This window comes from Thiorhodococcus drewsii AZ1 (genome assembly GCF_000224065.1).
Lineage (GTDB): Bacteria > Pseudomonadota > Gammaproteobacteria > Chromatiales > Chromatiaceae > Imhoffiella > Imhoffiella drewsii.
In genome coordinates, this window is record NZ_AFWT01000004.1 from 1 (window position 1) to 115343 (window position 115343).

Here is a 115343-nt window from a genome sequence, read left to right on the forward strand (position 1 = left end):
ACCGAGAAGGCGGTGTCGCTGCTGGCGGTGACGTTGTCGGAGGTCAGCGTATATGTCTGGCCGCCCTCGCCGGTGAGGGTGAGTTTGGAGACGTCAATGGTGTCACCGCTGGTGATGTCGGCGGCGATCACCGAGAGGACATTGGTACTGGAGTCGTAGGTCGCGGAAGTGATGCTCGGGGCGCTGTTGGATGGGCCATTCTCGAAGTAGAAGGTGTTGCCAGAGAACTCACCGATGAGCGCATCGAGATCGCCGTCACCGTCGAGGTCGGCCAAGGTCGGAGTGGCGACGTGACCCGCATAGCTCAGTTCGAAGGGATCGGTCTGGGCGCTGGTAGCGAAGGCCGCGCTGCTGGTGCTGCCGGTGTTCTCGAAGTAGAGGCTGTTGCCATCTTTATTACCGATGAGCGCATCGAGATCGCCGTCGCCGTCGAGGTCGGCCAAGGTCGGGGTGGCGTAGGAACCCACGTCGCTCAGTCCGAAGGGATCGGTCTGGGCGTTGGCGAAGGCGGCGCTGCTGGCGTTGCCGGTGTTCTCGAAGTAGAGGCTGTGGCCATAGTTATTACCGATGAGCGCATCGAGATCGCCGTCGCCGTCGAGGTCGGCCAAGGTCGGAGAAGCTCTGGAACCCACATCGCTCAATCCGAAGGGATCGGTCTGGGCACTGGCGAAGGCGGCGCTGCTCGTGCTGCCGGTGTTCTCGAAATAGAGGTTGTGGCCATCGTAATTACCGATGAGCGCATCGAGATCGCCGTCGCCGTCGAGGTCGGCCAAGGTCGGCCTGGCGCTGGAACCCACATCGCTCAATCCGAAGGGATCGGTCTGGGCACTGGCGAAGGCGGCGCTGCTGGCGTTGCCGGTGTTCTCGAAGTAGTTGAGGGTGCCATCGTATTCGCCGACCAGGGCATCGAGATCGCCGTCGGCGTCGAGGTCGGCGAAGGTCGGGGTGGCGAGGTTCTTCACAGCGCTGAGGCCGAAGGGATTGGTCAGCGGGGGCTGGAAGGTCGGATCGCCGCTCGGCAGATCGTCGTCGGCGATCTGGATCGAGACGCGATCGATGGTCAGGCCATCGTAAGCCGTGTCCGTGCTGCTGACGCTGTGGGCGATGACGCCGAAGTGCGGCCCTTCGCCGACGGAGTCGTCGACGGCGGTGACGGTGACGGTCTGCGGTTTGTCCCAGTTGGCGTTGGTGAAGGTCAGCGTGGGCGTATCGACCGAGACTTGGTCGTTGGTGGTGTCGAGGGTGATGACGACATCGGCCGTGGGCTGGCTGTCGAGCACCAAGGTGTAGCTGTCGGTCGCGCCGCCTTCGGTGACGCGCGTGGAACCGCCACTGGGGGTCAGTGTCACCCCCGGCGGGGGGGCGTTGAGGAAGACCAGGATGTTGCCATCTTTGTTACCGATGAGCGCATCGAGATCGCCGTCGCCGTCGAGGTCGGCAAAGGTCGGGTCGGAACGGCTGCCCACGTCGCTGAGGCCGAAGGGGTTTTCCTGGACGCTGGCGAAGGCTGCGGAGCTGGCGCTGCCGGTGTTCTCGAAGTATTTGAGCTCGCCGCGACGTTCGCCGACCAGGACATCGAGATCGCCGTCGCCGTCGAGGTCGGCAAAGATCGGAGTGGCAGAGTCGTCAACACTGGTCAGGCCGAAGAGATACTTCTGGGCGCTGGCGAAGGCGGCGCTGCTGGGGCTGCCGGTGTTCTCGAAGTAGTTGAGGTGGCCATGGAGATCGCCGACCAGGGCATCGAGATCGCCGTCGTCGTCGAGGTCGGCCAAGGTCGGAGTGGGAGCGCCAACATTGGTCAGGCCGAAGGGATCGCTCTGGGCGCTGGCGAAGGCCGCCGAGCTGGCGCTGCCGGTGTTCTCGAAGTAGTTGAGGTGGGAGGTGCTGCCCCGGTATTCGCCGACCAGGGCATCGAGATCGCCGTCGCCGTCGAGGTCGGCGAAGGTCGGGGCGGGATTGAAGCCCACGTCGCTGAAGCTGAAGGGGTTGGTCTGGGCGCTGGCGAAGGCTGCGGAGCTGGCAGTGCCGGTGTTCTCGAAATAGTAGAGGGTGCCATCACCTGCGCCGACCAGGACATCGAGATCGCCGTCGGCGTCGAGGTCGGCCAAGGTCGGGCTGGCATAGGAGCCCACATCGCTCAGTTCGAAGGGATTGGTCAGCGGGGGCTGGAAGGTCGGGTCGCCACTCGGCAGATCGTCGTCGGCGATCTGGATCGAGACGGGATCGATGTTCAGTCCATTGTAAGCCGCGTCCGCGCTGGTGACGCTGTGTGCGATGACGCCGAAGTGCGGGCCTTCGCCGACCGTGTCGTCGACGGCGCTGACGGTGACGGTCTGCGGGGTGTTCCAGTTGGCGTTGGTGAAGGTCAGCGTGGGCGTATCGACCGAGACCTGATCGTTGGTGGTGTCGAGGGTGATGATGACATCGGACGTGGGCACGGTGTCGAGCACCAGGGTGTAGCTGCCGGTCGCGCCACCCTCGGTGACACTGATCTTGCCGTTGCTAGGGGTGATCTGGATAGTCGGGCTACTCATGGCGCGATTTCCTCAGGACTGGGTTGATCGTCGGGTGGCGGGCTTAGCGCAAGCGGCGCTGCGGTGACCCGTTGCAGTTCATGACGCAGGCGCTCGGCGATTCCGAGGCGGCGATAGATGGAGCTGACGTGGAGCGAGAGCAGTTCGGCGCGGAGCTCGCCGTCGGGTGTTTGCCACTGCTCGGCCACGGCGAAACCGATCATGGTCCCGTCGAGCGCGGCCGAGAGGCCGATCAGCTCGCCGCGCTGGGGTTGGCTGGCCCAGCGCTGGCTCAGGCGGGGCGTGGTCAGTGCGTCGTAGCGTTTGAGGTTTTCCGGTGTGAGGTGATAGACGCGCTGATATTTGACGGTGTTCGGATCGAGGCGCGGCAATCCCGCCACCGGAGCGGCCGGTCCGCGTGCCGGGCGTGCGGCGGTGGGCTTGGTGATGACCAGACCGTCGCTGCCGGGGAAGCTGACCAGGCGCTCGATGGCGTCGTCCTGCAGGCCCAGGGCGCGCGGCTGGCGTATCCCGGGCAGCACGATCAGGTCGAACAGTTCTTCGATGAGGGTCGCGAAGCGCAACCAGTGCACGACCGCGCCGGTGTTGAGGTCGACCACCAGGAGCCCGCATTGGGCCTGTCTGCCATCGGCGGCCAGACGCCGCTCCAGTGCCAGACCGCCGAAGCTCGCCGAACGCAACTGCGACAGGCCGATCAGGGCAAAATCGCCGACGAAGTCCAGCCCGCGCGCGAAGCCGGGGCCATAGGCGACCGGCACGAAACGCTCGCCGTCGAGATAGCCGAGCTCGCCGCTGCCGGAGTTCAGCAGCCAGAGCCGCTCGCGATACCAGCGCGGCGAGTGGGGCATCGACAGCCCGGTGGCGACGATGGCGTTCTCCGGAATATTCAGCACGATACCGCCGTCGTGGCGGTGATGGCGCCACCCGGCGGCGGTATCGGTGCGGCTGCAGGCGCTCATCCAGGTCGGTACGCCATCCTGCAACGCCAGGCCGTTGAGATGGCAGCGGTCTTCGGCGACCAATGTCTTGATGAACGGCGGCCGCCAGAGCGGCGCGAAGCTGTGCTCGGGGTCCAGCGTGGCCAGGCAGCTGAAATCGGTGTTGACGAACAGCAGCCGCCCATTGCGGTCGATGGCCAGTTCATGGACGTTCAGATCGCCGGTGATCCAGCTCCGACTGGGCACATAGAGCCGGTCTCCGCCTTCATGGGTATGGCCCGGGGGCAGCCGGTTGGCCAGTTCCCAGAGTTGGTAGCGGGTGCTCAGCGTGAGGCGGTCTTCATGCAGGCACAATCCCATCGGCTTGTCGAACAGCCGCTCTTGTAGCGCCAGGCGCTCGCCTTCGGCGCTGCGACCGATGAGGATCAGGCGGTTGCTCTGATAGGTGGTCAGCGCAAGGCTGACGTTGTGTTCGGCGAGCCAGTTCCAGAGACCGGGGGAGGTCTGGATTTCGAGTCTGGGTGCGCTCATGCGTCTACGGCCCCCGAATGTCCAGCGGTGGTGAAAAGGTATTCTTCCCAGAGTCGGCGATAGGCCGCCTCCAGTTCGGCGACGAATGCGCCCGGATCGAACAGGGGCGCGCTGTCCAGCTGCGCGGCCAGACGGCGCTTGAGCTCGGCCCGGCGCGTCGGGTCGCGCCCGAGGGCGACCGCCTGCTCGACATAGTCCTCGGGCGAGGCGCAGACCAGCTCCGGGAGTCCGACGGCATGGCTCAGGCTCGCCCCCATGCGCGCGGCATAGTGACCGCCGGGACAGGTGAGCACCGGCAGGCCGGCGGCCAGGGCGCCGACGGCGGTGGCCCCGGCGTTGTAGACCAGGGTGTCGAGAAAGAGATCGGCGAGCCGGTAATGCGCCAGATACTCGGCATGCGCACGCTTGGGGGCGAAGATCAGACGGTCCGGATCGATCCCGGCCGTCCGCGCGGCCTCTCTCAGCCGGGCGTTGCTGCCGCTCTCGCCGCCGTCCAGCAGCCAGAGCACGCTCTCGGGCACCCGCTCGAGGATGCGCATCCACAGGGCGAACACCCCAGACTCGATCTTGTAGATCCCGTTCAGGCAGCAGTAGACCATAGCGGACTCGGGCAATCCGCAGGCCGCCCGGTCCCCGGCCGGCTCGGCGACGGACGGGGGGGCGCTTGCCCAAGCGTTGGGCAGTCGGACGATCCGCTCGCGATAAAACGGCTCGTGCTCGGGAGGGATGAGGTGGCGGTCGGCGATGATGTGGGTGACGTAGTCGGCCCCCAGGGTGCCCGGATAGCCCAGAAACTGGATCTGCACCGGCGCGGGCCGCAGGGCCAGCACCAGGGGCCGCGAATGGGTCGTGTACCCGGCCAGATCCACCAGGATGTGGATCCCGTCGCCATGGATGCGGCGGGCGATCTCCAGCGGCGATTTGAGCGAAACATCGGAAAAATGGTCGCAGCCGGCACGCACGCGCTCGGTCCACTCGTCACGCACCGGGGTCAGGCTATAGGCATGGATCTCGACATCCGACCGCCGATGATGCTCGAAGAGTCCGGCGATGAGGGTACCGACGGCATGGCAGCGGAAATCGGGCGAGAGATAGCCGATCCGCAAGGGGTCCGGTCCCGGCTCGGGTGGCGCCTCGAATGGGTCCGCCAGGGCCCGCGCTTGCCGGCTCAGCTGGGCCGATATCCGCTCCGCCAGCGCCCGATACCGGGACGGAGGCAGCGCGAAGGCGAGCGCGCCGAGCAATGGCGGCCCCTCGTCGTCGCCGTCCCGCTCCAGATAGCGCTCGGTGGCCACCGAGAGTGTTTCCAGGCGCGTTTCGGCATCGCTCCAGTCGGCCTGCTTGCGGCGCACCATTTCGAGGTGGTAGCGCAGCTTGATGTTCTCCGGGGTGGACGCCAGCGCCTGTTCGTAATAGATGCGCGCCGCCTGCAGCTCGCCTTGGTTGTCGTGCAGCTGGGCCAGGTTGTACTTGGGCAGTTCGAATCCCGGCTCGAGTTTCAGCGCACGGCGGTAGCTCGCGCGGGCGAGACGCACGTTGCCCCAATCTTGCAGCGCTGCCCCCAGGGCGTTGTAGGCTCGTGCCGAGGGCGCCAGGCGCAAGGCCGCGCGGTAGCGTTCAATCGCCTTAGGCACGAAGCCGTAGCGGTGGTAGAGCTGGCCGCAGTCGAGGTGGATCCCGGCCTGATCGGGCTTCAGGCGCAGGGCCTCGCGATAGGCGGCTTCCGCCGAGCCAAACCGGTCCTCGGCCGTTAGAATCTTGGCGAGGTTGTAGTGGCCGAGATAGAGGTCCGGCTGCAGGGCGATGGCATGCCGGTAGGCGGCGAGCGCACGAGTCGAGTCGCCCTTGAGTTGCCACAGTCCGCCGAGATTGCAGTGGAGCACGGCGTGATCGGGCGCCAGCTCCAGCGCCTTGCGATAGAGCGCCAGGGCGCCTTCGAGATCGCCTGTCTCCTGAAGGGCGTTTGCGAGATTGTTATAGGGCGCGAGTCGATCCGGCTGCAGTTCCAGGGCTGCGCGAAAATGTCCGATCGCGGTGGTGATATCACCACCTCGGCGGGCTTGGCTGCCTGCGGCCAAGAGGGCCTTGGCTTGTCGATCAGTCTCGGTGTGCACTGTGGCTGTATCGGCGCAAGGCGCATTGGGGCATCGTCGGGGGCCAGCTGAAATCATGATCGGGCTGCCGGCTTTCCGCCATTCGCAAATTTTCACAATTCTTCACGATGAGTAAAAAAGCCCATGCCCACGTGGACGCAGTGGGCATCCAAGGCATCGAATCGGTGTTTTCGAACAAGGGGGTTGCCACTGCCCGGACGGGCTCGATGATTCAGTGGGTTTGGATCGACACGGTCCCGATGAAGGAGAGACCGCGGCCGAACACAGATCGGACTGGGAGGCTGCATCCCAAGCATTTTTCGACCTTTTTGCGCATGCGGTAGAGCATCGACTCGATGCGATGAAAGTCCTCGAGATTGATCGAACCCGTCAATTCGAGCAGCAATTCGCTCTTGTCGATGACCTCGCCGGGACGCTGCATGAGATAGGCGAGCAATTCGGTTTCGCGCGCCGTGAGCTCGACGCTGGAACCGCTGGGGGATCTCAGCTGGCAGCCCTGTAGATTCAGGCTCCATGGCGGCAACGAACGATCGTTGCGTCGAACCTCGAGTTCCGGTTTCAGCCGCCGCAGTACGGCGCGGATGCTGGCCTCGAGCTCGGCGAGTTCGACGGGTTTGGTGAGATAGATATCGGCGCCCAGCGTGAGCCCGCGGACACGATCCTCGACGGCCGTTCGTCCTGTCACGATCACCAAGCCGTAACGCCTTGCACTGGCGAGATATTCCGTCAGCTGGAAGCCGTCTTCGCCGGGCAACCCTATATCCACGATCACCAGATTCACGGGCTGCGTGACCAGTTGCCGATAAAATGCCTCGGCGGATCCCACTCCCCAGATCTGATAGCCGAGGTTTCGCAGATAGAGTTCGACATTGAATCGCAGGTCTTCGTCGTCTTCGACGATCGCAATCGCGGGAGTTCTAGGCATCATCTGCAGAGGCGGTCGAAGCAGGAGTCACCGCAGCAACCTCTGTGGTTCAAACGCCGAGGGTCACCGATTCGTTCCTGAATACTAGGTTGAGGATTCGACAGTCTGAGGGGGTGCTAGGCCAGCGCCTGTGGGGCTCAGATTTTTTGACAGCGATCTGGAGTGGTTCTGCACAACCCTTCCGGCGCACGGTAGAGCCCTGACATCTGTTGGTCAAGCTCTACCTCATCTGTTCATCTGTTCATCTGTTCATCTGTTCATCTGTTCATCTGTTCATCTGTAGCGTCTTGCCGGGAGCTTCAACGTACAGCCTGGTCGGCGGCACCATTGGCGTCTACGACCTGCTGCACGTCGGTCATCTGCGATTCCTGCAAACAGCCAGATCGCGTTGCGATCGGCTCAAGGTAGGGATCGCGACGGCAGCGACGGCCTGGCACAGCAAGGCGGCAACGCCGGTCATTCCGGGCGGGGAGCGCCTCGAATTGATTCGCGGCCTGGCATGCGTCGATGAGGCCGACCTGTTCGATGGCGCACTCGCGGACACCACGCCCGCCGCCGACTGGATCGCGGCCTGGGGCGTGCAGGTTATGTTCGTCAGCGAGGAGTGGGCAGGCTCGCCACGATGGCGCGATCTGGAACCCGCATTGGCCGCGAGGGGGATCCGCTGCGTCTGGCTGCCCTACACGCGAGGCGTATCCAGCACTATCATCAAGGAACGCATACACGAGACGCCCGTTGCCGGCGGCAACTTGCCACGCTAAGCGCCCACGGAGCAAAGACGCCCCTTGCCCACCACTTCCGTCTGTGCGAACGTCCGCGGGCGCACCCCAACTCACTGAAAAGGAATGCATCATGGCCGATGAAGAACGCATTGCCGCCGAAGCACCCGAGGAATTGACCTTTCCCAATGGGATCCCGGGATTCGAGGACCACACTCAGTATCGACTCACTTACTCGGACATCGAGGCGGGTCGAGTCTATCGGTTGCAGTCTTGCACATCTCCCGACGCCATCTTCACCCTGGTCGAACCGACCCTCTATTCGTTGAACTACGAGCTGCAACTGACCGATGAGGAAGAGGCCTTGCTGCAAGCGGAGCACCCGGAGCAGATCCTGGTGCTGCTGATCGTGTGGAAGCCGGAAACGCCGTCTCCGGACAACCCCGGACTGCACGCCAATATCACGGGTCCGATTTTGATCAATGCCGAGAAGGGGCTCGGGCTTCAGAAGGTCATCGACAACCCCAAGCTCGCACTGAACATCTCCGCCTGAGCCACGACCACCTATTCAGGTACCGCTCGAACGCGCATGGCACCAGCCCCATCGAACAGCGCTTCGTGTCAAGCATGCGTGAAACGCACGATTCGGCGGCACAGGAATGTGTCGCCGAGATATGCGGGAACGGAACGCCATCGCCCCGTCATGCCTTCGACAGGGGTGCCGCCAATTGAGCCTGAACGCCCTGAGCCCAGGCGAACGCCTCTAGGAAGTAGGTGGAGAGCACCTCACCGCTCAAGCCCAGTGTGGGCAGTATCGGACCGGACGCATCCCAACCCTCGAAGCGCGCGGCGCTTGCCAGCACCTGGCCCAGCAATCCCTCATGCGACAGGATCGCAGCCTTAATGGCCTCATCCAGTGGCAGCGAGGCGAGCGCCTCGCCGAGCGGAACCTCTAAAATCTCGTCAAGGTTGGAGAAGAGCCCCACAGTGAACAGGGCGTCCTTCTCGCGCGGCAGGTTGCGCTCTCCGACGATCTGACAAAAACGGGCATAGGCCAGGGATCGGGTGATGGAATAGGGGGTCTGGGTCGTCAGCGTTCCCAGGGCCACGAGGGCCGCCCATTGACGGATGGTCCGCAATCCAACCAGGGAAATCGCCTGCATCAGGTTGTGAATGGTGCGTCCCTGCGAGATCGACGCGCCGCTGAGGAAACGCAGCAGTCGGTAGCTGAGCGCAACATCCTGGGCGATGAGACGCTCCACCTCCTGCAGGCTGAGATCGTTGTCCTGCAACTCGGCTAGGAGCCGCATCACGCGAATCTTGTCGGCCGGCGGTCTTTTCCCCTCCATGACGCGCGGCCGGGCCAGGTAATAGCCCTGGAACAGATCGAACCCCATGTTGAGACACTGAACGAACTGGATGCGGTTCTCAACCTTCTCGGCCAGCAACTTGAGACCGCCGCGCCTGGCAACGGACTCGTACTTGACGCGCATCGCGTCCTCGTCGTCCCCCAGCACATCGAGCTTGACGATGTGACAGATTCGAAGCAGCGGCTCCCAGCTCGACTGGAACATGAAATCGTCAAGCGCAATCGTGAATCCCTTGTCAACCAAGCGCTGGACGGACTCGATCAATTCGGGGGTCACCTGCACGCTTTCGAGAATCTCCAGCACCACACGGTCGGGCGGCAGGGTCTGAATGACATCGCTCGCCAACATCCCCGCCGTGAGGTTGATGTAGAGCTGCTTATCGCGCCCAAGCTGATCGACGCCAATGTCGGCGAAGGCATTGAGAATCACCTGAGAGGTCGCGCAATCTCCGTCCACGCCGCTGCCTTCGAAACCTCCGGTTCCGCTACTACGGAACAGAAGCTCGTAGGCGACCACTTGACGTTCGCGATCGAAGATAGGCTGAACACCGAGGAAGATATTGGTCATGATGGACGCCGATCAGATGGGAGCAAAAAACACGAAGCGGAGGTACGCGTCTCCAAACGATACGCCGAGTCGAGGAATGGAAACAAACATCCGAGCACACAGGCGGCGCGGAATGCGGATATGGCTAAGACCGATTTGGCGATTGGCTGTGGTCGGCATGCTGCTCTCATTGGGGACATTGGCGATGGCGGTGGCAGAACCTCACTGCACGCAGGTCCAAAGCTAACCGGATTTCGAGCTACGGCAATACGCCCACTATCTGGTCGCCGATCGGCGTACCCCACGATGCCCGCTACACCCCGTCCTTCACGCCCTGGTTCTTGCGGCGCAACGCGGTGATGATCAAGGTCGCCGAGCCTGCACAGCACTGATTCGGTCTCGAAACGGGGCGCACGGTTGCCAAATCGGCGTCGAACCTCTACCGTGCTGCGCCTTCCAACCCGTACCAGGATGATTCCATGTCCGATTTTCCGCCCTGCCCGCTCTGCGCCAGCGAAAACACCTATTCCGACGGCACGCTCTACGTCTGCCCGGACTGCGCCCACGAATGGTCCCCGGACGAAACGACCGATGCCGCCGAGACGGACGGCGCGGTGCGCGACGCCAACGGCAACCTGCTGGCGGACGGCGATTCGGTGGTCCTGATCAAGGATCTGAAGGTCAAGGGCAGCTCGACCACGCTGAAGGTCGGGACCAAGATCAAGAAGATCCGGCTCGTCGGCGGCGATCACGAGGTGGATTGCAAGACCGACGCCGGCAGCTTCATGCTCAAGGCCTGCTATCTGCGCAAGAGCTGAGACCGGCGCGCCCCGCTTCCGATCAGTGGTTGCCGATCAGGACATAGATGGTGCTGTCGCCCTCCCCGGACAGCCCGACTCCGAGATAGGCAGGCCCCAGCCAGGTATCGGATCCGAAGAAGAAACTTCCGCCATAGCGCGTTTCCCCGTCGTTGAGGGTGATGTCGGCATCGCGCCTCTGGCTCTGGCTCTGTAGGACCCCGTCGTCGACCCACCCGGCCTCCAGCGAGGCGCCGAGATAGAGTCCGCGTCCGAGCGGCGGGGGCAGAGAGGCGATCTGGCGATAGAAGGCCAGCCCGGCGAAGGCCATGTCGTTGCCGCGAAACTGGTCGTTGGCGTAGCCGGAGAGCTGCAGGAACCCTCCGAGCGGAAACTGATCCTGATAGAGCATCTCGGCACCGAAGCTGGTTCCCGCCTTCAGGGTTCCGGCCATGGTATTGGCACCGAAGCTGTGCGCCGCCGTTGCCTTGAGAAATGCCCGGGTATAGTCGACATCCGCCCCCATCGCCTTGAGCGGACTCAGGGTTTCCAATGAGACCCGCAAACCGGAGCGCGGCGCGGCCACGCTATCCAACGTGTCATAGAGCAGCCTGGCACGCAGACCGGAATCGGTGCTCCGCCCTTCCGGTAGCTCGGTCGACCCGGTATCCAAATTCATTTCAGACTGGCCGTAATAGAGGCCGACCCGCGCCTCGATGTCGGCGATGTTCGTGCCCAGGTCCGCCCCGAGGCGCAGCCGTGTCAGATCGTAGCGCGCAACGCGCTGATCGCCGATGAAAACGCTTTCCGGGCTCGTGCCGACATCGACGTAGGGCGCAACGAACAGCGCACGGTCGAGACTCAACGGCTGATAGAACTCGGAGTAGAGTCTGGGCGCATTGCCGACCGTCAGGGCATTACTCCACTCGGCACCCAATCGATTGATCCAGGTTTGATCATAGGTGGCGCGTAAACCGAACCGGCTGTCGCCCAGATTGTCGTTCGAGAAGCCGAGCCCTAATCCGATATATCCAGGCCCCCAAGCCTTCTCGACGGCATCCACGATCAGCAGGTCCGAGCCGTCACGCTGCGGTTGGAATCGGTAGCTGATACGCTCGAAGTCGCCTCGCCCGTAGAGCGACTGAATGTCATCGACCAATTGCTCGCGTTCGAGCGGCTGATGCTCTTGCGACTCGACCAGCTCATCGAACACCGCTGAATTGACGCGTGTCAGTCCCGCGATCCGAACGTCGCCGACCCGCCGAACCGGATCGCCAGGGCCGAAGCGCTCGGCCTTCCAGGCCGCGTACTCGGCCTTGCTCAGACTGAATCGACGCAGCTCGCGACGGACCTTGGAAGCCGCAACCTCGCCGGTCGCGATGGCCTCTTTGGCACGATTGAAATCGCTCGACGAGATGTCGCCCAGATCGGGCAGGATCAGAAGATCGCACCCCTTGCGCAGCTCGCCGAGCGAGACCTTGACGTTCTGCTCGGTCAGGATGGCGATCATCTGCCCCGTGACCCCGAAGATGGAGCCCAATTTGTCGCGGGGCAGATAGCCGGAACCGAGATTGACCGCGATGATGACATCGACCCCCATGGACCGGGCCACGTCCACGGGCAGATTGCGCACCAGCCCGCCATCCACGTAGATGTGATCCTGCCATTCCATGGGCGCAAACACACCGGGCACCGCCATGCTCGCCCGCATGGCGACCGGCAAAGGACCTTGGTCAAAGACCTTCATCTCACCGTTTTCGAGATTGGTGGCGACGGCCCGAAAGGGGATTGGCAGACGGTCGAAATCGAACGTGGTCTCCACGCCCTTGACCAGATCGTTGAAGAAAAGCTGCACCTTCTGCCCGGAGATGGCGCCCGTGGGCAGGCGTACCTGACCGTCATGGACACCGAGCGAGAAGTTCCACTTCGCAACGGCAGAGGACTCCTTGCGACGCTCGGGCCAATCCTTGCGCGGCGGATCGTCGTCGAAGAGATCGCTCCAGTCGACCTGGGTCACACGGCGGTCCAGCTCCTGCGCCGACAGACCGGCGGAATAGGCGCCTCCGACCAGGGACCCCATGCTGGTGCCGGCAATGGCATGAATCGGGATCCGCTCCTCCTCCAGCACCTTGAGCACCCCGATATGGGCCGATCCCTTCGCCCCGCCACCGCTCAGAACCAGACCGATCCGCGGATGCTCGGGCAACTGGCAACTTGCCGCCAGTACGCCTGCCGAGAACAGGGTCGCCAGGGAGGCCGCAAAACAGAGAAAAGTAGCGAAAAGGACACCGAGAGGCTGTTTCATCTGCAATCCCGCCATGGACGCCGAAGGCCTATAGATGGGCGCGGAGTCTAACGGACGGATCGCAACGGGGAAAGCAGCCCCTCCCCGCGTCGCAAGATGGAAGGGGTCAGCCGAACAGACGACTCGCCAGCGGACGGGTCAGCCGTCGAAGGATCAGATAGAGGGCGAGGCCCAGCAGGTCGGCGAGTAAATCCCAGCCGGATGCCTCGCGATAGGGCAGTGCCGCCTGAACCAGCTCGATCGCGAGGCCGAAGAGGACCAAGCCAGCCAGCCGCAGCCCGACCAAGGCCGGCGCGGGCCAGGCGAGCTCCGCCAGCCCGGCCAGCACCAGGAAAGCAAGCAGATGGTTGGCCTTGTCGTAGCTCAAGCCGGGCGACTCATCGAACTCGGCGAAGGCGAGAAAGGCGATGACCACCAGGGACGCTACGAAGACCGTCTTGAAGGCCAACCGCAAAGAATCCATCAACATGGCGTGGGACCGGAGCGGAATCGGAAAGCAGACATTCTAGCGGCGCGAAGCCGCCGGTAAGCAAGTACGTGGACCTCAGGAGTGAAGGCACTCCCGGGTTTCGTGCTGCTCCACCCCGGCTACGAGCCACGCCCGTAGCCGAGGGAACAGAAGGGAATGTCGATCGCCGATCAGAAGGTCTTGACGATCTCCAGACCGATCAGGTGAGCATCCATTTCATAGTCGCCATTGAGCGCCGTGGTTCCATTCAGATCCACGCCGGCATAGGGGGTACTGCTGCGGTACTTGCGTTGATCGGCGAGCACGTACATGTAGCCGGCCTCAAGCTGGAAACCGTTGCCGAGCGACTGGGCAACGCCGACGCTGAAGAGGTGGCGATCGTTGTCCGGCACGCGGGCGCTGAAGTGGCTGTCGCCCTGCCCGGTTTCGTCATAGGCATACCCGAAACGCAGCTGGGTCTTGTCGCTGAGCTGATAGGTCGCGCCGATGCGATAGGCGTTGGCGTCGTCCCAATCGTTCGCGTCGCTGAAGATCACCTGCCCCGCGTTCTTTGCCGTCGCCTTCAGGTCGTTGAACTCGCTCCAACCGGTGCGGGTGATGTCGAACTCCACGGCCAGACGCGAATTGAAGGCGTAGCGGGCGCCCACCTGCAAGCGCCAAGGCAGATCGACGTCCAATTCGGCCGACTGTCCGCGAGACAGGCGATTGAGCGCCACCAGGGTCGCGCTCTTGGGCTCGAAATCACCATCGAGCGACACGGTCGCCGCAGAACGATAGGAGGCACCCAGACTCCAGGGACCCTCGCGGTAGATAGCGCTCAGGTTGAAACCAACACCGGTACCGTCCCCGCTCAGCTTGCCAACGGTGGAACTCAGCTGGGCACTCTTCGCCCAATAGACGTCGAGTCCGGCGGAAACGGCGAATTGGTCGTTGACGCGATAGCTCGCGGTCGGAGAGAAATCCAGAATCTCCAGCTTGCTGGAGGTCGGATGGCCGAGCGGGACATCCGGATCGAGCTGCGGCGGTACGGGCAGTCTGCGCGTCCCGCTGACGGCGGGAAAGGTTCCGTCCTCCCAGCGCGTTTCAAGCCCGAAAGGCGCGGTGACGCCGAAGCCGAGGCTCCAGCGGTCGTTGACCCGCAGCACCGCCTGGAGCTGCGCCGAGGACAGCCAATCGGCGCCCTGGCTGTCATGATTGCCGCTCGCCGTCTTGACGCTGAAGCTGGGGCCGATGAGGATGGTGCCGGCCGAGATGCTGGAGCCGTCCTGAAAGGCCATGATGGCAGGGTTGTAGGCGATGGCACCCACTTCCTCGGTGTTGGCGACCACCGCGTTCGCGGTGCTCAAGCCGACGACCGAGGCCTCTGGCAGCAAGAATCCAGCCGCATTGGCCGACTCTTGGGCGCCAAGCGCTCCCGCAGCGAGCACGCAGGCGATGGAATAGGTAATCCTGTTGTTGAGCATGAGGCGTTTCCTTCGATAAGGATAATTGAGTTATGGGTCCGGTCTCACGGCCTCGGAAAACCACCCTCATCCTCAACGCCATGCGCTCACCGCAGCATCATGACCGGTTGCTGCAGCGCAACATCAGACTGGGCTCTCGCGGACCTCCCTGGCGGCAGTGGTGAAGCCTTGGAAGATCGCCATCTCTCGCTCCTTGTGAGGGTTTTCGGCCGCGAAGCACTGTATGCGAAGCCTCCCGCCAATTCCATACTTTGTTGCGGTTTTTTGTCATGTATGTGAAAAGTGACAGGCATCCGGAATCCATCAGGCCCGTAACGCACACGCTCGGATCGCGTCCGCAGCCGAAACTATCTGGAATCGCCCTGGCTGTGATATAAGCGGATTCTATTTGGGTATCTGAATTTCGAGTGGTATTTGGATGGCCGATCGCAGACTTCAGGTATTTCACACGGTCGCGCGGCTGCTGAGCTTCACCAAGGCCGCCGAGACACTGCACATGACCCAGCCGGCCGTGACCTTCCAGGTCCGCCAGCTGGAAGATCATTTCAACACCCGCCTGTTCGATCGCACACACAACCGCATCAGCCTGACTGAGGCCGGACGCGCCGTCTTCGCCTACGCCGAACGCATCTTCGAGCTCTATGCCGAGATGGAAAACGCGGTACGCGAGATCACCGGCGCGGTCAGCGGCGCCCTGACCATGGGGGCCAGCACCACCATCGCCGAATATATGCTGCCGCCACTGCTGGGCGACTTCAAGGAACGCTACCCGGACATCGTCATCCACCTCAAGGTCGCCAATACCGAGGGGATCGTCTCCATGGTGGAGAACAACACCATCGACCTTGGCCTGGTCGAGGCGCCGGTGAGCAACAAGAATCTGGTGGTCGAGGTCTGCAAGCAGGATCAGTTGTTCGCCATCGCGCCGCCCGGGCACCCGCTCGCCGACCAGGAGACGGTCGATCTGACTCAACTGCTTCGGTACCCCTTCATCTGCCGCGAGGAGGGCTCCGGCACGCGCGAGGTGATCGTCGATTACCTGCAGATCCAGCATGACTGTAGCGCGACGCTCAATATCGCGATGGAGCTCGGCAGTCCGGAGGCGATCAAGGGCGCGGTCGAGGCGGGAATGGGCGTCTCGGTGGTCTCAGGAACGACCATTCGGAAGGAAATCAAGCTGGGCACCCTGGTGGCGCTGCGACTCGACCCACCGCTCAACCGTCCCTTTTCATTCGTTCACCAGAAACAGAAGTTCCGACTGCGCGTGATGGAGGAACTGTTGGAATTCGCCCGCGACTATTGCCGCGACCAATGCGCGAACCGCTGATCGGCGCAGCGCGCCGTCCGACACCCACGCCAGAGCCCGAAACACAGCCAGCCTGGACCCCAGAAGCATGTTGACCCAGCAACGCGGATCTGCCGACGAACGCCGCCTTTCCAAACTCTTCCGTGCACTCTCGCCCTCAGACCGGGACAGCCTGCTCGCCTTTGCGGAGTTCTTGGTCCAGCGAGACCGGACCGAGCCGACCGAAACGGTCCCGCGCGAGCCGAAACCCACGACTCGGCCCGACGACGAAACCGTGATCGGCGCCATCAAGCGACTCTCCCAGAGCTACGATATGCTAGAGCGCGAGCGGCTACTCAACGAAACATCGGCCCTCATGTCCGCGCATCTGCTGCAGGGTCGCGGCGCGACCGAGGTCATCGACGACCTGGAGGCGCTGTTCGCCCGTCACTACCAGGAATACCGCTCCAAATTCTCGGCCTGAAGGCCTATACCGACACGCCTCAAGCATCAGCCGCCATGAATATCGTCTCACACTGGTTGCAGCGCAATCTCGCTGACCCGCAGATCGTCTTCCTGGCGATGCTGCTCCTGTTCGTCTTTGCCGTCGTCCTGACCATGGGACACATGCTCGCCCCGGTCCTGGCGAGCATCGTCATCGCCTATCTGCTCGAAGGGCTGGTTGTCCAGCTCGAACGGCGCGGCCTACCCCGGCTGCCGAGCGTCCTGCTGGTCTACATCCTCTTTCTGCTGTTCGTGGCCCTGGTGCTGCTAGGGGTCATGCCGCTGGTATCGCGCCAGATCACCGACCTGGTCCAGCAGCTTCCCAACATGATCTCGGACGGGACCCAGGTCCTGATGGATCTACCCGCGCGCTATCCCGAGCTGGTCACCCAGGCCCAGCTCGACGAGCTCATCGCCTCGCTACGCTCCGAGGTGGTCTCTTTCGGCCAGCAGGTACTGTCCTGGTCGCTGTCGAGCGTGGTGGGTGTCATCACCATCATGATCTATCTGATCCTGATGCCCTTACTGGTCTTCTTCTTCATGAAGGACAAGGGGTTGATTCTCGACTGGTTCCGCAATCGGCTGCCTCGGCACCACGGGATCGCGGGCGACGTCTGGAAGGACGTGGATCGTCAGATCTCCAACTATGTGCGCGGCAAGGCGTGGGAGATCCTGATCGTCTGGGGGGTGAGCTACGCGACCTTCTCGGCCTTCGGACTCAAGTACGCCATGTTGCTATCCCTACTGGTCGGGCTCTCGGTCATCATCCCCTACATCGGCGCCGCCGTCGTGACCTTTCCGATCCTCATCGTCGCCTGGTTCCAATGGGGCTGGTCGAGCGAATTCGCCTGGCTGACCTTCGCCTACGGCATCATCCAGGCGCTGGACGGCAACGTGCTGGTGCCGGTGCTCTTCTCGGAGGTCGTCAACCTACACCCGGTCGCCATCATCGTCGCCATCCTGGTATTCGGCGGGCTCTGGGGATTCTGGGGCGTCTTCTTCGCCATTCCCTTGGCGACCCTGGTCCAATCCATCATCACCGCCTGGCCCAAACGCCTGGAGATTCCTGAGAACGCGACCAACGCCCCGTAGCCTGGGTGGAGCATAGCGAAACCTAGAATGACCGCAGCTCGTCGGCATTCCCCGGATTGCGCTCCCGCTCCATCCGGGCGACGGGCGCCCGTTTCACCCGTCGACGCCGCCTCGGTATTTCTTTTCGCAGCGCACGACCAGATCGACCGTGACCAGTGACATACCCTCTTTCGACGCCTCTTTCTCGATGATGCGGCGGATCATGGGACGGATGAACACCGGCGCCTCGTGAACCCGATCCTGCGCATCGGCGTTCCAGCCGATCCCGAGCTTTTTGTTGAACCAGCTTCCTGGCGGCGGCGGCGGTTCGATCGCCTCGGCGATCGAGAGCCCCGGATCGCCGCCGAAGGCCGCCTCGGCCAAGACGTTGGACATGGTCTCGCCAAAGGCGCGGGTAAAGACCGGAAAGGCGGGGTCGTTGCGGAAGATCTCCTTCTTGAGTTCCAGGATGGTCTCGCGACGCGACTCGACCGAGACCGGATCTGAGTCGCGCCCAACCGGCTCGATGTAGCTCTTCACCCAGGTCTCGACAACCGCCTGATAGGCGGCGAAAAAGCCCTCAGGATCGAGCGGCTTGAAGGCGCAGTGCAGCATATAGGGAGAAGAGACCGCACTCAGCCATTCGAGCGGGGTATCGGGAAGATCCAGCGCGGACCGATGGTGCTCGGCGACGGAGCAGAAGGGGCTCAGATCCATCCCCGAGGAGCTGGGTGCCAGATCCAGCGTCAGCAACGTTCGCTCGGGTGGCATACCGCCGACGTGCAGCAGAAAGGCGGGGATGTCGAACTCGATCCGTGGAAAGGCGAAGATCACCAAGCCGACACGCCCAGGTTTGAGCGAATACTGACTCACCATCACACGGTCGAGCTTCTCGCCCTGATAGACCCGCGCTCGGCTCCAGATTCGCTTCCCCGGACTCTCGCGCCGGGCGTTGTATTCGGTGAAATCCTCCAGGTCGAGCGAGGTTTTCAGTCGGTCGAGGAACAACGCCTCATGGCGATTCCAGGTCGTCGCATCGGGCTTAGCCGCTCTGTCCGCGCTCATCTCCACCTCTTGATCGGGCTCAAGGGCGGGGACTATAGCCGCGGCGGGGGGCATCGCCAAGTTAAACCATCAGGCATCCAATCCTGGATCAGAGCGCATGATCCCGAATCAGCGACAGCATCTCATCATAGCTGAGTCGACCGCCGTCCCCCGTGCCCTCCAGCAGTCCGTCGGCAAGGTCGCGCTTGGAGGCGTGCAAGGCGAGGATCTTTTCCTCGATGGTGCCCTTGGTCACCAGACGGTAGATGGTCACCGGACGCTCCTGGCCGATGCGGTGGGCGCGATCGCTGGCTTGGTCCTCGACCGCCGGGTTCCACCAGGGATCCATGTGGATGACGTAGTCGGCGGCGGTCAGGTTGAGACCTGAGCCGCCGGCTCGAAGGCTGATGAGGAAGAGGTCGCCCTCGCCGGCCTGAAAGGCAGCGACGGCGGCCTTGCGCTTGTTCTCGGGCGTGGAGCCGTCGAGGTACTGATAGCTGATCCCGCGCGCATCGAGATAGGCGCGAATGATGGAGAGATGGTCGACGAACTGGCTGAACACCAGCGCCTTGTGGCGGTTGTCGAGCAGGTCGTCGAGGATCTCGCCGAAGGCGTCGAGCTTCGCGCTCGACAGCTCGCTATCGGGCAGGACCAGCTTGGGATGGCAGCAGACCCGGCGCAAACGCATGATCTCGGCAAGCAGCTGCATGCGCTTCTGCCCCGGATTGGCTTCCTCGGTTTCGAGCCGCTCGATGGCCTCGCGACGCACCGCCTCGTAGAGCGCGGCCTCGGCCTGTCCCAGCTCCAGCTCGATAGCGATCTCGGTGCGCGGCGGCAGCTCGGTCAGCACCTCGCTCTTGAGCCGGCGCAAGATGAAGGGACGCAACAGCTGACGCAGCCGCTGGCGCGCACCCGAATCCTGATGCTGCTCGATGGGGGTAGCGAAACGCCGGTTGAAGGTTTCGAGCGAGCCGAGCAGCCCTGGATTGATGAACCGGAACAGGTTCCAGAGTTCGCCCAGATGGTTCTCGATCGGCGTACCTGTGGTGATCAGACGGAATCCGGCCTCGAGCTTCATGATCGCCTGCGAACGCTTGGTCATGGCGTTCTTGAACACCTGGGCCTCGTCGGCGACGATGGTGGCCCAACGCAGCCCGGCGAGCCGCTCGCCCTCGGTCTGCACCAACCCGTAGCTGCAGACGATAAGATCGAAGGGACCGGCCGACTCCAACATCTGCTCGCGGTCGCCGTCGCCGAAGCGCTTGGGGTTCAGGGTCGGCGCGAAACGGTGGGCCTCGGAGATCCAGTTGGAGCAGACCGACATGGGCGCCAGCACCAGGGTCGGCCCCTCAGTCGCGCGCGAGAGCACCAGCGCCAGGGCCTGCAGCGTCTTGCCAAGCCCCATGTCGTCGGCCAGACAGGCGCCGGCGCCCCAGTGGGCCAGACGCGCCAGCCAGCGAAATCCCTCGACCTGATAGTCGCGCAGCTCGGCCTGGAGGGTCGAGGGCAGGCTCGGCTCTAGGTCCCGGACCTCGGCCAGTCGTTTTAGGGTCGCCTGCCAATGGGCGTTCTTCTTGACCGACATCCCGTCCAGGTTTTCGTCGATGACGCCCGCCGCCAGCGGATGGAAGCGCCCGTCCTTGTCGGTCAGCCCGGCGAGATTCTCCAAACGACGGCGCAAGGCGTCACTCAACACCATGAACTCGCGCTCGCCGAGCCGCACGAAACGCCCCGGAGACTCCTGGACCAGCTCCAGGAGCTGCTGCATGTTCAGCACGCGCCCGTCGTCGAGATCCAGCTCGCCATCCAGCCCGAGCCAATCGCGTTGTTTGGTCACGCCGACACGCATGCTCGACGGGGACAGCTCGGAGGTGAGACCGATACGCTTACCCTCTGGCCATCGCAGGGCGACGGCATCGCCAAGCGCATGCAACTGCTCCAGCGCGGAGAGCGCCTCCTCGGGATCCTCCAGGGTCCAGGTCCAGCCGCTGTGTCCGGCAAGGATCGGACAGGCGTCGCGCACCCGTTTGGCCACGCGGCGCTCGCCGACCAGATCGCGGGTGGTCTGAACCGAGCGACCGTCGATCTCGGCGAAGAGCGTGGCCATGCCCTGACCCGGCGCCATGCGCGGTCCGTCGTCACCCAGCGGATGCATGAAGAGTTCGAGCGTCAGGCCCTCGTCGAGGGGATTCAGATGCACGCGCGGCAGACCGTCGGCCTCCTGAGTCTCGGCCAGATGCTCGGTTCCACCGATGGCCGAATGGACCGTGAGCAGCGGGGCGATCGCGGCGATGCCCTCCAGAACCTTCTCCTTGCCGGCATGGGGAACGGCGAGTCCATCCGATCCCAGGATCTCACCGATACGCCGATGCGAGGCGTCGAACTGGATCAGCCTCAGACGCTGGCCCGCCTCGTCCTGAAGCAGCAGATTCGACCCCTCGGGTGGAAATGGAGCGATGCGCAGCAGCAGATCGCGCTCGCGCTCGAGCACCTCCAGCGCAGGCCCAGCCGCCACCAGCTCGATCGGCTTGTCCATGACGCCGGGCCGAAAGAGCCGAGGATGCCCCACGGCACCGAGCAGCGCTCCGTCCGAATCCAGGCTGTAATAGACACGTCCGTAGCTGTACCAGCCGTCCTCGCGCGCCTTGGTCATGCCCGAGAGGATGCGCCGATCCTCCTCCGTGAGGTAGTCGAACTCCTCGCGCGATTCGGCCAATCGCTGCAGCGCCACCGGACGCCCCTGGGTCCAGCCGCCGCGCTTGGTGCGTTTCTGCTCGCGCGGCTCCAGGGTGGCACGGCAGCCATAGCGATTCAGGACCCAGCACATGCGCCGATCGGATGCGTGCTGCGCATCCCCCTTGGCCTCTGAGTTGCCCCCTCCAGCGCCCAGGCCCTTCAGCGCATCCAGCGCGATCTCCCAAGTCGACTTGGGCGAGATCAGACCGGCGAGCGTAGACAGCCCCGCAGGACGCGGCAGTAAGCCGTCCGACAGGGGCTTTCGGTCCAGGGCGGTCATCAGATCCGCACACTCCCAGGCGTACCAATGCACCCCCGCCTTGATGGCGGCTCGACAATGACCGGCCAGCGCATCCAGCGCCTCCTCGCGAGGACATTCGCCCAACCAATGCCGAGCGAGCGATTGGAAGAGCACATCGAGTGGACCCAGCCGCTGCAAATCGCGCGTCAACCAAATCGTGTCCTGAAACCGCACTCGCCCGCCCAGCACATCGGCGAGACTGTCGAGAATCCGAAAGACCGCACCGAAGATCTCTGGCGGCTGGCTGCGCGCAGCGATCTCGGCCTGACGCTTCACCGTGTCGATATCACCCGGCGCACCCCGGCGCAGCAGCGCGAGCAGATAGAAAATGCCAGGCAAGCCGCGAACATGAAGATTGCGCTTGCGTGTTTGACGCTTCAACGTCGACAGATAGAGGTCGAAAACTCCGAGCGCCTCGTCCTGCCGGCCTTGCACGAAATGGAGCCACCCGATCAGGGGCAATGCCTGGGGAACGACCCGATCGGACAGGATGCTCCCAGCCTGACCCAACTCGCCGCACAAGAGATGGCGCTCGGCGAGCGCCAGGGCCGCATCGACATGCTCTTGCGCCAAGGGTGTCAGCATACCGAGCGCGAGGGCGTCGAAGTCGGGATCCAAGGCCAGTGCATAGGCCTCGTCCAACAGCTTGGGAGCGAACGCCAAGATCCGCAGCGACGGCGGCAAACCCTCAAGCCAGTCCGCGTCCGGCGAGCGGAGGCATATCTTGACCAACTCCTGGACCTCAGGATAGGAAACCGGCCGCTCCGCCCCCCTACCCTCCAGCCCCAACAGCCGCCGCACCTCGGGCTCGTTGCCGCCATAGAGCGCATTGCGCAGCCGCCGCGTCACCCGGTAGGTATCCGGGGACTCCCAGGAATTGCGCGGCCGGCTGCTCACCTCGGCCTCGCCCGCCTCACGGATCTTTTCGAAGGTGCCCTCGCGCACCGTCTCGCGGGTCAGAATCTCCACCAGAGACGGGGCGCAGATCAGACCTTGGCGCGCACGGTCGAGAACCCCCGCGTCGAGGAGACGCTCGCGCAGCGGCTTGGCCACCTGCATCGATAAGAACTGCCCCTTCTGATCGCGCCACGCGAGCCGTCGCAGGATCGTCTGCAGGGTCGTCTGGTTGATGGGCTCATAGACCACGGACAGGACGTGCAGAATGCGTCGCTCGTCGAGGGTCAGGGCATCAAGGGCTTCGATCGAACAGGTCATCAATAGGGCCATATAGAGAATTTAGAGTGCGGCCAGCGGCCAGCGGCCAGCGGCCAGCGGCCAGCGGCCAGCGGGAAGTGTAGCGCCCAGTCGCTGCATAGGGGCGGTTGGCAACCGGACGCGTCATGCGGCAGGACAGACATCATGGGACCAGGATCCGATCCCATTCCGGCGTGAAGCCTTCAGGCGCCGCGATGCTGGATGAAATAGTCCAACAGTGCGCGTGTCGAAGGGTCGTGATCGGCTGTCACCTTGCCTTTCTTGATCTCGTCGAGAATGACGTTGGCCAGTTTCTTCCCCAGCTCCACGCCCCATTGGTCAAACGAGTTGATGCCCCAGACGATGCCCTGGGTGAAGATGCGATGCTCGTAGAACGCGACCAGGGCGCCGAGCGTCTGGGGCGTCAGGCTGTCCATGAGGATGCTGTTGGTCGGACGGTTGCCGGGGAAGGTGCGATGGGGTGCGAGAAGACGCGCCTTTTCTTCGGTCATGCCGGAGCCCAGCATCTCGGCCTGGGCCTCGTCATGGGTGCGCCCGCGCATCAGGGCCTCGGTCTGGGCAAAGAAGTTGGCCATGAACTTGGGATGATGGTCGCCCAGCTCGTTGTGGCTGTGGATGGCCCCGATGAAATCGGCCGGGATCATCTGGGTGCCCTGATGGATGAGCTGGTAGAAGGCGTGCTGACCGTCGGTGCCAGGCTCACCCCAAACCACGGGTCCGGTGCTGTAGTCGACCGCAACGCCCTCTCGGGTCACGCCCTTGCCGTTGCTCTCCATGTCGCCCTGCTGCAGATAGGCCGGCAGGAAGCGTAGCGACTGATCGTAGGGCAGCACGGCATGGGTGCGGGCGCCGGCGAAGTTGGCGTACCAGAGCCCGATCAGGCCCATGAGGGCCGGCATGTTCTCGCGCAGATCGGCCGAGCGGAAGTGTTCGTCCATGGCATGGGCGCCGTCGAGCAGTTCGAGAAAACGATCGAACCCGACAGCAAGGGCGATCGGCAGTCCGATCGCCGACCAAAGCGAATAGCGCCCACCGACCCAGTCCCAGAAGCCGAACATGTTGGCGGTATCGATACCGAAGGCCGCGACCTTCTCGGCGTTGGTCGAGACCGCGACGAAGTGCCGGGCGACGGCTGCCTGGTCACCGAGCGCGGTCAGCAGCCAGTCGCGTGCGCTGGCGGCATTGGTCATAGTCTCCTGGGTCGTGAAGGTCTTGGAGGCGACGATGAAGAGCGTCGTTGCCGGATCCAGCGGACGGACGGTTTCAACCAGATGGGTGCCATCGACGTTGGAGACGAAATGCACCCGCAGATTCTCGCTCTGATAGGGGGCGAGCGCGGCGCAGATCATCTTTGGCCCCAGGTTGGACCCGCCGATACCGATGTTGACGACGTCGGTGATGCGCTCGCCCGTGTAGCCTCTCCAGTCGCCCGAGCGCACGCGCCCGACGAAGGACTCCATGCGCGCAAGCACCCGATTGATCTCGGGCATCACATCTTCGCCGTCGACCAGGATCGAACGGTTGGAGCGATTGCGCAGCGCGATATGCAGCACGGCGCGCCCCTCGGTGTTATTGATCGACTCGCCCTCGAACATACGCCGGATCCAACCCTGGAGATCCACCGCCTCGGCGAGTTCGACCAGTCGGTCGAGCGTCTCCTGGGTGACGAGGTTCTTCGAGTAATCGAGGCGCAGCCCGGCGACCTCCATGGTCATGGCCTTGGCCCGTCCAGGATCGTCGGCGAAGAGGTCCTGCATGCGCACCGTCTTCATGGCCTCCCAATGGGCTTGAAGCGCTTTCCACTGCGGAGTCTCGTTTACGAGCGACATCTGATGGGCCTCCTATCGATAAATCTGTTATTTGGACGAAACCAAAGCCGGATAAAACCGGACACGCGACCCGATACGGATCGCACCACATGCGATTCGCGCGCATTGGACCACAGTCGTCTGCGTCAAGCGATGCCGGCGCGGCCATCGCACCGTGCGGCGGTATACCAGGATCTCCGACACCGAGTCTGCGCGGCAAATCAGGTTCAACCCGACGACACCGAAGCGGACCGCCCAGCCAGACGCACAGTTACCGCCAACCCGAGCAAGTGTGCTAACGTGATGTCTACCATGCATTTCCCACCGCGCCCTTAACGCCCCTCCCGCTGGAATTCAGAGACCTCGATGGAGCAGTCACCCAACCATTTCCCCCATCCCGCCTGGAATCGGGATCGTCAACGCATTCTGTTGGCCAGCAGTGAGGCACACCCCTTCATCAAGACAGGCGGACTCGGCGATGTTGCCGCCAGCCTGCCGATCGCCTTGCGCCAACTCGGACACGACGCACGACTCATCCTACCAGGCTATCCACTGGCGACGCGCCAACTGCGCGAGCCCAAGCCGCTGTGCGAGTTCAGGATCCCGAACTGCCACACCAGCGTGCGACTACTGGAGGGACGCCATCCGGATGCCGACCTTCCGGTTTATCTGGTCGATGCCCCCGAGTATTTCCATCGCGAGGGCAATCCCTACACCGATCTCAGCGGACGCGACTGGGGTGACAATGCGGAACGCTTCCTGCTGTTTTGCCGAGTCATCGCCCAGACCGCTCAGGGCCTGCCCGGAATCGGCTGGCGGCCCGACGTCCTGCACTGCAACGATTGGCAGACCGGACTGGCACCGGCCCTGATGCAGGACCTGCCGGAGCATCCGGCCCGCATTTTCACCATTCACAACCTGGCCTACCAAGGACTCTTCGACCGCGCCACCTTCGACCGGCTCGGCCTGCCCCCGGCGCTCTGGAGCCTGTCCGGGCTCGAGTTCCACCAGCGGCTGTCTTTCATCAAAGGTGGGATCGCCTTCTCGGACCGCGTCAACACGGTCAGTCCCACCTATGCCGAGGAGGTGCGCACGCCACGCTTCGGTTGCGGACTGGACGGTCTGCTGCGCCAAGTCGGCAACCGCTTCAGCGGCATCCTCAACGGCATCGACTATGAGGTCTGGGATCCGGCGACCGATCCGCTGATCCTGCAGAACTACGATCGCGAGCGCTTCGGACTCAAGGCCGAGAACAAGCTCGACGCGCAGCGCGAGTTCGGCCTGCCGCGCAGCGAAGACGCCTTCGTGCTGGGCTATATCGGGAGACTGGTCGAACAAAAGGGCGTGGATCTCATCCAGGCGATCCTGCCGGAACTGCTCGACGATCCCCGGATCCAGATCATGATCGTCACCTCGGGCGAGCGCCATGCCGAACAGGCATTGCTCGACATCGCGGACCAATTCCCACGCCAGGTCGGCGTCTTCATCGGTTACGACGAGATCCGGGCACACCGCATCGAGGCCGGCTGCGACAGCTTCCTGATGCCATCGCGCTTCGAGCCCTGCGGGCTGAACCAGATGTATAGCCTGCGCTACGGAACCCCACCCATCGTCCACCGCACCGGCGGACTGGCAGATACGGTCACACAGACCACCCAGGAGACGTTGGCCGCCGGGACCGCGACCGGCTTCCTGTTCCACGAACCGCAACCCCAGGCGCTGCTCGGCGCGATTCGCCAAGCGGTCGCGCTCTATCGCGACGACCCGGACGGCTGGCGGCGGCTGGCCACGAACGGCATGTCCCAAGACCTGAGTTGGGAGGCCAGCGCACAACGCTATCTCCAGCTCTACACAGACGCCATCCTCGAACGCCAATCGCCAGTCGAGGCCGCCTCGGCCTGAACCCTAGCTCGACGCCTGGCGCCAAACGACATGGCCTGACGCCGATCCCTCAGTGGGTCGGCGTCAGGCCATTGGAGCAGGGTGAATCGCCCTGTGGCGTCGATCAGGCGGCCTGAGCAGGGATGGCGTCGCCGGTGCGGATCACACGATTCTGTTCGTTGAGGTAGACCAGGCTCGGCTTATGGGCGTCGGCCTCGGCCTCCGTCATGGTGGCGAAGGCGCAGATGATGATGCAGTCGCCCGGATCCGCCTGATGGGCGGCCGCGCCGTTCACCGAAATGACCCGCGAACCGGCATCGGCTCGAATGGCATAGGTCGTGAAGCGCTTACCGTTGGTCACGTTGTAGATCTGGATCTGCTCGTACTCGCGGATTCCGGCTAGATCCAGCAGGTCCTCGTCGATGGCACAGGAACCCTCGTAGTCCAATTCCGAATGTGTCACGCGAGCGCGGTGCAGCTTGCACTTCAGCAAGGTTAGTTGCATTGACTCAATCCTCTCAAAGGCCCTGATGGCCAAGTCTTCAGGCGCTCGATGCGAAAACGCGATGAAGACTCTGTGTTTCAATTTCCGACAAGTTTACCGCAGCATTTGCTGCAATGCAGCACTTGACCCTTCCCGAAGGGTCGGCACAGTCCCTATCAATCGCCGATGCGCCGAATCCGCAGGTTGTCGATGAGCCGCGCCCGCCCCAGATAGGCGGCTGCGAGCACCACCAGATCCTCGTCCTGCTCGGTCGCGGGCTCCAGATCGATAGCGGACCGGATACTCACGTAGTCAGGCCCGAGGCCCGCCTCGCGAATCATGCCGGTCGTGGCCGCCTCGACCTCGGCGATATCGGCGCCAGCGGCCAGTCTCGACTCAACGGCAAGCAATGCCCGATGCAGTCCAGGCGCCAGGGCACGCTCCTCGGCGGTCAGATAGCCGTTGCGCGAACTCATGGCGAGGCCGTCTGATTCGCGCGCGATCGGCACGCCGACGATCTCGATCGGCATATTCAGGTCGGCGACCATACGCCGAATCACGACAAGCTGCTGAAAATCCTTCTCGCCGAACAGGGCGACGTCCGGCTGAACCATGTTGAACAGCTTGCTGACGACGGTCGTGACGCCGACGAAGTGTCCGGGACGGGTCGCACCGCAGAGGATCGCCGAAAGACCGGGCACTTCGACACGGGTGTGCGACTCCTGGCCATGCGGATACATGACCTGGACCCCGGGCGTGAACAGCAGATCGCAGCCGGCCTCGTCGAGTCGACGCCTATCCTCTTCGAGGGTCCGAGGATAGGCGCCCAGATCCTCGCTCGGACCGAACTGCAAGGGGTTGACGAAAATGCTTGCGACCACGCGATCGGCCCGTCGGCGCGCCTCCTCGATCAAGGAGATATGACCGCGATGCAGGTTGCCCATGGTGGGCACCAGCGCCAGACGCTGGCCGGCCAAGCGCCAGGCGGCAACGCGCCGACGCAGGTCTTGCAGAAGCTCGACAGATTCCATCGAAATCCGCTCTCAAGGGGTTCTATTCAAAAAGGGGTTTCGGCGGCGGCGGGGAATGAACCCTCGCGCACCGCAGCGACATAGGCGGCGACCGCTGCGCCGATCGACTCGCGCCCGGTCATGAAATCGCGACTGAAACTCGGCGGACGGCCCGAATTGAGTCCGAGCATGTCATAGACCACCAGCACTTGACCGTCGCATTCAGCACCCGCACCAATCCCGATCACCGGGATGTTCAGGGTACGGGCGATCTCGCCAGCCAAGGCCGCCGGAACGCACTCCAGCACCAGCATCGTGGCACCCGCATCCTGCAGGGCGAGCGCATCGTGCCGGATCGCCTCGGCCGAGGCGTGATCGCGCCCCTGAAAGCGATAGCCACCGAGACGATTCACGGACTGCGGCATCAGCCCAAGATGACCGCAGACGGGCACGCCCTGATCGGACAAGCGGCGCACGATCTCCATCACGGGCGCCCCGCCCTCGATCTTGACCACCTGCGCCCCGCCTTCCTGCATCAGCCGGGCGGCGGCATCGAAGGCTCGATCCGGGGTCGCACAGGCCAGAAATGGCAGATCGGCGACCAGCAGAGCCCGTTCGCAGCCACGTGAAACGCAGGCGGTATGGTAGACCATCTGATCGAGCGTCACCGGGACCGTCGTGCGATGGCCCTGCAGCACCATGCCCAGCGAGTCCCCCACCAGCATGAGGTCGACCCCTGCGCTATCGAGCAGGCGCGCAAAACTGGCGTCGTAGCAGGTCAGAGAAACGATCCGCTCGCCTCGCGACTTCATCGCCGCGAGGGTTGAGACGGAGATGGGAACGGCAGACATCGATGCCTCCGAGTGAGAGTTAAAGGGTTGGATGCGGGTCACTGTGCGGATATGCCATTGACGCACCCGAACGACAAGCCACCCGCCCCGGAAACACAGCCATTGCTCGCGCAAGAGCCGCGACAGAAGCCCTGGAAGATAAAATTCAGGATGCAGACGATAACGACAGGACCGAAACGGCGCTACCTCATTGACCCGAGTCGAGCCTGACGAGCGCCGGATCCAGGATCCAGCACTCGACCGCCCGGCGGATACCGAATCGACTCAGCCCGGCACCTCGCTGGCGGTGTCCGCCGGCTTACGCCGACGACGACGCGAGCGAGATCTTCGCCGCTTGCCACCGGATTCGGTCATGCTGGCGCGCTCCTGGCTGCTGGCATCCTGGAAACGGGTCCACCAGGTGGCCAACTCGGGATCGGCCTCACCGGCCTCGGCACGCAAGACCAGAAAATCGTAGGCCGCGCGAAAGCGCGGATGGGTAATGAGACGGTAAGGCCGCTTACCCTCGCGCTGAGCCAACCGATGCTGCAACGCCCAAATCTCGCGCATGGGCAAGGAGAAACGCTTGGGGATCGCGACCAGGGACTGCTGGTCGGAGCAGACCGCGCTGGAGGCCGCGTGAATGGCGTCAGCCTCGGCGACGCCGTCCGCCACCAGCCGTTCGTAGGCCAGACGCACCGGCTCCCACAGGATGATCGCAAACAGGAAGGCCGGCGTGGTCGGCTTACCCTCCTGCAGACGCAGATCGGTATTGGCCAACCCGCGACTGACGAAGGTCAAGGGGAACTCCTGATGCTGCTGCGTCAGACAGGCCTCGGTAGCCGGAAAAAGATGCCCGAAGAGCCCGTAGTGACGCAGCTTCTCGAAGACCGCCAAACCGTAGCCCGAATGAAGCAGCTTGATGAGCTCGTCGAACAGGCGCGCGGCGGGGATATCGTGCAGCAGATGCCCCAGGGTAAACAGCGGCGCTTCGGTCGCGGACTCGATGTTGAAGCCCAGCTTGCAGGCGAAACGCACCGCGCGCAGCATCCGCACCGGATCCTCCCGATAACGCTGATCCGGATCGCCAATGAAACGCACGCGACCGGCTCTCAGGTCGTCCAGTCCGCCGGCGTAGTCGATCAGCGAAAAATCGGCGATATCGTAGTAGAGCGCATTGATGGTGAAGTCCCGTCGCAGCGCATCTTCCTCGATGGAGCCGTAGCTGTTGTCGCGCACGATCATGCCGTTTTCCAAACGGCGATCCGTGTCATCGCCCTCCTCCCCACTGCCGCGGAAGGTTGCGACCTCAATGATGTCCCTGCCGAAATGGACATGCGCCAGGCGGAACCGCCGGCCGATCAGGCGGCAGTTGCGAAACACCTGCCGAACCTGTTCCGGGGTCGCGTCGGTCGCGATATCGAAGTCCTTCGGCTCATGTCCGAGCAGGAGGTCGCGCACGCCGCCTCCCACGAGATGGGCCTGAAAATTCTCCTGCCGTAACCGGTACAGCACCTTGAGCGCATGCTCACTGATATTGGCACGGGAGATATTGTGTTCCGGGCGCGGCACGATCCGAGGGAGCGCCGTGCACGGCATATCTGATGATGGGTCGGATTCCTGCATGACCGTAACTAGAAGCGGATTCCTTGTGGCGCCAAGGCGATAACCAGAAGCTCGGGATGGCGTAACGACCATCGACCTACCCAGATATCACCGTCGAAAGGGCGATATTAACAGCACGCTTGTCGTGCGAAAGAATTTGCGTATAATACGCCTTTCTTAAGCGCATTACTGCTCTCTTCGTCTAGTGGTTAGGACGCTGGCCTCTCACGCCGGTAACAGGGGTTCGAATCCCCTAGGGAGTACCAATTCCAAAAAAGGGCCTTGCCGCACGGCAAGGCCCTTTTTTTGTGCGCGAAAAAGACGCGCAACCGCGCTTCGCGAGACCATCCATCTCGCCCCACAGCACCAGATTTCACGCCGACAAAACGCAATCGGCGCCGATTGCCCTAAAGCAACCGGCGCCGATGCGGATCTCACTCGACGCTGACCTCGACCAGATGCTACCCCCCACACCTCACGGTGCTTCGATACATCGATCAGCCAACGCCGAAGTCAGATCACTGCCAGCCCAGACCGACCGAGAAAACGACAGCGTGGACGGCGATAGCCAGAACCAGCACTGCGAAGAAAATAGGCATCAGCCAGGTCGCAGGGTTCACAACGAGCCAGATCTTCCAATCGTCAGCAGGATTGCTAGGTTTGCTCATGATATTGGCCTCGTGTTAACTCGAATTAGAACCAGGGGTTGGCGGCGAGGACGAACAGGTGCGCCAGGGCAGCCAGACCGACGAATGCGGTGTAGGTGACCTTGAACTGCTCGTGGAATTCTTTTGCTTGCTGATCGGTCAAACCGGAAAGACTCATTTGCTCGGTCTCCATGCGGGGTTTGCTGGTAACACCACCCTTAGGGGCGGCAGGGATTCTCTTGTCAGCCACTTAAAGCTGGCCTCCGTACGGGTAACACTGACGCCGCCTTATCATGGTCAGATGGATGGCGCCGTGACGCTGACCGCTGAAACAATGCCCTATCCGATCTCACAAACCGCTGGACCGGGAGGACTGCCGTGCGATCTTGTGTGTCATCTTAGCTTTACACTGGATATTGTCAACATGAATTTACACGCAAATATCACCTGATCAGCAGCGGGATCGAAACACACCAGGTCTCCACCCAGAGGCCACTCACACCAAACCATGTGAATTCTATGGAATTCCAATCAGTTTGTGCATCTGGACGGTCAATCGCCAATGCGGATGCGACTTGCAATACATCAAGGCCGCCTCGGTATTCCCGGACACGTCGGATCCATCCATCGGTTGCAGAAAAAACTGCTCGAACGCCAATCCATCGAAACACTCGGGCGGGGCCTCGGGCTGGGGATAGACCAGCTTGAGTTCATTCCCAGATCTCACTCGCAACTCAGTCCCCGCCTTAGGACTGACGCAAACCCAATCGATCCCTGACGGCACGGGAAGCGTCCCATTGGTCTCGACCGCGATGAGACAACCACGCGCATGCAGCGCCTGGATGAGTGCCGAATCGAGCTGCAGCAGCGGTTCGCCGCCGGTACAGACCACATAAGGCGCAACCGAGTCATCGGGCCAGAGCGCGCGAATGCGCTCGGCGAGCAACTCAGCATCCTCGAAACGTCCACCACCCTCACCGTCAGTCCCGCGAAAATCGGTATCGCAAAAACGACAGATCGCACCGGCACGATCCGCCTCGCGGCCACTCCAGAGATTGCACCCTGCAAAGCGACAAAAAACGGCCGGACGCCCGGCCTGGGCGCCCTCCCCCTGCAGGGTGTAGAAGATCTCCTTGACGCTGTAGCTCATGACGGCAGCGCCGGACCCAGCTCGCCCCAGCAGAGCGAGGCACCGCAGCCCGGGGTCTCGTGCAGATCGATCCGATCCATCTGAGGCAGCACGCCGGCAACCGACTCGCGGATCCAGAGCGCCAAACTGCCCGAATCGGCTGCCGACAGATGCGGCAACCCATCGAGCCGATGATGATCGAGCTGGCGATAGACGGGATTGAAGAGCTGCTTGACGTCACCGTAGTCCACCGTCCAACCGAGCACGCGGTCAAGCGGTGCCGTCAGATGCAGCCTCAACAGATAGCTGTGACCGTGGAGCCGGCGGCGCGAATCACCCTCCGGCGCCCGCGACAGACTGAGCGCGGCCTCGAAGCGCTGCTCCTTCCAGATCCGATAATGGGTCCCGTCGTAATGACAGCCGGCGGTCGCGGTTTCGTAGACCGTTACCCAAGACAGCGCCGGAAGCCGAGACGACAGCCGCTCCCAAATCCAGCGCGAAAGCATCTCGCTGGTCGGATTCTCCAGACCCGGAATCTCATTGAGACAGGCATGATGCAGCTCGGCCTGCAGCGGCGCCCAGAGCGTCGCGAGCCGGTCGAAATCGACGCCCATATCCGCGTCCGCCAGACTCTGATCGGCGTGCAGGATGACCTCGAATCCGTGTCCGTGCATCCGTCCGCACTGATGCCCCTCGGGCACGTTCGGCAGTCGATGCGCAGCCTCGAAACGGAAGCGGCGCCAGACATGCACGCGTCCCTCGCCCTCCAGATCCGCTCCCTGATCGCGCGTGCTCTGAACGCCAATCGAGGCGATCTCAGGCACATCCAGCCGCGCATGCAGCCAGCGCGCCAGATTCTCATCGGTCGGTACCGGCAGGAATTCGTTGAGATCGCGATAGTCGAGCACATCGACCGCGCGCGCGAGCGACTCGGAGAGCGCACCGGCTTCGGCGCCTGGGAAGCCGCCCCAACCACACGGCAACTGCGCGCGGACCTTGGCGAGGAAACTGTGACCATGCAACCGTCGGGCACGATGCCCTTCGGGAAGAATGGCGACACGCCGGGCCGCCTCGAACGGCGCGGCGGCAACATGGAAAAGCTGTTCGGTCATGCCTCTTTCTCGAAACGGACGAGGAGCGGATCGCGAAGACCAGCCTCCGCAAAACCCTTCGCCCGCAATAAACAGGAATCGCAGAAGCCACAGGGCCGGCCATCCTCGCCCGGATCGTAGCAACTGCTGGTCAGCCCATAGTCGACACCCAAACGCACACCGCGCCGGATAATCTCGGCCTTGGACAGCTCGATCAGAGGCGCATGCACATGAAAGCGCTGACGCCCCTCGACGCCCGAGGCGGTTGCCAGATTGGCCAGACGCTCGAAGGCATCGATGTATTCCGGACGACAGTCCGGATAGCCCGAATAATCGAGCGCGTTGACCCCAACGAAGATATCGCTCGCACCCAGCACCTCGGCCCAGGCAAGCGCAAACGACAGAAAAACCGTATTGCGAGCTGGCACATAGGTGACCGGAATCCCATCCGACATCGCATTCGTTTCGCGCCCCTTCGGAACGTCGACATCGTCGGTGAGCGCCGATCCGCCGAATCGTCGCAAATCGATGTCGGCGATCACATGCTCGGCGACCCCCATCGACTCGGCGACGCGCCCAGCGGAGTCCAGCTCCACCGCATGCCTCTGACCATAACGAAAAGAGAGCGCATAGGGGACATAGCCCTCCGATTTGGCGATCGCCAACGCGGTCGTCGAGTCGAGCCCGCCACTCAATAGAATCACTGCGCGCTTCATCGCATTACCTCAATCGCTGCTCTGGAGAGATGGACGGCTTGGCGTCAAACCTCACCTTGGGCGACACTCGCCACATCACTTAATCAAAGACCCGATTCCAAACAGATGCAAAAGAACCGAATCAAACTCTGGGACCTTCCGACCCGCATCACCCACTGGGCACTCTTCGTCCTGGTGGCGATCGCCTTCGTGACCGGGCTGACGGGCGGCAATCTGGTTACCTGGCATGGTTGGGCGGGACTCGCCATCCTCGGACTGGTCGTCTTCCGACTCGCCTGGGGCGTACTGGGATCCACCTACGCCCGTTTCAGCACCTTCGTGCGCGGCCCGGGCGCCATTCTCGACTATCTCAGAGGTCGCTGGCATGGACTCGGTCACAACCCACTGGGCGCGCTGTCGGTCCTGACCCTGCTGGCCCTGCTGGCGTTTCAATGTCTGACCGGACTCTTTGCGACCGACGACATCGCCTTCGAGGGACCGCTCCAGGATTTGGTCGGAGGCGACACGAGCCGCTGGCTGAGCAGTCTGCATCGCCAGGCGATCTGGCTGATCGGCGGCCTCGTCTGCCTTCATATCCTGGCCATCCTCTTCTACAGCCTGGTGCATCGGGACAACATGATTGGACCCATGCTGAGCGGCCGTAAGGAGGTCGAGGATCCCAGCGCCCGCTCAGCCACCGGAGGCGGACCGATTGCCTTCCTGCTCGCCGCCGCAATCGCGGTCGGAGCGGTCTGGATCGCCAACGGCGGCCTGCTGACCACCCCACCTCCAACACCGCCCGCATCCATTCCCACTTGGTAATGCGCAAACGCGAAAGGCCGTCCGCGAGGACGGCCTTTCGCGACGATCAAAAACGCGTCCGATCAGTCGTCGGCGCGATACTTCTTGTGGCACGCCTTACAGGCAGCACCCAGGTCGCCGAACGCCGACTTCACTGCAGCCTTGTCACCGCCATCGGCGACTGAGGCGAGATTGTCAGCAGCCGCCACGAAATCGTGGGCCAACCGACCGACGTCTTCCATGTTCTCGAAGAGCTCCGGCTTCACGTACGTCTTGACGTCTCCGATATCCTTATCGGTGCCCGGCCCGTAGAGCGCACCCATACCCGAATTGGCGATGGCGGCAATGGTATTGGCGGCAGCCGACACCTGATCCGCATTGTACTCGCCCTGGAGATTCGCCTTGATCTTACCCATGTTCCAGCCCATGAAGCTGTAACCAGCCTGACGAATCTGGATCTGCTCCTCGGGCTTGAGGTCAGAGGCGAAAGCGGCACTGGCGAGGACGACGGCGGCAAGACCGACGGCTGAGCTGGCTAGCATTCGTTTCATCGACAATCTCCATTGATTTTTGGAATTTCACTAAGGTCTAGATATCTCGACCCATTCGAGATATCGACAGCGACCCATTCCCCACGAGATCCCACGCAACAGACGATCACGCGTGGACCTCAGCCGGCTCTAACACCGGCAACGGCATGCGCAGGGCCGCGCATATGGCCCGCAAGAGCTCCATCTCGGCCGGCGCCACACGACCATCCTCCACCACGACCGCAGCCATGGCCCCCAAGAGGCACTGCTTGTCCTCCAATCGAAGCTGATCGAGTCGCGCCAGCGCGGCATCCAGCCGCACGGACCATTCCCGTTCGAGCCAGTCAGACTCGAACCAGTCTTCTTTGATGCGTTCGACCGCCCGGAGTTTCGCACCCAAGCGTTTCAATCCAACAATCAGCGCCCGGCGGGCATCTTCCGGCCTGCCGTTGCCATGGTGCGCCAGCACCGTCAGGAGCAAAACGACCTCGCGGGTCGCGCCCACCAGACGACCGGATCCGGCGACACCCGCAGACGCGGGAGACAGCAGATCCCGGATCTGTCTAGCCAACAGCTTCGCCAGAACATACTCGAACAGCGCGACCTGGCCATCGGCCAGAATCAATCGATCGACCAGACCCAGCAAACGCTCAAGCTCTGCTGCCGGACGCCGACGCAATGCTGGGAAGGTCAGATCCAGCAGCGGGATACGCAGCTCGGAGGCCAGATCGGGCACCTCCTTCAGCAGCACGCCCACCTGATGCTCCGCCTCCTGTCCCAGGGTCTCCGACACCATCAGCAACCGCTGCTCGCGCACCTCGGGATCCGAACCCATCAGCAGATAGCAGAGCACGCTGGCCGCCCACTCGGTCGAATGGGCCGCGCGCTCCAGCGTCTTGGGAATGGCCGCCGCAAGCAATCCGGCTGTCAGGATCTGACCAGCGCCCGGCCGACCGATGCCCTCGATCAGCGATTCGGGACTCACCGTCGCACCCCGAGCGGCGAGTGGCACAATCCTGTCGGCAGCCCCAGCCGGCTCAATGGGCTCGCCGGGAACACCCACCGGCACCGGGCGCCGCATCGATCGCGCGATCTCGGCCAATTCGGCCGGATCGAACCCAGGTTCGATGGCGCGGATGCGGTCTTCGAGCGGCGGATGGGTCGCCAGCATTCGGCTGGACAGCCCTTGAGCGAACAGCATGTGCGCGACCTCCTCGGCATCGGTCCGCAGGGTCGACCCCATACCGGCCGCGCCGATCTTCTTCAGCGCGCCAGCAATGCCTTCCGGGTGACGGGTGAACTGAACCGCCGAGGCGTCCGCCAGGAACTCGCGCTGACGCGAGACCGATGCCTTGATCAAGCGCCCGAAGAACAGCCCGACATAGCCGACCACCACCAGCGCCAAACCGAACGAGAGGATCCCGCGCCCCTCGCGTCGTGCCGAAAGGCGTCCGCTATTGAGCAGAAAACGCCCCAGCAACGCCAGCACCAGGATGCCGAACAGCACGCCCATCAGACGGATGTTCAGCCGCATATCGCCATTGAGGATATGGCCGAACTCGTGCGCGACGACGCCCTGCAGTTCGGCGCGATTCAGCGTTTCGAGCGTCCCCTGAGTCACGGCGACCGCCGCGTCCGAGGGACTGTAGCCCGCTGCGAAGGCATTGATCCCTGGCTCCTGATCGAGCACATAGACCTCGGGCACGGGCACGCCCGCCGCGATCGCCATCTCCTCGACCACATTGCGCAGCCGCCGGCGCAACGGGTCCGTGGTATCGGGCGGAACCAGCGTCCCGCCGAGACCGCGCGCCACCGCCCCGCCGCCACCACGCAGGGTCAGGATGCGGATCTGACTCGCCAGCGCAATCCCGCCGCCGATCGCCAAGGAGACCCAGAAGAGCAACGGGAGGTTCGGCCGCACATAGCGATCGAACAACCCGGGCACCCCGAGTTCGACGTAGTCCATGTAACGCCCCGGCTGGGCCAGCTCGTGATAGGACCCGAAGAAGACCAGCACCGCCAGGTCGACCAGGATCACGATACTGACCAGGGCCAGGGCGAAGAGCCCGATCAGACCGAGGGTCCGGCGACGGGCGCGCGCCTGATGCTCGAAGAAGTTCATCGGCATCGACTACTGGAAGGAGATCTCGACCGCCTTGCGCTTCGCCGGCTCCTCGATCTCCAGCAGCTGAGCGGGCTGGAAATTGAAGCTGTTGGCGATCAGGTTGCCGGGGAACATCTCGCGCAGATTGTTATAGGCCATGACCGCATCGTTGAAGGCCTGACGGGCGAAGGCCACCCGATTCTCGGTGCTGACCAGCTCCTCCGAGAGTTGCATCATATTCTGATTCGCCTTGAGATCCGGATAGGCCTCGGACAGCGCGAACAGACGTCCCAACGCACCCGATAATCCCTGCTCCGACTGGGACAGACGACGCATCGCCTCGGCATCGCTCGGATCCGCAGCCGCCTGCTTCAGATTCCCCACCGCCTGATTGCGCGCCTGGATCACCGCCTCCAGCGTCTCGCGCTCATGCTGCATGTAGCGCTCGGCCACCTTCACCAGATTCGGGATCAGGTCGTAACGCCGCGTCAGCTGGACATCGATCTGAGCGAAGGCGTTCTTATAGGCATTGCGACCGCCCACCAGGCGGTTGTAGATGACGATGGCAATAATCACCAACAGCAGAATGACTCCAAGCACGATCCAGATCATGTTGCTCTCCCCCGATTGCAGTGAGTCCGGCGTTGAAGATCGAAAGCGATCGAGTCTAAACCGCCCACCTGCACAGGGGTAGCCAGCAGACCCGACCCGACGCCCAAATGAAACCATCGCGAAATCCAGGAAACCCCGGTACGCAACCGAACGCCCACCCGAATTGGCTCTTTGGCATAGACAGCAAGCCAAGACCCGTTTATGATTCTCCGCTCGCTGTCTGATGCATCTGCATCTCGCAGCACCCGGAGAGGTGCCGGAGTGGCCGAACGGGCCTGACTCGAAATCAGGTGTACGCGCGAGCGTACCGTGGGTTCGAATCCCACCCTCTCCGCCAATTCAATGGCTTGTCTTGACGCCACGTGCGTCGATCGAGCCGAGATCCCAGACAAACCGGGATCTCAGCCGTCCCGAAAGGCGGCAAACCAGACAGATGCGGGGTGGAGCAGTCAGGCAGCTCGTCGGGCTCATAACCCGAAGGTCGTAGGTTCAAATCCTGCCCCCGCTACCACATAGAAAAAGAAACCGGCCTCGCGCCGGTTTTCTTTTGCCCGTCGATCGGGCAAGGCCGCATAGATCAAAACGCTCACAGCATCACGCGAACAGCCCGGCCGCAGCCGGGCTGTTTTCCTTTGCACAGGGAAGACGCAACCTCCCGATCGGAAATCAGAGCAGACTCAATATTTGACCGAGCAGCCATAGGGTCGCGTGACCGGGGTCGTCACCGGCTTGCCGGCCGCCAGGTCGGCCAGGGCCGCGCGGACGTAGTTGTGCGCGCCCTCAATGTCCGCCGGATCGCTCGTCGGCCGGTCGTCGATGCCACCCATGTAGACCAGCGTCCCGGTGCCGTCGATGACGAACATATGCGGCGTCGTCCGGGCACCGTAGGCGCGCCCGATGGTGCCCTCGGGATCCAGCAGCACGGCCGTCGGGGCGGCATCGCGCTCCTTGGTCAGCGCGTTGGCCTCGGCGGGACTGACGTTCCCCTGCTTGCCGGGCGCCGAGGAGATCACCGACAGCCACACCACACCGCTGCCGGTCGCCTCGCGCTGCAGTGCCTGCATGTTGCCGCTGCCGTAATGCTTGCGCACGTAGGGACAGCCATCATTGGTCCATTCCAGCACGAGGGTCTTGCCGGCCAGATCGGAGAGGTTCCAGGTGCGACCGGCCGTATCGGTGCCGCTGAAGTCTGGCGCCGGAGCGCCGATTTCGGGCTTGGCCAGTGCGGTACCGGCGACGAGCAGACCGATCAGAATCAGCGCGGCGGTCCGCGCACCTTGCGGTAAGGTCAGACGAGACATGGCGACTCTCCTCAGTGGGTCGATGGAATGGATCGGTGATTGCGGGCCGGCTCCCCCGAGCCGGCGACATGCTCCCGAACGATGCCCGGGGTCAGGATCTGCGGCAACACATCGGGTTCTCGACCGGGTGCGTAATAGACATACAGGGGCACGCCGGTCCGGCCGAAACCCGCAAGATACTCGGTGATCGCCGGATCCCGGTTGGTCCAGTCCCCTTTCAGATAGACCAGCCGCTGCTCGGCGAAGAGGTCGACCGTCGCGGCGGTCGACAGCGCCACCCGCTCGTTGACCAGACAGGTGATACACCAGGCGGCGGTCATGTTGACGAACAGCGGGCGACCCTCGGCGCGGACCTCGGCCAAACGCTCTGCCGAATAGGGCTCGGCGACCAATGATGTCCGTCCATCATCCGGAGTTCTCGCAGACCCTGCAGCGGATGCAGGAAGACTTGAGGTCGAGATCCCGAGCCACACGGCCGTGACGAGCCCAATGAGAGAGAGAACCCCACCGGCACGACGCACCCGCGAAGAGCCGAGCAGCGTGCGTTCGCGAACCCAGAGCCCAAACGCGAGCAGCAACAGGCCGGTCAATCCCTGTGCGATCCCATCCGCCCCAGTCTGGACGGCGAGCACCCAGAGCAGCCAGGCCGAGGCAGCGAACATAGGGAAGGCGAGCCCCTGCTTCAGGGTCTCCATCCAGGGTCCGGGGCGCGGCAATCGACGCGCAAGCGCCGGGACCAGCGTCAGCACCAGGAAAGGCAAGGCGAGTCCCAGGCCGAGCGCCAGGATCACCAGCATGGCCTCCGCCCAATGAAGCGTCAGTGCATAACCGAGCGCCGCACCCATGAGCGGTGCCGTGCAGGGAGCCGCGACCAGGGCGGCGAGCGCCCCCGTCCCGAAGGCACCCAATAGACCGCTCCCGGTCTGGCCGCCACCCAGCGCCATCAGACGCCCACCGAGCGTCACGACACCGGCCATCGAAAGCCCGATGACCAGAAACAGATCGGCCATCAGGGCAACGAAGGGCGGAGACTGGAGCTGAAACCCCCAACCGACAGCAGCCCCGCCGGCACGTAATGCCAGCAACAGCCCACCCAGCAGCCCGAAGAACAGCAGCACGCCGCCCGTGTAGGCGAAACCGTGCAGCGCACGCCGCCCGGCCCCATCGCCCTGTCCAGCCGTGAGGCTCAGCGCCTTGATCGCGAGCACCGGAAAGACGCAGGGCATCAGGTTCAGGATGAGACCGCCGAGTAGGGCGAAGACCAGTGCGATCGGCAAGGTCAAGGTATCGGGTTCGATCCCGCCCGCCGAGACCGGCAGAACGCCTCGCTCGGCGGTTAACGCAAAGGCACGCGACCCGCCGTCGGGGTCGTCGATCACCAGCACCCCTTCCAGCTCGGCCGTTGCGGCCATGGCGCCGGGGGTCAGATCTATCTCCAGCCGGTCCCCGCCGACCCGCCAAGGCTGGGCGGCGGCATGCTCGATCAGGCCCCAGCTCCCGGCATAGAACCAGACCGATGCCGAATCGGGGATCCGCAGCGCCGGATTCGTCCCGAGCGGGACCGACAATCGCAGCCCTCCGTCACGCTCGTCGAGCATCGCACCCTGAATGTCGCCCTCGGGCAGCGCGGACCGTGCGTCGGCGAAGAGGTCCGACCAGGCCGGATCGACCGGGCCCTGCGTTGCGGCGGTCTCCAGCGTCAGATCCAAAGCGCCGCTTTCGGGAATGCAATGCTCGGCACAGACGAGCCAATGGGCCTCGGCACGGATGGGGATCGGCGTCCCGACCGGCCAGTCCGGCGGTACCGAGAGCGCGACCAGATGCACGGCCCGTCCCGAGTAGCCGTAGTTGGCGAACGGACCGACCCGGACCAGCTCGGGATGGGGCCAGCGAATCGGGCCTGCCGTCACGCCATCCGGGAGGGTCCAATCGATGCGCGGTGCCTCGCCCGAATCACCGGGATTGCGCCAATAGGTATGCCATCCCGGCTGGATATCGAACACCAGCGCCAGCTCGATGCCCGCACCCGGTGCGGTCTGGCTCCGCTCCGCGATCAAGCGCGCCGTCACATGCTCCGTCGTCACCGAATTCGCGACAGCGAACACGGGGAAGGACAGCAGAACCAGAAACACCCACGCCCGAAGGTCCATGGGCCGCACCTTGGAGTCGTTCATGAGGATCGGATATCGGAGCATCGCCATGCGGGAGGTTATTGAGCCATCGGCGGAAACTTCAAACCGAAACGCACCCTGATGCGTTGGCCGACCGGCCCCAGATCGGCATCCGCCGGATGCGCCGATCTAGCTCGCTACCCTTCGCCCAGCATGCAGTCGCCCAGACCAAAGGGCATTTGCATCGAGACCGATGCGCGATCGACCCGAGACATTGAGGCGCCACGGAATAAGCCAAAAACTATCGAAAAAACACAATTGATAGCCTCAGACGATCCATAGGATACAACTAAACGATTGGCCGATCTCATCGGCCACACCTATTCTCTAGCCGTGATCGACGAACCTCATTCAAAGAAACCACGACAGGAGATAGAGATGAGTCACGAAACGATGAAGACCGCCGGCAAATGCCCAGTGATGCACGGCGGAAACACGGCCGTTGGGACATCGGTGATGGACTGGTGGCCGAATGCATTGAACCTCGACATCCTGCATCAGCACGACACCAAGACCAGCCCGATGGGGCCGGACTTCGACTATCGCGAAGCGGTCAAGACGCTCGACGTCGAGGCGCTGAAGAAAGACCTGCGCGCGCTGATGACGGACAGCCAGGACTGGTGGCCCGCCGATTGGGGCCACTATGGCGGCCTGATGATCCGCTTGTCCTGGCACGCGGCGGGCAGCTATCGGATCGCCGATGGACGTGGCGGCGCCGGCACGGGCAACCAGCGCTTCGCCCCGCTCAACAGTTGGCCCGACAACGTGAACCTGGACAAGGCACGCCGCCTGCTCTGGCCGATCAAGAAGCAATACGGCAACAAGATCAGCTGGGCCGACCTGATCGTGCTCGCCGGCACCATGGCCTATGAGTCGATGGGTCTGAAGACCTTCGGTTTCGCCTTCGGCCGCGAGGACATCTGGCATCCGGAGAAGGACACCTACTGGGGCTCTGAGAAGGAGTGGCTGGCGCCCAGCGATAACCCTGACAGCCGTTACTCCGGCGAACGGGAACTGGAGAACCCGCTGGCCGCCGTGATGATGGGGCTGATCTACGTCAACCCCGAAGGGGTCGATGGCAATCCCGACCCGCTGCGGACCGCGAAGGACGTGCGGGAGACCTTTGCACGCATGGCGATGAACGACGAGGAAACCGTCGCCCTGACCGCTGGCGGCCATACGGTCGGCAAATGCCACGGCAATGGCGACGCCAGCCTGCTGGGGCCGGCCCCCGAGGCAGCCGATGTGGACGATCAGGGTCTGGGCTGGATCAACACGGCCGCCCGAGGCATCGGTCGCGACGCCGTCACCAGCGGCCTCGAAGGCGCCTGGACGACCCACCCCACTCAGTGGGACAACGGCTATTTCGCCATGCTGCTCAACCATGAGTGGGAATCGAGGAAGAGCCCGGCCGGCGCCTGGCAGTGGGAGCCCGTCGATATCGCGGAGGAGGACAAGCCGGTCGATGTCGAGGATCCCTCGATCCGCTACAACCCGATCATGACCGATGCCGACATGGCCATGAAACTGGACCCGGCGTACCGGAAGATCTCCGAGCGGTTCTACCAGGATCCGGCCTATTTCTCCGAGGTCTTCGCACGCGCCTGGTTCAAACTGACGCATCGCGACATGGGACCGAAGGCACGCTATATCGGTCCAGACGTTCCGCGGGAGGATCTGATCTGGCAGGATCCGGTGCCCGCAGGTTCGACCGACTATGACGTCGAGGGAGTGAAGTCCAAGATCGCCGCCAGCGGCTTGAGCGTCGCCGAAATGGTCGCGACCGCCTGGGACAGCGCCCGAACCTTCCGTGGCTCGGACATGCGCGGCGGAGCCAATGGCGCGCGTATCCGCCTGGCTCCGCAGAAGGATTGGGCGGGCAACGAACCCGAGCGGCTGGCCAAGGTCCTTGGCGTACTGGAAGGGATCGCGGCCGAGTCGGGCGCCAGCCTGGCCGATGTCATCGTTCTGGCCGGCAACCTGGGAATCGAGCAGGCGGCCAAGGCGGCCAGTTTCGAGATCAACGTGCCCTTCGCGCCCGGTCGCGGCGATGCCACCGAAGAGATGACGGATGCCGAATCCTTCGATCCGCTGGAGCCCATCCATGACGGCTACCGCAACTGGCTGAAGCAGGACTATGCCGTCAGCGCCGAGGAATTGATGCTCGATCGCACCCAGTTGATGGGGTTGACCGCGCCCGAGATGACGGTGCTCGTCGGCGGCATGCGCGTCCTGGGAACCAACCACGGAGGAACCAGGCACGGTGTGCTCACCGATCGCGAGGGCGTGCTGACGAACGACTTCTTCGTCAATCTGACCGACATGGCCAACACCTGGCAGCCGGTGGGCGGGAATCTCTACGAGATCCGCGACCGCAAAACGGACAGGGTCAAATGGACGGCGACCCGGGTCGATCTGGTCTTCGGTTCCAACGCGATCCTTCGCGCCTATGCAGAGGTCTATGCCCAGGACGACAACCAGGAGAAATTCGTCCGTGACTTCGTCGCCGCCTGGACCAAGGTCATTAACGCCGACCGTTTCGACCTGCCCTAACTCTCAGCACGGGACAATTCGGGCCAGGGACTCGGCCCAACCGCCCCCATCAGCACCCGATCTCTCCGAACTGTGAGGCGATCGGCAGCCGAAAACAGGGACGACGCTATACTCAAGGGTCAAGAATACGGCTCGCCAGCCGATAAGATAGATACCCTTTCACTGATATCTCATCGGAGAAATCGCATCATGGATATCTCTTCATTCAGCGGTTCGGCACCTGCGATCGCCCAGCTGAGCACCACCATGAGCAACGGGAAACTCGCCGACGACGTCGGCATTGCCGTACTCAAGAAATCCATGGACATCCAAGAGCAGTCCGCAATGCAATTGGTCGAGTCCATCCCGGACGTCAGTGCGGGCCTGCCGGATGGTGTTGGTGGCAACATCAATGTGACGGCCTGACCTCACGGCTCGCTCGCCATGCACCAGTTCGCCCACAGAGGCGCACGGCCACCCGCGTAACACGCGGCCAACGGCCACCCCATTCACGGGCGCAGACACCCGAACCCCCGTCAGTCGGCTGGGTTCCGAGCGCCCCTGTCACTCGACTTTCTTGACCTCGGTCCGCCCCACCCCAGCCGGCATGGGTCTGGTCGTCGCGGTCATGCCCGGACGATCGTGCCATGCCTTGGTCGTAATGGAGAAAGATCCGCCGCCTTGAGGAACCGGGGTGCCGATGTCGGTGCAATCACGCTCGGTGTAGATGATTCGCCCGTCCGGCTGAAGACATTTTCGCGCGAAATTCCCCGGCCACTGTTCCGCCAAGGCGGCCCCCGTCACCAGAATTGCAAGCGCTGCGATGGTGGCAATCCTCATGCGTCTGCCCTCAATGCTGTTCAAATTAGGTGATCGTCAGCATAAACCGAGCACCGCCCGGTAAATACCCTCAACGCCTCCCCAAGGAACGATTCGCGGTCCTCGAGTGTCGATCCGAAACGGAATCCAGATCGCGATCGACCGGCGAGAACGCAGGGCACCAGACCGCCCATCCCGCTGAAAGGCACGCACAGCGAGCGACGAATCCCCTGCAGCCCCTGTGGAATGTCCCCGTGTGCCACCATTTCGCGACACAATGAAGGCCCGGGTGTCGGACAGCCTTGTGCGACAGCCCGAGCTGCGGTTACCACGACCAGAACGCGGCAACCGCGACGATCAACGCAACGACTCGTACTCAAATGGAATTCAAAGACTATTACGCCATCATGGGGGTCGCGCGCGATGCCACGCAGGACGAGATCAAGCGTGCCTATCGCAAGCTCGCCCGAAAATATCATCCGGACGTCAGCAAGGAGCCAGACGCCGAGACCCATTTCAAGGAGGTCGGCGAGGCCTACGAGGTCCTGAAGGATCCCGAAAAGCGCGCCGCCTACGACCAACTCGGAGCCGATTGGCGGGCCGGGCAGGACTTCCGTCCGCCACCGGACTGGGACCAGGGATTCGAGTTCCATGGCGGCGGCTTCACCCAGGCGGACCCGGACCAATTCAGCGACTTCTTCGAGACCCTGTTCGGCCGAACCGGTTTCTCCGGCGCGCATCCCCACCAGTCGCGGCGCGAATTCCACGCCCGTGGCGAAGACTCGCACGCCAAGGTCCTAATCGATCTCGAAGACGCCTACCGAGGCACGACGCGCACGCTCACACTCCGCCACACCGAACTGGGACCGGACGGTCGACCGCGCATTGCCGAACGCACGCTCAACGTCTCCATCCCCAAGGGCGTGCGCCAGGGGCAGCACATCCGGCTCGCCAAACAGGGCGGTGCCGGTATCGGACGAGGCGAGGCGGGCGACCTCTTCCTAGAGGTCGAATTCAGCCCGCATCCGCTCTATCGCGCCGAGGGCAAGGACGTCTATCTGAGCCTGCCGCTCGCACCCTGGGAGGCCGCACTCGGGGCGACCGTGAAGGTGCCGACGCCGAACGGCGCGGTCGACCTGCGCATCCCGCCCGATTCGTCCGGCGGACGCAAGCTGCGCCTGAAGGGTCGAGGCATCCCAGCCAAGGAGCCTGGAGACCTCTACGTGGTGCTGCAGATCGCACTGCCGAAGGCGGATTCCGAATCCGCCAAGGCCGCCTACACCGCATTCGAGCAGGCGCTCGGATTCGATCCGCGCGCGCATCTGGGGGTGTGAAGGATGAACAATACACACATCATCGAACTGCTCTCCGGCGAACTGCTGGAGGAAAACAGAGAGCTAACCCTGGCGGAACTGTGCCGCGCCTGCGGGCTGCCCGCAGACCGGGTCGTCGAACTGGTCGAGGAAGGGGTCGTCGACCCGACGGGGCAGGATCCGACACGCTGGCGCTTCAGCGCCATCAGCATCCGGCGCGTGCATAGCGCACGGCGGCTGGAACGGGATCTGGGCGTCAACGCCGCCGGCGCCGCACTCGCCCTGGATCTGCTGGAAGAGCTGGAGCGACTGCGCGCGCGACTGCAACGGCTCGAAGACTGAGGAAAGACCATGAGCGACACGCTTCACATCGTTTGCCCCGCCTGCGACGCAGTCAACCGCATCCCAGTCGCGCGGCTCGGCGAAGGCCCCAAATGCGGCAAGTGCCACGCCCCGCTGTTCGCTGGGCATCCAACCGAGTTGACGGCGGCACGGTTCCAACAGCACATCGACCGCAGCGACATCCCCGTCCTGGTCGATTTCTGGGCGCCCTGGTGCGCCCCCTGCCGCATGATGGCTCCCGCATTCCAGCAGGCTGCGGCCCAGCTCGAACCCCGGGTACGCCTGACCAAGGTCGACACCGAGTCCGAACAGGCACTCGGCGCCCGCTACGGCATCCGCAGCATTCCCACGCTCGCGCTCTTCAAGAACGGCCGCGAGATCGCGCGCCAGCCTGGAGCCATGGGGGCGGCGGACATCGTGCGCTGGACGCTCGGACATCTATGACGGGAACCGGGAGCGCCGAGCAGCGCTCGGTGCTCCCCGGAACCTCCGCGCCCGATTGCATCGTCCCGCATCACGGTCATACACTGCCGCCCACATCTTCCGAGTGCCGCCGTCGCCGATGGCCGACAGCCCCGAGACGCGGGCGACACCGCCCCTGACCATACAGACCCACTGAAGACCATGACATCCAGCCACCCGATCGGTGTCTTCGATTCAGGAGTCGGCGGACTCACCGTTCTGCGCGAGATCCGCCGCGAACTGCCCCACGAGGATCTGCTCTACATCGCGGATTCAGGCCACGCCCCCTACGGCGACAAGCCCAAGGACTTCATTGAGGCCCGGGCGATCGCCATCACCGAATTCCTGATCGAGCGGGGCGCAAAGGCGATCGTGGTCGCCTGCAACACGGCGACCGGCGCGGCGGCACGGGTGCTGCGAACGCGTTATCCAATCCCATTGGTCGCCATGGAGCCGGCCATCAAACCCGCCGTGGAGCGAACCCGATCCGGCGTGGTCGGGGTGTTGGCGACACGCCAGACACTGGCCAGCCACAACTTCTCGGTCCTGCTGCAACGGGTCGGTCAGGACGCGGACATCCAGCTACAGCCCTGCCCCGGCCTGGTCGAGCACATCGAGTCCGGCGATCGGGACAGCGACGCCATCCGCACGCTGCTGATGCGCTATCTCGCGCCGCTCATGGAGCGTGGAGCGGACACGCTGGTGCTGGGCTGCACCCATTACCCCTATCTAACCCCGCTGATCAAGGAACTGATCGGCGATGGCGTAACCGTGCTCGACTCGGGCGCCGCCGTCGCGCGTCAGGTGCGTCGCCGTCTGGACGAGGCCAACCTGCTCGCGCCCGCCGAGCGCAACGGCCAGGAACGAATCTGGACCAGCGGACAACCGGCCAAGATCCAACCCCTGATCGACCAGCTTTGGAGCGCCGGGATTCGGGTGGAAAGGCTGCCCGAAACCATGGACGAACCCCACACCACGCCCTTCCCGAATCTCGTCCTGGAACGGGCATAGGGCACCGCCAGTCGGAGCGATCGGCTATCCTGTCCGGAATTCATCAGGCGAGATGGGATGCCATGGGCTGGAGAAGCAGCAGACAGATCGGAATCGTGGCACTAACGACGCTGGCCCTGCTTGGCACCGATGCGCGGGCGGACGAACCCTGCCTCAAGCTGGTATTCGGCCGTTATTGTCTCGGTGGCGACGTCAACGCGATCCTACAAACCACGCCGCCCCCGCTCGTCCGTCAAAACCAAGGCGACAGCCTGGCACTGGTCTATCCCGACGGCGCCAATCGACTCTACGTCCTCGCCTTCACCAACCGTATCTACAAAGTGGTGAGGGCCTACAACGTCGCCACTCAGCTACGCTTCGACGACCTCTACAACAGCCTGCGCGAAAAATACGGACCGGGCGAGGACCGCAGCCGCTTCCCCGAGTACGCCTCCACCCCAACCTCCCGACTCGCCTCCATCCGCCGCGGCGAGGGACGCGCCATCCACCACTGGACGGCCTCCTCATCCTGGTTCATCGAACTGTCCTGGACCCGAGAGATGGGCATCTCGCTCGCCTACATCGCCACCGACCTCAACGCCCGACGCGCCGCTCAGGTCGAGGGTGGGCTTTGACTGTCGGCTCGGATTATGAGTGGGTCGGGCGATGGCTTTGTGGACCACGTGCTCTAGCACCTCGCGGGCTCGGAACAAAGGATAGCTCCGTCGATGCAGATAATCACACGGGACGTAACACTCCAACTGATCCCGATACCTGATCAATCTCGGTGCACATTCTCCCCAGTTGTTTGACCCAAGGTACAACGCGGGACCCCAAGGCGAAGTCATACGAGCGGCGATCGTCAAGTAGCGACTTTCAGGCTCATCACCGATTGTGAGAGCGAAGGTCTTCAGCCACGTCACGCAGTACCTTGGGGTTTCGTCTGGCAATCGCGAGTAGCGTCCGTGCAGCACCGCTTGGCTGTTTTCTACCCTGTTCCCAGCCCTGTAAAGTACGAACAGACACGCCGAGCAGCTGAGCAAACTGGGCCTGAGAGAGTCCCGTTTCCTGTCTTGCGGCAAGGGCTGGAGGCCATACCACGCATCCTTCCCCGGCCTTCATCTCTTTAACGGCCTGGAGTAAATCCGCCGCGAGATCACGTTTGGCCTCGTAAGCCTCGATCTCTTTTTCGTTCAATGGATCAACGTTCGAGGACACAGCGTATCTCCTTGAGTTTTGGGCCAGTGAGGTTATCTGTCTTCGACTTGGCGTACAACGTCAGAAGAATCAGCTCACCGGCGGCGGTTCGCGTGTAATAGATGACTCTGACACCACCGGATTTACCGGATCCAGCCCGTCTCCAGCGTACCTTACGTAACCCTCCTGAGTCCGGAATCACATCTCCAGCGTCAGGATTATCGGCAATATAAGCGGCGAAGCCACCACGTTCGTCCTCCGTCCAATACAAAGGCCATTGCTTCTGAAACAAAGGGGTCTCGATCACGGTCAGCATCAAGCCAATGTACGCCCAAGGAGTAGCTCCGTCCATCGCGCCGAAAGAAGGTGGTATTGCTGCAGATACGAGCGGAGCGTCGGTTGACGGAAGCAACGCAGTATTAATTCAAGCCACTCGCAAATTGCTTGTCGAACGGCTGCCCCGATCAGAACGGCATCTATCACACCCCACCACACCTGTCGACCGGCTCGGCGATCAGGCTTGCGCCGGTTTCATCGATTGCAGTAAGACGCACGTCGCACAGTTGATTGCTTGCGATGGGCAGACCTGGGGCGATGCGCACGGGCAGATAGTTGGGGGTGTAGCCGCTGCGGCCGACGTCGGGTGGCAGAGCCGGCGGTCCCTCGAACAGCACCTGGGCGCGGGTGCCGATCTGTTCGCGCAGTCGGTCGAGTCGCAGCGCATCGGCCAGGGTCTTGAGTTCCTGGCAGCGCCGCTTGCGGGTCTCGGCGTCTACCCGATCCGGCAACCCGGCCGCGAGCGTGCCGGCCCTGGGCGAGAAGCCGAAGACATGGATCTGGGCGAACCGCATCGTACGGACGAAGTCCAGCGTCTGGCGCCAGTCGTCCTCGGTCTCGCCGGGGAAGCCGACGATGATGTCGGTGGTCAGGTTCAGATCGGGCACTGCGGCCCGGCCCGCGCCGACCAGCCGCGCAAACTCGTCCGTTTTGCAGCGGCGCGCCATGCGCTTCAACACCGCATCCGATCCGCTCTGCAGCGGCAGATGCAGATGGGGCATGAGCCGGCCGTTCTCGAACAGACGCCAGAAGCCCTCGGGCAGATCCCAGGGTTCGAGCGACCCCAAGCGGATGCGGGCGACATCGGTCTCTGCCAGCAAGCGCGCGATCAGATCGGCCAGATCGGTCCCCAGATCGCTGCCGTAGCCGCCCAGATGAACGCCGCTCAGCACCACTTCTTGGATGCCGTTGCTCGCCAGCCGATTGACGGTCTCCAGCACCTCGGGAATCGCGCGGCTGCGCTCCTCGCCGCGCGCCTGGGTGGTGATGCAGAAGGTGCATTGGTAGCGGCAGCCGTCCTGAACCTTGACGAAGGCACGCTGACGCCCACGGGTGAAGAGCGAGGCCGCCGCGTCGTCGATCGCCAGTTCGGGCATGGCCGGAATCGCCAATGCGTCGAGCGCGATCTCGACCAGCCGATCCTTGTCGCGGTTGCTCACGACCAGATCGACGCCCGACTCGCGGGCCAGGGCCTCGGCCTCAAGCGCCGCCAGACAGCCACTGACCACCAGACGCGCCGCCGGGTTGGCGCGATGGGCGCGGCGCAGGATCTGGCGCGACTTGCGGACCGCCTCCTGGGTGACGGCGCAGCTGTTGATCACCACCAGATCGGCCGGCTCGCCGTCCCCGACGACGCGGAATCCACGACGCTCGAACTCCCGGCTCCAGCCTTCGAGCTCGGCCTCGTTGAGACGGCAGCCGAGCGTTTCGAGACGCACGCCCCTGGAGCTGGATGGGCAAGACAAGGCCTGCCGCCCCTCGAACTGCACGGACATTAGGCGACCGCCGTGCTTCCGTCACCCGCCATGCCGGGCGGTGGTGGCGGAGTCGGCGAATTCTGATGCAGCACCAGTCGCCATCCGTCGGTATCTCGACGGAAGACGTTGGTGGCATAGATGGGCGGAGGCACCTGAGCCCCCGGCGCGGCGACGACACGCTCCTCGACCAGATGGATGGCCAGGTCGCCATTCTCGATCCAACCGAAATGCCGCACCTCTAGATCGAAGCGCCCGCCCTGCTCGAAGAGGGTCCGCCACAAGAGCGGCACCTGCGCACCGATCGCCATCGGTGTCATGGGCAGCAGACAGGCGATTCCGTCCTCGTCGCCCCAAACGCGGGACATCGCCTCGGCGTCCCCGGATTCGAGTGCGTCGTAATAGGCGTCTTCGGCATCTTGCGGTGTTTCGTAGGTCATGCGGAGAGGTTCCTCGTCGCGGACAAAAGGCTAAGTTGAACCGCAAAGACGCAAAGAGCGCAAAGGATTTCGCTCCCTCGTCCGGTCGCGGGCCGACACCCGTCCGAGAATGCCTCGCGTCTTTGCGGCCCCAGCCTCAGGGTCGAGCCGGCCAGCCGCCGTTCGGGGTGGCGGCGCGCGGGATGCGCACTTGGATGACGCCATCCTCGATCTCGGTGGACATGGCGGACAGATCGGCATCGCGCGGCAGACCGACCCGGCGGCTCGCCGCGCCGTGCGAGACACTGTAGCTGCTCGCATAGCCGCCATTGGGCAGTTGATTCTCGCGATCGACGCGGCGCTCGGTATCGTAGCGGATCAACAGGCCCTGTCCGGCGGGACGAATCTCGACCGCATCGGGTTCGATGTTCTGTAGCAAGACGTCGACGACATAGGCATCACCACGCAGCGCGCGGCGAATTTCGAGTTGGGGCCAGAGCGAGAGGGTTCTTTGCGGGAGTCCCTCGGGCAGGGTGCGCGCCTCGGGAACGGATGGAGCGGATCGGACACCCGGCACGCCGGGAGGCTGAGGAACGACGCCAGGCGCGCCCGGATATCCCGGCCATGCTGGACCATAGACGGGCACGGAAAAGGGACCCTGGGGCTCGGGATAGCCATAGGGTGCTGGACCGTAGGACGTCCAGGCGAGGGCCAGGCCAGGCAGACCGATAAGGGCGACGGCGATCAGCGGGATCTTGCGCATGGGCAACTCCGGATAGGGTGAGATGGACACATGGGCGAGACTCGGGGGCCGCCAACTGGCGGCTTTCCCCGATGAAGTATAGGTTGGCCGCTCTCAGAGACGCACCCGCCAGGTCGGGCGGTCCTGGTCGTCGATCAACCCCTCGGCCAGCAGCCAGGCGCGGGCGTCCTCGGCATCGCGCTCGAACCAGTCGCGTGTCGATCCCAAACGAAAGCTGTAGCCCCAGGCGTCCATGTCGGCGAACAGACGTTCGCGACCGACACCTGCGATGGCATCGGCCAGCAGCACCTGGAGATAGCAGACCGCGTTCTCCTCGGCGTCGTCGCCACCGGCATCCGTATGCAGTCGCTCGCGGCGTTTCCGATCGAGACAGATCCAGTGACAGGCCTCGTGCAGGATGGAATGCAGCGGCGTCTCGGGCTGCGCATAGAGACAATCGCCGACCAGACCGGCCTCGGGATCGCCCCAATAGGAGCCCGGGATGGGCGTGTCCTGGCTCACAATCCGGACATCGAGCCCGAAACGTCCAAGCAGTTCACGGACGATAGCTTCCTCGGCGAGAATGAACACGCGCGCCCTCCCCTTCATTACGAATCGATGCGACCCACGGCCATGTCAAACGAACCGCTCTACCAGTTGCTCGCCACCACCGATTTCGCCTGGAGGCGCGAGCCCATCCAACCACCGCGATTGACCAACATCCAGTGGCGCGCGGACAGTTGCGATCCGGGTTCCATCCTCTTCTTTCGGCGCTTCGACGACGGTCGGAGCGACCGCGAGATCCTGGAACGCTATCTCGCACGCAGCGCCTTCTCGGTGCTGGTCGTCAACCGCATGCTGGACTGTTTCGACCGGCTGCCCGGCAAGGCGATCTATGTCACCCGCCAGCACGACTGGGCCGAGACGGTGAGCCGTTTCTGCGATCTCGCCTATCCGCTGGACACCACATCGATCGACTTCATCGGCGTCACGGGCACCAACGGCAAGACGACGACGGTCAAGTATCTCGAATCCATCCTCTCCGCGCACGGACGGCGGGTGCTCTCGATCGGCACGCTGGGCGTCTTTCTCGACGGCGCACGCCTAACCGAGACCGGATTCACCTCGCCGCCCCAGATCGAGCTGCGCCGCCTGCTGCATGACCATCGGGAGCGCTATGATCTGGTGGCGATGGAGGCCAGCAGTCATGCCTTGGACCAGGAGCGGATCCATGGCATTCCCTTCCAGAATGCGGGCTGGACCAATTTCACCCAGGATCACCTCGACTATCACCATGACGAGGCGGCCTATTTCGACGCCAAGGCACGCATCCTGGATCTGATCCAGCCGGATGGACGGCTCTATTGCTCCAGCGCGGCGGTCGTCGAGCGTCTGCAGGAACGTGGCGCGCCCAGGGTGGCGGTCGAGCTGCTTCATCCGGATCCGCTCCCACCCGAGGCGCTCGCCGCCAAGCCCTTTCTGGCGCTGGAATACAACGGTCAAAACTATGCACTGGCGTGCGCGCTGGCGGACGACGTGCTGGGCGACGGCGAGGCCGAAAACCCGCACTGGCGCCATCTCCAGGCGGTGGACGGGCGCTTCGAGTGCCAGGTGATCGGCAATCGCACCATCGTGATCGACTTCGCCCATACGCCGGATGCGCTCGACACCATCCTGCGCGCCATCCGTGCCGGCTTCCCCCAGGCGCGCGTCCTGACCCTCTTCGGCTGCGGCGGCGACCGCGATCACGGCAAACGCCCGCTGATGGGGGCTGCGGTCGCAAGGTACTCGGACCAGATGATCGTCACCTCGGACAACCCGCGCACCGAGGATCCGGCGACCATCGTCGCCGACATCCTGACCGGCATGCCCGAGGAGGGACACGAGGTCATCCTCGACCGCGCCGCCGCCATCGCCCATCTGTTCGACTGGCTGGACGCCCGCCCGGCCGAGGAGCCGTGGGTCGCCCTGATCGCCGGCAAGGGACACGAGCGCTATATCGACCGCGACGGACACAAGGTCTATTTCAGCGACCAGGACGAGGTCGCGCGCAATCTGCGGCGTCTGAACTGGAGCTGACGAACGGCATCGCCACGCAACCCCGAGGACAGGAGACGCCCGCATGCGCCGACTCTATTCCATCCCAGCCGGGCTGCTGCTCGGGATTCTGCTCGCCCTCCTCGTCCCGGCCGGGGCACCCTATGTCGCCTGGCTGGGTCAGATCTTCGTCTCGCTGCTCAAGCTGCTCATTCTGCCGCTGATCCTGGTCTCCATCTATGCCACGATCTCGGACTCCGCCGATCTGAAACAGATCGGCGGACGCGCCCTGCTCTACTATCTCTTCACCTCGACCATGGCGGCGGGCCTGGGCACCCTCCTTGGCCTGACGCTCTCCCAGGGCATTCCGGCCGGACTGCTGGACCTGGAGCAGGTTCCGACGAGCGGAGCGGGCTTCAGTCTCGACTATCTGATCGGCAACCTGATCCCGACCAACCTCTTCGCCGCGCTGGCCGAGGGCAACGTACTGCAGATCGTCTTCGTCGCCCTGGTGGCGGCGCTGGCCTCGCGACATATCGCCGAATCCCACCGAAAGACGCTGATCGGTGGCGCCCAGGCGCTGGATGCGCTCCTGATGCAGCTGCTGCAAGGGGTGCTGCGCGGGGCGCCGATCGGCATCGCGGCGCTGGTCTATGCCAGCCTCGCCGGGATGGATTGGGACGGGATCTTCGAGCTGCGCGCCTTCGTCTGGGCGGTCGCGCTCGCCGCCGGTCTGCATGCGTTGGTGGTCCTGCCGGGCCTCTATCGCGTGCGCACCGGGCGCTCGCCCTGGGCGTTCAGCCTCGCCTGCCGCGCACCGCTGACCACCGCGCTGTCCACCGCATCCAGCTCGGCGACCTATCCGGTCTCCAAGCAGGCGCTGGAGTCGGCCGGCGTCAGCGAGCGCGTCACCAGCTTCACCCTGCCGCTGGGCGCGACGCTCAACATGGACGGCTCGGCGCTCTATCAGGCGATCCTGCTGATCTTCATGTCGCAGCTCGCCGGCGCCGACCTGAGCGTTGCTCAGGCGCTCTTCATCGTCCTGCTGACCATGGCCTCCTCCGCCGGAACGGCCGGCATTCCGGGCGGAGGAATCGCCATGATGGCCTTCATGCTGGACCTGCTCGGACTGCCTCAGACCTATCTGGCGCTCTATCTGGTCGTCGACCGCTTCTTCGACTATCCCATCACAGCGATCAACGTCTGGGGCGACCTGATCGTCGCCGCCGTGGTCGACGGGGATCTTGCCAAAGACGCGGCAAGCGCCCCCGGATGACTGACGCGTCGCCTGGGTAGAGCGCAGCGCAACCCAGGAAACCGCGCCAGCCCGAAGTCTCGCCGGAAGCTGACAGGATGTGAATGACACCCGTGAATAACGCGATACACTCTGGTGAATGTCGACGACTTGGCCTCCAGCGACCGCTATGTCAGCACAGAGATTCCTGAGTTCACGATGGCTCCTCGCGCTTGCGCTCGGCGGGCTGCTCGCAGCGGCCGACGCCAATGCTGCCGACGACTGCCGACAGGGTCGCGAGACGCATATCTGGACCGCCCCGCTCAACCCTCAACCGGGCAGTCCGCTGGAGGTCTTTGCGATCGCCACCGACGGCGCGCTGGAACAGGTTCTCATCACCGACCCGAAAGGACGTCAGAGCCGTCTGCGCACCGAGGCCCACGGCGGACCGCCCTGGAGCCTCTACGGCACCCAGTTCAGACCCGTGGCGGGGACCTATCGGATCGAGGCCGGACGCTACGGCCAGGTTGCGGCCTGCGCCGAGGTGACGGTGGGAGGACGGGACAACCGGCGCGAACAAGCCGACTGGGATCTACCGACCGAGGCACTCTACTCGGCCTGGATCGAGCATCTGTTCGCGGCCCCTCCTGACGCCTCAATGAGCTTCGACTCGCTGGGACCCGTGCTGGGCGACCCGGCGCGCAACTTCCTCTTCAACTATCTCGGGGCGAACGAGGACAATCGACTCACGGCGGAGCCGGACTGCGCCGACCTCCCCTATTTCCTGCGCACCTATTTCGCCTGGAAACTGGGTCTGCCCGTCTCCTATCGATCCTGCTCGCGCGGCAGCCGCAGCGCGCCCCCGAGCTGCCAATCGCCGATCATGGAGGCCCGATTCATGGACGATCCGGCGCCGCTCGCCACCTTCCGCGAGTCGGCACGGAGGCTGGTCAATACGGTACATTCGGGCAGCGCGCGCACAGCGCTGAACGCCGAGTCGACCGATTTTTATCCGGTTCCGCTCGATCGCAACGCGCTCTGGCCCGGAACCCTCTATGCCGATCCCTACGGCCATGTGATGATCCTGGTCGAATGGGTTCCGCAGCGCGCCGGGCAGAGCGGAATCCTGTTCGCCGTCGACGCCCAGCCGGACAATTCGGTGAGCCGCAAGCGCTTCTGGGAGGGGAACTTTCTCTTCGCCAACACGCCCTCGGCCGGACCAGGATTCAAGACGTTTCGGCCACTGGAGCGGACCGCAACCGGGTCGCGACTCCTGTCCAACCGGGAGCTGGACGGGCGCAACGGTCTGCCACGCTTCTCGCTGGAACAGGCGTCGCTGACCCCGGACGATTTCTATGCTCGCGTCGAGCGTCTGATCAATCCATACGGACTGGACCCGCAGGCCGCCTACACCGCGACCCTGGACGCGCTGATGGAGCAAATGGAGGCGCGCGTGAACTCGGTCAACAACGGCGAACGCTACGTCCGAGACCATCCGGGCACGACCATCCCCATGCCATCGGGTCCGGCCATCTTCGAGACCACCGGCCCCTGGGAGGACTACGCGACCCCATCGCGCGACATGCGCCTGCTGATCGCCATGAAGGTCCTTGAGGCACTGCCCGAGCGGGTGCGGCGCTATCCGAATCTCTACCGCTTGAACGGTGAGACGCCCGAGGGCGCTGCGGCGCGGATCGAGAGGCTCCACGCGCAGAAACTAGAAGAGCGTTCCATCAGCTACCGACGCAGCGACGGCAGCGACTGGCGCTTGAGCCTGGGAGACATCTATCGACGCCGCGCGGGACTGGAGGTCGGCTACAACCCCAACGACTGCATCGAGCGACGCTGGGGCGCAACGGCAGACAGCCCGGACGCAACCACATGCCAACGTCGCGCACCGCGCGCTCAACAGACCAAGATGGAATCCTATCGGGCCTGGTTCCGCGACACCGTCAGACCGCCCCGCTGATTCAGCGACCATCGCCGGGCAACAGAGCGCCCGGCTGCATTCCAGCCAGCACGCAACACGGAGTCGAACAGGTGCCGACCCTCAACAGTCCCCGAATCAGGGTAACGGCAACGGCCACCCTGCTCTGTCTCCTACTGCTCGGCTGTGCGGCCCCGACGCCCGACGAAACCAAGGGTGGATCCGGCACCGCCCCCCTCTGGGCCGGACGTCCCATCGGCGCACCGCCCTCGCCCAACCCGCGACTCAGACAGCGCATCATCGATCGCGCACTCGGCGAATGGAACTACTTCGGCCGCCAGACCATCGTCTTTCAGGGCGACGACGAGAGCATGCCGCACGTCGGCTATTGGGAGGATGATGATGGCTCGCACAGCCGGCGGGTCAACAGCTACTGGCGTGCCGCCGGGGAGCCGAACCTGAACGGCATGGACTGCCAGAAACCCTGGTCTGCCGCCTTCATGAGCTGGGTCATGCAGAGCGCCGGTGTTCCCGAGAGCCAGTTCTCACGCAGCATCGCCCATTGGGTCTATCTCGCGCGCATAGTCGATGCCGCGTCACTCCCCGGCCGATATTTCGTGCCGCGACGCCTCAAGGACTACAGCCCGAGGCCGGGCGATCTGGTCTGCGCCTCCCGCAACCCTTCGCGGGTCTTCAGCGCGGACGTTTACGTCACCTCGCGCATGCTCTATAGCCTCAGCGCACACTGCGACCTGGTGGTGAGCAAGCAGGGGCGGACACTGGAAACGATCGGAGGCAACGTCCGCAACTCGGTCTCCAAGAGCCGCTGGGAACTGGATCCTCGCGGCCTGGTGAAACCCAATAAGCGCCGCCCCTGGTTCCTCATCATGGAGAACCGCCTCTGACCGCTATCCAGCAGACAGGCTCCTTCAAAGATCGAAGCTGGCCCAGACCGGACAATGGTCCGAGGGCTTTTCCATGCCTCGGATCTCGTAGTCGATGCCGACGTCGAGCAGACGCTCGCGCAACGGGGCCGTGACGAGCAGATGGTCGATGCGCAAACCGTGCTTGGGATCGCGATCGAAACCACGAGAGCGGTAGTCGAACCAGCTGAAGCGGTCGGCGGACTCGGGGTTCAGGGCGCGATAGGCATCGATCAGCCCCCAATCGGCAAGCGCCTGGAACCAGTCGCGCTCCTCGGGCAGAAAGCTGCACTTACCGGTCCGCAGCCAACGCTTGGCGTTGTCGGCGCCGATGCCGATGTCGAGATCCAACGGCGCCACGTTCATGTCGCCGATCACCACCAGGTTCTGATCGGGCGTGAAGGATTGGCGCAGATAGTCGAGCAGGTCGGCGTAGAACTTGCGCTTGCCGGGGAATTTGACCGGATGGTCGCGACCTTCGCCTTGCGGAAAATAGCCGTTGATGACGCTGATCTCACCACCGCCCGGCAGGGCGAAACGCCCCGTGATCAGCCGCCGCTGGGCATCTTGCGCATCCCCGGGAAGCCCCTTGACCACCTCCAACGGCTCGACCTTGCTCAGAAGGGCGACGCCATAGTGGGATTTCTGACCGTGGAAATGGGTCGCGTAGCCAAGCCCGCGCGCCCAATCGAGCGGAAACTGATCGTCGGCCACCTTGCTTTCCTGGATACCGACGATGTCAGGATCCTGCGACGCCTGCAGCGCCTCGATCTGATGAGGACGGGCACGGATTCCATTGACATTGAACGAGACGATCTTGAGCAACTTGAGCCACCTCCGGCAGGGCCAATTCGCGGGCAGGCTAGCATGCGGCGCCCGGCGCTCCAAACGACCTGCAGAGAATGAACCGAAGGGGCGCTATGTTCAGGTTCATTAAAGTTTATTAATATAGATACGGTCTCTCAATATATTCAGGATTGATCGGGCTCGACCCTCGCCCACCGGCGAGCCGCGCCCCAAACCGACGCGATGACCGAGGCACGCCCTCAGAAAGCCCGGCATCAATCTCTGGACCAGGACAGCTCCCCCGATATGATGAAGCCGTTTCGCTCGCTCGACATGAACGAGTTGGCCCGTCAGTCGCTCAACGCCTCGGCTAAGGCCGCGCGCTCGATCGATTGGTCATGGCTGACGCCTTACAAAACCTGGCTGCCCGGCGTCGGTCCGCGCGATGTCCGGGCCGATCTGCTCGCCGCATTGACGGGTGCGATCGTGGTGCTGCCGCAAGGCGTCGCCTTCGCCACCATCGCCGGCATGCCGCCCGAGTATGGACTCTACGCGAGCATGATTCCGGCCATCATCGCGGCCTGGTTCGGCTCCTCCCGCCATCTGGTATCGGGTCCAACCACGGCGGCCTCGGTCGTTCTCTTCTCGACCCTATCTACCATGGCGGTGCCCGGCACCCCGGACTATGTCGCTCTGGCGCTAACGCTGACCTTCATGGTGGGCCTACTGGAGCTGATGCTCGGCTTCGCCCGTCTGGGCGCGCTGGTCAACTTCATCTCGCATTCGGTGGTGGTGGGCTTCACCGCTGGAGCGGCGGTGCTGATCGCGGCCAAGCAGGTCAAACATTTCTTCGGCATCGAAATGGACAGCAGCGGACATCTGCACGAGATCATGTTCCATTTCGGCAGGCATGTGCTGGAACTCAATCCCAGCGCCACCCTGGTCGCGGCAGCCACGCTCGCCCTGGGTATCGCCTGCAAGGTCTGGGTGCCCAAGATCCCCTATATGATCGTCGCGCTTATGGGCGGCAGCCTCCTGGCCCTGGGACTGAACCACTTGTTCGGCCCGGAAACGACCGGTATCGCCACGGTCGGCGCCTTGCCGGCGACCCTCCCGCCCCTGTCGTCCCCCTCGCTGACCTTCGAGCACATCCGTCAGTTGGCGCCCTCGGCGCTCGCCGTCACGCTCTTCGCACTCACCGAGGCGGTCTCGATCGGGCGCGCGCTCGGCGCGCGCGGCGGCTACCGCATCGACGGCAACCAGGAGTTCATCGGACAGGGACTCTCAAATCTCGCCGGATCCTTCTTCTCGGGCTACGTCGCGACCGGATCATTCAACCGTAGCGGTGTCAATTACGAGGCCGGCGCCCGCACACCGCTGGCCGCCATCTTCGCGGCCTTCATGCTGATGGCGATCGTCCTGCTGGTCGCGCCCTATGCCGCCTTCCTGCCGAAGGCCGCGATGGCCGGAATCCTGTTCCTGGTCGCCTGGGGTCTGATCGACCTGAAAGAGATCGGACATATCCTGCATTCGTCCAAGCGAGAAACCGCCGTCCTCGGCGTCACCTTCTTCTCGGCCGTGTTCCTGGAACTGGAGTTCGCCATCTTCGCCGGCGTCCTGCTCTCGCTCGTGCTCTATCTGGAACGCACCTCCAAGCCGCGCATCGTGACCATGGCGCCGGATCCACGCCTGCCGAACCACGCATTCGGGGAAGACCCGGAGACGCCACAGTGTCCTCAGTTGCGCTTCCTGCGTATCGACGGCTCGGTCTTCTTCGGCTCGGTTGCGCACGTCGAGCAGTATTTCGACCGTATACGCGCCGAGCATCCAGAACAGAAGCACCTGGCGGTATTCGCCAACGGCATCAACTTCGTCGATCTACAGGGCGGAGTGGCGCTGCGCAACGAGATGACCCGACGCATCGACGCAGGCGGAGGCGTGTATCTCATCCACGTCAAAGAGGGGCTCTGGAATGCGCTGGAGGGCTGCGGCTGTCTCGACGCCACGGGTGGACGCAACGTTTTCCAGGCCAAGACGGCGGCGATTCGCGGCATCTATCAGAAGCTCGACAAGAACGTCTGCGCCACCTGCACGGCACGTATCTTCCGCGAGTGCAACGCATGAGCATGCGCGCCATGATCCTCGCCGCCGGACGCGGCAACCGCATGCGTCCCTTGACCGACCATTGTCCCAAGCCACTGCTGCGCGCGGGCGGCAAGCCGCTCATCGTGCACCACATCGAGCGCCTGGCGGCGGCGGGCATCCGCGATCTGGTGATCAACCACGCCTACCTCGGCGAGCAGATCGAAGCGGCGCTGGGCGACGGTTCGGCGCTCGGCGTTCGCATACGCTATTCGCCGGAAGGCGAGGCACTCGAGACCGGGGGCGGTATCTTCAAGGCGCTCCCGCTGCTCGGCCCGGAGCCGTTCCTGGTCGTGAACGGCGACGTCTGGACCGATTGCCCGGTGCCGGAGACCAGGCTGACCGAGGGTGATCTGGCCCATCTGGTCCTGGTCGACAACCCACCCCACCACCCGGCGGGCGATTTCGCGCTGGAGGCCGGACGCGTCCGGCCCGAGGGATCGCCGCGTCTCACCTTCAGCGGAATCGGCATCTATCACCCGGATCTCTTCGTCGACTGCGTCCCCGGCGCCTTCCCGCTCGCCCCACTGCTGCGCGATGCCATGACGCAAGGTCGGGTCGGGGGACGGCATCACAGCGGGCTCTGGTTCGACATCGGAACGCCCGAGCGTCTGGTCGAACTGGACCGCATGCTGACCCAGGGCTGAGACCCAAAACGCGCCCCGATCCGGCAGCGACAGCTCCAGGGCTCGACCATACTGACTCTGGGAGTCCAACCGACCTCGGGGGAGCGTATGGGTCAGAACATCGCCGAATCGCATTTCAGCGCACGGAATTTCACCGAGTTCTCGGCGCGACTGCGTCGTGAGACGCATCTGCTGGCACGCTGGTTCGAAGAATCACGCTTCGAATCCGATCCGCCCACGATCGGATTCGAGGCCGAGGCCTGGCTGATCGACGCCGACGGATCGCCCGCGCCCAAGGTGGAGACGCTGCTGGACTCGCTGGCGGATCCGCTGATCGTCCCGGAACTCGCGACCTTCAATATCGAGTTCAACGGGACGCCCGCCGCACTCGAAACGGATGCCTTCTCGCGACTGGCCGCCGAACTCGACGCCACGCTTGAGCGCACCAACCGCGCCGCCGCCAGCGCGGATATCCGAGTCGCCATGATCGGCATCCTGCCGACGGTTCGCCAGGCGCACCTGACGCTCGATGCCATGACGCCGCGCAAACGCTATCGCGCACTCAACGAACAGGTCTTTTCGTTGCGACATGGACGCCCGACGCGACTGCTGATCGAGGGACGCGATCGACTGGACCTGAACTGGCACGATGTCATGCTGGAAGCGGCGGCCACCTCCTTCCAGGTTCATCTCAAGGTTTCGCCAGCCGAATCCGCACGGGTCTACAACGCCTCCAAGATCCTGAGCGGTCCCATGGTCGCGATCTCGGCCAATTCGCCCTTCCTGTTCGGCCATGACCTCTGGGAGGAGACCCGCATCGCGCTCTTCGAGCAGGCGGTATCGGTCGGCGGCGCGGTACTTCAGGAACGCGTCAATTTCGGTTTTCGCTATGCCCAGCACTCCATCCTGGAGACCTTTCAGTCCAACGTCGACCGCTATCCGGTCCTGCTCCCCCAGCTCATGGACGAGCCGCCCGAGCAACTGGCCCATCTGCGACTGCACAACGGCACCATCTGGCGCTGGAATCGCCCGCTGATCGGGTTCGACGCGCACGGCACGCCCCATCTGCGCATCGAGCACCGGGTCATGCCATCCGGCCCGTCGGTACCCGACGTCATCGCCAACATGGCGCTCTATGCCGGGGCGGTATGCTCGCTGGCACGGGAAGAACCGGCGCCGGAATCGCGGCTCATGTTCCTGCATGCCCAAAAAGGGTTCTACGATTGCGCGCGCGACGGATTGGACGCCACCATCCCCTGGCTCGATGGCACCGAATTGCCTGTATGGCGCATCCTCGCCGAGGATCTCATCCCACGGGCGCGGATCGGCCTCGCCAAGCTCGGGATCGACCCGGCGGAGATCGCGCATTGGCTCGGGATCATCGAGCAACGTCTGAGCAGTCGCCAAACCGGCGCACGATGGCAGCGGACCTGGGTGGCCAGACACGGACCCGACCTATCCGGCCTGTTGGAGTCCTATCTCGAACATCAGCGAGCAGGAAATCCGGTCCACGAATGGACACTGGACGGCTCGGCGTGAGTCCCGGGAGGCTATCCGATCGACGCACTCGACGAGTAGACTGCCGAGGTGGAATCGTCCGTCGCTCCTCCTTCATCATCGCTTCCTTGGCGCCCTGCCTGGTGGGGCGGCTGGCTGCACCTGCCGCTTGCGCTTTTCGCCATGCTGCCCTATCTGGATCTGGCACTCGAACGCCGCCCAGACTGGCCCGAGTACGCCATCGGCATGACCCTGCTCGGTCTTTTCCTACTCGGCGTTTTCAGCCCCAGGCTTCAGGCGTTCGGTCCCGTGCTGTGCGGCCCTCGACCGGGAGCGCGGCCTAGGGTCGCGCTCACGTTCGACGACGGACCGGACCCGGAGACGACCCCCAGGGTGCTCGATGCGCTCGGCGAGCATCGAGCCACCTTTTTCGTCATCGGCGAGAAGGCCAAGCGATACCCGGAGCTGGTCGCCGCCATGCACACGGCCGGCCATCAGATCTGTAGTCACGGGATCCGGCACTCATGGTCGCTCGTGCTCTCGCCCTGGCGGGCGCGAAGACTGACGCTCGGCGGTCTGCGCGCACTGAACCAGGTCGGAGTCCAGGATCGGCGGTTTTTTCGTGCACCCTACGGACTCATGACGCCGCCCCTGATGTCGGTGCTGCGCGAATCCGGGATCACGCCGGTCGGCTGGAGCCTGCGCTCCTGGGACAGCATCCACCCTGGCCCGGCGGACACCTTCGCGATTCGACTCGCCCAACGCGCCCGCAATGGTGACATCATCCTGATGCATGACGCCCCCGAGCATCCGGGCGGAAGACGTCCGCTCGGCATTGAGGCGACCGCTACGCTGGTGCGCACGCTCACGTCCAGGGGATTCGATCTGGTGACGATCGAGACGCTCTATCGGGGCGATGAGGCGGAAGCCTCCCCGGAAACGGGAACAACGACCATTGGAGGACGCACGGCGCGCAGATCGCGCGGCAGGCGTCGCAACAGAACCGCCCGAACCCAGACAGCGGCGGGCGAACGCACCCTGGAGCGCGACCGTTTTGCACGAACTCCTTGAGCCAATATCCATGCTACAAGAATTCGACCGACTGCCCGAAGGACTCCTGGATTGCGACAGCCGCCAACTGGCCGAGCAGCTAGGTATGCCCACCCTCATCCATCTCTCCGGCGCCCGAGAGCCCGCGCTCTTCGTCTCGGTGCTCATGCACGGAAACGAAACGGTCGGCTGGGATGCCATGCGCGAGCTCTTGCGCGACCGCCTGACGCGATTCGGCGAGCTGCGTCTGCCGCGTTCGCTGAGCCTCTTTATCGGCAACGTCACGGCAGCCGCCTGTGGCGTACGCCATCTTCCCGGACAACCAGACTACAACCGGGTGTGGCCAGGCAGCGACCTGGAACCCTGCATCGAGCAGGAACTCATGGCCCGGGTCACGGAGATCATGCGCCAACGGGGCATCTTCGCCAGTCTGGACCTGCACAACAACACCGGCATCAACCCGCATTACGCCTGCGTCAACCGGGTCGAAAATCCGTTTCTTCGACTCGCGATGCTCTTCGGCCGAACCCTGGTCTATTTCACCCGCCCCACCGGCGTCCAGTCGATAGCCATGGCAGAGCTCTGTCCGGCGGTCACGGTGGAATGCGGCAAGGTCGGCGATCGGCAGGGCATCGAGCACGCGCGGCGTTTCGTCGATGCGGCGCTGCATCTGACCGAGCTGCCCGATCATCCGGTCAAGCCCCAGGATATCGACCTCTTCCATACCGTCGCACGCGTGAAGGTCCCGGAGACGGTGCGCTTCGGTTTCTCACCGGCCGATGCGGACCTGCTGCTAGACCCGGAGCTGGAGCGATTCAATTTCCGAGAGCTACCGCGCGGAACGCCCTTCGCCAGGCTGCGCAACGGCGAGGTCCGTGGGTTCGAGGTACGGGATACGGAGGGAGCGGATGTCGGCGAGCGCTATTTCCGCATCGAGGATGGCGAGATCCGTCTGCGACGGCCCATGATGCCCTCCATGCTCACGCTCGACGAGACCGTCATCCGTCAGGATTGTCTCTGCTACCTGATGGAGCGCTACGCGGGAGGGCTTCCAAAACTCAGCCGATGACCTCGCCGGCCTGCTGGTCGGCATGGTAGGAAGAGCGCACCATGGCACCGCTGGCGACGTTGACGAAGCCCATGCGCTCGCCTTCGACGCGCAATGCCTCGAACTCGTCCGGAGTCCAATAGCGCGCCACGGGGAGATGATCGCGCGACGGTTGCAGGTATTGCCCGAGAGTCAGCATCTCGCAGCCGTGCGCGCGCAGGTCGCGCATCACCTCCAACACCTCGTCGCGCTCCTCGCCGAGCCCCAGCATGATTCCCGATTTGGTCGGGACTCCTGGATAGCGTTCCTTGAATGCCTTGAGCAGACCCAAAGAACCGGCATAGTCGGCACCGGGACGTGCCTGGCGATAGAGCCTGGGCACCGTCTCCAGATTGTGATTGAAGACGTCGGGCAGCGCGCCCTCTCCGGCGAAGCAGTCCAAAGCGATCGCTTCCCGACCGCGGAAGTCCGGAACCAGGATTTCCAGACGCGTTTCTGGATTCCTGACCCGCACGGCGCGCAGACAGTCCGCGAAATGTCCGGCCCCGCCATCGCGCAGATCGTCGCGGTCGACCGAGGTGATGACCACATAACGAAGCCCCATCAGGGCGACCGATTCGGCCAGATGCTCGGCCTCTTCGGTGTCGACCGGACTCGGCCGGCCGTGGGCCACGTCGCAGAATGGACAACGCCGCGTGCAGACGTCGCCGAGGATCATGAAGGTGGCAGTGCCATGATTGAAGCACTCGCCCAGATTGGGGCACATGGCCTCCTCGCAGACGGTCGCGAGCTTGGCCTCGCGCAACAGACGCTTGATGCGCTGCACGCCCGGCCCGACCGGCGCCTTGGCGCGGATCCAGCTCGGTTTGCGTAGCGGCTCGACGGAAGGCACAACCTTGACCGGAATGCGGGAGAGCTTGTCCTTACCGCGTTGATGGGTCTCGGGGTTCGCCCGCGAGGGCGCATTCAAGGTCGGTCGTTCTTCGGACATGGATGGCCTGGATAGCGGATCTTGGATGCCCCTGAAGATGGGGATGACGGACCCGAATCGGGATGGGCGAGAGAGGAGGTCACCCAAACTCCGATCCGGCCGGGAACTCAGTTGGGGAAGAGTCGCTCGATCAGCAGATGGAACCAGGGCGTGAACCAGTCGGGATGCATCCGCAGGGCGCGCCGAATCGCTGGGATGGACATCCAGCGCCAGGCACCGATTTCGGAGGGGTCGGGACGGGGATCGCCCGCGTGGACGCCATAGAAAATGTGCAGATATTCATGCTCGATCAGCCCTGAAGACCGGTCCTCGGCCCGATACAGCATCTGCTCGTGCTCGGCGAGCGGAACGCGAATGCCGAATTCCTCCTTCAGACGTCGCCCGGCCGCTACCGAGGTCGATTCCTCCGGGCGCGGATGGCCGCAGCAGGTGTTGGACCAGCGGGTCGCAAAGTGATATTTGCAGTCCGCGCGACGCTGCAGCAACAGACGATCCTCGGCATCGAACACCAGGATGGAAAAGGCGCGATGCAGCTGACCTTCGCGATGCGCCTCGAACTTGCCCGCCGTTCCCAGAGGGAGGTCCTGCTCATCGACCAGGATCAGCTGTTCCAGAGACTCTTGCTGGCTGAGCCGTTCGAGCTCGTCAGCCGCCAATGGTGGAACGATTCTGGCGCTCACGACTCACCCCCAGTGTCTTGACCTTCGAATCGACCGGTCGCCATCACGATCGGCGACCCCCAAATGCCGTCATGGCGGCCTCCAGTTCAGTATGTGTCTTCGCCCGCTCATCGAGCGACACGCCCGCGACAATGGCGTCCCAGGCCTGCCGAATGCTCTTGGCACCCCCCTGGGGCCCCATTGGATGCCCGAAGACGCCGCGACCGGGAACGAAACCGAAATCGACCGTCCCGACCTTGTCGTGGAGGGTCTTCAGCGTCCCCGCCCAGTCACTGCCACCGGGCACCGGCAGGCTGCGCTTCAACGACCCCATCGGCCCCAGACAGGCATCGACATTGGCCAGCACCTCCTCATCGGAGGTATGCATGCGCTCGCCAAAGCCCGGCATGATGATGGAGTCGAATCCAGCCAAGCGCTGTAGTTTGGAAAAGACCTGCGAATGGATGCCAAAGTTCCCCAACCGACTGAAGGGCGCAATGAAGGGAAAATGGGCGATCAGCGGAACGCGCGCATGCTTACGCAGCATTCTGACCGCGCTCAAACCGACCGGCATGGCATTGATCAGCAGGGCGTTGGCGCCGTTTGCGACCGCAAGGTCGTGCTGTTCGATGAGACGATCCACCTCGTCGGTGATGTTGGCGAGATAGATCTTCGGGGTTCCGGTCTCGACCTCGGCGCGACGCCGAGCCTCGCCGAGCAGACGCGAGCGTTCCTGCAGCGGACACCAATCGGTATCCCCCAGCATCTCGTCGTCCTTGGCGATGTCCAGGCCGCCGAGCCAGCTCTGATAACCGAGATCGCTGAAGACATCGGGCGGCAAACCGATGTTGGGCTTGATGACACCGAAGAAAATGGGACGATCGTAGGCCTGAAGCATGTCCCGAATACCCTCCACGCCAAATCTCGGTCCCTCGAAATGGGCGAGATAGGCGTCCGGGAAATGGACATCCAGCAGCTTGACCACGGCGGCGCCCGGCGAGAAGAAGGTCCCCTCGCCGCATACGGCGCTCAATAGGTTCGGGATGCGCGGACCGAAATTGCCATGCGGATGGGCGATGGTCACCCGACAGGCGTGCACCGGCTCGCCTTTGGCGTTGCCGATACCGTAGCTGAAGTCAGGCTGCGTACCCAGCACCTCCAAGCCGATGACCCGGGCGCCGAATCGCGGCCTCAGATCCTCGTTCGAACCGACCCGACGCCACTGCGCGGTCGATTGCTCGGCACAAAAATGCGCGGCGGCAAGCTCAGGATCTCCGACGCACTCCAGATAGTATTCGAGTTTGATATAGGCGTCGGAGTCCAACGCCTGCGGATCGGCGAAGAATCCCGCCCAATCACTCTCTTGCATGCCTCAGGATTCCCCTGCGATCTGGATTCTCAGCAGCCGCTGGTCGCGTGGACCATCCAGCTCGATAAAAAAGATGGATTGCCAGCCACCTAAGAGCAGTTCGCCATCCGCGATCGGGATGATCTCGGAGGCGTTCATGAAGAGGCCGATCAGATGCGAATGCGCGTTCGGCCGGCCATCGACAGGATCCCGGTCGTGGCCGTAGCCGGCGCCGGGCGGCGCGACGCGGGAGAGAAAATCCAGCATATCCTGCTGCAGCATCGTCTCGCGCTCGTTGAGGGCGACGAAGGCAGTGGTATGGGATGAGGTCAGGATCAGATGGCCGTTGCCGACCGGATGCGCCTTCAGCACATCGCGCACCCTATCCGTCACGTCGATGATCTGGATCGGAGCGCTCGTCGGGATCGACAGGCTTTCGCAGTGAAATCGCATCGAACAGCGCTCAAATAAAAACGGGCGGGGTATGCTGAGCATTCCCCCCGCCCGTCGAGTTCCTTAGTCCCAAGTTCACTTGGCGACTGGCAGAGGGGTAATCTGTGCGGCAGCCTCTGCGGAGATCGGCGGACCCTGAAGGAAATCGTAGTAGGACGAGCTGACCATCAGGATGTAGTGGATCGCGAATGCGAGCACAAGCAAGAAGGCCGCCAAGCCCATGATCGCCATACGCGGGTCGAAGACCAGCCAAATCTTATGCATCTAGATGTCTCCTGAACGAAACACGGGACGCCGGTGAGGTACCGGCCTCCCGTCTTTATTTCCACCCGAGGGCGGAAGCTTGGCAATTACAGCCAGGGGCGCCAGAGCCAAGCCAGGATGTGTGCGATAACCACGATCCCGAAAAACATGGTCATGCTCTGGGTGAAGATGCCATGGAACTCTTGAGCTTCAGCCTCGGTCAGTCCAGTCATGCTCTTATCAGCCATTGAATTACCCTCAATTTCTCTTCTTCGGCCCGTTGGCCATTAACCGCGATCATTCACGCGGCAAGTAATACCGGTGGCGCGCCAGAGACAACTTCAAAAAGCGTCTCGGACGCTGCCTAAACCAGCTCGTGGCTCAGGAGCCACTCAGCCAGTTGAAGGCCGGGCTGCTGAGCAGGATGAAGTGGATCAACAGGCCCAGCACGAACAGGAAACCAAAAATGGCAACCAAGGTTCTACGCGGATCGAAAATCTGCCAGATCTTATGCATGTGTATTCTCCGGTCTCTTACTGGTGGGCGCTGCTATAGCAACAATCGCCCGATCGGTCAACAACACTAAAAACCCAAGGCTGTTACAGCCAAGGACGCCACAACCACACGAGGATGTGTGCAACGACGACAATCCCCGTGAACGCGACGAAACTGGACACGAAGATGCCATGGAATTCCTTGGCCTCATCCTCTGTTAGTCCAGACATCGAGCGGTTCTCGCTAGCCATTAGATGACTCCTTACAGATCGTCAGGATGGCTCTACGAATTCGACACTAAGGCCATTCTCACTCTCTCCGCAACCATGTCCTCCAAGGGGTCACCTTGGCTGCGGCTTCGAACCGGCGCCACGCGTATCCATCGCTGGCGCCACTCTGGCGTCCCTGCCAGCAATCGGGTCCCAGACTACAGCTTTTGTGGAGCTGGAGCTGCGGCCTCGACTGGAGCCGGTTCCACAGGGGCAGCCGCTTCAGGCGCTGCCGCCTGCGAGGGGCCTTGGAGAGCCGGATAGTCCTTCATCATCTGTGCTGCATAGAGCGGCTTGTAAGCGCCCTGATGGCAGGTCATACAGCTGATCTTGAAGGGATCGCCGTAGGGACCCTTACGCGATGCCGGCAGCACGTCGTTCAGAGGCCAGATGTAGTTCTGGTTCATGTCACGAACGTGGCGAATCGCATACCAGGCGGTGGTCCGCTTCGGGGTACTCTGATCCCAAGCGTAGAACGAACGGGTGTTATGGCAGAAGGTGCAGTTGACGCCGAGTGCGTCGGAGATCTGCATCATCAGACCATAGGTCCATTCGGCTTGCTTGAGCGAGGTCTTGTTACCCTCGGGCAGAGCGGTCTGGCCGATGACCCGAATCTCGTTCGCCTGATCGAGGAACGGAGTGTAGGGGTCGTAAGGCAGAGCAGCATAGGCCACGGTGGACGCACCATAGTTCTGACCGGTCGGCGTCATGCCAGAAGGCTGACCCGGACCCGGATCGGTGGTCCAGACATACTTCGGCACGGGGTTGCCACGATGACAGGTGTAGCAGGTCACACCGGTGTTGGCCACGTGCTTCTTCCAGTCCGCGTTGGTCGCACGGACCATCTCGAACATCCGACGGGACACCTTCTTGGTGTAGATGTCGTCGGAGGCCCAGTTACCCGGAACGTGGCAGTAGTTACAGCCTTCCTTCGGCGAAACCCAGGTGGTCACGGCGACCATGGTCCGGGTGAACTCGGCAACCGTCAGATCGCCGAGGACCTGGACGTTCTCGTACACGCTAGAGACCTTGGGACCGCCGGGAGCCGCAGCCGGAATGGCGGCGGGCGGAAGGTTCTCCTTGATGGAGGCCTCCAGCAACCGTGGGTTGTAGTTCTGCTGCATGGCAAGACCGCGATAGCCGGTCTGCACGATCTCTGGCGACGGACGCTCGCAGCCGAAGAGGACTACCGAAGCGACCAGAGCGACAAAGGGTACTGATGCACGCTTTCCGATCTTCATTGCGACACCCCCGTCAGATATGGGTTTTCAACTGTCACAGTGCTCGGATAGCTCGGAGCAACACCGTGCTTCACCGCCCAGAGATACCAGTTCTCGACCACAGTTCCGGTCAGGAGGATGCCGATACCAGCGGTGATGACGGTCAGAACCGCAAACCACCAAGCCCAACGGTGGATCGACTCCATGGAGGCATTGAAGCCCATGGTCCAGCGCCAGAAGATTGCCGCGCGCTCTGCAGCGGTACCACGATCGACGATCTGATCGATCTCACGGTCGCCACCAAAGCGGCTCACGGAGAGGATCGTCGCGCCGTGCATGGCGAACAGCAGAGCCGAACCGTACAGGAAGGCGATCGACAGCATGTGGAACGGGTTGTAGTACAGGTTGCCGTAACGGATCGAGAAGGCAGCCGTCCAGTCAAGGTGCGGGAAGATGCCGAAAGGCACGGCCTCTGCCCAGCTTCCCATCATCACCGGGCGAATGAAGCCCAGAACCAGATAGAAGAAGATCGCCGAAGCGAACGCCCAAGACAGGTGCTGATTCATCCCGAGCGCCTCAGCGCGCTTGTAGGTACGAACCCACCAAAGAATGATAGCCATGGTCAGGAAGAACCCAGCCATCAACCACCAACCGCCCTCAGAGAGAGGCGGAATGCTCAGACCATACTGAGGAGCAGGTGGCTCCAGCGCAAGCCAGAAGAAATGCTTGACGAACTGAATGACATTCCAGTCCACCGACGCCAACATATTGAAGCCGATGATGAACAGGGCCACGAAACCGAAAATCAGAGACAGCGTCCCGGTGAAACCAAGGTAGAGCGGACCGATCTGTGCGTCACCGATCTTCCCAAGCCAGTAGGAAAAAATGGGCTTGCCAATCCGCGGCAGATGGCCTTTCGGCAACGGCACCCCGGGATAAGCCGGAGAGCGTACCTGCACGCTGGTAAAAATATTTTGATATTCAGGCATTGTAGTCTCCTAGTTCCTACCAGAGCGGGAGCTCAAGCCACCAGTTCCACCATTCCGGCCAACCGCGGGTCCAGAAGGGTCCACTGATAACGATACACACCGCGCTCCAGAAGACTGCACTCAGAGCCAGGAACAAGCCCAGGCGATGGATAGCGAGCGCACCGATGGAGTAACCGACGATATCGCGGAAGAAGGTGTTCTCGTGCTCGCCCGTCTTCACGCACTCGCCTTCTTGCGGATTCGTCACCGACAGGATCAGCGAGCCATGCATCGACAGCGCCAAGCAGTTGGTGAAGAAGAACGCAATCGCGAGCATGTGCGCCGGATTGTAGTGGAAGTGCAGGTACTGGTAGCCAGTGTTCGACACCCAGTCAAGGTGACTGAGGATCCCGTAGGGGAACCCATTACCCCATGCACCCAGCAGAATCGGACGCACCACGACGAGCGTGATGTAGGCGCCGATGGCGAAGCTGAACGCAAAGGGAACATGGAAGCCGATACCAAGCTTGCGGCAAATCTCGACTTCTCTCAGAGCCCATGAACCAAAAGCGCCGATGGCGCATATGGTGATGATCTGCCAAAGACCGCCTTCGGTCAGCGGCGCCATCCCAAGCCCGTAACTGAGATCCGGCGGATTGATGCTGATCTGCCAGATGTTATAGGTCTGAAGCTCGGGGGTTGGACCGATGGTAGCGCCCCAAACGATCAGGAGCGTTCCCAGCAATGCGAAGAAGAAGCCCGACACTCCGAAGAAGCCGACGTAAAACGGCCCCACCCAGAAGTCGAATAGGTCTCCCCCTATTAGCGTCCCGCCACGGACGCGATATTTTCTCTCAAAACTGAGCATGGCCATCGTAAAATCCTCTGCTGGGGAGGCATCCTGGCCGGCTGCCCCCTCTTAGCACTGCGGCGGTAGGTGAGGCTGCCCGGTCGACAATGCCTCGCCTGCCACCCCCGTCAAGGACGCGATTACCGTTGCGGGACAACCGGCGTCACTTGCTGGACCGAAGCGGCCGGAACGCCATCTTCGAGCCAATTGAACTCAGCAGTGCTCAGCAGGATCATGTGGATCGCGAGACCAAGAATGATCAAAAAGACGCCCAGAGCGATCAGCACGCGGCGGGGGTCGACCAGCAGCCAGATTTTCCAAAGATCAGGAGACATCATCGTTTTTTCCTCTAGTCAATAACGGATGGGGCGATTCGAGTTAGCCGGCACGCTCTCGCGCGGCTCAGCCATTACCCAGAACGATTACAGCCAGGGGCGCCACAGCCATGCGAGGATGTGCGCAATGACAACGATCCCGAAGAACGCCGTCATGCTCTGCACGAAGATGCCGTGGAACTCTTGAGCTTCTTGTTCGGTCAGACCGGTCATGCTGGTGTTGTCAGCCATCGTTAAACCCTCCGAATCTGGAGATGAATCATAAAGTTACGCCGCACTCAACCCGTGCGGCACGGGAACGCCGTGGATCAATCCGCCACGACAGAGAAACAGCCCGCTGCGGCAGGCACATCCTCAATCCGCGACCCCCTGTCACAGCGGATCGCAAAATTCGGTTCACCACTTCCCTGGCACCACACTCACCCTTGATCGCCAGCCTGAAACGAAACGGCCGGATCAATCATCCATCAGAGTGAGATAAGGTCTCGGGACATGCCGTCGCGAGCCTCACTCCGCTCGCGCTACGACCTTAACCCGCCGAGAATTGCCTTACGGGGTGCCCGGATTTGCGTGTCAGTCTAGCTTGACTGACACAGATGTCAATCTACATTTACACCTGTTTTGAGCACAAACTGATCGAGGACAGGATGGAGTCAATGGGCATGGCCCGAGAGGGGTGGTCGCCGCGAACGAACGCCCACATCGACGGGAAGTCGGCGACCTAAAACGGGAAGCGAAACCGGCAGCCGCGCGGGAGAGAAGCAATTAAAAGGGGCACCATCCGAAGAGGATGACTGGGCGAGAGACAAGGACCGCCACACACGATCGGCACCACAAGGCGCCCCGCTAAAGACCAAGCAAGGCATGAATCAGACATCAGCGCCACTCAGGGGCCGTCTAACGACCCCTGACGCACTCACACCAAGCGAGCGTTAGACCGCACCCGACGCCAGCGCCTTCTGCGTTTGCGTCACACGCTCGACGGTGACACGCTCCTCGCCATCGGTACGGGCGCCTCGCTCAGCGGCATCGCGCAAACGCTTCGCGGCCGAAATTCGCACCAGAACCGGCTGAGACTCGACGATCCGATCGAACAGGGCACGCGCGCCCTCATCCCAAGGCAGTTCGCGATGCAATCGCGCGGGTGTCGCGTCGACCTTATCGAGATCCGTGCCCAGCGGCAGGATATTGAAGAGCGCGTCGAACAGGGCGTTGCAGACCTCCTGCACCAGATAGGTGGCGCCGGAATAGCCCATGAAGGGCGTCCCGGTATGGCGCCGGATCACGGTCCCAGGGAAGGAGGCGGGGATATAGGTCGCGCGCCCGCCGATCTCCGACAGATACATGCGCTCGTTGTAGCTGCCGAAGACGATCAGAGGCGTCTTCTCGTGCACCGCCTTGCGGATGAGGTCGTTGTCCGGTTTGACACCTGCCTTGCGCTCGAAGGCGAAATTGCAGGGCAGCCCCATCTCGTCCTCTAGGAAATGCCGCAGACCGCGCGCATAGGTCTCGCTCGCCGCCACACCGAAGCTCGCCGTGCCGAAGAAGTCCTGGGTCACCGAGCGCCACAGATCCCAGATCGGCTTGATCGTGGTGTGCTTCTCGCGCTCGATGAAGGGCTCGGGATCCAGCTCCAGCAGTTCGCCCAAGGCGCGCAGGAACTTGGTCGTGCTGTGCAACCCGATCGGGGCCTGCAAAAAGGGCCGATCCAGTGCCTCGCACAGCGTTCGACCGAACTCACGGTACATGCAGATATTGACATCCGCATCCGCCAGCTTGGCCACATCGTCCAGATGACTGCCCAACGGGAAGGTCATATTGACCTCGGCGCCGACACCCTCGACCAGACGCCGGATCTCGGCCAAATCGGACGGCGAGTTGAAGACACCGTACATGGGTCCAATGATGTTGACCTTGGGGCGCTCACCGGCCGCGCGCGGCTTGCGCTTGGGCGCCGCGCCCTTCTTGGGACCGAACTGGGTCCAGAGCCAATAGATGGCGCGATTGGCGCTCTGCCACTGATCCTCGTCGATGGTGCGCGGCAAGAAGCGCAGGATGCCGGTCCCCTGGGGCGTCACACCACCGCCGATCATCTCGGCGATGGAACCGGTCACCACCACGGCCGGACGCGAGGGATCCAGGGTCTCGAAGGCCCGGCGCATCGCCTCCTCCGTCCCCTTCTGGCCTAGCTCCTCTTCGCCGAGCCCCGTCACCACGACCGGCAGCTCATGGGGCGGCAAGCCGTCGGTGTAATGCAGCACCGCCGTGACAGGCAGGTTCTCGCAGCCAACCGGGCCGTCGATGATGACCTGCAGCCCCTTGATGGCGGCGAAGGCATAGACGGAGCCCCAGTAACCGCCTGCGCGGTCGAGGTCATTGATCAACATCGGAAAATGCTCTCTCGTCAAAAACCGCGCCGACCGAGCCGTCGCGATCTCGCTCTTGATTCTGAATAGGGCCGATCAACCGGTCAGGGCCGCGCGGAGGATGCCGGTCGGACAGCCACCGCGTGAATCTGCCAGCCTCATCGGCCCCGCGTCGATCCGCATCAGGCGCGCTTGGCCGCCGGGCGCTTGGTTCCGCGCTTGACCGGCATCTGCTGCCACACGCCACTCGTCTCACCCTCGCCGACGCCCTCGAAGAAGGCGCGCATGGCGACGAAGCGCTCCTTGTTGGCCAGAGCCGCGTTGATCACCTGGGCCAGCGAACCCGCACCGGCCGGCCCCATCAAGGGACGCGCCGAGATCAGATTGGTGAAATAGAGCGCCGGGATCTGGCGTTCCTTGGCCGCCTGCACGACCGGCGTCGTGCCGATGGCGAGATCGGGATCGAGCGACTTGACCGCCGCCAGATCCTGCTCCAACGAGGCGCGGAACTGCACCGGAACGCCGCGCGCTTCAAGCCAGGCGCGGTCGCCTTCGTTCCAAGGCGTGCGCGGACAGGCGGTCCCGACATAGGGCACCTCGGCACCCGACTCGATCAGCAGACGCGCCACCAACAGCTCGGAGCCCTCGTAGCCCGAGACGATAATCCGACCCTTGATCGGCATCGCCGCCAGCGCACCACCGATGGCCGGCAGAAATTTGTTCTTGGCCGCGTCGACCTTATCCTGGGCGATTCCGCAGGCTGCACCGATGGCATCCAGCCAGGCCGCCGTGCCTTCGCGTCCGACCGGAGCCGAGCCCACGATGGGACGACCGGCTGCGGAGAATTCGCGACAAGAGGCGGCATACTGTGGATGGATGGCGGCCACGGCCTGACAGTCCAGCGCGGCATAGAGTTCGCGCCACTCGCGGGTCGGCACCACCGGACCGACCGCCAGACCCAGCGGTTCCAGCATCATGCCGATGCCCACCGGATCCGCCGGGAACATCTCGCCCAGCAGGGTTACCGTGGGACGCTCGCTACGACCGCCGCGCGGGGCCTGAACCGGCCCCTGCTCGGCCTCCAGACGGGCGTACTGGAGCATGGCGCCGGCCAGCACGTCCTTGGCCTCGGCATGGGTCGGAGTACCGAAACCAGGCACATCGATCCCCAGGATACGCACACCATTGAGCTGCTTCGGCAGCAGACGCAACGGCACGCCCGAGGCGGTCGGCACGCAGAGATTGATGGCGACGATGGTGTCCACCCGCTCAGGATCGGCCAGTTTGAGCACCGCGTCGCGCGCGTCCTCGAACAGCCGGCCCGAGACCAGGGACTCCGAGTCGAAGGGCACATAACCGATCGAGCGGCGCGCGCCGTAGAAGTGCGCGGTAAAGCTCAGACCGTAGACACAGCAACCCGAACCGACCAGGACCATGGCGGTGCGACGCATACGCAAGCCGACCCGCAGCGCGCCGAATGCCGGACACATGGTTTGGGGCTGATCGTGCGGCCCCATCGGATAGTCGGCCGTGAGACGCTCGATCAGTTCGGCGTTGCCCGCAGCCACAGCGGCCGCCTTGAGCGTCTCGGGATTGCCGCAGGCACCCGTTTCAGGCACCTGATCGTGTGATGAATCGCTCGCCATACCGGTGCTCCGCTCAGGCTCAGACATCGTCGTAGACGACTTCGAGCGACGGCTTGGCGATCGCCGCCGCGTCGCACATGTCCTCCGGACGCGCCGGCTCCAGCACCACGTGACGGCCGACCTGGTCGCCCTTGAAGAGATTCAGCAGCGCCTCGTGCGCGAGCGGTTTAGGCCGCACCGGAGGCGCCTCGGCGACGTTGGTCGCCAGCTCGGCGAACAGGGGTCCCCACTCGCCATCGGGGATACCGATGATCTCGTAGTTGGCGCTCTTGCGGCGGATCTCCTCGTGGGCCGGAATGGTGGCCAGAATCGGGATGTCGACGCCCTCGGCGAAGGCCTGAGCCTCGCCGGTGCCATCGTCCTTGTTGATGACCATGCCGGCCACGCCGACGTTGCCACCGAGCCCGCGGAAATATTCCACCGCCGAGCAGACGTTGTTGGCGACATAGAGCGACTGGAGGTCGTTCGAGCCGACGATGATGACCTTCTGGCAGAGATCGCGCGCAATCGGCAGACCGAATCCACCGCACACCACATCGCCCAGGAAGTCGAGCAAGACATAGTCGAAGTCCCACTCGTGGAAGCCCAATCCCTCCAGCAGCTCGAAGCCGTGGATGATGCCGCGACCGCCGCAGCCGCGACCGACCTCGGGACCGCCCAGCTCCATTGCGTAGACGCCGTCACGCTTGAAGCAGATGTCGCCGATCGCCACCGACTCGCCAGCCTTCTTCTTCTCGCTGGAAACGCCGAGGATGGTCGGACAGTTGCGCCCGCCGAACAGCAGGGTCGCAGTATCGCTCTTGGGATCGCAGCCGATCAGCAGAACCTTTTTGCCCTGCTGCGCCATCATGTAGGAGAGGTTGGCCAGCGTGAAGCTCTTGCCGATACCGCCCTTGCCATAGATGGCGATGACCTGAGTCTCTTTGATGGCCGGCGCAGCGGCCGGATCCGTGGCGGCCTGGGATGAGGCGCTCGGCACGGGAGCATTGACGGGTACATTCACGCGATGGATCTCCAATCAAGAATCATCTTCAAGCATGTCGGATCACCGAATGCCGTTCGGTAGGCCGAATCGGCCTCGGCCGCCGGGACGCGATGGGTAATGAGCCCATCGAGCGAGAGCCGGCCAGACTCCAACAATGAGCGCACCGCCGCCAGATCGGACGGCTGGAACTCGGCGGCGATACGGAAGCGCGCCTCGCGCATGAAGGCCGGCGGAAAGGTGAAGGACACCGGCTCATGATAGAAGCCGGCGAGCACGATCTCGCCGCCGCGCGCCATGCGGGCGACCAGGCTGTCCAAAATCTTGGCGTCGCCACTCATGTCGCAGATGGTGCGGTAGTCGCGGCGCGGATCCTCGTCCGGGGTCATGACGTCGTAGTCGTAGCCCTCGGCACCGGCATGACGCACCGGGTTGGTCTCCCAGACGACCGGGCGCGTCCCCTCCCCTAGCGCAGCGATGCGCGCCAGCAATCGCCCGAGCACGCCGTGACCGACGATCAGCTCGACATGCGGCGAGGGTCCGGCGATGGCGTGATAGGCAGTCGCGGCCAGGGCCAACAAGACGCCCTGCTCGCCGAGCGAGTCCTCGACCGGCATCAGCCGCGCCGCAGGAACCACGACCCGCGAGGCCGCGCCACCGAAGAGTCCGCGCACCTCCCCATAGCAGAGCGCACCCGGCACGAACACCCGCTGACCCACGGCGAGCCCGGCCTGGGGACCGGCATAGATGACATGACCGACGGACTCATAGCCCGGAACCAGCGGATAGCCCATACCAGGAAATGGCGGCATCCGCCCAGACCAGAGCAGGCGCTCGGTACCCGTGCTGATACCGCTCCATTCGATATCGACCACGACGTCCGCATCGCCGGGAGGCGTCAGCGCCAGACGCTGAAGAGAGAGGCGTTCGGGTTCTTCGAGAACGACGGCGAGTGCTTCGAGTTTCGGCGTATCTGGGTTCAAAATGTGACTCTGGACAAGTTGAATCTGACAGGCCGCCCAGTTTAACGAAAGTTGACAGCCAGTCTAGGGCGGCGACAGCAGGGGATTTAGCGGGAGCAGGGTCGAACGAAGGGATTCAGGCAACACACTCCAGCGCTCAGCACTCCGCACCGGAGCCACGCTGCGCGAGCATGAGCTGGGTCAAAAAGGGACGACGGGGCGCCAGCTGACGCACCTGACCGAGATCGGCTGCGCGCAGCATGGCATCCAGTTCGCGCGGCGAGCGCGCCCGCCCGCTACCCATCGCCAGCAGATAGAAACCGAAATAGGCATCCCCAATGGGCTCCGCACCTGGCGTCTCCGCCATGGGCTCGGCGACCATCAGCGTGCCCCCGGAGGGCAGCGCCTTGGACGCTGCGGCGATAAAGGATTGCGCCGCCGCATCATCGTGATCGTGCAGCACCCGCACCAGCGAGACGATGTCCGCCCCTTCCGGCAGCGGATCGCGCAGCACGTCGCCTCCAACGGCGGTCGCACGATCGGCCAACCCCTCGCGCTCGAACCGGGCGCGCGCCCGCTCCGCCACCGCAGGCAGATCGAAGAGGATGACCCGCAGATGCGGCCAGCGCTTGGCGGCCGAGACCAGGAAGGTTCCGTCGCCGCCCGCCACGTCGAGCAGACAGCGATGATTCTTGAGCGAATAGGCGTCCAGCACATCGTCGGCGATGAACTGCTGCGACTCGGACATGAGGTTCGTGTAACCGCCAACCCGATCCGCATCCGCCGAGGCTGGCGCCTCTGCGTCGACATAGGCCCAGTAATCCTTGAGCGAGCGACTCCGGGCCTCTCCGCGCAGCAGGGCGACCGGGTCGGCCAGATCCGCATAGACCATGTGATGATGCTCGACCATCGCCGCGATCCCCGGGTTGCCGACCATGGCCGCACCCAGCGTGCCGAGCGCATAGCGCTCCCCGTCCAAGGACTGGACCAGACGCAGGCTCGCCGCCGCACGCAGCAGCCGGCGCGCAGCGTCCGGCGACAGCGCGAGCCGATCGCTCAGCTCATCGAGCCGCCGAGGCCCCTCGGAGAGGATCGCGAAGAGATCCAGACGCACGCAGGCGAAGAGAACCTGGGAATAGACAAAGCCCGCAACGATATCGAACAGCGCACGCGCCCGACGTTGCGCAATGAGACGGGTCAGAGGAAAACTCGCCGCCCAGCGTTGAAAGCCGGGGCTGGAGAGCACACGATTGCGCAGAGCCAGCCAACGATCCAAGACTCGCACGAATGAATTCACCAACAGCGGAGGAACGGCACCCGAATGGGCGCCTCGGGACCGAGATCTTGCGCTCAGGCAGCCCTTTGCGCGAGGTTCTTCGGCATGATGTGGCGCGATTCGGCCATCAGCACCTCGGCCAACTGCTCGGCGCCTGGACAGGGCGGAATGGCATCGATCGCCCCCTTCATCAGACCGCGCAGACGCTCGATGGCGCCGTCGATACCCAGCTCGCCGGCCGCGCTTGGACGATTGAGCAGGGCATCGCGGCCGACCGGCTTGCCGACCTCTTGGGCGCTGGCCGCAACGTCGCGCAGATCGTCGGCGACCTGATAGGCCTCGCCGATACGATCGCCGACCACGCGCCAGGCATCGGCGTCCGCGCCAGCGACTTGAGCACCGGCGGCCGTCGCTGCGGCGAACAGCGAACCGGTTTTGGTGCGATGATATTCCTCGACCGACACCGTCGGCTCGCACTCCCAGGCCTGACCGGCGGTGATACCGAAGGGCATGCCGACCGAGCCGCTGACCGTGAGCAGCAAGGGCCCGAGACGTTCGGACGGGATACTGCGCGCCAGATGCTCGAAGGCGAGGATGATGAGCGCGTCACCGGCCAGAACGGCCAGCGGCTCGCCGAAGGCGCGATGCACCGAAGGCACGCCTCGACGCAGGGGAGAATCGTCGAAACAGGGCAGATCGTCGTGCACCAGGGAGGCACAATGCAGCAACTCGATCGCGGCGGCAACGGCATCGGCGGCTGCGTAATCCTTACTGCCGCAGGCGGCGGCGACGGCGAGACACAGGCGCGGACGCACGCGAGCGCCACCAGGGAATACCGAGTGCCGTACGGCCTCGGCCAGCCGCGGAGGACACCCCGGGACCACGTGATCGATGGCTGCCGCCAAAGCCTGCTCAATTCTTGTCGTGGCATCCATCGATGCACTCCCCCGGTAACCGCAGTTCAATGTAAGGATTAGTTGACACTCAAGTGTGTCATGTACAATAGACATCAATACCAGACGCGTCAATGCGAATCAAGGGAGGCTGCAACCTGATGCCCAGAGACAGGGTAATCGTCATCGGCGCCGGTATCGGAGGCCTCACGTCCGCCGCCCAACTCGCCGCCCGAGGCATGCGAGTCCGCGTTTTGGAGAGCGCGGACTATCCCGGCGGAAAGATGCGCCAGATCGACATCAACGGACGGGGAATCGACTCCGGCCCCACCGTCTTCACCATGCGCTGGATCTTCGAGGATCTCTTCTCGGACGCTGGCGCGTCGCTCTCGGACTATCTGAGACTTCAACCGCTTGAAATCATAGCACGCCATGCCTGGAGCGAGCATGAACGGCTGGACCTCTTCTCCGACCACGAACGCTCGATCGAGGCGATCGGCGATTTCGCCGGAGCGGCCGAGGCACGCGGCTATCGCGCCTTCAGCGAGCAGGCCCGCATCATCTATGAAACCCTCGACAAGACCTTCATCCGCGACACCCGACCGAGCATCCTGGGACTCGTGGGCCGCTGCGGCATACGCGGCTTCGGCAATCTGAGCGGGATCAAGCCCTACGACAGCCTCTGGCAGACGCTGGGACAGTATTTCAAGGACGAGCGGCTGCGGCAGCTCTTCGGACGCTATTCGACCTACTGCGGATCCTCCCCCTTCGAATCGCCGGCAACGCTCATGCTGATCGCCCATGTCGAACAGCAGGGCGTCTGGAGTATCGAGGGCGGCATGCACCAGCTCGCATGCGCCCTGGGGCGTCTCGCGCAAGAACATGGCGCCGAATTCCGCTACGGAACCCGGGTCGAGGAGATTCTGGTCGAGCATGGCCGGACCACCGGCGTCCGACTCGCCGACGGCGAGGTCATCCCAGCGGACGCCGTCATCTTCAACGGCGACCCGGCCGCGCTCGCCGCAGGCCACCTCGGCGCCACGGCCGCAAAGGCGCTGCCGGGCCACAGACACGCGACTCGCTCCCTGTCCGCCATCACCTGGAGCCTGGTCGCCAAGACCGAGGGATTCCCACTGGCACGGCACAACGTCTTCTTCTCGCGGGACTATGCTGCCGAGTTCAAGGATCTCTTCCGTCACGCCCGCCTCCCCGACGAGGGCACCCTCTATATCTGCGCCCAGGATCGCGGCGCCGAGCTTGATGGGAACTCGACCGAGGGTGAGCGACTCTTCTGCCTATTGAATGCCCCGGCACGGGGCGATGTACATCCTTTCGATGCCTCGGAGATCGACCAATGCGAACAGCGGGTATTCTCACTCTTGGAACGTTACGGCCTGAGGGTGTGCAAACGCGCCCAGGAGACCCAGGTCACGACGCCCGCACGCTTCGACCAACTCTTTCCGGCAACCGGCGGAGCACTCTACGGACAGGCGACCCACGGCTGGAGGGCATCGTTCAATCGTCCGGGCTCTCGGACCCGAATTCACCGACTCTATCTGGCCGGGGGCAGCACGCATCCGGGAGCGGGCGTGCCGATGGCGGCGATGTCGGGGCGCCTGGCGGCGAACTGCCTGTTCGAGGACCTCGGTTCGACCTAAGCATCGACAACAACGGCTATGTCTGGTGGTACCTGGACGCCTTGAGCGACGACGGCCAGCACGGACTGACCCTGATCGCGCTCATCGGCAGCGTTTTTTCGCCCTATTACGCCTGGTCGCGCCAGCGTGGTCAGGCCGATCCGCTCGACCATTGCGCAATCAACGTCGCGCTCTACGGGCGCAACGGCAAGCGCTGGGCCATGACCGAACGCGGACGCACATCACTGCACCGCACCGGAGACAGCCTGACGATCGGACCCAGCGCGCTGGCCTGGGACGGCGACGCACTGGTCATCGACGTCGACGAGATCGCAGCGCCCATCCCCGCCCGCATTCGCGGGCGGATCAAGGTCCACCCCGAGGCCATCAACACGCAGGACTTCGCGCTCGACGCAGACGGCCGGCACCGCTGGTGGCCGGTCGGCCCCGTGTCGCGCGTGGAGGTCGAGCTCAAACATCCGAATCTGCGCTGGAGCGGTCCCGGCTATCTGGACTCCAATCGAGGCAGCGAGCCACTGGAGGACGCCTTCCAGGGTTGGGACTGGTCGCGCGCCGAACTCAAGCAGGGCGCGGCCATCCTCTATGACGTGCGTACGCGCGAGGGACGCGGACCCGGTGCCGAGCTGGCGCTACGCTGCGACCATCGCGGCCAACTCGACCGCTTCGACCCACCGCCGCGCGTGCCGTTGCAAACCACCCGCGTCTGGCGCATCGGACGCGGCACCCAGAGCGAGCCAGGGCACGAGACCAGGGTCGTCGACACGCTGGAGGACACCCCCTTCTACGCCCGTTCGGTGATCGAGAGCCAACTGCTCGGCGAGCACGCCACCTCGGTCCACGAAAGCCTCTGTCTCGACCGCTTCAGCTCGACCTGGGTCAGAACGCTGCTACCCTTCCGCATGCCCCGCATCGCCCGCTGAGATCCGCGTCGTCAGGCCGAACGGCCTGACGACAGCTAACGCTCGTCCGTGTCCGCGCCCTCGCGCTGCTGCAACTCCCACATAGAGGCATAGAGTCCGCCGCCCTCGAGCAGCACGCGATGCGTGCCCTGCTCGCGAATACGTCCCTGCTCCATGACCAGGATCCGGTCGGCGTCGACCACGGTCGACAATCGGTGGGCGATGATGAGGGTGGTGTGATTCTCGGCCACCTCGGACAGGGTCTGCTGGATCGCCTGTTCGGTACGACTGTCGAGCGATGAGGTCGCCTCGTCGAAGACCAGGATGCGCGGCTGCTTGAGGATGGCCCGAGCGATCGCGACCCTCTGCTTCTCGCCACCCGAGAGCTTGAGCCCGCGCTCGCCGACGACCGTATCCCAACCGTCCGGCAGGCTCTCGATGAAGGTGCGGATATGGGCCATCTCGGCGGCGCGCTCGATCTCGGCGCGGCTCGCGTCGGGACGACCGTAGACCAGGTTGTAATAGATGCTGTCGTTGAAGAGCACCGTATCCTGGGGAACGATGCCGATCGCCGCACGCAGGCTCTCCTGGCTGACCTCGCGCACGTCCTGTCCGTCGATGAGAATGCGCCCGGCACTCACGTCGTAGAAGCGGAACAGCAGACGCGACAAGGTCGACTTGCCCGCCCCGCTGTGCCCGACCACGGCCAGGGTCTGACCGGGCTCGATGGAGAAATCCAGATCATGCAGAATCTGGCGTTCGGGCTGGTAATGGAAATCCACATGCTCGAAGCGGATGCCGCCCTCGCGCAACGCCAGGGATGGAGCCTCGGGCCGGTCCTGGATCTCGGGCTTGCGATCCAGCAACTTGAAGATGAGGTCCATGTCGGCCAGTGCGTATTTGATCTGGCGATAGACGATCCCGAGGAAGCCGAGCGGGATGAAGAGCTGGAGCATGAGGGCGTTGACCAGCACCAGATCGCCGATGCTCATGGTGCCCGAGACCACCCCATGAGAGGCGAACGCCATGATGATGGTTACACCGACCGCGATGATGGCACCTTGACCGAAATTGAGCACCGACATGGAGGTTTGGCTGGCAACCGCCATCTCTTCCCATTCGGCCAGGGTATCGTCGTAGCGACTGAGTTCGAGCCGCTCGTTACCGAAATATTTGACCGTCTCGTAGTTGAGGAGACTGTCGAAGGCCTGGGTGTTGGCCTGCGAATCCAGACGGTTCATCCGGTGCCGGTATTCCATCCGCCACTCGGTAATGGCGAAGGTGAAGGCGAAATAGACCGCCACCGTACCGAAGGTCACCAGCGCGAACGAGAGCGCGTAATGGCTGAGCATGATGATCGCCACCAGCGAGAACTCGACCAGCACCGGCAACACGCTGAACACCAGATAGTTCATGATGGTCGAGACTGAGCGCGTGCCACGCTCCAGGTCGCGGCTGACCGCCCCGCTCTGGCGTTCCAGGTGATAGCGTAGCGAGAGACGATGCAGATGTTCCAGCACTCGGGTCGAGAGTCGGCGCATGGCGCGATAGCGCACCCGCGCGAAAACCACGTCGCGCAACTCATTGAAGAGCGAGGCGCTGAGCTTGAGCGCGCCATAGGCCAAGAGCAGGCTGACGGGCAGAACCAACATCTGCCGAGACGGATTCTGGAAGGCGTCGACGATGTCCTTCAGAATGAGCGGAACGCCGACATTGGCGGTCTTGGCCAACACCAGGCAGCCGATCGCGAGCGCGGCGCGACCGCGAAACTCCCACAGATAGGGCAGCATGCCGCGCAGGTTGTACCAATCGCGACGGTTCCCGTGGACCCGCTCGGTCGCGAAGACCCGGTTCATCTGACCTTGTGTTTTCATGCCCTGAGTATCATGCCCCTGTCGATTCGATCATGTCGCCAAGCGCGCGCCAAGAGCCGACGCGTCGCCTTCGCGGCAACGAGAAATATTAAAGAGGACGAATGATGTCAGATCCTTCCCTGGACAGCACGGGTTGTGCCCTACAGGAACCCTATGCACTGCAGGTGCTGGGCGATGAAATGGAGCCGGAGTTCCCGGATCGCTGCATCGTCATCATCGAGCCGAGCGACAGCTGCCACCACGGGCACTACGTCTTCGCCGAGGTGGAAGGCGTGCGCTGGTTTCGACAGTATCTGGAAGAGACGCCCGGATCCGCACGCCTGGTCGCGCTGAATCCGCTCTACCCCGAGATCGAGCTACAAGGGCTGGAATGGTCGGTCCTTGGGCGCATCATCCAGCGCAACGTGAGACGCAAAATCAAGCATTACGATTATTCTCAGACACCCGAAACATCCTGAGCGGAGGCCGATCGCCACCCGCCACTCTCAACGAGGCCACGCATGGATATCGAAACCCTATACGAAGCGGTCGAGCTGGTACGCAAGAGCGGATATCACGGCAACGCCAGGGAGACGACATTCATGCGCACCTATCCCCTGCTGCTGACGACGGCCGCCCAAGCACCGAGCGACAGTCCGGTCGAGAGCTTCCTGCGCGTGGCGACGCTCGCCTACGGCTGGATGCCGCGCTCGCTCTGTATCGACGCCAACCATCTCGACCAGGCCGCGGAGGCCTGCGTGAGCGCGCGCCAGGACGGCACCTCGATCTCGCTCGACTGTATCGAGCCCGTCGCCGCCTGCCTCGGATCCCTGGTCGGAGCCGCCAGGGTGCTGCATCTCTTCAGCCCCTCGGTCTTTCCGCTCTGGGGCCCCAGAGTCGAACGCTTCCGACTCGGCGACATCCCGTCCAACTACCACATGACCCAGTCCCGCAACTATCTGGCCTTCATCGACGAGGTCCAGAGCATCGCCTCCCACCCGCTGTTTCTGACCTTCCACCACGAATACTGCACCGCCTTTCAGGCCAAGCTGCAACGGCTGCAAATCCCGGCCTATCCGCTCACCCAGCCCAGAGTGATCGAATCGGCGGCCTGCGAGCTGGCGCCGCCGATGGAGGATCAACGCACCGGCGGCTGGACCCTATAGCCCGGCGCCGAAGACGTTTACTCCAACGCATGAAGGCCGGGAAAAGATCCCGGCCTTCATTCCCGCTCGGACGTCCAGCGACGTCCATTTAAGGAATCGTCCAACAACCGATTCCCGATTTTCGTAGGTGCGACTGTATTCGCATCGACATCAAGCCGCCCTGTTTCTGAAACGTCTGCAGCACCGAGAGACACCCATTCAGCCAACCCTCAAGCGGCCTTGAGCATCCCACGGACATTGGCATGGAAGATGGACTTATGGACATCGCCCAGACTCAGCATGCCGACAAGCCGCCCCTCCTCCGTCACCGGGATACGACGAAAGTTGTGCCGGACCATCTCGGTCGCGGCACGCAGCAGATGCATCTCGGGACCGACCGAAATCGGATTACGCGTCATCAACTCCTCGGCCGGCAGGTCGAGAATGTCGGAATAGCGCGCCATCTCACGATCCAAATCCACATGATGCATGCCCTCGGACATCAGGTCCTCCAACTTGGGGAACAGACAATGCAGCACATCCTTCTCTGCGATCACCCCAATCAAACGATTTTCCTCGTCGACCACGGGCAGACCATGGAAACGATAGAGGCACATCAATGAAGCGACCTCGGCGATCTTGGCATTGGGCGCAACGGCTCGAACCGAACGGCTCATGGCATCTTTGACTTTCATCTCACGCATCCTCCTCTCATCGTTGTGTCGTCATGATCCACCTCTGTCTATATTCAAGCTCAGGCAGGCGGATGCGATTCAGTATAGTCGGCGCAACTGTGAAAACGTTGAGTGCACACCCAACACCCCCAAGGCCCGGCGCCCTCACAGAAACCCTCCAGGCGTAAAGACCACCGCTCGCCCCTTCAAGCTCAAGCTTCATTCAGCTCCGCTCCGCGACCGGCAGTGGACATCGCCCGCCTCCGGTAGTCACGTCAAACCGAAATGGCCCGATCGCGGATGAGCCGCACTCGCTCGGCCCGAGCGACGCTTCCTCGCCGAACGCCGCGTAGCGCCAGCAACGGCGCGGCACCCGCCGATTTATCCACAAACCTCCCACAGACAGACCACACCTGAGACGCCCAAATATCACAACATCTAGTGGTTGACTCATAATTCATCGCGTATATATTGACGCCATTCCAGGCCCAGCGCGCGCCTGCCGACGCCCGCGTATCTCGCCCGACACAGGCCGAGAAACCCAGACCAAACCACCAGGAGGAGCCATGTCCGCCACCCAAACGCCGCCCGCGAACCCGATCCAGAACGTCACCAGCATCGCCAAGAACGAGGCGCAAAACGACGCGGGGATCGAGATCGCCGCGCATGCCCCCGGCACGGTGCAGGTCATCCGGCGCAACGGCAAGGTCACCCATTTCGATCCCAACAAGATCATGGTCGCCATGACCAAGGCCTTCCTGGCCGTTGAGGGCAACTCGGCTGTCGCCTCCAGCCGCGTCCACGATCGTGTACGCGAACTGAGCGAACAGGTAACAGCGGCCCTGACCCGTCGCCTGCCCGGCGGCGGCACCGTGCACATCGAGGACATCCAGGATCAGGTCGAATTGGCACTGATGCGCGCCGGGGAGCACAAGGTCGCGCGCGACTACGTCCTCTACCGCGAGTCCCGCGCCCGCGAGCGCGCCGAGAAGACCGCCGCGACCGCCGAGGTCCAGGAGACCACCACACTCAACGTCACCCTGGACGACGGCAGTACCCGCCCGCTGGATGTCGAGCGCATGGCTCGGCTGGTCGACGAGGCCTGTCGCGACCTGGACGCCGTCGACGCCCCGGCCATCCTCGCCGAAACCCTGCGCAATCTCTTCGACGGCGTGCGCGAGACCGACGTGCGCCAGGCGCTGGTCATGTCCGCACGCACCCTGATCGAACGCGAGCCCAACTACAGCCAGGTCGCCGCCCGGCTGCTGCTCGACATCCTGCGCCGCGAGGCACTCGGCTTCCTCGACATGGCCGCCGGCGTCGAGACCCAGGCCGACCTGGCAGAACGCTACTCCGATTATTTCGCCGCCTACATCAAGCGTGCCGGCGATCTGGAGCACCTGGACCACCAGCTCGCCCGCTACGACCTCAAACGGCTCGGTGCCGCGCTCAAGCCCGAACGCGACCTCCAGTTCACCTATCTGGGCCTGCAGACACTCTACGACCGCTACTTCATCCACACCGCCGAGGGCATTCGCTTCGAGCTGCCACAGGCCTTCTTCATGCGCGTCGCCATGGGGCTCGCCATCAACGAGATCGACCGCGAAGAGCGCGCCATCGAGTTCTACGAGCTGCTCTCCAGCTTCGACTTCATGTGCTCCACGCCGACCCTGTTCAACTCAGGCAGCCTGCGCCCCCAGCTCAGCTCCTGCTTCCTAACCAGCGTCCCGGACGACCTCGACGGCATCTACAGCGCCATCAAGGACAACGCGCTCCTGTCCAAATTCGCCGGCGGACTCGGCAACGACTGGAGCCGGGTGCGCGGCATGGGCGCGCATATCAAGGGGACCAACGGCAAGAGTCAGGGGGTGGTGCCCTTCTTGAAAGTCGCGAACGACACGGCAGTCGCCGTCAACCAATGCTTCGCGCCCGAAACCACCGTTTTCACGGCCGACGGCCCCAAACCTATTGAGGACGTGAAGGTCGGCGACCTGGTGCTCGGCCAGCGTGGACGCTATCGCGAGGTGACCGAGCACTTCGTCTACGACCAGAAGGACGCGCCCATGGTCCAGGTCGCCGTCAAACACTCAATCAACGACCTCAAGGTCACCGCCGGCCATCCCTTCTGGGCGATCCGGGGCGTACCGATGGAGCAGAGCATCGAGCGCACCCTGAGCCAGATCGAGCATGCGCGCTTCAAGCCAGACTGGATCGATGCCGGCCAGCTCGCGCGCGGCGACTATGTGGCGCAGGTGATTCCATCCGAGGTCGTGCCGGTTGACGGCCTCAGCGAGGACGATGCCCGCCTCTACGGCATTTTGCTGGGCGATGGACACCTGACGCGAGGCCGCGAATTCGGCGTCTCGGGCAACCCCAGCGCAGACGCCAGCCATCTCCAGTTCGTCCGCAACTACCTGACCGAGCGCGGCATCCACTTCTGGGAGAACGGTCGCGACGCAACCTATCTGCAGATCAAGTGGAGCGTCGGCCTGGGTCTGGCGCGCTGCGCCACCACCGGCCAGTACGTTGGATTGGATCAGGCACACCTGCCCTTCAGCTACGAGGATCTGTACGACGCGCAAGGCAACAAGCGCATCGCGCGGCGCTTCAGCCATCTGCCGCACAACCAAACACTGGCGCTGGTCCAGGGTCTGCTAGAGACCGACGGCGGCATCTCGCGCGGCAAGGAAATCTATTTCACCTCCACCTCCGCACCGCTGGCCGAGGGTCTGCGCTACCAGTTGCTGCGCCTCGGCATCCCCTGTGCAGGGCAGTACCGCGCGCGCGACAACGCACACCAGGGCACCCGCAGCGACGGCTCCGTCGTCTCCTTCACCGGCACCACCCGCGCCTTCGACCTGCGCATCCCCGCCACGCCCCAGATCGCCGATCTCATGGGCGTCCCGGCGCTGACCAAGCACAACTGGTTCCGGCTCGGAAACTGGATCTTCACCCGCGTCAAATCGGTCACCGAGATCAAGCCAGTCGCCCAGGTGCACGACCTCAAGGTCGAGGGCGACGAGACCTACATGACCGCCGCCGCACTGGTCCATAACGGCGGAAAAAGGAAGGGCGCCGTCTGTGCCTATCTCGAAACCTGGCACATCGACATCGAGGAATTCCTCGACCTGCGCAAGAACACCGGCGACGACCGCCGCCGCACCCACGACATGAACACCGCCAACTGGGTGCCGGACCTGTTCATGAAGCGCGTCGCCGAGGAACAGCACTGGACCCTCTTCTCCCCGGACGAGACCCCCGATCTGCACGACCTCATGGGCCAAGACTTCGAACAGGCCTATCTGGCCTACGAGGCGCGCGCCGAGCGCGGCGAGATGAAGGTCAGCAAGCGCATCAAGGCCGTCGACCTCTGGCGCAAGATGCTGGCCATGCTGTTCGAGACGGGGCATCCCTGGATCGCCTTCAAGGATCCCTGCAACCTGCGCTACACCAACCAGCATGTCGGCGTGGTGCACAGCTCTAACTTGTGCACAGAAATTACCTTGCATACCAATGACTTAGAGATCGCAGTCTGCAACCTGGGCTCGATCAACCTGGCTGCGCACGTCACCGACAAGGGGCTCGACACCAAGCGGTTGCAGAAAACCGTGCGCACCGCCATGCGCATGCTCGACAACGTCATCGAGTACAACTTTTACAACGTCCCCCAGGCGCGCAAATCCAACCTGCGTCACCGCCCGGTCGGACTCGGCATCATGGGCTTCCAGGACGCCCTCTACCGGCTGCGCCTGCCCTACTCCAGTCTGGAGGCGGTGCAGTTCGCCGACCAGAGCATGGAATATCTGAGCTACTACGCCATTGAGGCCAGCTCCGAGCTGGCGGGCGAGCGCGGACGCTACCAAAGCTTCGAGGGCTCGCTCTGGAGCCAAGGCATCCTGCCGATCGACTCCATCAAACGACTTGAGGAAGGTCGCGGCGGCTATCTACAGATGGACACCGGAACCACGCTCGACTGGGACAGCCTGCGCGAGCGGGTCAGGAGCGTCGGCATGCGCAACTCCAACTGCATGGCCATCGCCCCGACCGCGACCATCAGCAACATCGTCGGCGTCAGCCAGTCGATCGAGCCGACCTATCAGAACCTCTACGTCAAATCCAACCTCTCGGGCGAGTTCACCGTGGTGAACCCCTTCCTGGTCGCCGACCTCAAGGAACGCGGACTCTGGGACTCGGTCATGGTCAACGACCTCAAATACTACGATGGCTCCGTCCAGCAGATCGACCGCATCCCCGACGAGATCAAGAAACGCTACGCCACCGCCTTCGAGGTCGACGCCCGCTGGCTCATCGAGGCCGGCAGCCGGCGCCAGAAATGGCTCGACCAGGCCCAGAGCCTCAACCTCTACATGCAAGAGCCCAGTGGCAAGAAGCTCGACAACCTCTACAAGCTCGCCTGGGTGCGAGGATTGAAGACCACCTATTACCTGCGGTCCATGGGCGCGACGCATGTCGAGAAGTCGACCATGGCGGATTCGAACAAGGCAAATCGATTGAGTGCGGTTGGTGGGAGTTATATCGCGATGGATAAAAGCACGCCGGATGGAAAGGGAAATGGGGCGGCTGCGCCGAGTGCTTGTTCGATATTGGATCCGGAGTGTGAGGCTTGTCAGTAGCCGAACCCTATTGACAGGTTATCGTTTAATATATTATTTGCGACCAGATGCATGAGAACCTGACCGCAATATAGAAAATACACCCGGAACACAAGAGACTAAAGCGAGAGAAAATTCTATGGAAAAAACCAAAGAAATGCTATTTATGCTTCAGCGCTTTCAAATACTAGCGCTGTTCACTAATTCCGCGACTGAAAAAAACGTCACACCAAGCTATGCCTTTGCATGGTTTGATAGCGTCTACCCTTTCCTCAGCGAAAGCGCCCCGTGGCACAAACCATACGCGGACTGCTTCAAGGTCCAAGAGCCTGAACTAGAAGAATTACACTCATTTCTCTGTGATAAATGGGACGCGAACCAGCCGATCTCATTCTATGACCTTGAAAGTCATTATGGAATTCATGGCTCCAGCAGCCCAGGTCCAGTATGGAGCCGACACAGCCTTCGGAGTGCATGTCGATATATCTACCTGTTGGAAAATAACTTCGATAACGCCTTTTGGACCGCACTATGCAAGAATGGACATTGCCCTATGGAAGCACATAGTATCACCAGTGAATTCGGACCTAAAAACATCTACTTCGAGTAATCCCGCGTAGGGCGCAATAGCGATAGCGTATTGCGCCGCATGGTTTGAAAATGCTCACATCAAAACCCGACCAACGTCGCATGCTGCTCGGATTTCGAGGGTGTTCCTGGTTCCGCCAACCTGATCGACCTGTGCCAATTTCCATTCGGCGCAATACGCTTCGCTATTGCGCCCTACATGGATCAAGGCGAGGCTGACGCGCGTTCTTTCGGCCGCCCCTCCGCTGGAGACGATCGAGCCCCACACGGACAGACTGACACATGACACTCGAACGCAAGATCGCGTCGATCTTCCGGTTGACCGACGAAAACTGGATGCGACACGCCAATCCTCTCAGCGTGTGGAGCCGCTATTCCGTGCTGCCGCTGCTCATGCTGGCGATTTGGAGCCGGACCTGGATCGGCTGGTGGTTTCTCGTTCCAGTTGCCCTATCGATCACCTGGACGCTGATCAATCCGGCGCTGTTTCCAAAACCGGAATCGACCGACGCCTGGGCCTCGAAGGCGGTGCTCGGCGAGCGCCTCTATCTGGATCGCGATCGGGTCGAAATCCCCGACCATCATCGCTCGCCCCTATTCGCCATTCTCAAGACCGTCGCCTTGGTCGGCTTTCTGATCGCCCTCGGGTCGGCACTCGTCTACTCGATCCCTGGCGCCGCCAGTGGCCTAGCGCTGACCTATCTTGCAAAAAGCTGGTTCCTGGACCGGATGGTCTGGCTCTATGAAGATATGCGGCGCAAACGCCGCCTTCATCCATGAACGTTCAGCCCGCGTAGGGCGCAATAGCGATAGCGTATTGCGCCGCATGTTTGGCAAGCGGCTCAGGTGATCGCCACACCAACGCTGCATGCGGCTCGGATTTCGAAGTTGCTCCTGGTTTCGGCAACCTGATCGACCTGTGCCGACTTCCTTTCGGCGCAATACGCTTCGCTATTGCGCCCTACATTTGGCGGAGTGGTTGGCTCGGACACGGAGGAAATATGCCGGACTATCGTCGCGTTCGGGTTCCGGGTGGGACCTATTTCTTCACGGTGAATCTGCTGGAACGCTATCCGAACGATCTGCTGGTCCGGCATATCGATGCGTTGCGCGAATCGGTGCGGCGGGTTCGGGGTCGCTATCCCTTCCATATCGACGTCTGGGTGGTGCTGCCGGATCATCTGCATGCCATCTGGACCCTGCCGGAGGGCGACGACGATTACGCCAATCGCTGGCGAACCATCAAGCAGCATTTTTCGCGTGCGATCGAGCCGACCGAATCTCGCTCGGCAGTGCGGATGCGTCGCGGCGAGCGGGGTATCTGGCAACGACGCTTCTGGGAGCATGCGATTCGCGACGACCGCGATTTCGCGACGCATTGCGACTATGTGCACATCAACCCGGTAAAGCATGGCTATGTGGAACGGACTCGGGATTGGCCGTTTTCGACCTTTTCCCGATTCGTCGAGGCGGGGATCTACTCGGAGGATTGGGCGATCAATCCAACGTAGGGCGCAATAGCGCTAGCGTATTGCGCCGCATGGTTGGCAAGCGATGCGTCTCGATGCTCGACTGACGTCACATGCCTCAGATTTCGAGGTTCTGGTGTCGACAACCTGATCGACCTGCGCCTGCTTCCTTTCGGCGCAATACGCTTCGCTATTGCACCCTACGGTTGGAGCCGCCCGCGTAGCTCAGGCGACGGCGAGACGGCTCCGCTCTCGGATGAGATCAGCCCCCGAGCACGTAGCGCCGCTCGTGGCTCAACCCCATGTAGAGCGCGACACACATGGCGAGCAGCACCAGGGTGAAGGGCAATCCGACGCTGATGGCCGCCGCTTGGAGCGCGCCGAGTGCGTCGGCGCCGCCGCCGAAGAGCAGGGTCGCCGCGATGAGTCCCTCCATGACCGCCCAGAAGATACGCTGCGGAACGGGTGCGTCGAGCTTACCGCCAGCGGTGATGCTGTCGACGACGAGCGAGCCGGAGTCCGAGGAGGTGATGAAGAACACCAGCACCAGGACGATGGCCAGGAAGGAGGTGATGCTCGCCAGAGGCAGGTTGGCCAACATCTGGAACAGCGCCAGTGAAACCTCTGAGATGCCATCGGCCAGCTCGCCGACGCCCGCCTGCATCTGATCGATGCCGAGTCCGCCGAAGGCGCTCATCCAGACGATGGTCACCAGGGTGGGCACCAGCAGGACGGCGGTGATGAACTGGCGCACGGTCCGCCCCTTGGAGACGCGGGCGATGAACATGCCGACGAAGGGCGACCAGGAGATCCACCAGGCCCAGTAGAAGACGGTCCAGCCGTGATAGAACTTTTCGTCGTCGCGTCCGATCCAGCTGCTCAGCGGAATCAGGTTCTCGACATAGTCCATGGCGGTGGTGGCGACACGCCAGAAGATCCCAAATCCGGCACCGACGGCGATGACGAACACCAGCAAAATCAGGGCCAGCAGCATGTTGATGTTGCTCAGCAGTTTGACACCGCCGTCGAGCCCGCGCATCACCGAGATGACAGCGACCGAGGTGACGCCGACGATAATGGCGATCTGAAGGTTGATGGTATTGGGCAGATCGAAGAGATAGTGCAGCCCGCTCGCCGCCTGCTTGGCGCCGAACCCGAGCGAGGTGGCCAACCCGAAGATGGTGGCCATGACGGCGACGATATCGATGACGTGACCGAACCAGCCCCAGGACTTGTCCTTGATGAAGGGGTAGAAGGCCGAGCGGATGGTCAGGGGCAGCCCCTTGTTGTAGGTGAAAAAGGCGAGCGAGAGCCCGACGACCGCATAGATGGCCCAGGGATGCAGCCCCCAGTGGAACATGGTCGCCCCGAGCGCCAGATCGGCCGCCTCTTGAGTCCCCGCTTCCACGTTGAGCGGGGTTCCGTACCAGTCGCTGAAATAGGCCGCCGGCTCGGCGACGCTCCAGAACATGAGTCCAATGCCCATGCCGGCCGCGAACAGCATGGCGAACCAGGACCAGAGCGAGAACTCGGGCTTGGCATCCACGCCGCCCAGACGAATCGAGCCGACTGGCAAGACGATCAGGGCGATGCAGAAGAGCACGAAGATGTTTCCGGCGACCAGAAACAGCCAATCGAAGTTATCGATCGACCAGGCCTTGGAGCCTTCGAATGCCTGCTTGGCCTCGTTGGGAAACACCAGTGTGCCGATGACGAAGGCCAGCACCAGCAGGCTGGAGATAATGAAGACGGGGTTGTGCAGATCCATGCCCCAGGCACGGATGTTGTCCTGTCCGATTTCGTAATCGGTATTGTAACGTTCTGGCATAGGCGTCGACTCCGTTGCGGTCTTGAAGGAAGCGACGCGCGCCCGCGAGGCGAAATCGGGATACGAATCCCTCTCCTGCCCCGACCGGCAATGGATCGACGTCCCCTGCTGCGGAGACCGCCGAAGGCGAGTGATGACCCGAAAAACCTTGGTGCGATCTTGTCTCGGAGCCCGTGCAGAGTTGCCCTGCCCGAGGGCAGCCTTCGCCAGTAGATAACGGACTCGACCTTGAACCGAGACTTGAAACGAAGACGGTCTAGCGGTCAGCAGACCGACCAGAATCGAAGGCACGCGCTGCCGGGCCGCGATCATCAGGCACGAGCGAGCGTCAGTGTTGACTCGACCTTTTCACCCTACAGACTCGAAGCGAGCGCTTCAAGGGCGACGGGGAGGCGAGAGGGGAACGCATGGGTTCGAATGCGGAGAGGACCTCGGCGCATCACCATGCGGCCGAGGCACCCTGAATCATTGACAGCCCGAAACGCAGACCTCGCGGCTATCCACGATTCCGCCGCAGTTGCTGTAGCAGACGCGATAGTCGCCATCGCATTGCGAGGTATTCACCTGCTCGTTGCACGCATAGCTGCTATCCGTGCATTTCGCGCGCTCGGAGTCGCTCTTGGCCGTGCTGATGCAGGCCGTATAGTTGACCATAGCGCTTTGCTGGCAGTTCGATCGATTCTGGGCCGCCCGCCCCTCGGCGTTGGAGCGGCACATCTCGCGCATCGCCAGACATTGATTGAGACACCGCTTGCCCTCGAGATTGCTAGGCGGCGTATAGGTATAGACGGTGCGGTACATGGGTCCACAGGCCGTCAATAGTGGGATCAAGGCGCCCAGAACGAGGGCGGATAGAAGCGGTCGTTCGATCTTAACCATGGTCGATCCTTGGAGTCGGTTGAGGCTGCCCCGCTCGACATGGAGGACGCAGCGAGCGAGCGGCGAAACAAGGGGACATGCCGCCCGTCCCTTAGCCTAAATAAAGGTCTCGACCGGGTAAAGCACACCGCGCCGCGCCGCGTGGCACCGACCCCCACTCCAGATTCACGCAGGGTTCATCCCGAGCATGCACCCAAGTGCCCGATCATGCTATGAATTGGGGGCCGTGATCCAAGCGCGCGGCCGGCTCCCAAGAGATCGCGAGCCGAACCCCATCAACCGATCGAGAGGATTCAGCCACATGTCGAGAAAACCCTTGCTTGTCGCGACCTTGGCCGCGGCGATGACGGTCTTGCTGGGCAGCCAGCCTGCCATCGCGGTCCAGGACGAAGACATCGACTTCGATACCACGGAAGATCTCTATCAGGTGTGCTCGGTCGAGCCCGGCGCACCGGAATACGTCCCCGCCTCCTTCGCATGCCGGGGCTTCATCCACGGAGCCGTGCAATATCACGACGCAGTCACGGACCGTAAGAAGCTGAAACGTTTGATTTGCTATCCGAAGAACGTGACCACCGACGATGGGCGCATGGCATTCGTCGCCTGGGCGAAGAAGAACGCCGGGAATGAGAAACTGATGAACGAAACACCCGTTGTGGGTCTCGTGCGCGCGCTTGCCGAGAAATATCCATGCAAGTAGCGCTCGCGAGCCATCCCCTTTCATCTCATCAGGAGCGTCCAACCATGCCTAAACTCGCCATCCCATTCGCGCTCGCCGCTGTTATCGGTATCGCCGGCTGCGGCACTACCACGGGAGAACGCGCCGGTAGCTCCGCCCTCATGGGCGCGGCCGGCGGCGCACTGATCGGATCGCTGAGCGCAAACGCCGGGGCCGGGGCACTCATCGGAGCCGGTGCTGGAGCGCTCGGGGGCTATCTGTACGATCAGCACAAAAAGGGACACATCGACTGAGTCCAGAGGGGGCGGCGCCGCATGGGCCAACAAGGCGCCGCCCCTGATCGACATTGCCCCGCCGGCCCATGTCTCGTAGTATCAAGGGCGTGCTCCACCCGGAGCACGCCAGTCGCTTATTCTCAGGGCAGGGTGAAATTCCCGACCGGCGGTGATTCCGCGACAGCGGAGCAGCCCGCGAGCGCCTGCCGCAAGGCAGGGTCAGCAGATCCGGTGCGAATCCGGAGCCGACGGTTAGAGTCCGGATGGAAGAGGATAAGGCAGTACCGACAGCGTCCCTTCGGGGACATAGCTCCCTATTGCCCGGTATTTATACCAGCCGTTTCCAAAACGCCCTGATTCTGGCACATCGACAAGCCGGTATCAGAGAGCCATGAATCAGATCGAATCCAACCAGACTCATTCGACGAGTCTCTTGAGCCGTTTCGGCTCACCCCTGGAACGCGTCCAGATCGCGATCGAGCATCTCCGTCAAGGCGGCGGGATCCTTCTGGTCGACGACGAGGATCGCGAGAACGAAGGTGATCTCATCTTCCCCGCCCACACCATCACCGCGCCGCAGATGGCGATGCTTATCCGCGAGTGCAGCGGAATCGTCTGTCTCTGTCTCGACGAGGCACGGATCCAGCAGCTCGAACTGCCGATGATGGTCGAGCACAACACCAGCCAAAACGGGACGGCCTTCACCATCACCATCGAAGCGCGCCACGGCGTGACGACCGGCGTTTCGGCCGCCGATCGAGTAACGACCATTCAGGCGGCGATCGCAGACAATGCGCGACCGGAGGATTTGTCGCACCCAGGGCACGTCTTTCCGCTGCGCGCACGTGCCGGAGGCGTTCTAGCCCGACGCGGTCATACCGAGGGCACGGTCGATCTCATGACGCTCGCGGGATTCGGACCAGCCGGGGTGCTGTGCGAACTGACCAACCCGGACGGCACCATGGCGCGACTGCCGGAGGTGGTCGCGTTCGCCGAACGCCACGAGATGCCGGTGCTGACGATCGAGGACCTGGTCGCCTACCGCCAGGGCCGGCTGGGCCAGCGGTCCGTAGTGACGGCGAAGACATCGGCCGCAAACGCGGATGATTGCGCCGAAGCCGAGCCCGTGGAAATGAATCAGGCCGTCTCAGCCTGATCGGAGTGGTTGGCGGAGGCCGAAACATGCCTCCGCCAACCGAGCAATACCGAAACGCCTCGCGCTCAATCGTGAGCGTGATCCTCATCCTCACTGTCCATGTCGGCCCGCATGAACTCGGCCCAGGATGACAACTTCGCGTAGTCATCCGGCGGATTCAAGGACTCGGGACGGAAATCGGATCTCTGCTCGACCGAGATCACCTCGATTGTTTCGCTCGCCTCGTCGGCAATGGTCGGCGGCACCATCATACCCATCATATCTGCCGCCGCATTGGGCACGATTTTGACGGGGTAACCCTTGGCCACGATGGCGTCGAACGCCTCGGCCATCGGATCGGCGCCACTCTGTTGAGCCCCGAGCTGATGGGTCATGGCATCGATCTCCTCGCGCATCTTGCGTTCCCAACGCCGGAAGGCGTCCAGATCGAACTCCTTCTTGATCGCGGCCTCAAGATTCGAAGAGACCCAAACCGAGCTATAGGGCGTGTCGTTGATCGTAATGAGGTAGGATTCAGCCTCGTAGCCCGCAACCGTCCCCTCTCCGTCACGCTTGAAGCCAACCTTGCCGCGACCCGTGCCCTGGATCATGGCACCGACCATCGCCTGCATCTGCTCCCGCTGCTCGGGGGACAAGGTCGCGATCTGACGCTCGAATTCCGCCTTCAGAGTGGCCATCAGTTCGTCGAGCCCACCCTCGCATGCGCCCTCGAAATAGACGCGTGCCTCGTGGTTCACCATGAGACACCGATCCTGCTTGAGGTCGATGCGATTCATGAGACGCCCGGATTCGACCTCGAAATAGGCACCGTCATGATAGATCCGCGTCTGCGGCTCGCCATCCAGATTCTCGGTGACCACCAGGGCCGCCTCGCTGCTCGCCGACATCAATCCGGCCGCCATAGCTAGCGGCAATAGCCAGTGTCTCGACATGTCATCTCCTCGTTGTATCGATCGGTATCGGCGATGTCGCATCACCATGGGAGCGCCATTCTATCTTGAATCGATGGGGACAAATTTCCGCGGCCGATCCTGTTCGGACTATCTCGGAAATCGGTATGGACAGGCCGCTGCGGGCGCACTAGCCTCGGTCATCCAATCGACCCGGAGGCCAGCATGAACGGATCCAATACCATCATCAGAACAGGTCTCGTCCTCGCCGCATCCCTGTCACTGGGCCTCGGCGCCAGTGTTCGAGCGGACTGCGATCCCGGATCAAAGAGTCTCTTCACCTGCCAGACTCGGCACAACGGCAAGCGGATCGAGGTCTGCGACGACGGCAAGACCATCCGCTATTCATTCGGCAGGGACAAGCAGCCCGAGATCCTGCTCAAGGTACCGCGCGATCAGGCCAGCAGCTATCAGTGGAGCGGCTTCGGCCGCGCCATGACCTATTCGGTCAACATCCCTAACGGTCGGTTCGAATATCGCGTCTTCGCGGGTGCGGAAAAGGATGCGACGGAGGGTTATGCCGGAGTCAATGTCGTGAAGGACGGGGAACAGATCGCAACCGTCGAGTGCGACCCCAAGCGGGTCGAAGAGCACTTGCAGGGGCTTGACCTCAAACGCGCCGAGGAATGGTGAGTGGGCGCAGGATCGGAAGCAACGGTCGAACCTTGGCGCAGTCTGCTGCCCGGAGTTTCGCTGCACTCCACCCCGGCTACGAACCCGTAGCCGGATGAAGCGCAATCCGGGTAGACCGCCAGGGCGGGAACCCGGGCGGACATCGCCCGGAGTGGAATGGCTCTACCGTTTCAGCTCTTCGAGACACTGCGTCAGCGAGAGACGCCAGTCGGGCATCGACAGTCCGAAGGTCTCTTGGAAGAGACTGTTGTCGAGCACCGAGTACATGGGACGCATGGCCGGGGCCTGATATTCGGTCGAGGGAATGGGAATGAGGCGCGCATCCAGGCCGCTTGCCTCCAGGATAGCGCTGGCGAAGCCGCACCAGCTCACCTGCCCGGCGCCGGTGAGGTTGTAGAGCCCACCGACCTGGTCCAGGTCCAAATCGCCGTGCAGCACGCGATAGAGCACCATGGAGGTCATCTCGGCCAGCATGCGGCTCCAGGTCGGCGAGCCGATCTGGTCGTCGACCACCCGCAACTCTTCACGCTCCTTGAACAGACGCAGCATGGTCAGCAGAAAGTTGGCCCCGCGCGCGCCATAGACCCAGCTGGTGCGGAAGACCAGCGCCTTGGCGCCCGACTCCAGCAGTGCGCGCTCGCCGCCGAGCTTGGTCTCGCCGTAGACATTGAGCGGATCGGGCGTGTCGTCCTCGGTATAGGCGCGGTTCAGATTGCCGGAGAAAACGAAGTCGGTCGAATAATGGATGATCGGCGTCCCGGTCTTCGCCAGCAGAGCCCCCATCTCGCCCACGGCGTCGGCGTTGATGCGCTGGGCGATCTCGCGATCGGCCTCGGCCTTGTCGACCGCCGTGTATGCTGCGGCATTGATCACGGCATCGGGCTTGGTCTCGCTGATGAGCCGGGCCAGAGCATCTGGATCCATGAGATCGATGACGGGACCGCATTCGCCCTCGATCGAAGCGGCAACCACGTCACCGATGCCAGCCAGCGTGCGGCGCAACTCCCAGCCGACCTGTCCATTCGAGCCAATCAGCAGCAACGTGGGCCGACTGCCCGAACAACCTGTATTCTTCATGCGTAATCCTCGTAACCTGGCAGGCGAGACGCTGGGATGTCGGCGAGAGGTAACGCCTCGCGGTCCTTGCGGGAGAGTTCTGGACTGGCCTCAAGAGGCCAGTCGATACCGATCTCGGGGTCGTCCCAGCGCACGCTGAATTCTGTTTCTGGACTGTAATAGTCCGTGTTCTTGTAGACGAAGAGCGCCGTCTCGGCGGTCACCAGAAAACCGTGGGCGAAGCCGGGCGGAATCCAGAACTGACGTTTGTTCTCGCCCGAAAGCGTCGCCCCGACCCATTGTCCGAAGGTGGGGGATCCACGACGGATATCCACGGCGACGTCGAAGACCTCGCCCGCCAGTACCTGCACCAGCTTACCCTGGGCATGCGGATGCTGGACATGAAGCCCGCGCAGCACACCCTTGCGGGAAAAGGACTGGTTGTCCTGCACCATCGGCTGAGGGATACCGAACTCGGCATAGCGATTGGCGCGATAGGTCTCCAGGAAATAGCCGCGCTCGTCGCCCCAGACCTTGGGCTCGATGATCAGGACGCCGGGCAGCTCGGTTTCGATGACCTTCATACCCGCCCCCGCTGGATCAGGCTCAGCAAATAATCACCGTAACCGCTCTTCTGCAGCTCGGCGGCCTGTTCGCGCAAGGTGGCCTCGTCGATCCAGCCGTTGAAATAGGCGACCTCCTCGGGACAGCAGATCTTGAGCCCCTGACGTTTTTCGATGGTCTCGATGTACTGCCCGGCCTCCATCAGGGAGGCATGGGTGCCGGTATCGAGCCAGGCGGTGCCGCGCCCGATGCGAATCAGCGAGAGCTCGCCCTGGCGCAGATAGCAATTGTTGAGATCCGTGATTTCCAGCTCGCCGCGCGGCGAGGGGGCGAGGCCGGCGGCCAGATCGCAGACCTTGCCATCGTAGAAATAGATCCCGGTCACCGCCCAATTGGACTTGGGCGACTGGGGCTTCTCTTCCAGGTTCACCACTCGTCCCTCGGCATCGAACTCGGCAACGCCGTAACGCTCGGGATCGGAGACGTAATAGCCGAAGACGCTCGCCCCCTGCTCACGGGCACTCGCCGCCTTGAGCTGATCGACCAGTCCATGGCCGTAGAAGATGTTGTCGCCGAGGATGAGACAGGAGGGCGCATCGCCGACGAAGTCGCGGCCGATGATGAAGGCCTGCGCCAACCCGCCCGGATGCGGCTGCTCGGCGTAGCTCAACGAAAGTCCCCAGCGCGAACCGTCGCCCAACAGGGCGCGGAACATGGGGAGATCCTGCGGGGTAGAGATGATGAGGATCTCGCGAATCCCCGCCAGCATGAGCGTCGACAGGGGATAGTAGATCATCGGCTTGTCGTAGACCGGCAGCAGCTGCTTGCTGAAGATGCGCGTCAAGGGATAGAGCCGGGTGCCGGAGCCGCCGGCCAGGATGATGCCTTTACGATTCATCGTGTGTCCTTACTGCTCGGTGCCGAGACGCTCGCCGCGATAGCGCCCGGAGGTAATGCCCTGACACCAGTCGGGATGGTCCAGATACCAGCTCACCGTCCGGCGCATGCCGGACTCGAAGGTCTCCAGCGGTTCCCAGCCCAGCTCGCGTTTGAGCTTGCTGGCATCGATCGCATAGCGGCGATCGTGGCCAGGGCGGTCGGTGACGAAGCGCTTGAGCTGGACGTGCGGACTGTGCGGCGCGTCGGGCAGCAGCTCGTCGAGCAGGGCGCAGAGGGTATCCACCACCTGCAGATTGGTCCGCTCGCTGTTGCCGCCGACGTTGTAGACCTCGCCGGGCGTGCCCGCCTCCAGCACCCGCCAGATGGCACGGCAGTGGTCGGTGACGAACAGCCAGTCGCGGATGTTGCCGCCGTCACCGTAGATGGGCAGCGGCTCGCCACTCTGAGCCTTGAGGATCATCAGCGGGATCAGCTTCTCGGGGAACTGATAGGGACCGTAGTTGTTCGAGCAGTTGGTGGTGAGCACCGGCAGCCCGTAGGTATGGAACCAGGCTCGCACCAGATGATCCGAGGCCGCCTTGGAGGCCGAGTAGGGCGAATTGGGCGCGTAGGGCGTGGTCTCGGTGAAAAGAGCGGTCGGCCCCAGCGAGCCGTAGACCTCGTCGGTCGAGACGTGCAGGAAGCGGAAACCCTCGCGCGCACTGCCGCTGAGCCGATTCCAGTGGGCACGGGCGCAGTCGAGCAGATTGAAGGTGCCCACCACATTGGTCTGGATGAAGGCGCCCGGCCCGTCGATGGAGCGGTCGACATGGCTCTCAGCGGCGAAGTTCACCACCGCGTCGACGGCATATTCGGCCAGCAGACGACTCACCAGCGCGGCATCGCCGATGTCGCCCTGGACGAAGACATGCCTCGGGTTACCCTCGAGATCGGCCAGCGTGTCCAGATTGCCGGCGTAGGTCAAGGCGTCCAGGTTGACCACGCGGACATCGGTCTCGTTCAGCAGATAGTGAACGAAGTTGCCGCCGATGAAACCCGCGCCACCGGTTACCAATAGGGTACGCATGAAGCCCTCCTAGAGCCACGCGAGAGGATGTGAATCCTCTACAGAATCGTCTTCAGAACGGGATGTCGTCGTCGAAGTCGGGGCCGCCGCCGTAACTGCCGCTCGAACCACCGGCCGGGGCCGAGGGCTGCTGCTGCGGAGCGCGGCCACCACCGCGCGGGGCCGACATGGACTCCTCCGGATAGGGTGCGGCGGAGCCGCCGCCCATCCCCTGACGACCGTCGAGCATCTGCATGGTGCCGTTCATATCCACCACGACCTCGGTGGAATAGCGGTCCTGACCATCCTGCCCCTGCCATTTGCGGGTGCGGAGCTTGCCCTCGACGTAGATTTTCGAACCCTTGCGCAGATACTGTTTGACGATCTCGGCGACCTTGCCGAAGAAGACCACGTTGTGCCACTCGGTGCGCTCCTGACGCTCACCGGTGTTGCGATCCTTCCAGGTCTCGCTGGTCGCGATCCGCACATTGGCCACCGCGTCGCCGCTCGGCATGTAGCGAACCTCGGGATCGGCCCCGAGATTGCCGATCAAGATCACCTTATTGATACCCGCCATACCTTCCTCCCGCTACACGCCGTGCGTGAGCGATTGTTGTCTCGCAAAAAATCAAACGGCCAGCCAGACATCGGCATCGGATGCCGATTCTCAAGCGCTGGCCGAAAAGGCCTGCAATCTTGCCCAATCGAGCTGGCGACTGTCCACTTTGAGGTAGGCCACACCCTCATCGCGGGCGATCACCGCCTCCTCGACGCCGGGCACATCCAACAAACGCTGCTCCACGTCGGGCACCGCATCCTCGGGCAGGATACCGAGAGTCAGTATGTGGCGTGTCAGGTTGGCCGGAATGCGCATGGTCGCGACGACGCCGATCCAGGCCAGCGAGGTCATCGCGCCGACCAGATAGACGGCCTGCGGACCGAAGCTGCCATGCGCCCAACCGCCGAGCAGTCCTCCCAGGAAGGCGCCGACGAACTGGGAGCTGGAAAAGACCCCCATGGCCGTTCCCTTAGCCCCGGCCCGGGCGGCCTTGGACACCAGCGACGGCAGCACCGCTTCCAGCAGATTGAAGATAGTGAAAACCACGACCAGCAGGAAGGCCGCGAGCCAGAGCGACCAATGGAACAGATAGAAGCCGAACATGGTTGCGCCCAGCGCGATCACGGCGCCGAGCAGGACCGGCTTGACCTTGCCCAGACGCTCGGCCATGACAATGAAGGGCACCATGGCCAGGATGGCGAGCAGCACGGCCGGCAGATAGATCATCCAGTGATCGACCGGAGCCAGCCCGGCCGACTCGACCGAGAGCGGAAGCACCACGAACATGCTCACCATGGTCAGATGCAGCATGAAGATGGACAGGTCGAGCCGCAGCAGGGTCGGGTTGCGGAGCACGCCCGAGAGCTGATCCAGCACCGGCTGGGCATCGCGATGGACCATGGAGCGATCCGGGTCCGGAACCACATAGGCCAGGATCAGCATACCGACGATCGCCAGCACCGAGGTCAGGGCGAAGATGCCCGAGATGCCGATCCAGCGCGCGATGGGCGGACCGATCACCAGGGCCGCCGCGAAGGAGAGCGCGACGCTGATGCCGATCGCCGCCATGCCCTTGGTGCGGACCTCATCACGCGTCAGGTCGGCGGTCAAGGCGATGATCGCTGCAGCGATCGCACCGCTGCCCTGAAGCGCGCGACCCAGGATCACCCACTGGATGCTATCGGCCAGCGCCGCAACCAGGCTGCCCAGGGCGAAGAGCGCGAGCCCGCCATAGATGACCGGCTTACGCCCGATACGGTCGGACAGCAAACCGAGCGGAATCTGTAGGATCGCCTGCGTCAGTCCGTAGGCGCCGATCGCAAGGCCGATCAAGAGCGGCGTCGCACCGGGAAGATCGTCGGCGTAGAGCGCGAAGACCGGCAGCACCATGAAGAGGCCGAGCATACGGGTGGAAAAGATGGCAGCAAGGCCCATCGCGGCGCGGCGCTCGGTGGGCGAGAGCGGAGTCTTGGGGATTTCGAGATTTGGCGTATCTGATGACTTCACGGCCGATGGCCTTTGCTTCTTGACGTCGAAGCTCCGCATAATAGCAGCTCGGCTTGGACGGAAGCAGACGCTCCGCCGCCGTGATCCGCACCAAGCCTCGCGAACCTCGCGACCAGGCACCCAATCCCCCGGCAGACTCCATGGACACCATCCGCATCCGCGGCGCACGCACGCACAACCTCAAGGGCGTCGACCTCGACCTGCCCCGCGACCGGCTCATCGTCTTCACCGGGCTGTCCGGATCCGGCAAGTCGTCGCTCGCCTTCGACACCATCTATGCCGAGGGACAACGGCGCTACGTGGAGTCGCTCTCTGCCTATGCCCGCCAGTTCCTCTCGGTCATGGAGAAACCGGACGTGGACCATATCGAGGGGCTGTCTCCGGCGATCTCGATCGAGCAGAAGACCACCTCGCACAACCCGCGCTCGACCGTCGGCACCATCACCGAGATCTACGACTATCTGCGCCTGCTGTTCGCCCGCGTCGGTCAACCCTGCTGCCCAACCCACGGCGAACCCTTGGCGGCACAGACCGTCAGTCAGATGGTCGATCAGGTGCTGAATCTGCCCGAGGGCGACAAGCTGATGCTGCTCGCCCCCGTGGTTTCGGCCCGCAAGGGCGAGTACCAGCGACTGCTCTCAGAGCTGCATGCCCAGGGCTTCATCCGCGCACGCATCGACGGCCAGCTCCACGAACTCGACGATCCGCCGGAACTCGACCTCAAGAAAAAGCACGACATCGAGGTGGTGATCGACCGCTTCCGGGTCCGCGACGACCTGACGCTGCGCCTGGCCGAGTCCTTCGAGACCGCGCTCGCGCTCTCCGGCGGCACCGCCCGGGTCGGCTGGATCGACGAACCGGAATGCCCGGAACTCACCTTCTCGGCCCAGTTCGCCTGTCCGGTCTGCGGCTACAGCATCCCCGAGCTGGAGCCCCGGATCTTCTCGTTCAACAATCCGGCCGGGGCCTGCTCCACCTGCGACGGACTGGGCGTCGAACAGTTCTTCGACCCGTCCAAGGTCGTGGTTCACCCAGAACTCAGCCTGGCCGGCGGCGCGGTGCGCGGCTGGGACCGACGCAACGCCTATTATTTCCAGATGATCCGCTCGCTCGGCGAGCACTACGGATTCGACGTCGAGACGCCCTGGAATGAACTCCCCGAGCAGGTCCGCTCGGTCGTGCTCTTCGGCAGCGGCAAGGAGAAGATCCGGCTCAAGCTGCCGCACGAGAAGGGCAGCGCCAAGCCGCACACCTTCGAGGGCATCATCCGCAACATGGAGCGTCGCTATCACGAGACCGAATCCAACACGGTCCGGGAAGAGCTGGCGCGCTACATCTCGCACCAGCCCTGCCCCGCCTGCCAGGGCTCGCGGCTCAACGAGGCGGCGCGTCACGTCTTCGTCGGCGACTACAACCTACCCGCCATCTCGCGCATGCCGGTCGGCGAGTCGCTGCGCTTCTTCGAGTCGCTGGAACTGCCGGGCAAGCGCGGCGAGATCGGCGCCAAGGTCATCAAGGAGGTCGCCACCCGGCTGCGCTTTCTGGTCGACGTCGGACTCGAATACCTGACCCTGGAGCGCAGCGCCGAGACGCTCTCGGGCGGCGAGGCTCAACGCATCCGGCTCGCCAGCCAGATCGGTGCCGGCCTGGTCGGCGTCATGTACATCCTCGACGAGCCCTCGATCGGTCTGCACCAGCGCGACAACGCCCGTCTGCTCAAGACGCTCGTCCATCTGCGCGACATCGGCAATACGGTGATCGTGGTCGAGCACGACGAGGAGGCGATCCGCGCCGCCGACCTGGTGGTCGACATCGGACCCGGCGCCGGCGCCCACGGCGGCGAGATCGTGGCTCAGGGCACCGCAGAGGCGATCTCGTCCATGCCGGAATCCCTGACCGGGCGCTATCTCGCGGGCGACCTGCGCATCCCCATCCCCGAGCGACGCACACCCAACGATCCCGAGCGGCAGTTGCGCATCCTTAGCGCGCGCGGCAACAACCTGCGCGCCGTCGACGCCGCCATTCCGGTCGGAACCTTCTGCTGCATCACCGGGGTCTCTGGATCGGGCAAGTCGACGCTCATCAACGACACACTTTTCCCAGTCGCCGCGCGCCATTTCAACGGGGCGAGTTTGCGTCCAGCACCGCATGGCGCCGTCGAGGGGTTGGAGCTGTTCGACAAGGTCGTCGACATCGACCAGAGCCCCATCGGTCGCACGCCGCGCTCCAACCCGGCCACCTACACCGGACTCTTCAATCTGGTCCGCGACCTCTTCGCCGCCGTCCCCGAGGCGCGCTCGCGCGGCTATACCGCCGGACGCTTCAGTTTCAACGTCAAGGGCGGACGCTGCGAGGCCTGCAAAGGGGACGGACTCATCCGGGTCGAGATGCACTTCCTGCCCGACATCTACGTCCAGTGCGACACCTGCAAGGGCCGGCGCTACAACCGCGAGACATTGGAGATCCGCTACAAGGGCAAGACGATCGACGAGGTGCTAAACCTCACGATCGAGGACGCACTGGAGTTCTTCGCACCTGTGTCGGTCATCCACCGCAAGCTCCAGACGCTGAAGGACGTGGGACTCTCCTATGTCCGGCTCGGACAGAGCGCCACCACACTCTCGGGTGGCGAGGCCCAACGGGTCAAGCTCAGCCGCGAGCTCAGCAAGCGCGACACCGGACGCACGCTCTACATCCTCGACGAACCCACCACCGGACTGCACTTCCACGACGTCAAGCACCTACTCGACGTGCTGCACCGCCTGCGCGACCAGGGCAACACCGTGGTGGTCATCGAGCACAATCTCGACGTCATCAAGACGGCCGACTGGATCCTCGACCTGGGACCGGAGGGTGGCGACAAGGGCGGTCAGATCATCGCCACGGGTACGCCCGAAACCATCGCCGCCGACGCGGCATCCCATACCGGACGCTTTCTGCGACCGTTACTGGACCGGGGATGGTGAGCCCATCGTTCCCCGAATCTCAACCGTCTGGTGGTTTTGCGCCACCCCCTAGTCAAATGCCCCACCCCTGACCGCCGCCCGACAACGCCAATCGCGATGGGCGACGGCGCATGCGGGACATCGAACGACTCAGGTGCCCCGCTCACGCGCCTCAACTAATTGATAAACAGATCCTCGACTTGATAAACAGATCCTCGACGCGGATCAACCAAGTCCACCTTGGCGTTTCATCAGGGCACAAGCCCTATGGCACGATAGTTGTTATTTAATCGACTTCACCCTTCCGCTCACATGATCAGCCCAAGGGAGTCGTCCATCCGTGATCTCCGCTCGCCTCGCCCGTCTTTCCTTCATTGCCCTCGCGCTCGTCTGCTTCTCGCTTTCGACGCTCGCACAGGACACCCCTGACGCAGCGGCGGCGGATGCCACCGCAACCGATACCCCAGCCACGCAAGCGCCGGAGGCAAAGAACGGACTCGACCCCGCTCTGGTCGGTCTCCCCGCGCTTCCTGGACAGGACGCGTCGGCCGAGGATATCGACAAGACGCTGAAGCGGATCGATGACCGAATCGCAGAGGTCAAGGACGAGGACGCACCGCCGCCCTCCACCAACCAAGACGAAGGACCCGCTCCTGATCCGAGGCTCGAACCGCTGCGCGACCTGCGACTCTCGCTGCAACGTCGAGCGACCCTGCTCTCGCGACACCAGGAGCTGCAGCGCTCGCTGACCGAGCTACAGGCCTCACAGGAGGCATTACAGCAGAAGGGCCTGCCTGAAAAGCCGCCCTACCCGATCGCGGAAATCGATCGCTTGTATAGCGAGCATCGACTGGCCAGGCATGCCGCCGAGGCGGCCGAGCGCGCACTGGAGATCGCGCGTCAACAGACCGAAGCGGCGACCAAGGAGATCGAAACCCAGGAGCAGGAGCGCCGACGCGCGCGCAGCCAGCTGGAACAGGCCGCGCCCGAAAGCGACAAACTGCAGCTCGAGCGCCGACTGGAAGCCGCACGACTCGGCGTACTCGCCTCACGGCAACGGCTGGCAACGGCGCAGCGCACCCTAGAGGTCGCGCATCTGGAGGCGAAGGTCGACCGACAGCGTAGCGACCTGCTGAGCGCCAAAATCGCGCGCATGAAGGATCAGGTCAGCTTCACCAAACAGATGTTGGACGAACGGCTCGCGGAGCTGAATGCACACGCAACCCAGATCCGCCAGCGGATAGACGCCTTGACCCGGACCGGAAACCAGGCCGAAAGCGCCCTGTTCGATGCCCGCCAACGGCTGGAGCGCAACCAGGACGAAGCTCGCGCACAGTTCCTAACGGAAGCGGTCGCGGCCAGCGAGGCCGAGCTCGCATCCTCGCGCAAGGGCATCGGCTATCTGCGCCATGCGCTCACGAGCATCGCTTCGGAGCGCACACTCTGGGAGCGTCGCTATCGACTCTATCAGGAAGACGAAGCGGCCTCGCTGGTCAACTGGCTGAAAGAGACGACCGACCTCGCCGACAACATCGAGGCCGAAACCCGCTATCTGCAAGACGAGCTTGCCACGCTGCGATCGATGCAGCTCGCGCTCACCCAGCGGCTCGGCGACTCAGGTCTCGCGGATGATCTGCGCACCGCACTGAAACGCCGACTCGCGGCCCTGGATGCGCAGGAAAAACGCGCCGAGGAGTTGCTCGGCGTCGAGGACCAGGTCAGCGCCCTGGCGGACCGATTCAAGGACGAGCTCGATCCGCTGGTGAGCCGTCGCACCCTGTCTCAGCGACTCGACGACGCCGAGAACTGGGTCTCGTCCTGGTGGAACCGGGAACTGTTCGTCTTCCAGGACCAGGGGTTCTATCTGCGCGACATCGTCACCGGCGGCACGGTCTTCCTGCTGGTGATCCTGGCCGTATCCCTACTGAAGCGGCTTCTGAGTCGCACGGTTCTGCCGCGCCTGGTCTCCGCCAGCAACGGCGAGAAACGCGCACCCCGGGCACTGGTCCTGGCGCTGGTGCGCAATACCAGTCAGCTGTTCGTGGTGATCATCGCCTTCTACGCCTCGATGGCGGTCTCCGGCCTGCTTCCAGGACGTCTGCAAGACTGGCTCTGGACCATTCTCGTCGTCGTCTTCTGGCTCCAGATCGGAATCTGGGCCAGCGCGGGCGCAGTCGATTATCTCAACCGCCAACGCAGTCGCCGCGAGCGGCAGGATCCCTCGGCGGTCAGCGGCTACGGACTCATTCTCTTCTTCATCCGCGTCGGCATCTGGAGCATCGTGCTCATCTCGGTGCTCACCCATTTCCATTACCCCATCACCGGGCTCATCGGTGCGTTGGGGGTGGGGGGCATCGCGGTCGCCTTCGCGGTGCAAAACATCCTTGCCGATATCTTCAGCTCCATGGCCATCATCCTGGACAAGCCGTTCAGGGTCGGCGACTTCGTGGTGACCGGTTCGACTCTGGGCGTCGTCGAGCAGATCGGTGTCAAAACAACCCGGATCCGCAGCCTCTCCGGCGAGCAGGTCACCATGTCGAACACCGAACTGCTCAACAGCCGCATCCACAACTACAAGCGCATGGAGGAGCGCCGCGTCGTGTTCAGGCTGGGCGTGGTCTACCAAACCGAGCCGGATCTGCTCGAGCGCATCCCCGGAATGATCGAGCGCATCATTCGCGACCAGGCGCATACACGATTCGATCGCGCCCATTTCTTCGAGTACGGCGACTTCGCGCTGCTGTTCGAGATCGTCTATTACGTCCAGGGACCGGACTACAACCGCTACATGGATATCCAGCAGGCGATCAATCTGGCGATCAACCGCCGTTTCCGAGAGGAAGGCATCGAGTTCGCCTATCCGACACAGGAGCTCATCCTCAGACATGCCGGCCCGCAGCCGGGCAGCGCGGACACGGGCAACGCCTGATCCATGACGGGCGACATCATTCGGCCGGTCGAGCGACGCTCGACCGGCCCCTGCTCAGGACCTCTCCAATGCCTGCTGGAGAGGCTCGCAAGGTGACGCTGGAATCAGGCCGAAAGCAGGTCTCCCCGGCCACGCCCGAGTTTGCCCATGGGATGCAAAACGGCTAGACTTGCGAAAATTCGCAAATAAACCATGGACTTCAGGAGTCAGTTTCCCGTGTAGACAGCCCCGGCTCGCCACGCGTTTGAGCCAAACGCCCATATCCAGATCTCGACGCGATGCCGCACCTGATGCCTGCGCCTCCCTCCGACTCCCCCGGTTCTCAGATCGCTCCCCTCGCCGCTTAGGCGGCCGGCCTTCGCGTTTTTCATCCATCGCCGATCCGCTCGGCTCTCTCCGCGAAGGTTCCGACTCAGCATGAAATCCATCCGCCAGGATTGGCTCTCCAACGTCCGCAACGATCTGCTCGCCGGCCTGGTGGTCGCGCTGGCGCTCATCCCCGAGGCGATCGCCTTTTCCATCATCGCCGGCGTCGACCCCAAGGTCGGGCTCTACGCCTCCTTCAGTATCGCCACGGTCACCGCCTTCGTCGGCGGCCGGCCCGGCATGATCTCGGCAGCCACCGGTGCCATGGCCCTGGTGATGGTCACCCTGGTCAAGGACCATGGTCTGCAATATCTGCTGGCCGCAACCGTGCTGACCGGCGTGCTGCAGATGCTCGCCGGCTGGCTGCGTCTGGGCAATCTGATGCGTTTCGTCTCGCGCTCGGTCATCACCGGATTCGTCAACGCACTCGCCATCCTCATCTTCATGGCTCAACTTCCCGAGCTGATCGGCGCGACCTGGCAGGTCTACGCCATGGTGGCCGCCGGTCTGGCGATCATCTATCTCTTCCCCTACCTGACCAAGGTCGTTCCCTCACCACTGGTGACCATTCTCGTGCTGACCGGCGTGGCCATCTGGCTCAACCTCGACGTGCGCACCGTCGGCGACATGGGTCAGCTACCCGACAGCCTGCCCATGTTCCTGCTGCCCCAGATCCCGCTCAATCTGGAGACGCTTCAGATCATCTTCCCGGTGTCGGCCACGCTGGCCGCCGTGGGTCTGCTGGAATCGATGATGACGGCCACGATCGTCGACGACCTGACCGATTCGTCGAGCAACAAGAACCGCGAGTGCGTCGGTCAGGGCGTCGCCAACGTCGCGACGGGCTTCCTGGGGGGTATGGCCGGCTGCGCCATGATCGGCCAGTCGGTCATCAACGTGAAATCGGGCGGACGCGGACGACTCTCGACCCTCGCCGCCGGCGTCCTCTTGCTGCTGATGGTGGTCTTCGCCGGCGACTGGGTGGCGCAGATCCCCATGGCCGCTCTGGTGGCGGTCATGATCATGGTCTCGATCGGCACCTTCAACTGGGCCTCGATTCGCAATCTGCGCGACCATCCGCTGTCGGCCAACGTGGTGATGCTCTCGACCGTGATCGTCGTGGTGGCCACACACAACCTGGCGCAAGGCGTCCTCGTCGGTGTGCTGCTCTCCGGCTTCTTCTTCGCCAACCGGGTCGGCAAGGTGCTCTATATCGGATCGGTCTCGCTCGACGAGGGTCGCACGCGCGCCTATCTGGTCACCGGACAGGTCTTCTTCGCCTCGGCCGACCGCTTCGTCGCCTCCTTCGACTTCAAGGAGGTCATCGAGCGCGTGCGTATCGACGTCAGCCGCGCCCATTTCTGGGACATCACCGCCGTCAGCGCACTCGACCAGGTGGTCATCAAATTCCGCCGCGAGGGCACCGAGGTCGAGGTCATGGGTCTCGACGAGGCCAGCGCGACCCTGATCGACAAGTTCGCGGTCCACGACAAGCCCGATGCCGTCGAGCATCTGATGGGACACTGAAGGAGATTCGCCATGCAAGAGGAAAACAAGATCCTGGCCTGTGTCGACCGCTCGGACTATGCAGACACCGTGACGGACGCGGCAACCTGGGCGGCATGCCGTCTGGAGGCTCCGATGGAGCTGCTGCACATCCTCGACCGACATCCCGAAAGCGCCAGCGGCAAGGACCATAGCGGCACGATCGGCTTCAACGCCCAACAGCACTTGCTCGAGGCACTGTCCGAGGAGGATGCGGCGCGCAGCAAGGCCGCGCGCGAGCAGGGACGGCTCTTTCTCAATCGGTTGCGCGAGCGCGCCATCGCCGCCGGGGCCACGGCGCCCGACGTGCGCCAACGCCACGGCGAGCTCGAAGAGGTGCTGGTCGAGCAGCAACCCGGAGTGGGTCTGTTCGTGCTCGGACGCCGGGGCGAATCGGCCGAGGCCACCCAACGCGATCTCGGACGCAATGTCGAGCGCGTGGTGCGGGCGCTCAAGCGGCCCATCCTGGCGGTCACCGAGCAGTTCCAGACACCGCGACGGGTGATGCTCGCCTTCGACGGCGGCGGCATGGCGCGACGCGGCGTGGAGCTGGTCGCCAAGAGCCCGCTGTTCACCGGCCTGCCGATCCATGTGCTGATGTCGGGCAAGACGACCCGGGATGGCGCGAAGCAGCTCGAATGGGCCAAAACGACGCTGGAGACGGCGGGCCTCGAAACCCAGGTGGATCTGGTTCCGGGCGACGCCGAGAACGTCATCGCCCGCTCGGTGCGCGAGCGGGAAATCGACCTGCTCGTCATGGGCGCCTATGGTCACTCCCCGATCCGCGCCCTATTGTTCGGCAGCAAAACCTCCGATCTGCTGCGCTCAGCCAAGATTCCGACACTGCTGCTGCGCTGATCAAGGACCGGAGAGCCACGGGCGGGATCCTTGGCTTTCCGGCCCCGGCGATTTCCCGGCGGATGAATGGAGTCGATGCGGCAGAAAAACAGGGACGACGACCACACAGCGTCCTCGCGCTCGCCGGCGGCAACTTGAGTTCATCATGAATCCGCCATAGTTGCTGCATGTCCGGCAGCAGGCATTCTGGGTTAGGATCTTCCGAGCCGCAGCCTTCCCTCGACACGCATCGGACACGAGACGCACATGCAGCCGCCCCATATCGCGGCCCCCAGTCTCCAGGTCCGCCAAGGAAGGCAGCGCTCATGCGCGCCCTAACACGCACTTATCCGGCTGCGTCAATGATCGCGGT

At 63.4% G+C, this 115343-nt stretch carries 102 protein-coding genes, 3 tRNA genes and 1 riboswitch; of the genes, 42 read left to right on the forward strand and 63 right to left on the reverse strand.

The genetic code is table 11. The features are described 5' to 3' along the window. The 4 genes from THIDRDRAFT_RS03435 to THIDRDRAFT_RS03450 form a co-directional block, all read right to left on the reverse strand. Positions 1–2534: FG-GAP-like repeat-containing protein (locus tag THIDRDRAFT_RS03435; RefSeq protein WP_007039410.1), on the reverse strand; the 2534-nt coding region annotated here is incomplete at its 3' end. After that, positions 2531–4003 (reverse strand): TIGR03032 family protein, encoded by a 1473-nt coding sequence (locus tag THIDRDRAFT_RS03440; protein WP_007039411.1) that lies wholly within the window; start codon positions 4001–4003, stop codon positions 2531–2533. The genes THIDRDRAFT_RS03435 and THIDRDRAFT_RS03440, both read right to left, overlap by 4 nt. After that, positions 4000–6117 (reverse strand): O-linked N-acetylglucosamine transferase, SPINDLY family protein, encoded by a 2118-nt coding sequence (locus THIDRDRAFT_RS03445; protein ID WP_216725613.1) that lies wholly within the window; start codon positions 6115–6117, stop codon positions 4000–4002. Before THIDRDRAFT_RS03445 ends, THIDRDRAFT_RS03440 begins: the two co-directional genes overlap by 4 nt. Before the next feature lie 211 nt (positions 6118–6328). Beyond that, positions 6329–7042 carry a response regulator transcription factor gene (locus tag THIDRDRAFT_RS03450; RefSeq protein ID WP_040843863.1) on the reverse strand — a complete coding sequence of 238 codons (714 nt, stop codon included), beginning with the start codon at positions 7040–7042 and terminating at the stop codon, positions 6329–6331. 209 nt (positions 7043–7251) lie between these two features. Here THIDRDRAFT_RS03450 and THIDRDRAFT_RS03455 point away from each other — a divergent pair, with 209 nt between their 5' ends. Both THIDRDRAFT_RS03455 and fliW read left to right on the forward strand, forming a co-directional pair. After that, positions 7252–7803: an FAD synthase family protein gene (locus THIDRDRAFT_RS03455; protein ID WP_007039414.1), complete on the forward strand. Its 552-nt coding sequence runs from the start codon at positions 7252–7254 to the stop codon at positions 7801–7803. 91 nt (positions 7804–7894) lie between these two features. Then, a complete protein-coding gene (gene fliW, locus THIDRDRAFT_RS03460) occupies positions 7895–8314 on the forward strand; it encodes a flagellar assembly protein FliW (protein WP_007039415.1) in 420 nt (139 codons plus the stop codon). Positions 8315–8462: 148 nt separating this feature from the next. Here the strand turns inward: fliW and THIDRDRAFT_RS03465 are convergent, their stop codons facing one another. Then, positions 8463–9698 (reverse strand): EAL and HDOD domain-containing protein, encoded by a 1236-nt coding sequence (locus THIDRDRAFT_RS03465; RefSeq protein ID WP_007039416.1) that lies wholly within the window; start codon positions 9696–9698, stop codon positions 8463–8465. 458 nt (positions 9699–10156) lie between these two features. On the opposite strand from THIDRDRAFT_RS03465, the gene THIDRDRAFT_RS03470 reads away from it, so the two are divergent. Further along, positions 10157–10495, forward strand: coding sequence for a zinc ribbon domain-containing protein YjdM (locus THIDRDRAFT_RS03470; RefSeq protein WP_007039417.1), 339 nt, complete (start codon positions 10157–10159; stop codon positions 10493–10495). A 22-nt stretch (positions 10496–10517) separates the two neighbouring features. Here the strand turns inward: THIDRDRAFT_RS03470 and THIDRDRAFT_RS03475 are convergent, their stop codons facing one another. The 3 genes from THIDRDRAFT_RS03475 to THIDRDRAFT_RS03485 form a co-directional block, all read right to left on the reverse strand. After that, on the reverse strand, positions 10518–12779 hold the full coding sequence (locus THIDRDRAFT_RS03475) for a patatin-like phospholipase family protein (protein ID WP_007039418.1): 2262 nt from the start codon (positions 12777–12779) through the stop codon (positions 10518–10520). Between the two features lie 106 nt (positions 12780–12885). Then, positions 12886–13248 carry a VanZ family protein gene (locus tag THIDRDRAFT_RS03480; protein WP_007039419.1) on the reverse strand — a complete coding sequence of 121 codons (363 nt, stop codon included), beginning with the start codon at positions 13246–13248 and terminating at the stop codon, positions 12886–12888. A 170-nt stretch (positions 13249–13418) separates the two neighbouring features. Further along, positions 13419–14711, reverse strand: a complete 1293-nt coding sequence (locus tag THIDRDRAFT_RS03485) for an OmpP1/FadL family transporter (protein ID WP_007039420.1) — start codon at positions 14709–14711, stop codon at positions 13419–13421. Positions 14712–15129: 418 nt separating this feature from the next. Here THIDRDRAFT_RS03485 and THIDRDRAFT_RS03490 point away from each other — a divergent pair, with 418 nt between their 5' ends. The 3 genes from THIDRDRAFT_RS03490 (at position 15130) to THIDRDRAFT_RS03500 (ending at position 17592) form a co-directional block, all read left to right on the forward strand. After that, positions 15130–16038: a LysR family transcriptional regulator gene (locus THIDRDRAFT_RS03490; RefSeq protein WP_007039421.1), complete on the forward strand. Its 909-nt coding sequence runs from the start codon at positions 15130–15132 to the stop codon at positions 16036–16038. A gap of 67 nt (positions 16039–16105) precedes the next feature. Beyond that, positions 16106–16480: a hypothetical protein gene (locus THIDRDRAFT_RS03495; protein WP_007039422.1), complete on the forward strand. Its 375-nt coding sequence runs from the start codon at positions 16106–16108 to the stop codon at positions 16478–16480. A 35-nt stretch (positions 16481–16515) separates the two neighbouring features. Further along, positions 16516–17592, forward strand: a complete 1077-nt coding sequence (locus THIDRDRAFT_RS03500) for an AI-2E family transporter (RefSeq protein WP_007039423.1) — start codon at positions 16516–16518, stop codon at positions 17590–17592. A gap of 93 nt (positions 17593–17685) precedes the next feature. On the opposite strand, the gene THIDRDRAFT_RS03505 is transcribed toward THIDRDRAFT_RS03500, so the two are convergent. The 3 genes from THIDRDRAFT_RS03505 to pgi all read right to left on the reverse strand — a co-directional run bounded on the left by THIDRDRAFT_RS03505 (position 17686) and on the right by pgi (position 24696). Next, entirely contained in the window at positions 17686–18636 is a 951-nt protein-coding gene (locus THIDRDRAFT_RS03505; protein ID WP_007039424.1) for a PCP reductase family protein, read from the reverse strand. Between the two features lie 88 nt (positions 18637–18724). Continuing rightward, a complete protein-coding gene (locus tag THIDRDRAFT_RS03510; RefSeq protein ID WP_245535774.1) occupies positions 18725–22879 on the reverse strand; it encodes a DEAD/DEAH box helicase in 4155 nt (1384 codons plus the stop codon). A 170-nt stretch (positions 22880–23049) separates the two neighbouring features. Beyond that, on the reverse strand, positions 23050–24696 hold the full coding sequence (pgi, locus tag THIDRDRAFT_RS03515) for a glucose-6-phosphate isomerase (protein WP_007039426.1): 1647 nt from the start codon (positions 24694–24696) through the stop codon (positions 23050–23052). Between the two features lie 345 nt (positions 24697–25041). On the opposite strand from pgi, the gene glgA reads away from it, so the two are divergent. After that, positions 25042–26577 carry a glycogen synthase GlgA gene (glgA, locus tag THIDRDRAFT_RS03520; RefSeq protein WP_007039427.1) on the forward strand — a complete coding sequence of 512 codons (1536 nt, stop codon included), beginning with the start codon at positions 25042–25044 and terminating at the stop codon, positions 26575–26577. Positions 26578–26680: 103 nt separating this feature from the next. Here the strand turns inward: glgA and panD are convergent, their stop codons facing one another. The 4 genes from panD to pcnB all read right to left on the reverse strand — a co-directional run bounded on the left by panD (position 26681) and on the right by pcnB (position 30506). Continuing rightward, on the reverse strand, positions 26681–27061 hold the full coding sequence (gene panD / locus THIDRDRAFT_RS03525; protein ID WP_007039428.1) for an aspartate 1-decarboxylase: 381 nt from the start codon (positions 27059–27061) through the stop codon (positions 26681–26683). Positions 27062–27216: 155 nt separating this feature from the next. Then, positions 27217–28071, reverse strand: a complete 855-nt coding sequence (gene panC / locus THIDRDRAFT_RS03530) for a pantoate--beta-alanine ligase (RefSeq protein ID WP_007039429.1) — start codon at positions 28069–28071, stop codon at positions 27217–27219. 26 nt (positions 28072–28097) lie between these two features. Beyond that, entirely contained in the window at positions 28098–28901 is an 804-nt protein-coding gene (gene panB, locus THIDRDRAFT_RS03535) for a 3-methyl-2-oxobutanoate hydroxymethyltransferase (RefSeq protein WP_007039430.1), read from the reverse strand. Positions 28902–29165: 264 nt separating this feature from the next. Next, entirely contained in the window at positions 29166–30506 is a 1341-nt protein-coding gene (gene pcnB / locus THIDRDRAFT_RS03540; RefSeq protein ID WP_083827427.1) for a polynucleotide adenylyltransferase PcnB, read from the reverse strand. 170 nt (positions 30507–30676) lie between these two features. Between pcnB and THIDRDRAFT_RS03545 the strand changes: the two genes are divergently transcribed. Continuing rightward, positions 30677–30751, forward strand: a tRNA-Glu gene (locus THIDRDRAFT_RS03545). Between the two features lie 252 nt (positions 30752–31003). On the opposite strand, the gene pufA (THIDRDRAFT_RS24375) is transcribed toward THIDRDRAFT_RS03545, so the two are convergent. The 5 genes from pufA (THIDRDRAFT_RS24375) to queC form a co-directional block, all read right to left on the reverse strand. Further along, positions 31004–31153, reverse strand: a complete 150-nt coding sequence (gene pufA, locus THIDRDRAFT_RS24375; RefSeq protein WP_007039432.1) for a light-harvesting antenna LH1, alpha subunit — start codon at positions 31151–31153, stop codon at positions 31004–31006. Positions 31154–31178: 25 nt separating this feature from the next. Continuing rightward, entirely contained in the window at positions 31179–31325 is a 147-nt protein-coding gene (gene pufB / locus THIDRDRAFT_RS03550) for a light-harvesting antenna LH1, beta subunit (RefSeq protein WP_040843838.1), read from the reverse strand. Positions 31326–31649: 324 nt separating this feature from the next. Beyond that, positions 31650–32282 carry a 7-carboxy-7-deazaguanine synthase gene (gene queE, locus THIDRDRAFT_RS03555; RefSeq protein ID WP_007039434.1) on the reverse strand — a complete coding sequence of 211 codons (633 nt, stop codon included), beginning with the start codon at positions 32280–32282 and terminating at the stop codon, positions 31650–31652. Beyond that, positions 32279–33373, reverse strand: coding sequence for a 6-carboxytetrahydropterin synthase (locus THIDRDRAFT_RS03560; RefSeq protein WP_007039435.1), 1095 nt, complete (start codon positions 33371–33373; stop codon positions 32279–32281). Before THIDRDRAFT_RS03560 ends, queE begins: the two co-directional genes overlap by 4 nt. Further along, complete coding sequence (gene queC, locus THIDRDRAFT_RS03565) at positions 33370–34068, reverse strand: 7-cyano-7-deazaguanine synthase QueC (protein ID WP_007039436.1); 699 nt, start codon at positions 34066–34068, stop codon at positions 33370–33372. The genes THIDRDRAFT_RS03560 and queC overlap by 4 nt, the downstream gene beginning before the upstream one ends. A gap of 105 nt (positions 34069–34173) precedes the next feature. Here queC and THIDRDRAFT_RS03570 point away from each other — a divergent pair, with 105 nt between their 5' ends. Beyond that, positions 34174–34869 (forward strand): cytochrome b/b6 domain-containing protein, encoded by a 696-nt coding sequence (locus tag THIDRDRAFT_RS03570; protein ID WP_007039437.1) that lies wholly within the window; start codon positions 34174–34176, stop codon positions 34867–34869. Between the two features lie 62 nt (positions 34870–34931). Here THIDRDRAFT_RS03570 and THIDRDRAFT_RS03575 read toward each other — a convergent pair whose 3' ends face one another. The 3 genes from THIDRDRAFT_RS03575 to THIDRDRAFT_RS03585 form a co-directional block, all read right to left on the reverse strand. Further along, complete coding sequence (locus tag THIDRDRAFT_RS03575; RefSeq protein ID WP_007039438.1) at positions 34932–35399, reverse strand: c-type cytochrome; 468 nt, start codon at positions 35397–35399, stop codon at positions 34932–34934. Positions 35400–35505: 106 nt separating this feature from the next. Further along, positions 35506–37500 carry a M48 family metallopeptidase gene (locus tag THIDRDRAFT_RS03580; RefSeq protein ID WP_007039439.1) on the reverse strand — a complete coding sequence of 665 codons (1995 nt, stop codon included), beginning with the start codon at positions 37498–37500 and terminating at the stop codon, positions 35506–35508. Between the two features lie 9 nt (positions 37501–37509). Beyond that, positions 37510–38094, reverse strand: a complete 585-nt coding sequence (locus THIDRDRAFT_RS03585) for a LemA family protein (protein ID WP_007039440.1) — start codon at positions 38092–38094, stop codon at positions 37510–37512. Positions 38095–38341: 247 nt separating this feature from the next. On the opposite strand from THIDRDRAFT_RS03585, the gene THIDRDRAFT_RS03590 reads away from it, so the two are divergent. Further along, positions 38342–38431: transfer RNA gene (locus THIDRDRAFT_RS03590), tRNA-Ser, on the forward strand. Between the two features lie 97 nt (positions 38432–38528). Then, positions 38529–38605, forward strand: a tRNA-Met gene (locus THIDRDRAFT_RS03595). Positions 38606–38771: 166 nt separating this feature from the next. Here the strand turns inward: THIDRDRAFT_RS03595 and THIDRDRAFT_RS03600 are convergent. Together THIDRDRAFT_RS03600 and THIDRDRAFT_RS03605 are read right to left on the reverse strand one after the other, a co-directional pair. Then, positions 38772–39395 carry a thioredoxin family protein gene (locus THIDRDRAFT_RS03600; RefSeq protein ID WP_007039441.1) on the reverse strand — a complete coding sequence of 208 codons (624 nt, stop codon included), beginning with the start codon at positions 39393–39395 and terminating at the stop codon, positions 38772–38774. Between the two features lie 11 nt (positions 39396–39406). After that, a complete protein-coding gene (locus tag THIDRDRAFT_RS03605; protein ID WP_245535775.1) occupies positions 39407–41569 on the reverse strand; it encodes a protein-disulfide reductase DsbD family protein in 2163 nt (720 codons plus the stop codon). Positions 41570–41944: 375 nt separating this feature from the next. Here THIDRDRAFT_RS03605 and katG point away from each other — a divergent pair, with 375 nt between their 5' ends. Beyond that, a complete protein-coding gene (gene katG, locus THIDRDRAFT_RS03610; RefSeq protein WP_007039443.1) occupies positions 41945–44119 on the forward strand; it encodes a catalase/peroxidase HPI in 2175 nt (724 codons plus the stop codon). Positions 44120–44308: 189 nt separating this feature from the next. Then, positions 44309–44524 carry a YjfB family protein gene (locus THIDRDRAFT_RS03615; protein ID WP_007039444.1) on the forward strand — a complete coding sequence of 72 codons (216 nt, stop codon included), beginning with the start codon at positions 44309–44311 and terminating at the stop codon, positions 44522–44524. A gap of 138 nt (positions 44525–44662) precedes the next feature. Here the strand turns inward: THIDRDRAFT_RS03615 and THIDRDRAFT_RS03620 are convergent, their stop codons facing one another. After that, positions 44663–44938, reverse strand: a complete 276-nt coding sequence (locus tag THIDRDRAFT_RS03620) for a hypothetical protein (RefSeq protein WP_007039445.1) — start codon at positions 44936–44938, stop codon at positions 44663–44665. 359 nt (positions 44939–45297) lie between these two features. Between THIDRDRAFT_RS03620 and THIDRDRAFT_RS03625 the strand changes: the two genes are divergently transcribed. The 5 genes from THIDRDRAFT_RS03625 to THIDRDRAFT_RS03645 all read left to right on the forward strand — a co-directional run bounded on the left by THIDRDRAFT_RS03625 (position 45298) and on the right by THIDRDRAFT_RS03645 (position 48659). Next, positions 45298–46251, forward strand: a complete 954-nt coding sequence (locus THIDRDRAFT_RS03625; RefSeq protein ID WP_007039446.1) for a DnaJ C-terminal domain-containing protein — start codon at positions 45298–45300, stop codon at positions 46249–46251. Between the two features lie 3 nt (positions 46252–46254). Next, positions 46255–46572 carry a chaperone modulator CbpM gene (locus THIDRDRAFT_RS03630; RefSeq protein WP_007039447.1) on the forward strand — a complete coding sequence of 106 codons (318 nt, stop codon included), beginning with the start codon at positions 46255–46257 and terminating at the stop codon, positions 46570–46572. 9 nt (positions 46573–46581) lie between these two features. Then, positions 46582–47016, forward strand: coding sequence for a thioredoxin TrxC (trxC, locus tag THIDRDRAFT_RS03635; RefSeq protein WP_007039448.1), 435 nt, complete (start codon positions 46582–46584; stop codon positions 47014–47016). A 180-nt stretch (positions 47017–47196) separates the two neighbouring features. After that, positions 47197–48045, forward strand: a complete 849-nt coding sequence (gene murI / locus THIDRDRAFT_RS03640) for a glutamate racemase (protein WP_007039449.1) — start codon at positions 47197–47199, stop codon at positions 48043–48045. Between the two features lie 95 nt (positions 48046–48140). Then, positions 48141–48659, forward strand: a complete 519-nt coding sequence (locus tag THIDRDRAFT_RS03645; protein ID WP_245535776.1) for a hypothetical protein — start codon at positions 48141–48143, stop codon at positions 48657–48659. A gap of 250 nt (positions 48660–48909) precedes the next feature. Here the strand turns inward: THIDRDRAFT_RS03645 and THIDRDRAFT_RS03650 are convergent, their stop codons facing one another. The 6 genes from THIDRDRAFT_RS03650 to THIDRDRAFT_RS03675 all read right to left on the reverse strand — a co-directional run bounded on the left by THIDRDRAFT_RS03650 (position 48910) and on the right by THIDRDRAFT_RS03675 (position 52784). Further along, the gene (locus tag THIDRDRAFT_RS03650) at positions 48910–49242 is read right to left on the reverse strand and encodes a helix-turn-helix domain-containing protein (RefSeq protein WP_007039451.1); all 333 of its coding nucleotides are present in this window, start codon (positions 49240–49242) and stop codon (positions 48910–48912) included. After that, a complete protein-coding gene (locus THIDRDRAFT_RS03655; RefSeq protein WP_007039452.1) occupies positions 49226–49537 on the reverse strand; it encodes a type II toxin-antitoxin system RelE/ParE family toxin in 312 nt (103 codons plus the stop codon). Before THIDRDRAFT_RS03655 ends, THIDRDRAFT_RS03650 begins: the two co-directional genes overlap by 17 nt. 163 nt (positions 49538–49700) lie before the next feature. After that, positions 49701–51053, reverse strand: a complete 1353-nt coding sequence (mtaB, locus tag THIDRDRAFT_RS03660; protein WP_007039453.1) for a tRNA (N(6)-L-threonylcarbamoyladenosine(37)-C(2))-methylthiotransferase MtaB — start codon at positions 51051–51053, stop codon at positions 49701–49703. After that, positions 51053–51472, reverse strand: a complete 420-nt coding sequence (locus tag THIDRDRAFT_RS03665; RefSeq protein WP_007039454.1) for a YybH family protein — start codon at positions 51470–51472, stop codon at positions 51053–51055. Before THIDRDRAFT_RS03665 ends, mtaB begins: the two co-directional genes overlap by 1 nt. Before the next feature lie 136 nt (positions 51473–51608). After that, the gene (locus THIDRDRAFT_RS03670; RefSeq protein WP_007039455.1) at positions 51609–52214 is read right to left on the reverse strand and encodes an Hsp20/alpha crystallin family protein; all 606 of its coding nucleotides are present in this window, start codon (positions 52212–52214) and stop codon (positions 51609–51611) included. A 93-nt stretch (positions 52215–52307) separates the two neighbouring features. After that, positions 52308–52784 (reverse strand): hypothetical protein, encoded by a 477-nt coding sequence (locus THIDRDRAFT_RS03675; protein WP_007039456.1) that lies wholly within the window; start codon positions 52782–52784, stop codon positions 52308–52310. Positions 52785–52826: 42 nt separating this feature from the next. Between THIDRDRAFT_RS03675 and THIDRDRAFT_RS03680 the strand changes: the two genes are divergently transcribed. The 4 genes from THIDRDRAFT_RS03680 (at position 52827) to THIDRDRAFT_RS03695 (ending at position 58296) form a co-directional block, all read left to right on the forward strand. Next, on the forward strand, positions 52827–54272 hold the full coding sequence (locus THIDRDRAFT_RS03680; RefSeq protein ID WP_007039457.1) for a Mur ligase family protein: 1446 nt from the start codon (positions 52827–52829) through the stop codon (positions 54270–54272). A gap of 43 nt (positions 54273–54315) precedes the next feature. Beyond that, on the forward strand, positions 54316–55506 hold the full coding sequence (locus tag THIDRDRAFT_RS03685) for a dicarboxylate/amino acid:cation symporter (protein WP_007039458.1): 1191 nt from the start codon (positions 54316–54318) through the stop codon (positions 55504–55506). Positions 55507–55654: 148 nt separating this feature from the next. Beyond that, positions 55655–57433 carry a hypothetical protein gene (locus THIDRDRAFT_RS03690; RefSeq protein ID WP_007039459.1) on the forward strand — a complete coding sequence of 593 codons (1779 nt, stop codon included), beginning with the start codon at positions 55655–55657 and terminating at the stop codon, positions 57431–57433. A 71-nt stretch (positions 57434–57504) separates the two neighbouring features. After that, positions 57505–58296, forward strand: coding sequence for a DUF2272 domain-containing protein (locus THIDRDRAFT_RS03695; RefSeq protein ID WP_007039460.1), 792 nt, complete (start codon positions 57505–57507; stop codon positions 58294–58296). Positions 58297–58320: 24 nt separating this feature from the next. Here THIDRDRAFT_RS03695 and xthA read toward each other — a convergent pair whose 3' ends face one another. After that, positions 58321–59139 carry an exodeoxyribonuclease III gene (gene xthA, locus THIDRDRAFT_RS03700; protein ID WP_007039461.1) on the reverse strand — a complete coding sequence of 273 codons (819 nt, stop codon included), beginning with the start codon at positions 59137–59139 and terminating at the stop codon, positions 58321–58323. Between the two features lie 294 nt (positions 59140–59433). Here xthA and THIDRDRAFT_RS03705 point away from each other — a divergent pair, with 294 nt between their 5' ends. The 5 genes from THIDRDRAFT_RS03705 to THIDRDRAFT_RS03725 all read left to right on the forward strand — a co-directional run bounded on the left by THIDRDRAFT_RS03705 (position 59434) and on the right by THIDRDRAFT_RS03725 (position 65484). Beyond that, entirely contained in the window at positions 59434–61224 is a 1791-nt protein-coding gene (locus THIDRDRAFT_RS03705; RefSeq protein WP_139058614.1) for a SulP family inorganic anion transporter, read from the forward strand. A 2-nt stretch (positions 61225–61226) separates the two neighbouring features. Next, positions 61227–61889, forward strand: coding sequence for an N-acetylmuramate alpha-1-phosphate uridylyltransferase MurU (murU, locus tag THIDRDRAFT_RS03710; RefSeq protein ID WP_040843881.1), 663 nt, complete (start codon positions 61227–61229; stop codon positions 61887–61889). Positions 61890–61976: 87 nt separating this feature from the next. Further along, positions 61977–63407 carry a glutamate-cysteine ligase family protein gene (locus THIDRDRAFT_RS03715; RefSeq protein WP_007039464.1) on the forward strand — a complete coding sequence of 477 codons (1431 nt, stop codon included), beginning with the start codon at positions 61977–61979 and terminating at the stop codon, positions 63405–63407. A 48-nt stretch (positions 63408–63455) separates the two neighbouring features. After that, entirely contained in the window at positions 63456–64436 is a 981-nt protein-coding gene (locus THIDRDRAFT_RS23550; RefSeq protein ID WP_050984637.1) for a polysaccharide deacetylase family protein, read from the forward strand. A gap of 10 nt (positions 64437–64446) precedes the next feature. Further along, positions 64447–65484, forward strand: a complete 1038-nt coding sequence (locus tag THIDRDRAFT_RS03725) for a M14 family metallopeptidase (RefSeq protein WP_007039466.1) — start codon at positions 64447–64449, stop codon at positions 65482–65484. On the opposite strand, the gene lipA is transcribed toward THIDRDRAFT_RS03725, so the two are convergent. The 19 genes from lipA to THIDRDRAFT_RS03815 form a co-directional block, all read right to left on the reverse strand. After that, positions 65474–66454, reverse strand: a complete 981-nt coding sequence (gene lipA / locus THIDRDRAFT_RS03730; protein ID WP_007039467.1) for a lipoyl synthase — start codon at positions 66452–66454, stop codon at positions 65474–65476. The genes THIDRDRAFT_RS03725 and lipA overlap by 11 nt on opposite strands. Before the next feature lie 107 nt (positions 66455–66561). Then, entirely contained in the window at positions 66562–67134 is a 573-nt protein-coding gene (gene idi, locus THIDRDRAFT_RS03735; RefSeq protein WP_007039468.1) for an isopentenyl-diphosphate Delta-isomerase, read from the reverse strand. Between the two features lie 43 nt (positions 67135–67177). Beyond that, positions 67178–68482: a RuBisCO large subunit C-terminal-like domain-containing protein gene (locus tag THIDRDRAFT_RS03740; RefSeq protein WP_007039469.1), complete on the reverse strand. Its 1305-nt coding sequence runs from the start codon at positions 68480–68482 to the stop codon at positions 67178–67180. A 3-nt stretch (positions 68483–68485) separates the two neighbouring features. Beyond that, positions 68486–68914, reverse strand: coding sequence for a secondary thiamine-phosphate synthase enzyme YjbQ (locus THIDRDRAFT_RS03745; RefSeq protein ID WP_007039470.1), 429 nt, complete (start codon positions 68912–68914; stop codon positions 68486–68488). Between the two features lie 75 nt (positions 68915–68989). Next, positions 68990–69178: a light-harvesting antenna LH1, alpha subunit gene (pufA, locus tag THIDRDRAFT_RS03750; protein WP_007039471.1), complete on the reverse strand. Its 189-nt coding sequence runs from the start codon at positions 69176–69178 to the stop codon at positions 68990–68992. A gap of 86 nt (positions 69179–69264) precedes the next feature. Next, the gene (gene pufB / locus THIDRDRAFT_RS03755) at positions 69265–69405 is read right to left on the reverse strand and encodes a light-harvesting antenna LH1, beta subunit (protein ID WP_007039472.1); all 141 of its coding nucleotides are present in this window, start codon (positions 69403–69405) and stop codon (positions 69265–69267) included. A gap of 133 nt (positions 69406–69538) precedes the next feature. Continuing rightward, positions 69539–69673 (reverse strand): light-harvesting antenna LH1, alpha subunit, encoded by a 135-nt coding sequence (gene pufA / locus THIDRDRAFT_RS24380; protein ID WP_007039473.1) that lies wholly within the window; start codon positions 69671–69673, stop codon positions 69539–69541. An 83-nt stretch (positions 69674–69756) separates the two neighbouring features. Beyond that, positions 69757–69903 carry a light-harvesting antenna LH1, beta subunit gene (pufB, locus tag THIDRDRAFT_RS03760; RefSeq protein WP_007039474.1) on the reverse strand — a complete coding sequence of 49 codons (147 nt, stop codon included), beginning with the start codon at positions 69901–69903 and terminating at the stop codon, positions 69757–69759. 176 nt (positions 69904–70079) lie between these two features. Further along, positions 70080–71162, reverse strand: coding sequence for a photosynthetic reaction center cytochrome PufC (gene pufC / locus THIDRDRAFT_RS03765; protein ID WP_007039475.1), 1083 nt, complete (start codon positions 71160–71162; stop codon positions 70080–70082). After that, positions 71159–72130, reverse strand: coding sequence for a photosynthetic reaction center subunit M (gene pufM / locus THIDRDRAFT_RS03770; protein ID WP_007039476.1), 972 nt, complete (start codon positions 72128–72130; stop codon positions 71159–71161). Before pufM ends, pufC begins: the two co-directional genes overlap by 4 nt. Positions 72131–72146: 16 nt before the next feature. Continuing rightward, entirely contained in the window at positions 72147–72983 is an 837-nt protein-coding gene (pufL, locus tag THIDRDRAFT_RS03775; RefSeq protein WP_007039477.1) for a photosynthetic reaction center subunit L, read from the reverse strand. 116 nt (positions 72984–73099) lie between these two features. Next, positions 73100–73294: a light-harvesting antenna LH1, alpha subunit gene (gene pufA / locus THIDRDRAFT_RS03780; RefSeq protein ID WP_425358423.1), complete on the reverse strand. Its 195-nt coding sequence runs from the start codon at positions 73292–73294 to the stop codon at positions 73100–73102. 87 nt (positions 73295–73381) lie between these two features. Beyond that, a complete protein-coding gene (gene pufB / locus THIDRDRAFT_RS03785) occupies positions 73382–73525 on the reverse strand; it encodes a light-harvesting antenna LH1, beta subunit (RefSeq protein WP_007039479.1) in 144 nt (47 codons plus the stop codon). 701 nt (positions 73526–74226) lie between these two features. Next, complete coding sequence (gene bchZ, locus THIDRDRAFT_RS03790) at positions 74227–75681, reverse strand: chlorophyllide a reductase subunit Z (RefSeq protein WP_007039480.1); 1455 nt, start codon at positions 75679–75681, stop codon at positions 74227–74229. 161 nt (positions 75682–75842) lie between these two features. Further along, on the reverse strand, positions 75843–77306 hold the full coding sequence (gene bchY / locus THIDRDRAFT_RS03795) for a chlorophyllide a reductase subunit Y (RefSeq protein ID WP_007039481.1): 1464 nt from the start codon (positions 77304–77306) through the stop codon (positions 75843–75845). 19 nt (positions 77307–77325) lie between these two features. Then, entirely contained in the window at positions 77326–78309 is a 984-nt protein-coding gene (locus THIDRDRAFT_RS03800; RefSeq protein ID WP_007039482.1) for a chlorophyllide a reductase iron protein subunit X, read from the reverse strand. Further along, entirely contained in the window at positions 78306–79271 is a 966-nt protein-coding gene (bchC, locus tag THIDRDRAFT_RS03805; RefSeq protein WP_007039483.1) for a chlorophyll synthesis pathway protein BchC, read from the reverse strand. The genes THIDRDRAFT_RS03800 and bchC overlap by 4 nt, the downstream gene beginning before the upstream one ends. A 136-nt stretch (positions 79272–79407) precedes the next feature. Beyond that, positions 79408–80535: a methyltransferase gene (locus THIDRDRAFT_RS03810; protein WP_139058610.1), complete on the reverse strand. Its 1128-nt coding sequence runs from the start codon at positions 80533–80535 to the stop codon at positions 79408–79410. Positions 80536–80600: 65 nt separating this feature from the next. Continuing rightward, positions 80601–81461 (reverse strand): polyprenyl synthetase family protein, encoded by an 861-nt coding sequence (locus tag THIDRDRAFT_RS03815; RefSeq protein WP_007039485.1) that lies wholly within the window; start codon positions 81459–81461, stop codon positions 80601–80603. Positions 81462–81580: 119 nt separating this feature from the next. Between THIDRDRAFT_RS03815 and crtD the strand changes: the two genes are divergently transcribed. Then, positions 81581–83077 carry a 1-hydroxycarotenoid 3,4-desaturase CrtD gene (gene crtD, locus THIDRDRAFT_RS03820; RefSeq protein ID WP_007039486.1) on the forward strand — a complete coding sequence of 499 codons (1497 nt, stop codon included), beginning with the start codon at positions 81581–81583 and terminating at the stop codon, positions 83075–83077. Between the two features lie 41 nt (positions 83078–83118). Further along, the gene (locus THIDRDRAFT_RS03825) at positions 83119–83997 is read left to right on the forward strand and encodes a carotenoid 1,2-hydratase (RefSeq protein WP_007039487.1); all 879 of its coding nucleotides are present in this window, start codon (positions 83119–83121) and stop codon (positions 83995–83997) included. A 35-nt stretch (positions 83998–84032) separates the two neighbouring features. Here the strand turns inward: THIDRDRAFT_RS03825 and THIDRDRAFT_RS03830 are convergent, their stop codons facing one another. After that, positions 84033–85832, reverse strand: a complete 1800-nt coding sequence (locus THIDRDRAFT_RS03830; RefSeq protein ID WP_007039488.1) for an ABCB family ABC transporter ATP-binding protein/permease — start codon at positions 85830–85832, stop codon at positions 84033–84035. A gap of 122 nt (positions 85833–85954) precedes the next feature. On the opposite strand from THIDRDRAFT_RS03830, the gene THIDRDRAFT_RS03835 reads away from it, so the two are divergent. Further along, positions 85955–86308 (forward strand): S24 family peptidase, encoded by a 354-nt coding sequence (locus tag THIDRDRAFT_RS03835; RefSeq protein WP_007039489.1) that lies wholly within the window; start codon positions 85955–85957, stop codon positions 86306–86308. Between the two features lie 42 nt (positions 86309–86350). Next, on the forward strand, positions 86351–86995 hold the full coding sequence (locus THIDRDRAFT_RS03840; protein ID WP_007039490.1) for a hypothetical protein: 645 nt from the start codon (positions 86351–86353) through the stop codon (positions 86993–86995). Between the two features lie 209 nt (positions 86996–87204). Here THIDRDRAFT_RS03840 and THIDRDRAFT_RS03845 read toward each other — a convergent pair whose 3' ends face one another. After that, the gene (locus THIDRDRAFT_RS03845) at positions 87205–87669 is read right to left on the reverse strand and encodes a CBS domain-containing protein (RefSeq protein WP_007039491.1); all 465 of its coding nucleotides are present in this window, start codon (positions 87667–87669) and stop codon (positions 87205–87207) included. 545 nt (positions 87670–88214) lie between these two features. Between THIDRDRAFT_RS03845 and THIDRDRAFT_RS03850 the strand changes: the two genes are divergently transcribed. From THIDRDRAFT_RS03850 to THIDRDRAFT_RS03860, 3 genes are all read left to right on the forward strand, one after another. Next, positions 88215–92282, forward strand: a complete 4068-nt coding sequence (locus tag THIDRDRAFT_RS03850) for a ribonucleoside-diphosphate reductase subunit alpha (RefSeq protein ID WP_007039492.1) — start codon at positions 88215–88217, stop codon at positions 92280–92282. Positions 92283–93131: 849 nt separating this feature from the next. Beyond that, positions 93132–93629, forward strand: a complete 498-nt coding sequence (locus tag THIDRDRAFT_RS03855) for a DUF6653 family protein (protein WP_007039494.1) — start codon at positions 93132–93134, stop codon at positions 93627–93629. 221 nt (positions 93630–93850) lie between these two features. Then, positions 93851–94360, forward strand: coding sequence for an REP-associated tyrosine transposase (locus THIDRDRAFT_RS03860; protein ID WP_007039495.1), 510 nt, complete (start codon positions 93851–93853; stop codon positions 94358–94360). A gap of 220 nt (positions 94361–94580) precedes the next feature. On the opposite strand, the gene THIDRDRAFT_RS03865 is transcribed toward THIDRDRAFT_RS03860, so the two are convergent. Together THIDRDRAFT_RS03865 and THIDRDRAFT_RS23555 are read right to left on the reverse strand one after the other, a co-directional pair. Continuing rightward, positions 94581–96146, reverse strand: coding sequence for a BCCT family transporter (locus THIDRDRAFT_RS03865; protein WP_007039496.1), 1566 nt, complete (start codon positions 96144–96146; stop codon positions 94581–94583). Positions 96147–96611: 465 nt separating this feature from the next. Beyond that, the gene (locus THIDRDRAFT_RS23555; protein ID WP_007039497.1) at positions 96612–97025 is read right to left on the reverse strand and encodes a hypothetical protein; all 414 of its coding nucleotides are present in this window, start codon (positions 97023–97025) and stop codon (positions 96612–96614) included. A 301-nt stretch (positions 97026–97326) separates the two neighbouring features. On the opposite strand from THIDRDRAFT_RS23555, the gene THIDRDRAFT_RS03875 reads away from it, so the two are divergent. From THIDRDRAFT_RS03875 to ribB, 3 genes are all read left to right on the forward strand, one after another. Then, entirely contained in the window at positions 97327–97725 is a 399-nt protein-coding gene (locus tag THIDRDRAFT_RS03875) for a Rap1a/Tai family immunity protein (RefSeq protein ID WP_007039498.1), read from the forward strand. 44 nt (positions 97726–97769) lie between these two features. Next, complete coding sequence (locus THIDRDRAFT_RS03880; protein ID WP_007039499.1) at positions 97770–97997, forward strand: YMGG-like glycine zipper-containing protein; 228 nt, start codon at positions 97770–97772, stop codon at positions 97995–97997. 114 nt (positions 97998–98111) lie between these two features. After that, a riboswitch (FMN riboswitch) is annotated at positions 98112–98258 on the forward strand. A 112-nt stretch (positions 98259–98370) separates the two neighbouring features. After that, positions 98371–99135, forward strand: a complete 765-nt coding sequence (gene ribB, locus THIDRDRAFT_RS03885) for a 3,4-dihydroxy-2-butanone-4-phosphate synthase (protein WP_007039500.1) — start codon at positions 98371–98373, stop codon at positions 99133–99135. A 65-nt stretch (positions 99136–99200) separates the two neighbouring features. On the opposite strand, the gene THIDRDRAFT_RS03890 is transcribed toward ribB, so the two are convergent. Then, complete coding sequence (locus THIDRDRAFT_RS03890; protein ID WP_007039501.1) at positions 99201–100067, reverse strand: hypothetical protein; 867 nt, start codon at positions 100065–100067, stop codon at positions 99201–99203. Positions 100068–100250: 183 nt separating this feature from the next. Between THIDRDRAFT_RS03890 and THIDRDRAFT_RS03895 the strand changes: the two genes are divergently transcribed. Next, positions 100251–100718 carry a hypothetical protein gene (locus tag THIDRDRAFT_RS03895; RefSeq protein WP_007039502.1) on the forward strand — a complete coding sequence of 156 codons (468 nt, stop codon included), beginning with the start codon at positions 100251–100253 and terminating at the stop codon, positions 100716–100718. Between the two features lie 162 nt (positions 100719–100880). Here THIDRDRAFT_RS03895 and rfbD read toward each other — a convergent pair whose 3' ends face one another. The 6 genes from rfbD to THIDRDRAFT_RS03925 form a co-directional block, all read right to left on the reverse strand. Then, entirely contained in the window at positions 100881–101795 is a 915-nt protein-coding gene (gene rfbD / locus THIDRDRAFT_RS03900) for a dTDP-4-dehydrorhamnose reductase (protein ID WP_007039503.1), read from the reverse strand. Continuing rightward, positions 101792–102358, reverse strand: coding sequence for a dTDP-4-dehydrorhamnose 3,5-epimerase (rfbC, locus tag THIDRDRAFT_RS03905; protein ID WP_007039504.1), 567 nt, complete (start codon positions 102356–102358; stop codon positions 101792–101794). Before rfbC ends, rfbD begins: the two co-directional genes overlap by 4 nt. Next, the gene (gene rfbA, locus THIDRDRAFT_RS03910) at positions 102355–103236 is read right to left on the reverse strand and encodes a glucose-1-phosphate thymidylyltransferase RfbA (protein ID WP_007039505.1); all 882 of its coding nucleotides are present in this window, start codon (positions 103234–103236) and stop codon (positions 102355–102357) included. Before rfbA ends, rfbC begins: the two co-directional genes overlap by 4 nt. A 9-nt stretch (positions 103237–103245) precedes the next feature. Then, positions 103246–104304 (reverse strand): dTDP-glucose 4,6-dehydratase, encoded by a 1059-nt coding sequence (rfbB, locus tag THIDRDRAFT_RS03915; protein ID WP_007039506.1) that lies wholly within the window; start codon positions 104302–104304, stop codon positions 103246–103248. Between the two features lie 52 nt (positions 104305–104356). Next, positions 104357–104860, reverse strand: coding sequence for a single-stranded DNA-binding protein (gene ssb, locus THIDRDRAFT_RS03920; RefSeq protein ID WP_007039507.1), 504 nt, complete (start codon positions 104858–104860; stop codon positions 104357–104359). Between the two features lie 90 nt (positions 104861–104950). Continuing rightward, positions 104951–106387 carry an MFS transporter gene (locus tag THIDRDRAFT_RS03925; RefSeq protein WP_007039508.1) on the reverse strand — a complete coding sequence of 479 codons (1437 nt, stop codon included), beginning with the start codon at positions 106385–106387 and terminating at the stop codon, positions 104951–104953. Positions 106388–106488: 101 nt separating this feature from the next. On the opposite strand from THIDRDRAFT_RS03925, the gene uvrA reads away from it, so the two are divergent. From uvrA to THIDRDRAFT_RS03945, 4 genes are all read left to right on the forward strand, one after another. Further along, a complete protein-coding gene (uvrA, locus tag THIDRDRAFT_RS03930; protein ID WP_007039509.1) occupies positions 106489–109314 on the forward strand; it encodes an excinuclease ABC subunit UvrA in 2826 nt (941 codons plus the stop codon). A 319-nt stretch (positions 109315–109633) separates the two neighbouring features. After that, positions 109634–112222 carry a mechanosensitive ion channel domain-containing protein gene (locus THIDRDRAFT_RS03935; protein WP_007039510.1) on the forward strand — a complete coding sequence of 863 codons (2589 nt, stop codon included), beginning with the start codon at positions 109634–109636 and terminating at the stop codon, positions 112220–112222. A 417-nt stretch (positions 112223–112639) separates the two neighbouring features. After that, positions 112640–114115 carry a SulP family inorganic anion transporter gene (locus tag THIDRDRAFT_RS03940; RefSeq protein WP_007039511.1) on the forward strand — a complete coding sequence of 492 codons (1476 nt, stop codon included), beginning with the start codon at positions 112640–112642 and terminating at the stop codon, positions 114113–114115. Positions 114116–114127: 12 nt separating this feature from the next. Continuing rightward, a complete protein-coding gene (locus THIDRDRAFT_RS03945) occupies positions 114128–114991 on the forward strand; it encodes a universal stress protein (RefSeq protein WP_007039512.1) in 864 nt (287 codons plus the stop codon). Positions 114992–115343: the final 352 nt, after the last annotated feature.

Excerpts from the sequence above, each read along its gene's own strand:
- THIDRDRAFT_RS03440 (WP_007039411.1), bottom strand. The coding sequence starts at position 4,003 with ATGAGCGCACCCAGACTCGAAATCCAGACCTCCCCCGGTCTCTGGAAC.
- THIDRDRAFT_RS03450 (WP_040843863.1), bottom strand. The coding sequence starts at position 7,042 with ATGCCTAGAACTCCCGCGATTGCGATCGTCGAAGACGACGAAGACCTG.
- fliW (WP_007039415.1), top strand. The coding sequence starts at position 7,895 with ATGGCCGATGAAGAACGCATTGCCGCCGAAGCACCCGAGGAATTGACC.
- THIDRDRAFT_RS03465 (WP_007039416.1), bottom strand. The coding sequence starts at position 9,698 with ATGACCAATATCTTCCTCGGTGTTCAGCCTATCTTCGATCGCGAACGT.
- THIDRDRAFT_RS03470 (WP_007039417.1), top strand. The coding sequence starts at position 10,157 with ATGTCCGATTTTCCGCCCTGCCCGCTCTGCGCCAGCGAAAACACCTAT.
- THIDRDRAFT_RS03475 (WP_007039418.1), bottom strand. The coding sequence starts at position 12,779 with ATGAAACAGCCTCTCGGTGTCCTTTTCGCTACTTTTCTCTGTTTTGCG.
- THIDRDRAFT_RS03480 (WP_007039419.1), bottom strand. The coding sequence starts at position 13,248 with ATGTTGATGGATTCTTTGCGGTTGGCCTTCAAGACGGTCTTCGTAGCG.
- THIDRDRAFT_RS03485 (WP_007039420.1), bottom strand. The coding sequence starts at position 14,711 with ATGCTCAACAACAGGATTACCTATTCCATCGCCTGCGTGCTCGCTGCG.
- THIDRDRAFT_RS03490 (WP_007039421.1), top strand. The coding sequence starts at position 15,130 with ATGGCCGATCGCAGACTTCAGGTATTTCACACGGTCGCGCGGCTGCTG.
- THIDRDRAFT_RS03495 (WP_007039422.1), top strand. The coding sequence starts at position 16,106 with ATGTTGACCCAGCAACGCGGATCTGCCGACGAACGCCGCCTTTCCAAA.
- THIDRDRAFT_RS03500 (WP_007039423.1), top strand. The coding sequence starts at position 16,516 with ATGAATATCGTCTCACACTGGTTGCAGCGCAATCTCGCTGACCCGCAG.
- THIDRDRAFT_RS03505 (WP_007039424.1), bottom strand. The coding sequence starts at position 18,636 with ATGAGCGCGGACAGAGCGGCTAAGCCCGATGCGACGACCTGGAATCGC.
- THIDRDRAFT_RS03510 (WP_245535774.1), bottom strand. The coding sequence starts at position 22,879 with ATGGCCCTATTGATGACCTGTTCGATCGAAGCCCTTGATGCCCTGACC.
- pgi (WP_007039426.1), bottom strand. The coding sequence starts at position 24,696 with ATGTCGCTCGTAAACGAGACTCCGCAGTGGAAAGCGCTTCAAGCCCAT.
- glgA (WP_007039427.1), top strand. The coding sequence starts at position 25,042 with ATGGAGCAGTCACCCAACCATTTCCCCCATCCCGCCTGGAATCGGGAT.
- panD (WP_007039428.1), bottom strand. The coding sequence starts at position 27,061 with ATGCAACTAACCTTGCTGAAGTGCAAGCTGCACCGCGCTCGCGTGACA.
- panC (WP_007039429.1), bottom strand. The coding sequence starts at position 28,071 with ATGGAATCTGTCGAGCTTCTGCAAGACCTGCGTCGGCGCGTTGCCGCC.
- panB (WP_007039430.1), bottom strand. The coding sequence starts at position 28,901 with ATGTCTGCCGTTCCCATCTCCGTCTCAACCCTCGCGGCGATGAAGTCG.
- pcnB (WP_083827427.1), bottom strand. The coding sequence starts at position 30,506 with ATGCAGGAATCCGACCCATCATCAGATATGCCGTGCACGGCGCTCCCT.
- pufA (WP_007039432.1), bottom strand. The coding sequence starts at position 31,153 with ATGAGCAAACCTAGCAATCCTGCTGACGATTGGAAGATCTGGCTCGTT.
- pufB (WP_040843838.1), bottom strand. The coding sequence starts at position 31,325 with ATGGAGACCGAGCAAATGAGTCTTTCCGGTTTGACCGATCAGCAAGCA.
- queE (WP_007039434.1), bottom strand. The coding sequence starts at position 32,282 with ATGAGCTACAGCGTCAAGGAGATCTTCTACACCCTGCAGGGGGAGGGC.
- THIDRDRAFT_RS03560 (WP_007039435.1), bottom strand. The coding sequence starts at position 33,373 with ATGACCGAACAGCTTTTCCATGTTGCCGCCGCGCCGTTCGAGGCGGCC.
- queC (WP_007039436.1), bottom strand. The coding sequence starts at position 34,068 with ATGAAGCGCGCAGTGATTCTATTGAGTGGCGGGCTCGACTCGACGACC.
- THIDRDRAFT_RS03570 (WP_007039437.1), top strand. The coding sequence starts at position 34,174 with ATGCAAAAGAACCGAATCAAACTCTGGGACCTTCCGACCCGCATCACC.
- THIDRDRAFT_RS03575 (WP_007039438.1), bottom strand. The coding sequence starts at position 35,399 with ATGAAACGAATGCTAGCCAGCTCAGCCGTCGGTCTTGCCGCCGTCGTC.
- THIDRDRAFT_RS03580 (WP_007039439.1), bottom strand. The coding sequence starts at position 37,500 with ATGAACTTCTTCGAGCATCAGGCGCGCGCCCGTCGCCGGACCCTCGGT.
- THIDRDRAFT_RS03585 (WP_007039440.1), bottom strand. The coding sequence starts at position 38,094 with ATGATCTGGATCGTGCTTGGAGTCATTCTGCTGTTGGTGATTATTGCC.
- THIDRDRAFT_RS03600 (WP_007039441.1), bottom strand. The coding sequence starts at position 39,395 with ATGTCTCGTCTGACCTTACCGCAAGGTGCGCGGACCGCCGCGCTGATT.
- THIDRDRAFT_RS03605 (WP_245535775.1), bottom strand. The coding sequence starts at position 41,569 with ATGAACGACTCCAAGGTGCGGCCCATGGACCTTCGGGCGTGGGTGTTT.
- katG (WP_007039443.1), top strand. The coding sequence starts at position 41,945 with ATGAGTCACGAAACGATGAAGACCGCCGGCAAATGCCCAGTGATGCAC.
- THIDRDRAFT_RS03615 (WP_007039444.1), top strand. The coding sequence starts at position 44,309 with ATGGATATCTCTTCATTCAGCGGTTCGGCACCTGCGATCGCCCAGCTG.
- THIDRDRAFT_RS03620 (WP_007039445.1), bottom strand. The coding sequence starts at position 44,938 with ATGAGGATTGCCACCATCGCAGCGCTTGCAATTCTGGTGACGGGGGCC.
- THIDRDRAFT_RS03625 (WP_007039446.1), top strand. The coding sequence starts at position 45,298 with ATGGAATTCAAAGACTATTACGCCATCATGGGGGTCGCGCGCGATGCC.
- THIDRDRAFT_RS03630 (WP_007039447.1), top strand. The coding sequence starts at position 46,255 with ATGAACAATACACACATCATCGAACTGCTCTCCGGCGAACTGCTGGAG.
- trxC (WP_007039448.1), top strand. The coding sequence starts at position 46,582 with ATGAGCGACACGCTTCACATCGTTTGCCCCGCCTGCGACGCAGTCAAC.
- murI (WP_007039449.1), top strand. The coding sequence starts at position 47,197 with ATGACATCCAGCCACCCGATCGGTGTCTTCGATTCAGGAGTCGGCGGA.
- THIDRDRAFT_RS03655 (WP_007039452.1), bottom strand. The coding sequence starts at position 49,537 with ATGCTGACCGTGATCGAGACCCCTTTGTTTCAGAAGCAATGGCCTTTG.
- mtaB (WP_007039453.1), bottom strand. The coding sequence starts at position 51,053 with ATGTCCGTGCAGTTCGAGGGGCGGCAGGCCTTGTCTTGCCCATCCAGC.
- THIDRDRAFT_RS03665 (WP_007039454.1), bottom strand. The coding sequence starts at position 51,472 with ATGACCTACGAAACACCGCAAGATGCCGAAGACGCCTATTACGACGCA.
- THIDRDRAFT_RS03670 (WP_007039455.1), bottom strand. The coding sequence starts at position 52,214 with ATGCGCAAGATCCCGCTGATCGCCGTCGCCCTTATCGGTCTGCCTGGC.
- THIDRDRAFT_RS03680 (WP_007039457.1), top strand. The coding sequence starts at position 52,827 with ATGTCAAACGAACCGCTCTACCAGTTGCTCGCCACCACCGATTTCGCC.
- THIDRDRAFT_RS03685 (WP_007039458.1), top strand. The coding sequence starts at position 54,316 with ATGCGCCGACTCTATTCCATCCCAGCCGGGCTGCTGCTCGGGATTCTG.
- THIDRDRAFT_RS03690 (WP_007039459.1), top strand. The coding sequence starts at position 55,655 with ATGTCAGCACAGAGATTCCTGAGTTCACGATGGCTCCTCGCGCTTGCG.
- THIDRDRAFT_RS03705 (WP_139058614.1), top strand. The coding sequence starts at position 59,434 with ATGAACGAGTTGGCCCGTCAGTCGCTCAACGCCTCGGCTAAGGCCGCG.
- murU (WP_040843881.1), top strand. The coding sequence starts at position 61,227 with ATGCGCGCCATGATCCTCGCCGCCGGACGCGGCAACCGCATGCGTCCC.
- THIDRDRAFT_RS03715 (WP_007039464.1), top strand. The coding sequence starts at position 61,977 with ATGGGTCAGAACATCGCCGAATCGCATTTCAGCGCACGGAATTTCACC.
- THIDRDRAFT_RS03725 (WP_007039466.1), top strand. The coding sequence starts at position 64,447 with ATGCTACAAGAATTCGACCGACTGCCCGAAGGACTCCTGGATTGCGAC.
- lipA (WP_007039467.1), bottom strand. The coding sequence starts at position 66,454 with ATGTCCGAAGAACGACCGACCTTGAATGCGCCCTCGCGGGCGAACCCC.
- THIDRDRAFT_RS03740 (WP_007039469.1), bottom strand. The coding sequence starts at position 68,482 with ATGCAAGAGAGTGATTGGGCGGGATTCTTCGCCGATCCGCAGGCGTTG.
- THIDRDRAFT_RS03745 (WP_007039470.1), bottom strand. The coding sequence starts at position 68,914 with ATGCGATTTCACTGCGAAAGCCTGTCGATCCCGACGAGCGCTCCGATC.
- pufA (WP_007039471.1), bottom strand. The coding sequence starts at position 69,178 with ATGCATAAGATTTGGCTGGTCTTCGACCCGCGTATGGCGATCATGGGC.
- pufB (WP_007039472.1), bottom strand. The coding sequence starts at position 69,405 with ATGGCTGATAAGAGCATGACTGGACTGACCGAGGCTGAAGCTCAAGAG.
- pufA (WP_007039473.1), bottom strand. The coding sequence starts at position 69,673 with ATGCATAAGATCTGGCAGATTTTCGATCCGCGTAGAACCTTGGTTGCC.
- pufB (WP_007039474.1), bottom strand. The coding sequence starts at position 69,903 with ATGGCTAGCGAGAACCGCTCGATGTCTGGACTAACAGAGGATGAGGCC.
- pufC (WP_007039475.1), bottom strand. The coding sequence starts at position 71,162 with ATGAAGATCGGAAAGCGTGCATCAGTACCCTTTGTCGCTCTGGTCGCT.
- pufM (WP_007039476.1), bottom strand. The coding sequence starts at position 72,130 with ATGCCTGAATATCAAAATATTTTTACCAGCGTGCAGGTACGCTCTCCG.
- pufL (WP_007039477.1), bottom strand. The coding sequence starts at position 72,983 with ATGGCCATGCTCAGTTTTGAGAGAAAATATCGCGTCCGTGGCGGGACG.
- pufA (WP_425358423.1), bottom strand. The coding sequence starts at position 73,294 with ATGTCTCCTGATCTTTGGAAAATCTGGCTGCTGGTCGACCCCCGCCGC.
- pufB (WP_007039479.1), bottom strand. The coding sequence starts at position 73,525 with ATGGCTGACAACACCAGCATGACCGGTCTGACCGAACAAGAAGCTCAA.
- bchZ (WP_007039480.1), bottom strand. The coding sequence starts at position 75,681 with ATGTTGATCAATGACCTCGACCGCGCAGGCGGTTACTGGGGCTCCGTC.
- bchY (WP_007039481.1), bottom strand. The coding sequence starts at position 77,306 with ATGGCGAGCGATTCATCACACGATCAGGTGCCTGAAACGGGTGCCTGC.
- THIDRDRAFT_RS03815 (WP_007039485.1), bottom strand. The coding sequence starts at position 81,461 with ATGGATGCCACGACAAGAATTGAGCAGGCTTTGGCGGCAGCCATCGAT.
- crtD (WP_007039486.1), top strand. The coding sequence starts at position 81,581 with ATGCCCAGAGACAGGGTAATCGTCATCGGCGCCGGTATCGGAGGCCTC.
- THIDRDRAFT_RS03830 (WP_007039488.1), bottom strand. The coding sequence starts at position 85,832 with ATGAACCGGGTCTTCGCGACCGAGCGGGTCCACGGGAACCGTCGCGAT.
- THIDRDRAFT_RS03835 (WP_007039489.1), top strand. The coding sequence starts at position 85,955 with ATGTCAGATCCTTCCCTGGACAGCACGGGTTGTGCCCTACAGGAACCC.
- THIDRDRAFT_RS03840 (WP_007039490.1), top strand. The coding sequence starts at position 86,351 with ATGGATATCGAAACCCTATACGAAGCGGTCGAGCTGGTACGCAAGAGC.
- THIDRDRAFT_RS03845 (WP_007039491.1), bottom strand. The coding sequence starts at position 87,669 with ATGAAAGTCAAAGATGCCATGAGCCGTTCGGTTCGAGCCGTTGCGCCC.
- THIDRDRAFT_RS03850 (WP_007039492.1), top strand. The coding sequence starts at position 88,215 with ATGTCCGCCACCCAAACGCCGCCCGCGAACCCGATCCAGAACGTCACC.
- THIDRDRAFT_RS03855 (WP_007039494.1), top strand. The coding sequence starts at position 93,132 with ATGACACTCGAACGCAAGATCGCGTCGATCTTCCGGTTGACCGACGAA.
- THIDRDRAFT_RS03860 (WP_007039495.1), top strand. The coding sequence starts at position 93,851 with ATGCCGGACTATCGTCGCGTTCGGGTTCCGGGTGGGACCTATTTCTTC.
- THIDRDRAFT_RS03865 (WP_007039496.1), bottom strand. The coding sequence starts at position 96,146 with ATGCCAGAACGTTACAATACCGATTACGAAATCGGACAGGACAACATC.
- THIDRDRAFT_RS23555 (WP_007039497.1), bottom strand. The coding sequence starts at position 97,025 with ATGGTTAAGATCGAACGACCGCTTCTATCCGCCCTCGTTCTGGGCGCC.
- THIDRDRAFT_RS03875 (WP_007039498.1), top strand. The coding sequence starts at position 97,327 with ATGTCGAGAAAACCCTTGCTTGTCGCGACCTTGGCCGCGGCGATGACG.
- THIDRDRAFT_RS03880 (WP_007039499.1), top strand. The coding sequence starts at position 97,770 with ATGCCTAAACTCGCCATCCCATTCGCGCTCGCCGCTGTTATCGGTATC.
- ribB (WP_007039500.1), top strand. The coding sequence starts at position 98,371 with ATGAATCAGATCGAATCCAACCAGACTCATTCGACGAGTCTCTTGAGC.
- THIDRDRAFT_RS03890 (WP_007039501.1), bottom strand. The coding sequence starts at position 100,067 with ATGTCGAGACACTGGCTATTGCCGCTAGCTATGGCGGCCGGATTGATG.
- THIDRDRAFT_RS03895 (WP_007039502.1), top strand. The coding sequence starts at position 100,251 with ATGAACGGATCCAATACCATCATCAGAACAGGTCTCGTCCTCGCCGCA.
- rfbD (WP_007039503.1), bottom strand. The coding sequence starts at position 101,795 with ATGAAGAATACAGGTTGTTCGGGCAGTCGGCCCACGTTGCTGCTGATT.
- rfbC (WP_007039504.1), bottom strand. The coding sequence starts at position 102,358 with ATGAAGGTCATCGAAACCGAGCTGCCCGGCGTCCTGATCATCGAGCCC.
- rfbA (WP_007039505.1), bottom strand. The coding sequence starts at position 103,236 with ATGAATCGTAAAGGCATCATCCTGGCCGGCGGCTCCGGCACCCGGCTC.
- rfbB (WP_007039506.1), bottom strand. The coding sequence starts at position 104,304 with ATGCGTACCCTATTGGTAACCGGTGGCGCGGGTTTCATCGGCGGCAAC.
- ssb (WP_007039507.1), bottom strand. The coding sequence starts at position 104,860 with ATGGCGGGTATCAATAAGGTGATCTTGATCGGCAATCTCGGGGCCGAT.
- THIDRDRAFT_RS03925 (WP_007039508.1), bottom strand. The coding sequence starts at position 106,387 with ATGCGGAGCTTCGACGTCAAGAAGCAAAGGCCATCGGCCGTGAAGTCA.
- uvrA (WP_007039509.1), top strand. The coding sequence starts at position 106,489 with ATGGACACCATCCGCATCCGCGGCGCACGCACGCACAACCTCAAGGGC.
- THIDRDRAFT_RS03940 (WP_007039511.1), top strand. The coding sequence starts at position 112,640 with ATGAAATCCATCCGCCAGGATTGGCTCTCCAACGTCCGCAACGATCTG.
- THIDRDRAFT_RS03945 (WP_007039512.1), top strand. The coding sequence starts at position 114,128 with ATGCAAGAGGAAAACAAGATCCTGGCCTGTGTCGACCGCTCGGACTAT.